Genomic DNA, 113,549 nt, shown 5'->3' with positions numbered 1-113,549 from the left:
CCCGTCTTGGCGACGTCCAGGAACACGCGCGGATGGCGTGCCCACAGCGGGGCGTCCGGCATCGGGCAGTGCAGGGGCAGGTCCTTCGCCGCGACGGCGATGAGTTGGGACTTGTTGGTGTTCTCAGCCATAAAAATGCTCCCGTATTCGTCGTTCCCGCGCAAGCGGGAACCCAGTGTCGTTCCGTCAGCTTGCCAAAGCCGCTGGATTCCCGCTTGCGCGGGAATGACGGTCAAACAAAGGCAAGCCAGGCGTCGTGCTCGGGCAGACGACCATTCACGAGGTCGAAGAAGCGGGCCTGCACCTGGGTGGTGATGGGGCCACGGCTGCCTTCGCCAATCGTGCGGTTGTCCAGCTCGCGGATCGGCGTGACTTCAGCGGCGGTGCCGGTGAAGAAGGCCTCGTCGGCGATGTAGATGTCGTCGCGCGTCAGGCGCTTGGTCTGCACGGTGTAGCCCAGCTCCTTCGCCAGCGTGTGGATGGTGTTGCGCGTGATACCGGTCAGGGCGGAGGCGATCTCGGGTTCGTAGATCACGCCGTCCTTGATCACGAAGAGGTTCTCGCCGGCGCCTTCGGCCACGAAGCCGCTGGTGTCGAGCAGCAGGGCTTCGTCATAGCCGTCCTGCGTGGCTTCGAGGTTGGCGATGATGGAGTTGGCGTAAGTGGTGGCGACCTTGGCGCGCGGCATCGTCACGTTGACGTGGTGGCGCGAGAAGGACGAGGTCTTCACGCGGATGCCCTTTTCCAGGCCTTCGGCGCCCAGGTAAGCGCCCCAGGGCCAGGCGGCGATGGCCACATGCACGGTGGCGCCGCGCGTCGAGATGCCCATCTTCTCCGAGCCATAGTAGGCGATCGGGCGCAGGTAGCAGCTCTCCAGCTTGTTGGCGCGCACGACTTCCTTCTGCGCCTCGTTGATCTCGTCCTTCGAGAACGGGATCTTCATCATGTAGATGTGGGCCGAGTTGAACAGGCGGTCGGTGTGTTCCTTGAGGCGGAAGATGGCCGTGCCACGGTTGGTGTTGTAAGCCCGCACACCTTCGAACACGGACAGGCCGTAGTGCAGCGAGTGGGTGAGAACGTGGGTGGTGGCCTCGCGCCAGGGCACGAGCTTGCCGTCCATCCAGATGAAACCGTCGCGATCCGCCATCGACATGAGTAAAACTCCGCTGAGCCAGTAAAGCCCGTGATTTTAGCGCAAAGCGGAAGGCTGCCCAGCGAACAATTCAGGCGGGCAGGGTGCCCGCGCTACAATGTTTCCTTTTTTGCGGCAGAGCATCATGGTCTGGAAACCCAATGTGACGGTCGCCGCTGTCGTGGAGCGTGACGGCCGCTTCCTGTTCGTCGAGGAGCACACCGAGGATGGCGTGCGCCTCAATCAACCGGCGGGCCACCTGGACGAGGGCGAATCCCTGATCCATGCCTGCGTGCGCGAGGCGCGCGAGGAAACCGCGCACCACGTCGAGGTCGAGTCGCTGGTGGGCATCTACCAGTGGCCGCGCCCGAGCGGCGATGTGACCTACCTGCGCTTCGCCTTCGCCGCCTCGATGACCGGCTTCGACGCCGAGGCCGCGCTGGACCGCGGCATCATCCAGGCGGTGTGGCTCACCTACGACGAGCTGCTGGAGCAGCGCGCACGCCACCGCAGCCCGCTGGTGCTGCAATGCGTGCAGGACTACGTGGCCGGGCGGCGCTTCCCGCTGGAACTGATACGCCACTATGCCGAGTCCTGAGCGCACCCTGAGCGCCTCTGTGAGAGATTGAAACGATGGATGGAAATGGAATGAAGGTCGTCGTCGGCATGTCCGGCGGCGTGGACTCCTCGGTTGCGGCGCTGCTGCTCAAGCAGGCCGGCTACCAGGTGACCGGCCTGTTCATGAAGAACTGGGAAGACGACGATGACGACGAGTACTGCTCGACGCGGCAGGATCTCGTCGACGTCGCCTCGGTGTGCGACGTGCTGGGCATCGACCTGGAGGTCGTGAATTTCAGCAAGGAGTACAAGGACCGCGTGTTTGCCGACTTCCTGCGCGAATACGAGGCCGGCCGCACGCCGAACCCGGACATCCTGTGCAACAGCGAGATCAAGTTCAAGGCCTTCCTCGACCACGCCATGCAGCTCGGCGCCGACAAGATCGCCACCGGCCACTACGCCGGCGTACGCGAATGGCATAGCGACGGCCGCACGGAATTCCAGCTCCTGAAGGCCGAGGACGGCACCAAGGATCAGAGCTACTTCCTGTATCGCCTGAACCAGGCGCAGCTCTCCAAGGTGATCTTCCCGCTGGGCGACGTCTACAAGCGCGACGTGCGCGAGATGGCCGAGCGTGCCGGTCTGCATGTGCACGACAAGAAGGATTCCACCGGCATCTGCTTCATCGGCGAGCGGCCGTTCCGCGAGTTCCTGATGCGCTACCTGCCGACCAAACCGGGCGAGATCCGCTCGCTGGACGACAACCGCCTGCTGGGCGAACACCAGGGCCTGATGTACCACACCATCGGCCAGCGCAAGGGCCTGCACATCGGCGGCATCAAGGGCAATGACAACGCGGGGGAACACGACGCCTGGTACGTGGCCGGCAAGGACATGAAGGCCAATGTGCTGTACGCCGTGCAGGGTCACGAGCACCCGGCGCTGCAGCGCGAGCGTCTCGTCGCGCAAGACCTCAACTGGATCGCCGGCCGCGCCCCGCGCATCAACTGGGTCTACACCGCCAAGCCGCGCTACCGCACGCCGGACCAGCCCTGCGAAGTGGATGCCCTGGACGCGGACAAGGCAGAGATCGCCTTCGCCGCGCCGCAATGGGCCATCACGCCCGGGCAATCGGTCGTGCTGTACGAAAGCCGCGTCTGCCTGGGTGGCGGGATCATCGTCTGATGCCAGCGATCCAGTGGTTCCCCGGCCACATGAACTCGGCCCGCCGCAAGGCGACCGAGAACATGGAAAACACCGATGTCGTGATCGAGGTCGTCGACGCGCGCCTGCCGCAGGCCAGCAGCAACCCGATGATCGACGAGATGCGCCGCTTCCGGCAGCGCAACTGTCTCAAGATCCTCAACAAGGCAGACATCGCCGACCCGGCGGCCACCAAGGCCTGGCTCGCGCATTACAACGGCATCCCGGGGCTCAAGGCCGTCGCGCTGTCGTTCAAGAAGCCCGGCGACATGGCGCGCGTAGTGCCGCTGTGCAAACAACTGGCGCCGCATCGCGGCAGCCCGGACAAGCAACTGCGCATGATGATCATGGGCATCCCCAACGTGGGCAAATCCACGCTCATGAACGGCCTGCTCAAGCGCAAGGTCGCCGCCGTCGGCGATGAGCCGGCGGTGACCAAGTCCGCGCAGCGGCTGGAGATCGACATGAGCACGGTGGTCATCGACACCCCCGGCCTCATGTGGCCCAAGATCGAATACCCCTCGGATGGCTACATGCTGGCCGCCAGCCACGCCATCGGCACCAATGCCGTCATCGACGACGAAGTCGCCTTCTTCCTCGGCGACCTGCTGATCCAGCGCTACCCGGCGCTGCTCACCGCCCGCTACGGCTTTGCGGTCGAAGGGCTGGACGGTGTGGCCCTGGTTGAGAAGATCGCCACCAAGCGCGCCTGGCGCATGAAGGGTGGCGCGCTGGACATCGAAAAGGCCGCGCTCGCCTTCCTCAAGGACTACCGCACCGGCGTGCTCGGCGCGATCAGCCTGGAGACGCCGGAGAGCCGCGCGCAGATGCTGGCCACGCCAGTGGAGCCGCCGGCTTCTGATGCCGTCGAAGAGTAGAGTGGGGTGAAAACCCTGTCGTCTGGGGAAGAAGCAAGCGGACCCCGAGCCAGCGAGCCAGGCATGACCCCAAGCCAAGCCCATGCAAGGCTAGGCCTAAACGACTGAGGTCGATCAGTGACGGCGGCGGCGCAAGCCCAAAGCGGTCAGGCCGAAGGCTGCTAGCGACAGGCTAGTCGGCTCGGGAACCGAATTAACGGCTGGGCTGAAATTGATGTTATCGACAAATACTTGTCCGATCTCCGGGGTGGAAAGCACAAACCAGTAAATGTCGTCGAAGGCGGTAAAGGTGTTGGTACCAAACTGATTCGCAGCCAGGCTTTGCGACTGACCGTTGGAAGCTGTGACGCTCAGTGATCCAAACACGCTCCAGGTACTGTAGCCACCACCGGGCTGCTCGATATCAAGACTCAGTAGATCAAACAGACCACCACTACGGAGTTGGAATTTGATCGGCCCAGTACCTCCCACGCCACCGGGGCCGAGATTGACCATGAGCTCGCGCTCACCCGGCGCTCCAATTGTTGCTCCCTGGAAATCACGCACCACGAATGGGCTGGCACTCGGAGCGATGCTCAGTCCGTTTTGGGTGTAACCCGAGCCGCTAACCGTCCCCCCCGTACCGAAGCTCATCACGGATGCCTGAGCATTTGACGCGACGCTAAACACCAGGGCGGACATGAGATGACAAACGGTGCGAATTTGCATGAAGACTCTCCGGATACTTAGTTAGCGTATTGATCAATTCGGTGATCGGATGCTAGGGACAACTGCCTCGACACGCAAGGCAGGGGGCAGGCGTGCGGTTCGATATGGTGAGGAATTTCACGCACTGCTCCGTTGATTTTCAACTGAAGGCGCGTTTCACTGACTTGCCCCCATCCGTCATGCTGTTTGACGGCAGCAGGGTTGACGAGGCGTACGGCGTAACCAGCGTCCTGCCGGGCGTCGATGAGCCAGTACCAGTTGTAGGTGGATTCGACCGCCACGGCCACGATGGGGCCGCAGGCGGAGAGTGCACCGATGATTTTGGAAGAATCATTGGGTAGGTGCTTCTGAATCGTTCGGTTAGCGTGCCAATTTCTTGCTGCTCTGGCGCTACGATCTGCCACTGGGAGCCGCGGGGAGCCGCGATGGCGAGCGTGGGGTCCGAGCGTGGGGTCAGGTCTTGCCTTTTGCCTCCACGCGCTCTGCGCGACGTACCCTGCCGCCCAGTGGGCGGCTGGCGGAACCTCCTTTGTGCACAGGGTCAGGTCTTGAATTACTACATTTCCGCTTCTGGGCCAAAGGGGTCAGGCTCGAACTGTTCTTCACTGCTTGGGCCAAGAGAACTGCGTTCGGTGGTTACCCGCCTGCAGTCTCCGCAATCAGCACATTGGTAGGGATGCCCAGTTGCTGGTGCAGTCTGCGGATCATGGCCAGCGTCAGTGGTCGCTTGCGGTTCAGGATTTCGTAGACGCGGTTGCTCTTGCCGATGATCGGCTCCAGGTCCTTGACGGACAGACCGCTCTGCTCCATCCGGAATTTGATGGCTTCCACGGGGTCGGGTGGGGCGATGCGAAGAGCTCGCGAAGAGCTCGGGGTCAGGTCTTGCCTTTTGCTCGGTGCGATCTGCCTGGAGACGCGGGAGAGTCGGGCGCTGACGCTGGGGACGCGGGTGGAGGCGCCGCCGTCCGACGCGAGGGCGTGCGAGGGAGCGGGGTCAGGTCTTGGCAACATTTTTTGCTCTACTGCGTACCCCGGAACCCAGCAAGGGCGGAACTCCTTCGGAGGTTCCGCCAATCCAGTCCTTCCGGCCCATTGGGCCGCTGAACATTTCTCGATGCACCATCCGTCTGTGCGCGTGGCTCACACCGCCGCCCTGCGGACGGCTGGCGGAACCTCCTGCGGAGTTCCGCCCTACAGCATGTCGGCTGACATCACCGTCTTCAGCACGATCTGCGGCTCGCCTTCGCGCTCGCGCAGCTGGAACCACCACAGCGCGCCTTTCTTGAACGAGATGTCTTCTTCCTCGCCGCGCAGCAGCAGGGAGGCGATGCGGCCCAGCATGGGTTGGTGACCGACCAGAAGGGCTGCGCCGCCGGCTTCGGGCCAGCCTGCGGCGGCGAGGGCGGCTTCGGCGGTGGAGCCGATGGCGAGTGCTTCACAGGTTTCGTAGTTGCGCGTCCAGGCCGAGGCGGTCTGCTGGGTGCGGGTGGCGGGGCTGACCAGCACGCGCAGCTCGCGCGGGGCGTGGTCGTCCAGCCAGGTGGCCATGCGCTCGGCCTGGCGCATGCCTTTCATGGTGAGTTGGCGGGTGGCGTCCGGGGTGCCGTCGGCGGCGTCGGCGTGACGCCACAGGAGCAGATCCATCTGGATGGTCATGGGCTGCGTCGTGATCGTGTTATCAAAGTGCGGCGGATTATCGGCCCGCTTTCTTGCTGCTGTGTTTCAGGGCTTTCCAGCATGCCCCTTGGTCCAGCAGTGTGCCGACGCGGGCCAGCGCGCGGGCTGCGACCCGGTGGCGGCGCTTCGCGTGCCAGCCGCGCAGGTAGGCGCGGGCTTCGGCCAGTTGTGGCACGGCGGAGGCGGTGTGGGCGGCCCATTCGCCCAGCAACTGGTCGGCACTGGCCAGATCGTTGAGATAACCCAGTTCGTCGAGCGCGCGGGTGAGCTGCTTCTGGTAACGCAGCGTCTCCTTGCCCGGGAAGAGCGGGGCGAAGAACTCCAGCCCGTAACGCAGACGCTTGAGGCGGATGCGCAGCGCATGCAGCGCCTGTTCTTCTCCCGAGGCCAGGGCGCGGGCGTGCTGCGCCTTCACCGCTTTGCGCAGTGCGCTCAGGCAGTGCGCAGCGAAGTCCGCCAGTGGGGTGGTGTCGGCGATCCGGGCGCGGTGCAGGAAGGCCGTCATGTGCAGCATCTGCACGCCGGCCTGCGGGCCGGAGAGCAGGCTGAGGAGGGCCGCACGCGATGCCTCCGCCTCGTGGCCCAGGCGACTGCGCAAGGCCTCACACACGGCATGGGCGTCGTGCTCCTGAGCCGGTGCGATCACCACTTCGCCGATCACGTCGAGGTCGCGCTGGCGTCCGGTGCGGGATGCCAGCTCGCCCAGCGCAGCCTGCCAGGCGGCGGCCTGACCGTCGGGCAGCAACGGTGCGAACAGGCGGAGCAGGGTGCGCAGGCGGCGTAATGCCACCCGCATCTGATGGGTGAATTCCGGTTCCGCGCTCTGCAGGGCGCCAGCAGCATTGGCCTGCCAGGCATTGAGCATCTCGAAGCCGAGGCGCTTGAAGGCTTCCTCCAGCGACATGGTGGGCAGCAGCGGCGAGCGGGCGGCGCGTACGGCACTGCGCGGCTCGCGCCGGAACAGGCGGAAACCACGCTCGGCCTTGCTGGCGTTCTCGGGCAGCAATGGAAGCTGCTCGGCCAGCGCGATGGCGATCTCCAGCAACTGCTGCGGGTCGCCCTCCGCCAACTCCAGCTCCAGTTCGCAGATCGGTTCGGTGGCGCCATCGGCTTCGATCTCGCCGATGTCGATCATGGCCAGGATCACACTGCCGTCCGGGGCCGTCATGGCCCGCGTCTCGCGCTTGAAGATGGTGGTGAACACCGGGACGATGGTCTCGGCATGGGTGGCGAGCAGGGCGGCCGTGGGGGCGTGATCGACCGCGCTGAAATCGAAGCGCTGGTTGCGATAGGGCTGTTCCCATTCCGGCCGCGAGGCCAGGCCGCCGAGCGAGGCGGCGGCGCATTTCACCGTCTGCAGCCACTGGCGCCCGGCCTTGCGTGTGCGCACCGCGACCTTGGCGGCGCGCAGGGCAAAGTCCGGCGTGTCGAAATAGGTGTTGATCAGGGTTTGCGTCGGAGCCGCCTTGCTGGTCTGGGCCTGGGCAAGCAGAGGATGGCGCAGCAGGGCGCCGCGCTGATCTGGTGTGAAGGTCAGCTTGAGTTCGATTTCCTGAGCCATGGTGCAAGGGTCCGCGCGCGAGGGCGAAACTACTGAGAGGGAACGGGGCGAGTCTAGCCACAACCCGCGTTGCGCATCTATCGCGCGGCTCGCCGCGGACTTGATGCCGCGCAAGACCGATAGGAGCGCTCAGGCATCGGCGGCTCGCCAGTGACCGGACTTGCCGCCTTCCTTTTCGAGCAGGCCGATGTGGGCGATCTGCATGCCACGGTCCACGGCCTTGCACATGTCGTAGATGGTCAGCAGCCCGGCGCTGACGGCGCACAGGGCCTCCATCTCGACGCCGGTGCGGCCCACGGTCTCGGCCGTGGCGGTGCAGACGACGCGCGACTGTGCCTCGTCCAGTTCGAACTCGACGGCGACGCGGGTCAGCGGAATCGGGTGGCACAACGGGATCAGGTCTGCCGTGCGCTTGGCGCCCTGGATCGCGGCGATGCGCGCGATGCCCAGCACATCGCCCTTTTTCGCGTTGCCGTCGCGGATGAGGGCGAAGGTGTCCGCCTGCATGCGGATTTCGCCCTGCGCCACGGCGCGGCGGGCGGTTTCGGACTTGCTGCCGACATCCACCATATGGGCCTGGCCGTGGGGGTCGAAATGGGTCAGGGGATTCGAGGAGGGCGGCTGCTCGTTGCTCATGTTCTGTAACAAACGCGATGTGTCGGCGCGAAATGGGCAAGTATCATAGCCCGATGAACCTGCATTCTGCCCCGTCCCGGTGCCTTGCCGTGCTGATGGCGGCCTTGATGGTCGTCATGCCCGTGTCTGCCCAGATCAACCTGCCCGACCTGGGCGATCCGGCGCAGGACGCGCTGTCGCCCGCGCAAGAGCGCAAGATTGGCGAGGAGGCCTATCGCCAGTTCCGCGCGCTGGACCCGAACTTCCTGCATGACGCCGAAGTCGAGGAGTACGTCAATCGCCTCGGCAAGCGCCTGGTCGCGGCCAATGGGCAGACTGGTCAGGACTACCGGTTCTTCGTGCTGAACGAGAAGTCGATCAACGCCTTCGCCATGCCCGGCGGCTACATCGGCGTGCATACCGGGCTGATCACTGCGAGCGAGAGCGAATCCGAACTGGCCTCGGTGCTGGCGCACGAAATCGGCCACGTGGAGCAGCGCCACATTGCGCGTCAACTGGCAGGGCAGGGGCTGGCGACGGCGGCCGTGCTGGCTTCCTTGCTGGTCGCGGTGCTGGCCTCACGCAGCAACTCGCAGATTTCCGAAGCCGCCATTGCGGGGGGCACCGCCTACGCGATGGACAGGCAGCTCTCTTACTCGCGCGACTTTGAGCGCGAGGCGGACCGGGTGGGTTTCCAGACCCTGCAGTCAGCCGGTTTCGACCCGCAGGGCATGCCGCATTTCTTCGAGCGCCTGGCCCAGGCCAATCGCTTCAATGATTTCTATGCGCCGGCCTATCTGCGCACCCACCCGCTTACCGCCGATCGCGTTAGCGACATCCAGGGGCGGGCGCAGCACGCACTGCCCCAGCGTGTGCCGGACAGCGCCGAGTTCCAGCTCGTGCGCGCCAAGCTGCTCGCCGCGCAAGGCACGTCGACCGAGGCGGCGACCAAGCTGGCGACCATGGACAAGGCACCGGCGCAGCTCAAGCTGTATGCCCAGGCGCGCATCCAGTTGCGCGAGAACAAGCCGGACGCCGCCCAGGCGAGCCTGGCGAAACTGCGCGCGCAGGGTGTGCGTAGCGGCATGCTGGAACATCTGGCGGCCGACATCGCTTCGGCGCGCGGCCAGCATGAAGAGGCGGTGCGTTTGTGTCACGACGGCCAGGGGCTGTTCCCTGGTCTTCGTTCGCTCGTGTTGTGCGAGGCCGAAGCGGCCCTCGCGGCGGGCAAGCCGCAACAGGCCTTGCAGGTGGTCGAGCCGCGTCTTGCGCTGGACAAGCAGGATGCCGAGCTCTTCGCCTTGCAGGCCAAAGCCTACGCGGCGCAGGGCAAGATCTTCCAGCAGCAGCGCGCGCAGGCCGAGGTGTACTACCTCAATGGCAGCCTGGGCGCAGCGGTGGAGCAGTTGCGCCTGGCCCAGCTCTCGGGCGGCGGGGACTCCTTCGAGCAGATGGCGGTGGACGCCCGCCTGCGCGAACTGCGGCGGCAACTGCAGGAGCAGATGCAGGAGCGCCGGCAGCAGGGCGGAAGCAGGTAGACTGGCGGCCTGATCCGGAGAGCATTGAGATGGAATTCGACCAGGAACTCGACGTCAAGGGCCTCAAGTGCCCGCTGCCCATCCTGCGCACCAAGAAGGCCTTGTCCGAGATGGCGGCCGGCAAGGTGCTGCGCGTGGTGGCCACCGACCCCAGCACGGTCAAGGATTTCGCCGCCTTCGCGCGGCAAACGGGGCATGAGCTGCTGTCGTCTTCCGAGCCGCCGGCCGATGAGTTCGTCTTCCTGATCCGGCGCCGCTGATGGCGCTGCGCTCCACCGTATTCAAGGCCGAAGTCGGCATTGCGGACCTTGACCGTCACTACTACGCCGAACACAGCCTGACGCTGGCGCGTCACCCCTCCGAAACCGACGAACGCATGATGGTGCGTCTGCTGGCCTTCATCCTGAACGCCAGCGAATCGCTGGAGTTCGGCAAGGGGATATCCAGCGACGACGAGCCCGCGCTGTGGGACAAGGACCTCACCGGCGCGGTGCACACCTGGATCGAGGTGGGCCAGCCCGATGAACGCCTGCTGCGGCGCGCCTGCGGCAAGGCCGACCGCGTGCTGCTGTACGCCTACGGCCGCGCGCTGGACGTGTGGTGGAACCAGAATGCCGGCGCGCTCAACAAGCTCGACAAGCTGACCGTGTGGCGCGTCAGCCCCGAGGATTGCGAGGCGCTGGGCTCACTCGCCGAGCGCGGCATGAAACTGCAATGCACGCTGCAGGATGGTCAGTTGATCATCGCTGGCGAGCGCGACACGCTGCAGATCGAACCCATTCGACTCACCCCGCAATGATGGATACCAACACGTTTGTACTCGTGCTGCTGGGGCTGCTGGTGGCCGCCGTCGTCTGGCTGGGCTGGAAGCTGGGCGCGCGCCAGCAGGCCGCGCAGTTGGAGGCGGAGGCGCTGAAGCAGAGCATCGAGGCGACGCAGGCGCAGGCCCACCGCCAGATGCTCAACGATCTCGCCGCCGGCCTCGACCGCCTGGGCGACCGCATGACCGCGACCCAGACCGAGACCAGCGAGCGCCTGCGCGCCCTGGTGGGCGAGGAATTGCGCCAGACGCGCGAAGCCATGCAGGCCCTGCAGCTCGCCATGCAGACCCTGGTGACCACCCAAGGCAAGGACACGGCGCATGCGCTGACTGAACTGGCGGCCAACCTGACTGCACGCCAGGAACAGCTCAAGACCGAGATGCTGGCGCAGACCCTGGAGAAGCTGGCCGAGGCGGCGCGTGCCGACCGCGAGCTGCTGCAGGACGGCTTGCGTAAGGCGGCGATGCAGCAGACCAACACGACCGAGGTGCTGACCCGCACCATGAACGAGCGGCTCGACGCCATCACCGGCGTGGTCAATCAGCGTTTGGACGAAGGCTTCGCCAAGACCAACGAGACCTTTGCCAACGTCATGGCGCGGCTGGCGACCATCGACGAGGCGCAGAAGAAGATCGGCGACCTTACCGTCAACGTGGTGAGCCTGCAGGAACTGCTGGGCGACAAGAAGGCGCGGGGCGCTTTTGGCGAAGTGCAACTCGAAGCCCTGGTGAAGAATGCGTTGCCGCCCGATGCCTACGACTTCCAGGTCAAGCTGGCGAGCGGGCACATCGCGGATTGCATGCTGGCGCTGCCCGAGCCCACCGGCCGCGTCGCCGTCGACTCCAAGTTTCCGCTTGAGAACTACCACCGCATGTTCGAGCCGGGTCTGCCCGAGGTCGAGCGCGCGGCGGCGCAGAGCCTGTTCAAGCAGGACATCAAGCGCCACGTCGACGCCATTGCCAACAAGTACATCGTGGCGGGCGAGACCTCGGACGGTGCCGTGATGTTCGTGCCGGCAGAAGCGGTGTTTGCCGAGATTCACGCCTACCACCCGGACCTGGTGAACTACGCTCAGGCCAAGCGCGTATGGATCGTCTCACCGACCACGCTGATGGCTGTGCTCAACACTGCGCGCGCGGTGCTCAAGGACGTGGAGACGCGCAAGCAGATCCACCTGATCAAGGACGCGCTGGGCAAGCTCTCCAAGGACTTCGGCCTGTTCGATCAGCGCATGAAGAAGCTGGCGGATCACATCCGGCAAGCCCACGAAGACGCGCAGGACGTGCATGTTTCCAGCAAGAAGATTTCTGGCCACTTCCAGAAGATCGAGAAGGTGGAGCTGGAAGACGTGCCCTCGCTGCTCGATGGGCCGGACGAGGCTTGAGGCACGCCACCATTCCCGCGCCGTCTGGGCAGGATTGTTGGGTGGGCTCGGTGAGCCCACGCGGGACCGTCGAACATTGCGAACGCGTGGGCACGCCGTGCCCACCCAACCGGGTTGCCTGATCCGGTTCAAAAGTCGCTGGGTTCCCGCCTTGGCGGGAACGACGCAGTGGGCGGGTTGAGCCGTCTTTACGCCAGTGCCTTGAAGATCTCCCGCACCCGGGTCACGCGGTCCTTCAGTGTCTCGGAGTAGGTCGTCACCGTCAGCTTGTCCTGGCCTGCCAGCTTGTAGTGCTTGTTCTTCTGGATGAGCTGGATGATCTTGATCGGCTCGATCGGCGGGTTGGGCTCGAACTGCAGGTGGATGCGCGACTCGGAGGCGTCGATCTTGATGATGCCCAGCGGGCGCGCGGCGATGCGCAGGCGGTGGGTCTCGATCAGCGCCTGGGTCTGTGGCGGCATGTCGCCGAAACGGTCGATCAGCTCCTCCTGGATGTCCTGCAGTTCCTCCACCGTCTCGCAGTTGGCCATGCGCTTGTACAGCGTCAGGCGCTCCTGGATGTCGCTGCAATAGGCATCGGGCAGTAGCGCAGGGGTGTGCAGGTTGATTTCGGAGGCCACATCCAGCGGCTGGCCGAGGTCCACCGTCTTGCCGCTCTGCAGGGCCTTCACCGCGCGGTTCAGCATCTGGGTGTAGAGGCTGAAACCGACCTGCTGGATTTCGCCCGATTGCGACTCGCCCAGCACCTCGCCGGCACCCCGGATTTCCAGGTCGTGCATGGCGAGGAAGAAGCCGGAGCCCAGATCTTCCATCATGCTGATCGCCTCCAGGCGCTTCTGCGCGTTGGCGCTTGGCTTGGCATTCGCATCGGTCAGCAGGTAGGCGTAGGCCTGGTGGTGCGAGCGCCCGACGCGGCCGCGCAACTGGTGCAACTGGGCCAGCCCGAAGCGGTCCGCGCGGTTGATGACGATGGTGTTCGCCGTCGGAATGTTGATGCCGGTCTCGATGATGGTCGTGCACAGCAGCAGGTTGGCGCGCTGGGTGGTGAAGTCGCGCATCACGCGCTCCAGCTCGCGTTCCGGCAACTGGCCGTGGCCGACCACGATGCGCGCCTCCGGCAGCAGCTCGGTCAGCGTGTTGCGCATGTTCTCGATGGTGTCGACCTCGTTGTGCAGGAAGTAGACCTGGCCGCCACGCTTGAACTCGCGCAGCACCGCCTCGCGCACGATGCCCTTGCTCCAGCCCTGCACGAAGGTCTTGATGGCCAGGCGCTTCTGCGGCGCGGTGGCGATGACCGAGAATTCGCGCAGGCCCTCCATCGCCATGCCCAGGGTGCGCGGGATCGGCGTGGCGGTCAGCGTGAGGATGTCGACCTCCTTGCGCAGCGCCTTCAGCGCTTCTTTCTGGCGCACCCCGAAGCGGTGTTCCTCGTCGATGATGACCAGGCCCAGGTTCTTGAACTCCACATCCTTCTGCAGCAGACGATGCGTGCCGATCAGGATGTCGACCTTGCCCTCGGACAGCAGCTTCAGCGCATCGGCTTGTTCCTTGGCGGAGCGGAAGCGCGAGATCTCGGCCACCTTCACCGGCCAGTCGGCGAAGCGGTCGGAGAAGGTCTCGTAGTGCTGCTCGGCGAGCAGCGTCGTGGGGCACAGCACGGCGACCTGCTTGCCGTCGGCGACCGCGATGAAGGCGGCGCGCAGCGCGACCTCGGTCTTGCCGAAGCCAACGTCGCCGCACACCAGGCGGTCCATCGGCGTGCCCTTGCGCATGTCCTCCACCACCGCGTTGATGGCGGCGAGCTGGTCGGGCGTCTCCTCGAAGCCGAAGCCCTCTGCGAAAGCCTCCAGGTCGTGCTGCTTGAAGTCGAACTTGTGGCCAGGGCGCGCGGCGCGCTGGGCGTACAGGACCAAGAGCTCGGCCGCGGTGTCGCGTACCTGCTGCGCCGCCTTCCGCTTGGCTTTCTCCCATTGCGGCGAACCCAGCGCGTGGAGCTGGATCGCATCCGGGTCGGCACCGGCGTAGCGGGTGATCACATGCAGTTGCGATACCGGCACATAGAGCTTGGTGTCGTTGGCGTATTCGAGATGCAGGAACTCCGCGTCCCCCTCGCCCAGATCCATGTGCACCAGGCCCAGGTAGCGGCCGATGCCGTGGCTCTGGTGCACCACCGGGTCGCCAATCTTCAGCTCGGACAAGTCCTTGAGCCAGCCTTCCACCGAGGTCTTGCGGCCTTCGCGGCCACGCCCGCGCGGGCGTGCCTGCTGGGCATACAGCTCGTTCTCGGTGATGACGGCGACATTCGCACCGGGGAGCACGAAACCGGCGTTGAGCGGGCCGCTGGTCAGCGCCAGCTTGCTGTCGCCCGCCAGAAAGCTGGCCAGGTCGGCGCTGGTCTCGGCTTTCAGCGCGTACTCGGCGAAGTACTCATTGATGGTCTGCTGACGCCCCGCCGATTCGGCCAGCACCAGCACGCGCCACGGGAAGTTGGCGAGGTAGTGCTTGAGCTTGTGCAGCGGATCGGTGGCGCGGCGCTCGACGGCGAGGTCGGGGAGCGGGGCAGTGGGCGCCTCGACGGTTTCGCTGCCACCGCCGCTGCGGTCGGCCACTGCGATGCGCGGAAACGCCTTGGACGCGACCCAGAACTGTTCGGCCGGCAGGAAGAGTTGCGCGGGTGGCAGCAGCGGGCGGCTGCGTTCGCCGGCCATCAGGCGGTAGCGCGAGTTGGCCTCGGCCCAGAAGGCCTCGATGGCGCCGGGGACATCGCGGTGCGTGATGAGCAGGGCGTCCTTGGGCAGGTAGTCGAACAGTGTCGCGGTCTCGTCGAAGAACAGCGGCAGGTAGTACTCGATGCCCGGCGAGGCGACGCCGTTGGAGATGTCCTTGTAGATCGTGCTCTTGGTCGGGTCGCCTTCGAAGGCCTCGCGGAAGCGCTGGCGGAAGGCCGAGCGGGCCTTGTCGTCGAGCGGAAACTCGCGCGCTGGCAGCAGGCGGATCTCGGGCACCGGGAACACCGTGCGCTGGGTGTCCGGGTCGAAGGTGCGGATGCTGTCGATCTCGTCGTCGAACAGGTCCAGCCGGTAGGGCAGTTGCGCGCCCATGGGGAACAGGTCGACGAGGCCGCCGCGCACCGAGAACTCGCCGGGGCGCACGACCTGGGTCACATGGTCGTAGCCGGCCAGGGTCATCTGCGCGCGCAGCGCGTCGAGGTCCAGTCGGTCCTTGGCCTTGAGGAAGAAGGTGTAGCCGGCCATGTAGGCGGGCGGTGCCATACGGTACAGCGCGGTGGAGGCCGGCATCAGCGTGATGTCGGATTCGCCGCGCTGGATGGCGTACAGCGTGGCCAGGCGCTCGGAGATCAGGTCCTGGTGCGGCGAAAAACTGTCGTAGGGCAGAGTTTCCCAGTCTGGCAGCAGGTGGATGCGCAGACCGGTCGAGAACCAGGCGATCTCTTCGAGCAGGCGCTGGGCATCCAGCGGATTGGCGGTGATGACGACCAGCTTGTGGCCCGTGCTGGCGAACTGGGCCAGCGCGGCGGCGTCGGCCGAGCCATGCAGCGGCGGCAGGTCCAGGCGCATGCCGGGCTTGGGCAGGGGAAGGTTGCGCAGGGGCGGGAGCAGCGAGGGCGAAGCGGAGGGCGAAGCGGGCGTCATGTTCGTCACAAGAAGGGGATGCAAAGCGGGCCACAAAGCACGACACCGCGCGTAGGGCCGAGCCCGCGTGCGGTGAGGGCGCAATTATAGGGCGTGGGGCCGGAGCATGGTCCGGGCCCCGTTTCCCATGCGGCGGCGGCGCGTGACGACGAGCGGTGCGGCGAACCGTTCATGTTGCGTGGCATTCCGTCCGGCAGGCATGCATGCACTCTGGAGGAAACCACTTGTTTGCAGGCGGCCGGGCGCCCAAGCTGACGGGGCGCTGTGCGCGGAAAGCCGCTCGCAGCAAGGAAAACAAAGAAACAAAGCTGTCATATCTGACATTTTCGGAGACCGTCGTGATGCGCACTTCCTTATCCCTGGGCTTGGCAGCCTTGCTGCTCAGCACCGTGACCGCCGCCGAGGCGGCTAATCGCCCTGTCGGCTATCGCACGATCTGCAAGGAGAACCGGCTGTGCAGCGTGGCCACGTCCACCCGTGTGGCTTTCGGGCGGGCTGATCGCTTCTTCTACAGCACGCTGAGCGGGCAGTTCATGTGCAACGCGGCGACCTTTGGCGGGCGCATCGGCGGCGGGGTGAATGAGTGCTCCATTCCTTATGCGGGCGGGAGTACCAGTTCCTCGTCCAGCTCGTCCTCGTCATCGTCATCGTCCAGCTCATCCTCTTCCAGCTCGTCGTCGAGTTCCTCCTCCAGCTCTTCTTCGAGTTCGTCCAGCAGCTCCAGCAGTTCGTCGTCGAGTTCGTCCAGCAGCTCTTCGTCCAGCTCCTCTTCGAGCAGCTCAAGCTCTTCGTCGGGTGGCGCCAGCGGTTCGTCCAGCTCGTCCTCTTCGGGCGGTTCGACCGGCGGCCAGTGCAGTGCCTATAGCTGGCCGAAATACAGCCCGGACCTGAACTACGACATGAAGACGGACACCACGAACGGCACGGTGAACCCGGCGAACTTCAAGGTTTATCTGGGCTGCAATGCGAGCCTGGTGGCGGGCTACAAGACCTCGGGACGCTTCGCCTTCATCTGGGGCAAGAACCGCAACCCGGCGATCACCGATGCCCACATCGACGCCTTGCTCGCCCACATGAACAAGGACGCCGACTACATCCACAACGTGATGGGCTGGCCGGTCGACAAGCTGCAGCAGCAAGGCTACTTCAGCAACATCTACCTGTTCGGCTCCGGCCTGTGTACCGACAGTGCGCCGAACACCGACAAGGGCGGCTGGCAGAGCGGCATCAATGGCTACCCGATGGTGCTGCTGTCCTACTACCCGGTGGTCACGGCCAGCGAGTACAACGGGGTGACGCATGAATACATCCACGCCATCATGGCCAGCATGGGGAACAAGGCGGCCTGGTTCAACGAGGGCAGCAACACCTGGCTGCAGATGACCATGACGGCGGCGCGCACCGGCAACTACGGCGTGGGCTTCCTGGACGGTGCGCCTTTCCTGGCGCCGCACATGCCGATCGAGAACTACAGCGGCTGGCTGCAGGACGGCAGCTTTGGCGGCCCCAATGCGGAAGGCGTGAACCTGACGGCGAACGGCAAGCAGGTCTCCACCTGGCGCGAATACCTGGGTGGCAATCAGTACAACTCGGTGTTCTCGCATTTCATCGCGCAATACCTGTCGACCGGTTCCAACGCCTGGATCTGGAAGAAGGGGACGCAGAATCACATCCTGCGCTCCCTGTCCGAAGGCCTGGGTGAGCAGCAGACGCGCGCGCTGATCGCGGAATACCGGGCGCGCCAGGCGATGGTGGATTTCGGCGCCTGGACAAATGGTTTCAAGGTGCCGATCAACAGCAACTGGGGCCGCACCATCGTGTCGGAGAAGATCGACGGCGGCGTGCTCAAGGACACCTCGCATCGTTTGAGCTTCTACGCCGCGACCACGCTCAACGGTACGACCCTGATCCCGGCCACCGATACGCTGCCTGGCTGGAGCGGGGCCAACCAGATTCCGCTGAAGGTCAGCGGCAACAAGGTGCGCGTGAACTTCCAGCCGCTGGGCAACAACATGCGCTTCCAGTTGGCATATCGCGCGCAGGATGGTTCGGCCGTGTATAGCGCGCCGGTGGAGAGCGGTGAGGCCTGCCTCGACCTGGCCAAGACACCGAAGAACGGTGTCGTGGTCGGCATCGCCACCAGCACCGACTACCTCTACAACGGCGATGCCACGCGCAAGGCCAAGTACGACTATCGCGTCCACCTGCTGGAAGGGGTGACGGGTACCGCCGGCCTGTACGACAAGCACTACCAGTAATGGCAACGACCCGCCCTGCCTGGGGGCCTATGATTCCCTGGGCGGGGCGGAATGGTGCTGTGCAGCGGAAGATCGAGCTTGACCTGGTCGGCCGGGTGCTCCATTTTTATACGTGGTCCGGGCTCAGATCCGGCCATGCAGCAACCGTCAGATGTTTGCAGCAATTACAAATACTGGAGACTGTCACATGATGCTGAGACCCATCCTGCTGGGCCTGTTCGCGGCCGTTCTGGCCGTGCCGGCCCAGGCAGCCAACCGGCCTGCGGGCTACACCACGATCTGTACCGAGAACAAGACCTGCTCGGTATCCACTTCCACCAATGTCGCCTTCGGTCGGGCGGACAAATTCACCTACAAGGTTCTGAGCGGCAGCTTCGTCTGTTCTGAGGCCACCTTCGGGGCCGGCAGCAAGGTGTCGGGCGGGGTGAACGAGTGCTCGGTGCCGAGCGGCAGCTCGTCGTCCTCTTCCTCGTCGTCCTCCTCTTCGTCGAGCAGCAGCTCCAGCTCCTCGTCGAGTAGCTCCAGCAGCAGCTCTTCGTCCTCGTCGTCGTCGAGCAGTTCGTCGTCGAGCTCCTCTTCCAGTTCGTCTTCCAGTTCGTCTTCCAGCAGCTCGTCGAGCAGCAGCTCTAGCTCGTCTTCGGGCAGCTCCTCGTCCAGTTCGTCGAGTGGCGGTCTCAATACGGTTGGCGGTTTCGCCGCGGTGCCGGCCTTTGGCCTCGACACCACGACGGGGGGCGCTGGTGGTCGTGTGGTCAAGGTCAACAACCTGACCGACCTGAAGGCGCTGACCGACTCCAACGAGAAGCTGGTGATTCTGGTCGACGGCGTGATCCAGATGGGCGGCATGGTGCCCTTGCGTTCCGACAAGACCATCATCGGTCTGCCGGGCTCCAAGCTCACTGGCGGTGGTTTCGAGATCTACAAGCGGCAGAACATCATCATCCGCAACGTCTACTTCGAGGACGCGCCGGACGATACGCTGAAGATCAACCAGAACACGCACCACGTGTGGGTCGACCACTGCACCTTCTCGGACGGTGACGTCTATCCGGACGGCAAGGAGCACGATGGCCTGTTCGACATCACGCGCCAGACCTCGCACATCACGATCAGCTACAGCCTGTTCAAGAACCACAGCAAGACCATGTTGATCGGCCATAGTGACAGCGCGTCGAGCGACACTGGCTACCTGAAGACAACGATCCACCACAACGTCTTCATGACCGAGCAACGCCACCCGCGGGTGCGTTTCGGCGAGGTGCATGTTTATAACAACTACTTCCTGAACAACACCATTTACGGTGTGGCTTCGACCATGAATGCCAAGGTGCTGGTGGAAGGCAACTACTTCAAGAACGTGCCCTATCCGTCCTATGTGGGCTATGCCGAATCCGGCCCGGGCGAGCTGGTCCAGCGCAACAACATCCTGGACAACTCAGGGGTGTTCCAGACGGCAGGTACGGCCTTCGATCCGAAGACCTACTACAACTACACGGTGGACAACCCCGCCACGATCCCGGGCCTGGTTGGCCAGGTCGGCGTGGGGGTAATCGACCCGTGGAAGGCCGCCGGCGTCGCGCCGTTCTGAGCCTGACTCGCTGCGTCTGACGGGCGCCCGCAGGCTTTGGCCTGCGGGCGTTTTCATTTCGGGGATTCACCATGCCTTGCGGGCGGACGCCAACTATAGTGAGCAGGGTGTCGATCCCATGCAGGGCAGGCCGACGAGCGTGCCGTGGGACGACCTCTCCCTCGCCAGCCCCGGAAGGAGCCCCCCGTGTTCGGACTCACTACCCTTGGTGCGGTGCATACCGCCATCAGCCTGGGCGCCCTCCTGGCGGGGGCTCTGGCCTTCTTGCGCCATGGCGCGATCACGCTGCAGACGCGGGCCGGCCGGTGGTACCTATGGGCTACCGTGCTGAGCTGCCTGACCGGGTTCGGCATTTTTCAGCACGGGGGATTTGGCAAGCCGCATGTGCTTGGAATCGTGACCCTGCTGGTCCTGGGGCTGGCAGTCGTGGCGGGGCGGCGCGCGGTCGGGCGTGCTGCGGCTTACGTGGAGACGATCGGCTTCTCGCTGAGCTACTTCTTTCACTGGATACCCGGACTGACCGAAACCTTTACGCGGCTGCCGCTCGGCGCGCCCTGGTTCAGTGGCCCGGACGACCCGGCCTTGCAGAAGGCGGTAGGCGTGGTGTTCCTGCTCTTTCTGGCGGGGGCGGCGTGGCAGGTGAGGGTCCTGCGTGCGCGGCGCGGTCAAGCACAGCGGGTGGCGACCGGGCTGACGTGATGCGCGCGTGCGCGGGGTGTCAGGTCTTGCGCGAGGTCTTGGCCAGGCCGTCGAGGTAGGCGTCGATCCACAGTTCGGCCTTGCCGGCCAGGTCGAAACGCGGTGGATTGATCAACCAGTGCATGGCGAGGCCGTCGGCCAGGCCCATCAGGCCCATGGCTGCGGCTTCCAGGTCGAGGGCGGCAGGGAGTTGCCCGGCCGCCACGGCGGCCGCGAATTCCGCCTGCATCTTGGAGAGGCAGCCGTCGCGGCCGATCATCAGGTGGTTGCTGGCGGCGGAGATCTCCTCCACGTACTCGCATTTGACCAGCAGGATGGTCATCAGGCGGCGCGTGCCTTCGTTATGCACGATGTTGTGCAACACGCGGCAGGCACGCTCACGGATGCGGCGCAGCGGATTGTCCGGCCAGGCGTGGCGCAGCTCGACCTCGACTTCCTCGAAGGGCAGGGCACAGCGTTCACACAGGGCTGCCAGCAGGTCCGATTTGTTCTCGAAGTGCCAATAGACCGCGCCGCGTGTCAGCCCGGCTGCGGCGGCGATTTCATTGAGCGAGGTGTGGGCGACGCCGCGCTCGAAGAACATGCGTTCGGCGGCATCGAGCAGCATCTCGCGGGTCTGGGCGGCTTCTTCCTTTGTCTTACGGACCATGTGGATTCCTGTTCCTTCAGGGCTGCCGGTGCATATGGCTTATTCGCGGCGACGAAATCTCCCTATCGGCGTCTCGGATTATACGGAGCCTTGACATACATGCAAGGATGTATGTTTAATTCGAGGTAGTGAATTGGCGGATTCCCGGATGCGCTTGGCATCCTGAAGTCGCGGAATCCCTGATCTGGTCTTGGTGAATTCCCCGGAGAGAGCAATGAGTGCTGCAGTCAGAGGCAGGTGGGTAGTGTCGGTTTGTGTCGCCATGGTGTTGGCGGCGTGTTCCAAGGAAGATGGTCAGGGCGGGCATGGCGGCATGGCCGGCATGCCGCCGCCGCAGGTCACGGTACTCAATGTGACGCCGCAGACGGTGCCCATCAGCTACGAATACGTGGGCCAGACGGCGGGCTCGCGTGAAGTCGAGGTGCGCGCCCGGGTGTCCGGCATCCTGGAGAAGCGACTGTTCGAGGAGGGTGGTCCGGTGCGTGCTGGGCAGACCCTGTTCCAGATCGATCCCAAGCCGATCGAAGCCCAGGTGGCGGCGGCCGAGGCCGAGGTGGCCACCCTGCAGGCACGCCTGGCCCAGGCCAAGCGTGAGGCCGCGCGGGTCAAGCCGCTGGCGGCCGAAAAAGTGATCAGCCAGAAGGAATACGACGACGCCGCGTCGGCCGAGCAGATTGCCGATGCCGGCTTGCTGGCGGCCCAGGCCAAGCTGCGCGAGCTGCGCCTGAACCTGGGCTACACCCGTGTCGAGGCGCCGGTGTCCGGCGTCACCGGCAAGGCGGTGAAGTCCGAAGGCAGCCTGGTGCAGCCCGGTGCCGACAGCTTGCTCACTACGATTCTGCAGATCGACCCGCTGTACGTGAACTTCTCGGTGTCCGAGGACGAGCGCAGCCGGTTCGAGCGCGATGTGGCGAGCGGTGCGCTGAAACTGCCGGCCAAGGGACATCTGAACGTCTCCATCCTGCAGAACGACGGCCTGCTGCTGGCCAAGGGCGGGCGGGTGAACTTCGTGGCGTCCAACGTGAGCGGCCAGACCGGCACGGTGGACATGCGCGGCGAACTGGCCAACCCGGGCGGCAAGCTGCGTGCCGGGCAGTTCGTGAAGGTGCATCTGGACGGGGCCGAGCGCCCCAATGCGATCGTGGTGCCGCAGCGTGCGGTGCTCGATATGCCGCAGGGCAAGCTGGTGATGCTGGTGGGCAAGGGCAAGGATGGTGGCCCGGTGGTCGAGCCGCGTCCGGTGCAGGTCGGCGAGTGGGTGGCGCTGCCGGGCGAGGGGCCGCAGAGCAAGGGCTGGGTCATTACCAGCGGGCTCAAGGCGGGTGACCAGGTGATCCTCGACAACTTCCCCAAGCTGCGCCCCGGCGCTCCTGTGACGGTCGGTGCGCCCGAGGCGCAATCGGCTCCGGCCCAGGCTGCCCCGGCCAAGCCGGCCGCCAACTAAGCACACGGAAAGGCGGACCCCTTCATGTTTTCGCGTTTCTTCATAGATCGACCCGTCTTCGCGGTCGTCATCTCCATCTTCATCGTGCTCGCGGGTTTGGCCGCGATGCGCAGCCTGCCCATCGGGCAGTATCCCGAAATCGCGCCGCCGGTCGTGCAGGTGCGCGCCATTTATCCTGGTGCCTCGGCCGAGGTGCTGGAGCAGACCGTCGCCGCGCCCATCGAAAACCAGATCAACGGGGTCGAGGGCATGATGTACATGAGCTCGAACTCGTCCGGCAACGGCGTGCTTGAGATCGCCGTCACCTTTGAGATCGGGACGGATATCGACGAGGCTGCGCTCAACGTCAATAACCGCGTCAAGCAGGTGGAGGCCCGCCTGCCGGAAGAGGTGCGGCGCCAGGGCGTGACGGTGGAGAAGGGCTCGTCGAGCTTCCTGCAGGTGCTCTCGTTCTACTCGCCGGATGGTCGTTTCGACGACTTCTACACGTCCAACTACGTGACGATGAACGTGCTGGACCGCCTCAAGCGCATCCCCGGCACCACCAACGTGCAGATCTTCGGTGCCAAGGACTATGCCATGCGCATCTGGATCCAGCCGGACCGGATGGCCAAGCTGGGCGTGTCGGTGGGTGAGATCGCGGCGGCGGTGAATCGCGAGAATGCGCAGTTTGCCCCGGGCAAGATCGGCCAGTCGCCGACCAACAACGGGCAGGAGCTGGTCTACACGATCACCTCGCAAGGGCGTCTGTCCGAGCCGGCGCAGTTCGAGAACATCATCGTGCGCGCCAAGCCGGACGGCAGTATGGTCCGCCTGCGCGACATCGCGCGTGTCGAGCTGGGCTCCAAGGACTACGACTTCATCGGCACCACCAATGGCAAGCCGGCCACCCTGGTGGGCATCTTCCTGCAGCCGGGGGCGAACGCGCTGGCCACGGCCGAGCTGGTCAACGACACGCTCAAGGAGCTGTCTGAGAGCTTCCCGGAGGGGCTGGCCTACGCCGCGCCCTACGACACCACGCGCTTCGTGAAGGTGTCGATCCGCGAGGTGGTGAAGACCCTGCTGGAAGCCATGGTGCTGGTGTTCCTGGTGGTCTACCTGTTCCTGCAGAACTGGCGCGCCACGCTGATCCCGACCCTGGCGGTGCCGGTGTCGCTGATCGGTACCTTCGCCGGCATGCTGATGCTGGGCTACTCGATCAACACGCTGACCCTGTTCGGCATGGTGCTGGCCATCGGTATCGTGGTGGATGATGCGATCGTGGTGCTCGAAAACGTCGAGCGCATCATGCATGAGAAGCATGTGACGCCTTACCAGGCGGCCATCGAGGCGATGACCGAGGTGACCGGCCCGGTGATCGCCATCGTGCTGGTGCTGGTCGCGGTGTTCGTGCCGATCGCCTTCCTCGGCGGCCTCACGGGCGAGTTGTTCCGCCAGTTCGCGGTGACCATCTCCATTGCGGTGATGCTGTCCGGCATCGTGGCGCTGACGCTCACGCCGACTTTGTGCGTGATGATCCTGCGCCGCGAGCACAAGACCGAGAGCCGCTTCTTCAACTGGTTCAACGACTGGTTCGGCCGCGTCACGATGAACTACGTCGGCGGTGTGCGCTGGCTCTCCAAGCGCTTGGTGCTGGCCTTCCTGCTGTTTGCCGGCATGGTCGCGGTGACCGCCGGCCTGTGGCGTGCCACGCCGGGCTCGCTGGTGCCGGACGAGGACCAGGGCTACTACATCGCGGCGGTGTTCCTGCCGGATGGGGCTTCGCTGCAACGTACCGACAAGGTGGTCAAGGAAGTCATCGCGCAGATCCAGTCCAACCCGGCGAATGAAAACGTCATTGCATTCACTGGTTTCGACTTCCTGGGCGGCGGCTTCAAGAACTCGGCGGCGACCTTGTTCGTCACGCAGAAGCATTGGGACGAGCGCGATGTGCCGACTCAGGCGCTGGTGGGCGAGCTGTTCGGCAAGACCGCGCACATCCGTGATGCCCTGGTGCTGGCCTTCAACCCGCCGGCGATCTTCGGCCTGGGCAACGCGGGTGGCTTCGAGTTCTACATTCAGAACCGTGGCGAGGGCGGGGCCAAGCGCCTCAACGAGGTGACTCAGGCCTTCCTCGCCAAGGCAGCGCAGGACAAGGACTTCGCCTTCGTGCAGACCCTCTGGCGTGCCAATACGCCGCAGCTCTACGTCGATGTCGACCGCGAGAAGGCAGCCGCCCTGGGCGTCAACCTGGACGATGCCTTCAACACCTTGTCAGCCACGCTGGGCAGCTACTACGTCAACGACTTCAACAAGTTCGGGCGTACCTGGCAGGTGCTGATGTCGGCTGACGCGAAGTACCGCAAGAGCCCGGAGGATGTGGGCCGCATGTACGTACGCTCGTCCACTGGCGCGATGGTGCCGTTGTCGGCTTTCGTCAAGGTGAACTTCAGCTCCGGCCCGGAATCGCTGGTGCGCTTCAACAACCTGCCGGCGGTGAACTTCCTCGGCCAGGGCGCGCCGGGTCTGAGTTCCGGCCAGTCCATCGCGGCAGTCGAGCGGGTAGCCAAGGAGGTGTTGCCGCCTGACTTCAGCCTCGACTGGAGCGGCGCCTCGTTCCAGGAGAAGCGCTCGGCCGGCACCACCGGTCTTGCGCTGGGGGCAGCCGTGCTGATGGTGTTCCTGATCCTGGCCGCGCAGTACGAGCGCTGGTCGCTGCCGCTGTCGGTGCTGCTGGCCGTGCCCTTTGGCGTGTTCGGTGCGCTGGCCGGCGTGTGGGCCCGCAACCTGATCTTCATGGCACTCGGCATACCGGCGCCGCCGCTGGCGAATGACGTGTACTTCCAGATCGGCCTGGTCACGCTGATCGGTCTGGCGGCGAAGAACGCGATCCTGATCGTCGAGTTTGCGGTGATCAAGATGGAGCATGGCATGGGCATCATGGAGGCCGCGCTGGAGGCCGCCCGCCTGCGTTTCCGCCCGATCCTTATGACCTCGCTGGCCTTCATCCTGGGCGTGCTGCCGCTGGCACTGTCGCACGGGGCGGGTGCCGGCGCGCGCAACTCGGTGGGCACGGGCGTCATGGGCGGCATGCTGGCGGCGACCTTCCTCGCCATCTTCTTCGTGCCCTTGTTCTTCGAAATGATCACCAAGCTGTTTGGCTCCCACGACAGCGCCGCGCCCGACGAGGCGCAGCATCCGGGGGGAGAGGAGAAGTCCCATGTCTGACCGTCGTCAATCCGTCATGCCTGTTGTGATGAGCCTGCTCGCGGCGGCCGTGCTGTCCGCCTGCGCCAGCAGCGGCCAGGTGTCCCCTGCGCCCAAGCTGGATCTGCCGGTGCTGCAAAGCGCGGCCGAGGCTGATCTGTCCCGCTGGTGGTTGCGCTTCGAAGATGCGCAGCTCAGCCAGTTGATCGATGCAGCGTTTCAGCACAACAGCAACCTCAAGGTCGCCGTCGCACGCGTCGAGGAATCGGCCGCACTGTTGCGCGTCTCGCGCAGCTACCTGTTCCCCACAGTCGATGCGAGTGCGGGCGTTACGCGCAGCCGCTCCACCGAGATGGGGCTGAACCCGGCGCCCACCCCGATCATCAACAACACCTACACGGCCGGTATCAACGTGGCCTATGAGCTGGACCTGTGGGGACGTATTCGCAGCGGAGCGGACGCCGCCAGTGCGCGTTACCTCGCCACGCGCGAGGCGCAGAATGGCTTGCGCTCCTCCCTGGCGGCGCAGGTGGCGCAGACCTGGTTCACCCTGCTGGCGCTGGACCAGCGCCTGGCCCTGGCACGCAGCACATTGGCCACACGCGAGGAAGCGCTGCGGGTGCAGAACCGCCTGTTCGCAGCCGGTAGCGTGGGGCCGCTGTCGGTACGCCAGGCAGAGTCCGAGCGCGAGTCAGTGGCCGCCAGCATCCCCCGTCTGCTGTCTGCCCAGGCCAGCACCGAGCGAGCCTTGGCCGTGTTGATCGGGGCTTCACCGCGTGCCATCGTGGAGGAGCACGTGCAGCGCTCGCCGCGCGATGTGCTGCCCCCGCCACCGCCCATTCCCGGCGGCTTGGATTCCGCGCTGCTGGCGCGCCGGCCGGACATCCGCGAAGCCGAAGCCACGCTCGTCGCGGCCAGTGCCAGCGTCAAGGAGGCCCGCGCGGACTTCTTCCCGCGGATCACGCTGACCGGTTCCTATGGGCGCGAGAGTACCGACCTGTCCGATCTGTTCACCGGTCCGGCTGCCGTGTGGAACCTGGCCGCTGGCCTGACCCAGCCGATCTTCGGGGCAGGGCGCATCCACGCCCAGGTGGACGCGGCCGAAGCACGGCGCAAGCAGGCCGAGGCCAACTACGTCAACGTGGTGCAGGGCGCGTTCCGCGAGGTCTACGACAGCCTGGGCAACGTCGGTGCCGCCGGCGATGCACTCCAGGCCCAGGAGCGCCAGGTGATCGCGTTGCGGGAGACGCAGCGCATCGCCCAGCGGCGCTACGAGGCCGGGCTGGCGCCTTATCTCGAAGTGCTGGACGCGCAGCGCAACCTGCTCAGCAGCGAGTCTGCACGCATCGAAACCCAGGCCGAGCGCCTGATTTCGACGGTGGATGTGTTCCGCGCACTGGGTGGCGGCTGGGAAGTGCAGAGTAACTGAGGGCTCTCGCCCGCAGCGCTTTGCACGAGGACAGGATGGAGCCGGGCTTGCCCGGCTCCATCCTTTTCATTGGAGCGGCTTCGTGTCGCTGGTGTGAGGGGCGGACAGCGGCAGGCGCAGTTCGAAACGCGTTCCCTCGCCAGGCTTGCTGTCCACCTCGATGCTGCCGCCGAGCAGGCCGGTCACGATGTTGTGCACGATGTGCAGCCCGAGGCCGGAGCCGCCCTGGCCCATCTTGGTGGTGAAGAAGGGGTCAAAGATCTTGCGGGCGATGTCGGCGCTCATGCCGATGCCATCATCGGAGCAGATCACGCGAACCATGTCCTCGTCAATGCGGCTGACCTCGATGAGGACACGCCCCTGCCCGCGCGTCTCGAAGGCGTGGACCAGGGCGTTGATCACCAGGTTGGTGATCACCTGGCCGAGCGGGCCCGGGTAGCTGTCCATCGCAATCTCGCCCTGGGTGCTCGATTCGAGCTGGAAGGGCGTGGTCTTGAAGCGTGGTTGTACCGTCACCAGCACCTCGCGGATTAACTGGTTGAGGTCGAAGCGCCGGCGCTTGTCCGAGGTCTGGTCGATGGCCAGTTGCTTGAAGTCGCGGATCAGTTCCGAGGCGCGCTCCACGTTGCGGCGCAGTACCCCCTGGCCTTCGTGCAGGGTGTCGGTCAGGCGCAGCAGATCGGAGCGCTTGAGCGCGTTTGACTGCAAGGCGAGGCGGAAGTCTTCCAGCCGATCCTCCATTGTGGTGACCACGATCAGCGCGTTGCCCAGCGGCGTATTCAGTTCGTGCGCCACGCCCGCGACCAGGCGTCCCAGCGAAGCCAGCTTCTCGGATTCGATCAGGCCTTGCTGAGTGGCGCGCAGCTTTTCCAGGGCGTCGCGCAGTTCCTGGTTGGCCTGGGTGAGGGCGTGAGTGCGTTCCTCCACGCGGCCTTCCAGGGTGTTGGCGTGGGCCGCCAGTTCTTCGTTCTTGCGCTTCAGTTCCGCGAAGGCCGCCAGCAAGGCCTGGCGCATGTGCTCCATGGCGGAGGCCACGCGGCCCAGTTCGTCGCGGTGGCGGGTGTCGATGGCCAGGTCGAAGTCGCCCTGGGCCAGGCGGTTGGCGGCGGCCGTCAGGTGAGAGATAGGCCGCAGCAGGCGCCGCTGCAACACGAACACAATCAGCACGAGGGCGACGACGAGCATGAAGGCGGTGCGCAACATGGCCCAGCGCAGGCTCTTCTCGCTTGCCGCCAGGTAGGGCGTGATCGTCATGGTCACGATCACCTTGCCGATCACTTTGCCCTGTTCCTCGATGGCGTATTCGGCCCGCCGAGTTTCACGCGTGGCGCCGGCAAGGCGGTGCAGCTCGACGAAGGGCTGAGCGTTGCTCTGGTCCAACACCGTGACCGACACGAAGCGCTCGTCGTCGACCATGGCGCGCACGATGGCCTCGGCGTTGGCGCGTGACAAGTCCCACAGCGGCGCGCGCATGGACAGGGCCAGCACCTGCGTCGTGCGCAGCAGGTCGCGCTCCAGATCCTCGCGCGCATCCTGAATCGAGCGGGCGCGCTCGATGAAGAATACGGCCAGGGCGGGCAGGGCGAGACCGAGGAAGACCGACAGGATCACGGCGGCCTGCAGGGTGTTCTGGAAGGCGCCGCGGCGACGGTTCATGGTTTGCTGCCCAGCACCTGGTAGCGTGCGTCGCGGATGATCGACATGAACAGCGGGCGTCGCGCATCGCCGTGGGCGTCTAGCACGATCTCGCCCTGCAGGCCGTGGAAGCTCTGGCGCGCCAGCAAGGCCTCGCGCAGGCCGTTGCGCCGGGGGTTCGCCGCCAGCCCGTCAAGCATGATGCTGGTGGCGTCGAAACCGATGAGGGCGGCGTAGTCGGGGGCCTGGCCGAAGCGGCGGGTGTACTCCTCCTTGAAGCGCTGGAACAGGGGCGAGGGGTCGGCCACGTTGTAGTACTGCTCGATCAGCATGCCCTCGCCGGCCTGAGCCAGGCTGGCCGGCAGGCTGGCCGCCGCGGTCCAGGCGGACCCGGCGAGGCGGACCCGGGTGTCGCGCTGGCGGATCGCATGGACGAGCTGGGTGGCCGAGGCCGGGCTGCAGGCCAGCGCGATCAGTTCGGTCGCGTCGCCCAGCGCACTTTCGACCAGGTGCGACAGGTCGTGGATGATGCGCGAATCGAAGCTGATCATCCGCACGGGTTGGCCGCCCAGGCGCTCGAACTCCATTGCATAGTCGCGTGCCCAGTCTTCCGCGTACTCGCGGTTGGCCAGGTCGTAGAGCACGACGGCACGGGTCGCGCCGGTTTCTCGGCGGTGAACGGTGGCCGAATGTGTGGCGTACTCGCGGGTAGAGGCGATGGCGCGCAGGAAGTAGTCATCGCGCCCCAGGATGCGGTTGGTGACGACTGTTCCGCCCATGACCGGCATGGCGGCTTCGTCGGCGAGGGGGATGATCTCAACGGCCATTGCGCTGGTCATCGGGCCGACGATCCCTGCGACGTCTTCCTTGATGAGCGAGTTGACCGCCTGGCGGGCCTGGTCCGCGCGGTGCTGGTCGTCGCGGATCAATAGCGTGACCGGCCGTCCGGCCACGCCGCCCTGCGCGTTGCGCCACTCCACGGCGAGCATCGCGCCATTCAGGCCGCCACTACCCAGCTCGGCGAAGCGCCCGGTCTGCCCGCTCACGAAGCCCAGCTTGATGGGTTCGCGCGGACCGCAGCCCGCCACCAGCACGAGCATCAGGCTTACGACCAGTATTCGCATCCGCGTCAGCATCCGCTCATGCTCCACTCCTCTCCCGTCCCGGCAGCGCAAACTTATCGTGAACAACGGTTCGGCCAACCCGGAGCTGAAGGGAAGGGCTGCAGGCGTCAGCCGCTGTGGGTGACGATGAAACGCTTGATGGCCTCGACATCCACGTCCATCACCTCGACGCGTTGCGGCAGGGCCTCGATGTCACGCATCGAGGCCGGCCGCCAGGGCTTCTCGCCCAGCGCCTCGACGATGGTTTCCTCGAACTTGGCGGGCAGGGCCGTCTCCAGCACGATGGTCGGCACGCCGGCCTCGCGATGCTGCAGGGCGACCTTGAGGCCGTCTGCCGTGTGGGTGTCGATCATCAGGCCGTAGTCTTTATAGATGCGGCGGATAGTGGCCAGGCGGTCGCCATGGTTGCTGCGGCCGGACACGAAGCCGAACTCGTCCAGGCGCGGGAAGTAGGGCGTGGTGGAGAGATCGAAACCGGCCCCGCTGTCTACGGCACGCCACAGTTCGCGCACTACGGCCGGGTCGCGGCCGACCAGGTCGAAGATGAAGCGCTCGAAGTTGGAGGCCTTGGAGATGTCCATCGACGGGCTGGACGTCACCACCACGTCGGCGGTCTTGCGCGGACGGTAGGCGCCACTGCGGAAGAATTCGTCCAGCACATCGTTCTCGTTGGTGGCGAGGATCAGTTTGCGAATGGGCAGGCCCATCATGCGTGCGATGTGGCCGGCGCAGATATTGCCGAAGTTGCCCGAGGGCACGGCGAAGCTGACCTGCTGGTCGTTCGAGGTGGTGGCGGCGAGATAGCCCTTGAAGTAGTAGATTACCTGCGCGACCACGCGGCCCCAGTTGATCGAATTCACCGCTCCGATCTTGTACCGGGCCTTGAAGGCGAGGTCGTTGGAGACGGCCTTCACCATGTCCTGCGCATCGTCGAACATGCCGCGCACGGCAATGTTGAAGATATTCGCGTCTGGCAGGGAATACATCTGCGCACGCTGGAAGGCGCTCATGTTCTCGCGCGGCGAGAGCATGAACACGCGCACGCCTTTCTTGCCGCGCATCGCGTACTCGGCCGCCGAGCCTGTGTCACCCGAGGTCGCGCCGAGGATGTTGATCTCCTCGCCACGCTTCGCGAGCACGTACTCGAACAGATTGCCCAGCAACTGCATCGCCATGTCCTTGAAGGCGAGCGTGGGGCCGTTGGACAGCTCCTGCAGGTACAACCCATCCTCCAGCTTGCGCAGAGGTGTGATCTGCTGCGTATCGGAATCCGGGCGGGCATTGCAGTACACCTCGGCGGTGTAGGTGCGGTCCACGATGTCCTTGAGATCGGCGGCCGGGATGTCGGTGGCGAACTTCGACAGGATGGCCAGCGCCAGCTCGCGGTAGTTCATGCCGCGCATGGCGGTCAGCTCGGCATCGCTGACCTCGGGGTAGCTGGCCGGCAGCGACAGGCCGCCGTCTTCCATCAGGCCACCCAGCAGGATGTCGGAAAAGCCGTGTTGCGGCGCCAGGCCGCGCGTGGAGATGTATTGCATGGTGTGCTCAGGGTAGGGTGGGCTCGCCGAGCCCACGCATGACCTCAAATCAGTTCAGTTCTTCGAGGCGGATCTTGGTGACCTTGCCGACCACGGTGGCCAGGGCCTCGATGCGGGCGATGGCAGCATCGACGTTCTTCTCGATGGCGCGATGGGTCAGCAGGATGATGTCGGTCTGCGACTCGCCTTCGCCGGGCTCCTTCTGCAGCATGGCATCAATCGAAATGTTGCCCTCGGCCAGCACGCGGGTGATGTCGGCCAGCACACCGGCACGGTCTTCGACACGCATGCGCAGGTAGTAGGCCGTCTCGACTTCGGCGATCGGCAGGATCGGCAGGTCGACCAGCTTGTCTGCCTGGAAGGCCAGGTGCGGCACGCGATGCTCAGGGTCGGCGGTGGCCAGACGGGTGACGTCGACGAGATCGGCGATCACGGCCGAGGCGGTCGGCTCGGCGCCGGCTCCCTTGCCGTAGTACAGCGTGGCGCCCACCGCATCGGCCTGCACCAGCACCGCGTTCATCGCGCCTTCCACGTTGGCGATCAGGCGCTTGGCCGGAATCAGCGTGGGGTGCACGCGCAACTCGATGCCTTGTTCGCGACGCTTGGCGATACCCAGCAGCTTGATGCGGTAGCCGAGCTGTTCGGCGTAGGCGATGTCCTTGGCTTCCAGCTTGGTGATGCCTTCGACGTAAGCCTTGTCGAACTGCACCGGGATGCCGAAAGCGATGGCCGACATGATGGTGGCTTTGTGCGCGGCGTCGATGCCTTCGATGTCGAAGGTGGGGTCGGCTTCGGCATAGCCCAGGCGTTGCGCTTCCTTGAGCACCTCGGCAAAAGGCAGACCCTTGTCGCGCATTTCGGACAGGATGAAGTTGGTGGTGCCGTTGATGATGCCGGCGATCCACTGGATGCGGTTGGCAGAAAGCCCCTCGCGCAGCGCCTTGATGATCGGGATGCCGCCGGCCACCGCCGCTTCGAAGGCCACGGTGACGCCCTTGGCCTGCGCGGCCGCAAAGATCTCCTTGCCATGCACGGCCAGCAGCGCCTTGTTGGCCGTCACCACATGCTTGCCGTTCTCGATGGCCGCCAGGACCAGATCCTTGGCCACGGTGTAGCCACCGATCAGCTCGACGATGATGTCGATCTCCGGGTCACGTACCAGCTCGAAGGCGTCGGCCGTGACGCGCGCGGCACCGCCGGTGATCTTGCTGGCCAGTTCTGTGTTCCGGTCCGCCACCGCAGTGATACGGATCGGACGACCCGCACGGCGGGTGATTTCCTCTGCGTTACGCGACAGAACAGTCCAGGTGCCACCACCTACGGTGCCGATGCCCAGCAGGCCAACGTTGATCGGTTTCATTTCAGCAGTTTCTTGAACAAGGTGAGTTGAGGGGAAAATCAGAGCCCGGCCCGTTTGCGGTAATGCTCCAGGAAGCGGGCGATGCGGTGGATGGCTTCGCGCAGGTCGTCTTCGTGCGGCAGGAATACCACGCGGAAGTGGTCCGGCGTCTTCCAGTTGAAGCCGGTGCCCTGTACCAGCAGCACGCGCTCGGCTTCCAGCAGTTCGAGGATGAATTGCTGGTCGTCCTTGATCGGATAGACCTTGGGGTCAAGGCGCGGGAACAGGTACAGCGCCGCCTTGGGCTTGACGCAGGAGACGCCTGGGATGGCGGTCAGCAACTCATAGGCGAGATCACGCTGCCGTGCCAGGCGGCCACCCGGACGCACCAGATCATTGATGCTCTGGTAGCCCCCCAGCGCAGTCTGGATGGCCAGTTGCCCCGGCGTGTTGGCGCACAGGCGCATCGAAGCCAGCATGTTCAGCCCCTCGATGTAATCGCGTGCGTGGCGCTTCTCGCCCGACACCACCATCCAGCCAGCGCGATAGCCGCAGGAGCGGTAATTCTTTGACAGGCCGTTGAAGGTCAGGAACAGCACGTCGTCAGCCAGCGAGGCGATGCTGGTGTGCGTCTCGCCGTCGTAAAGCGTCTTGTCGTAGATCTCGTCGGCGAACACGATCAACTGGTGCTCACGCGCAACCTGGACGATTTCCTCCAGCACTTCACGTGGGTACAACGCGCCCGTCGGGTTGTTCGGATTGATGATCACGATCGCCTTGGTGTTGGGCGTCACCTTGCGGCGGATGTCCGCGACGTCCGGCATCCAGTCCGACTGCTCATCGCACATGTAGTGCACCGGAGTGCCACCCGACAGCGCGACCGCGCCCGTGTAGAGCGGGTAGTCGGGGGCGGGCAGCAACACTTCGTCGCCGGTGTTGAGCAGGGCGTTCATGCTCATCACGATCAGCTCGGATGCGCCGTTGCCCAGGTACACATCGTCGACCGTCACGCCGGGAATCTTCTTCTCCTGCGTGTAATGCACGATGGCCTTGCGCGGCGCGAACAGGCCCTTCGAGTCGGTGTAGCCAGCGGCGTCTGGCAGGTTGCGGATCATGTCCTGCACGATCTCGTCCGGCGGCTCCAGGCCGAACACCGCCACGTTGCCGATGTTGAGCTTCATGATGCGATGGCCTTCTTCCTCCATCTGCCTAGCTCGCTCCAGCACCGGGCCACGGATGTCATAGCAGACGTTGGCCAGCTTGGCCGACTTGGCCACCGGGCGGACGCCGCTATGAATGACGGGAGAGGTGCTGTCGCTGGTGGCGACTTTCAGGGAAGGGCCCTGTTTCATGATGATGACTCCAAAGGGCAGACAAAACCGGAACTTATAATGATATCAAGCCAACCCCAAGCGGGCGAGCCGCCATCGGAGATATCCTCACCACGGCCCCAATGGATACGTCGACATGAAACTGCAACAAGACACGAACCTGAACATCAACACCATCACGCGCTATGACGAGCTTTCCGTCACCATCAACGGCGAACGCTACCTGCAGGGGCTGGTCGTCATGCCCGGCAGTCTCGAGACTGATTGGGCCGTCTCCGGCCAGGTGGGGGCGGAAGACATGCAACGGGTGGCGGCACTGAAGCCCGCATTGGTGTTGATCGGAACCGGGGCGCGTCAGCAGTTTCCGGCACCGGCCGTGTTGCGTCCGCTGGTAGAGGCCGGCATCGGTTTCGAGGTCATGGATACCGGGTCCGCGTGCCGGACCTATAACCTGCTGGCAGGGGAGGGGCGGCTGGTGGCGGCGGCCTTGCTGATTGGCCGCGCAGACTGACAGTATGCCTCGTCCGGACGCGGTTGCGGTGCCGGGGGAATGCCGATACGCTGGCCTCACGCGTTGCCGATGAACAGGAGAATTTGATGCTGGGTAAGCAGGTGCCGGATTTCAGCGCCGCCGCGACGGGCGGGAGCACGGTGTCCCTTGGGGCGCTCAAAGGCAATATCGTGGTGTTGTACTTCTACCCCAAGGACAGCACGCCGGGCTGCACGACCGAGGGGCAGGACTTCACTGCGCTGAATGCCCAGTTCGATGCGGCCGGGGCCGTCATCTACGGGGTGTCGCGCGACAGCCTGAAGTCGCACGAAAACTTCAAAGCCAAGCTATGCATGCCCTTCGAGCTTCTGTCGGACCACGACGAAGCCCTGTGCAAGCTCTTCGGCGTGATCAAGATGAAGAACATGTACGGCAAGCAGGTGCTGGGTATCGAGCGCAGCACTTTCGTGATCGACCGCGAGGGCAAGCTCGCGCGCGAATGGCGCGGCGTCAAGGTCGATGGCCACGCTCAGGAGGTACTCGATTTCGTCAAAACACTTTGAGCGTTGCGGTCACAGCCTGTTCCCCTCACTTTTCTGATTGCATCTCTCTCTATGGCCACCAAGCGAAACGCCAAGCAAGTCCCCCCTATCAAGCTGTTCGTTCTCGACACCAACGTGCTGATGCACGACCCTACCAGCCTGTATCGCTTCGAGGAGCACGACATCTACGTGCCGATCATGACCCTCGAAGAACTGGACAACAACAAGAAGGGCATGTCCGAAGTTGCGCGCAACGCGCGCCAGGCGAGCCGCATGATGGACGAGATCGTGTCCACCAGCGCCAACGGGATCGAAGAGGGCATTCCCCTGTTCGAGCCGTCCAAGGAACTGGCAACGGGGCGTCTGTTCCTGCAGACCGAGGCCATCGACCCGACCTTGCCGGCCGGGGTGCCGACAGCCAAGGCCGACAACCAGATCCTCGCCGTCACCATGTATCTCAAGCAGCGCTTCACCGAGCGCCACGTGATCCTGGTGTCGAAGGACATCAACATGCGTATCAAGGCCCGCGCGCTGGGCCTGGAAGCGCAGGACTACTTCAACGACAAGGTGTTGGAGGATACCGACCTCCTATACACCGGCATGCGCGAACTGGAGCCCGACTTCTGGGAGACTCACGGCAAGGACATGGAGTCCTGGAAGGATGCCGGACGGACCTATTTCAAGGTCAAGGGCCCGACCTGCGCCAACCTGGAAGTCAACGAACTGGTCTTCCAGGAAGGCGACAAACCGCTCTATGCCATCGTCAAGCAGAAGAGCGGCCCGACTGCGGTCTTTGAGACGCTCATCGACTATTCGCACCAGAAGAACAATGTGTGGGGCATCGTGGCGCGCAATCGCGAGCAGAACTTCGCCCTGAACCTGCTGATGAACCCGGAGATCGACTTTCTGACGCTGCTGGGGCAGGCCGGTACCGGCAAAACTCTGATGACGCTGGCGGCCGGTTTGACGCAAGTACTCGAAACAAAGCGCTACTCAGAGATCATCATGACGCGCGTCACCGTGCCGGTCGGCGAGGACATCGGCTTTCTGCCCGGGACCGAAGAGGAAAAGATGGCCCCTTGGATGGGGGCGCTGGAAGACAACCTCGACGTGCTCAATGGCAGCGCCGAAGACGGAGGCGGTTACGGTGGCGAGTGGGGACGGGCCGCCACGCGTGACCTGATCCGGACCCGCATCAAGGTCAAGAGCTTGAACTTCATGCGCGGTCGTACCTTCATCAACAAGTTCCTGATCATTGATGAAGCCCAGAACCTGACGCCCAAGCAGATGAAGACGCTGATCACGCGTGCCGGCCCGGGAACCAAGGTGGTCTGCCTGGGGAATATTGCGCAGATCGACACGCCTTACCTTACCGAAGGAAGTTCCGGCCTCACTTATGTCGTGGATCGTTTCAAGGGCTGGCCGCACAGCGGGCATATAACCCTGCAGCGTGGCGAGCGCTCGCGCTTGGCTGACCATGCGGCCGAGGTGCTCTGAACGATCGGCCGGGCCGAAATGAAAAAGGGGGCGCGATGATCGCGCCCCCTTTTTTATCTCCGGCCGCAGCCGGAGATATCCGATCACGAGATCAGAAATTGTGACGGAAGCCCGCTGCAACCGAGCGGAAGGTCTTGCCCATTTCCGACACGCCGTAGGCGGCGTTGTTGTCGTTCTGGATCAGCGTGAAGAAGGCGTACACCTTGGTGCGCTTCGACAGGTTGTAGTTGTAACCGGCGGTGCCTTGACGGGCGCCCGTTTCCGGCGAGCCCGAGACATCGCTGGCCTGGCCGTAGTTCAGGTGGAATTCGTGATTGCCCACCGGGAACATGGCCGCTACGCGGAAGTTGGTACGATCCTTGTCGTCGAAGCGGTCCATTTCGATGTAGCCGCCCAGCACGATCGCACCGAAGTCATACAAGCCGCGCACCACGAAGATCGAGTTCGAGAAGCTGCTGCCCAGCGGCTTCGTTTCGCCGTAGCCGCCACCCAGGTGCAGGTTGCCGTTGTCGTAGTTCAGCGAGATGTTGCGCACGCCACCGGCGCCTTGCACATCTTCCGACATCGATTGCGCGTACTCAGCCGAGAAGCCGCTGAACTCCGGCGTCTTGTAGGCGAAGGTGTTGGTCATCGGGAAGCCGCCGCCACCTGCTGCATAGCTGCCGTTCGGCATGGTGTCGTACAGGATGTCGGCCGAGGTGCCGGTGTCGTGGTTGTGCATGCTCACATAGTCAGCAGAGGCGAAATACAGGGGCGAGGTCATCGCACCCAGACGCAGCGTACCGTAGTTGCTGCTCAGACCAACCCAGGACTCACGGCTCCAGGCCTTGGTCGTGGCGCTCACGCCGGTCACCACGTCAGTGCCGCCGACGTTGGTGGTACGCACGGAAGTCGAACCTTTGCCACCGCCGTTGGAGGCGTCAAAACCTGCTTCCAGGTTGAACAGCGCCTTCAGGCCGCCACCCAGGTCTTCCGAACCAATCAGGCCCCAGCGCGACGAGTTGTCGACCATCTGGTTCGAGTCGGTCGGGCCGTCCTTCAGGTGTTCCAGGGACAGGTTGACCCGGCCATAGACATTGACATAGCTCTGGGCCGATGCGCCGGCGCACATGAGGGCGATGCTGGTAGCGAGCAGCGCTTTTTTCATTGGGATCCCTTTCAATGGTGATTGCTCTTGTTACAAAACGAAGGCCTGACGCCTTGCCGCGGATTATGAATGGCGGGCTTCATGCGCTGGGCGAATACCCATTATCGTGGCACCGAAAAGTGCGATCCGGTGCATAAATACAACACTTCAATCATAGGGGTGGGGTAGCTAAGCTATTGATTTGCGGCAATATAGTTGTGAATAACTGTTGCACGCCTCCGAAAACTCATGGGTGCTCTTGGGCATCGAGACGCGCGCGCGGGTGATGTCATATATCAAATCCCGCGCGCGCTTCAGCAGGACGACGCCTTGATCGAGTGCGGCCCGGTCCAGTGCGGCGATCTCTTCGGCAGTGCGTACAGGAATGGCACACATCCGTTCTGCGCTCACGGTGAATCGGGCCCACACATCGAAAATGTCTTCGTCGGTCCGCAGGGTTTCGCATTTCACCTTGGCGAGATCGGCAAACAGGCGCACCCGCTCGCGGATACCGGGAAAGAGTGAGGAAGCCTCCAGGGTGCCAGCCAGCGCATCTGCGATCTGGTCGATATCGCGCATGGCCTGGCCGATCTTGATGTAGCGGCTTTCGTAGAAGGCCTCGACGGGGATGGAGAAAGCCTTGAAAGGCTCGCCCCAGAGTTCGTCGATTCCTTCGTCGCCACTGCGGTGGAGAACCATCTTCCCGAGTTCAAGCGCCTCCTGCAGGCAGCGCCCGCATTCACGCATCAAGGCGTTGTCCGACTGGATGGTGACGCCGACTGCCTGAAGATCGACCAGTTTCGTAAAGATATCGGTCGCCCGGTTGAACAAGGCGCCAGCAAGCATGGCGCCCTTGACCCGTTTCAGTTCGAAGTCCTGTTCCGAGTCGAAGGCTTTTCTAGCCTCGTTCAAGCGGACTCCCGGCACGTTGATGCCATGTTCGACGTGGTTGAAGAGGCGTCGTGTCAGGGCTTCTATAAGGCGCTTCTTTGCGCTCAACGAGTCCGCCGGTGGCTCGTAGGTCTTGATCCAGTAGCCGTAGTGAAAGACGCGCTCCACGCCATCAATCATCTTGCGGGTGCCAGCGACAATTTCCGGTTCTGTTTGAACTTCGGTTCCCAGGCTGTTATTTGATGCGTCATTCATGATAATCAGATCAATATTATTAGGCGTGCCGTGAATGGTTATTAACGTACTCAAATAATGGCGGATTTAATGATATGGAGAAGTTTGGTTCTGGCCGGCTGCATGGCAGGTTCGGATTGACAGGTGAAGTTGAGGGTGGGAGCAATATGCCGTCACGAGGCGTAAGACGGAAAGGCTCTTGCAGAGCGGGTTTGGCAGATCATGTTGTATTTGTTTTTTTAAGAAACTAGGTGTGCGCCGCACCATCGTTGAATAACTCACGCTTGCCTTTCCAGTAAATGAGGCGCGGATCAAACAAGCCCTTGACTGCATGAGTTGCGTGTACCACTATTTCCTCGGCAAAGCGTTGTTTTGAACGGAAAATACGGCATATTTTATTATTTTGAATAAATTTTGCTGAATTATTCCGTCTGTGACGATTTTGCCATTCTAATAAATCATTGGAGACAATCATGATCCGTAAGCTCCTGGGCGGCGTCGCCCTTCTCGCTTTGGTCGGCAATGTGCAAGCAGCGACCGACTACCCGTCTGGCTACACCAAGTGTGCGCAGAACACCGGCGCAACCTGCTCGATGAGCGGTACGCGTAATGTCGCACTGGGTAAGTCTGGCTCCTTCGTGTATGCAGTCAAGACTGGCAACTTCGCGTGTACCGGCTCGGCCTTCCCGAGCAATAGCTACCCGGCTTCGGCTTGGTGCTCGGTTGGCCCGACCACGAGCTCTTCTTCCAGCAGCTCTTCTTCCAGCAGCTCTTCGTCGTCCAGCTCGTCGTCCTCCAGCAGCTCGTCTTCGGGCGGCTCTTCGTCGGGTGGCATCACCGGCGCGACCTGTTCGTCGACCGGCAATGTGTCGATCTCCTCGACTGTCAAGGTGACCGGCACCTACGACGGCGGCTGCAAGACCTTCAACCCGACCTCCGCGCTGGGTGATGGTAGCCAGTCCGAGAGCCAACAGCCCGCCTTCCGTATCGAAGGCGGCACGCTGCAGAACGCCATTCTGGGCAACAACGGGGTGGATGGCGTGCACTTCTATGGCGGCGGTACGCTGAAGAACTTCAAGTGGACCAACATCGGCGAAGACGCCTTCACGGTCAAGGAGTCGGGCACGGTCAATATCTCTGGCGTGTCGGGCTACAACGGTGAAGACAAGTTCGGCCAGATCAACGCGGCTTCGACGGTCAACATCTCCAACTGTATCGTCGACAAGGTCGCCAAGGTGATCCGCCAGAATGGTGGCACCACCTTCAAGATCACGGTCAACATCGACCGCTGCAAGCTGTCTAACCTGGGCGAAGGCGTGTTCCGTTCCGACAGCTCCAGCTCGGTTGCCAAGCTGACCAACTCGGTGCTGAGCAACGCCGGCTCGCTGTGTATCGGCAAGTGGGCCAGCTGCACGGGTTCGGGTAACACCGGCAAGTAAGCAGGCATCCAGCCGGCACCCTCGGGTGCCGGCGGGGGAAAAGGGTGTGTGGTGGAAACCACACACCCTTTTTTCATCTGGTCCTTCCCCAAGGTCGGCGCATTTTGCTGCCAAGGGGGCTGCGCCGCCACCGGCCGTCAGGCGGGTTCGCGTGACGCGATCAGCCGCGTCGTGGTCCCTTGCCCGCCGACATCAACGAGGCGGCAGGAAGGGCACCACCTCCTTGAGTTCCTTCTTCTGATGCCGGGCCCGGCGTTTCTCCTTGAAGCTCAGCACCGGTTGCTTCTTTTCTTCCTTGTTGCTCTTTTGTCCTTTGCTCATGGCGTGCTCCTTGAACGTGGAATGACAACGCTGAGCGGTGCGGCGACGCATCGAAACGGCAAGCGGAGCGATCAGCCCAAGCGCAATTCAGTATAGGTCTGCGCTGCGCACGCGATGGGGCAGGGGTGGGAGACGTCCGCGGAGCGCCGCGGCGGGCGATTGCACGGGGGGCGACGACTGGCGGCTGGGTCGGCCATCGCAGGTGGAGCGCGGCGCGCGCTCCACCTGCGATGGACTGGCCTGCGTAGGCTGCGCTCAGCGGTTGGCGTCGAGGCTGGCGGCGGTGAATCTGGGATAGCTGCTGGGTTTGTAGGTGTTGAGATTGTTAAGGAAGTTGCTGTCCTTCAGCGGGATCGTCGCGGAGCCATAGTCGAAAGCGTTGAGCTTGGCGCGCATCTGGGCGTTGTTCAGGCCGTCACCCTTGAGCGTCGCCCAGCTCACGATCACCGGAGTCACGAAGCTGCCATACGCGTTCTCAGCGGTCTCGCCGCTGTTGGCAAAGCGCAGCGCATGGGTGGTGACGCCGTCCTTGTGATAGACGATCTTCACATGTCCGTTCTGCGTGCCGAGGCCTGAAATCTCCGCGTTGTAGAGCTTGCCGTGGGCGCTGTAGCCGCCGTGGGTGACGATGCCGTTCCTGGTCCAGATGGCGGCGTGCTCCCAGTCATGGCGATGACCGCCGCCGAAAACCGTGGCCTGATCCTTGAGGAAGTAGAGCGCGTAGAAGTGGCCGCAGTAAACGTCGCTGCCGCTGGTCACGCAGGCGTGGCGGTGCAGAGTGTTCGAGGTCTGCAGGAAGTTGCTGGCGCGGCAGCCGCCGGTGATGCTGCCGCTGGGCGCGAGGCCGCCGTTCTGCTGGCCACTGCGGCTGATGCCGGCGCTTGGCAGGCAGCCGTCGGTGTCGAAATCGAACACGGGATAGTGCGCGCCGATGCTGATGCCGGCGGGCAGGGCCTCATCAAGGCGGGCGAAATTGTCGGCGCGTGCCGGGGCACTCAGCAGTGCGGCGAGGAGCAGGGGAGAGATGAGTCGATGCAAACGCATAGCGGGTGTCTCCAGAATGGTCGGAATCGCCGGCTTGGTGGGGTGCGTGCCCGCTCAAGCCGGCGCCGCGACTATCGCTGCGCATTGTTTCAGGCGAGCGGTGGAGCGCGTGTGGTGGCTGGTCCCACGCGGCGCACTACACCGAAGCGCCCGTTCCGGCGGCATGACATTGCGTCGCGCATGACGGGGTGGGGGGCGCCTTGCGCTTCAGTCCAGCGAACGATCCTCCGCCAGCGCTTCGCGCACATTGCTGCGAAAACCGTTCGCGGCGAGCCATTCCCAGGCCTCCTCGCGGGTTCCCACGGTGATGATCGGCACATTGATGCCGTTGAAGACGCCCTGGTGTTCGGTCACACGGGCGAGGAAGCTGCTCTTGTGGATGCGCACCACCGCATGCGCGCCGTGAGCGGTGGCCCAGACCAGCAGCGCATGCGAGGCGGCAAAGCCGTTTTCGGTACCACCCTGCCACTGGTGCAGGTCCATCACGTGTGCCCAGTGCGCAGGCTGACCGGCATCTTGCCAGGCCTGCTGGATGCTCTCCGTCATGATCAGCACGCCTTCCTGGTTGAAGCACCCATCCAGGACGGCAAAGCAGACCTGATCAAACCAGCGGACGGTACACGTGCCGTGCGGTGTTTTGGACATGCGATGAAGACTGCGCGGGCTGAACCAATACTCAGTCTATAGCCGTGCGGACAGGCTGCGTCCATCGGCTGCGGCGCAGTGATGTGCCGAAGTTGCGCGCCGTCAGATCGGCGGCAGTGATCGCAGAGCGGCAAGCCGCAGAGGGTTTCCGCGCGGGGGCTGCATGTGCGATGGCAGTCGCCAGCCGGGAATGCTTGCCCGGTGTCGGCCGCGTGGTTGCAGGCAAGGGGCGGCGCTAGGCCGACCCCTTTGCGGGCCAGGAATCAACGATGCGGCAGGAAGGGGACGGGCACCGAGTCTTTTGCATCCTTTTTCTGATGCCTGACTTCGCGCTTTTCCTTGAAGCTCAGCAGCGGTTTCTTCTTGCTTTCCTTGTTGCTCTTTTGTGATTTGCTCATGTCGTGCTCCTCGAAGGTGGAATGACAATCACTGAGCGATACTGCGGCGCATCGGAACGGCAAGCGAAGCGATAAGCCCAGATGCGATCCAGTATAGGCCTGTGCGGGGGAGACGCTAAAAATAGTTGGCTGGCAATACCGTCGGTCTGGCTGCGGAGCGAAGCGGCCCCCGCCGCATGAGCCCCGAATTCCGCCCCAGGCATGAAAAAAGCGCCATGCTGGGGCTGTGGGTTCGCGGGTGGTGCGCGAAAATATTTCAAATAAAGCTTGTTGAATTCAACAAACAGGCGCAGGCTGTACTCCAGCGACATCAAGTCCACGCAGTCTAGTCCAGCAGTACCTCTCGCAGTTCCGGTATTTCCTCGATTCCCCTGTTGTCTTGATCTCGCCCTTTCGGGGGCGCATGTCCCCTTATTATCTGGAGATTTAAAAATGGCAACAGGTACGGTCAAGTGGTTCAACGATGCGAAGGGTTTTGGTTTTGTCACGCCTGAAGATGGCGGCAAAGACCTTTTCGTGCATTTCTCGGCAATCCAGGGTTCCGGCTTCAAGACGCTCGCTGAAGGTCAGCGCGTGAGCTTCAACGTCACCCAAGGGGCCAAAGGTGAACAGGCCGTCAATATCGCACTGGCCTGACATCCCGTCTTCCCCAAAACAAAGCCCGGCCCAGCCGGGCTTTGTTTTTGCATTTCCCAACTTTATTTTCGGATCACGACTCAACATGGCCAAAGAAGAACTCATCGAAATGGAAGGCGTCATCGCCGAAGTGCTGCCTGATTCGCGCTTTCGCGTCACGCTCGAAAACGGTCACCTGCTGGTTGCCTATACCTCCGGCAAGATGCGCAAGCACCACATCCGCATTCTCACGGGCGATAAGGTTTCGCTCGAAATGTCGCCTTACGACCTGAGCAAGGGGCGCATCACCTTCCGTCACATCGAACAACGCAACACTCCGGCCGCGCGGGCACAGCAGTTCCGTCGCCGTTAATCCATGCTCGATGGCGGAGAGCTAACGCACGATCCCGCAGCCTCACCGCGAAAAGCTCCGCCCGCAAAAAGCATGATCAGGGGCACCGCGACGCCTGAGGCCCGCGATGGTGCCGAACGCCTCCGGATTCTGGCGTGGCTTTCATCCGGACGGATTGCGTTCGCAGTTCTTCCCGCATTTCTCCAAAAAGTTCCCTTGTGGGCGATTGTTCCTGTCAATCACAGTGATTACGCGCGGATTCTCGATGCGGCTCTAGACTTGCGCCCGGCCTCAACTCGGCAGGCGTCCGGATGGAACCGGGTGGCATGGCCGGCGTCTGAAGCGCTGGCGCCAGCGGTGTCTTGCCCCCGGGCAGCTCGCTGACGCGCGACGAATTCTTTCCCCGCATGACCCACTACTTTGAGGAGTACTTGAGATGACGATGATGCGCAGACAGTTCGTGACCGCCTGGGCAGTGCTTGGCGTCGCCCTTGCAGGAGGCGTCCTCAGCGGCTGTGCTACCACCAGCGCGCCGAGCGCGACCGCCGTGGCGCCTGGCGTCACTCGGGTCGACCTCGGCGGCGTCACCGTCACCATGCTCAGCGACGGCTCGGCGACCCGCCCGCTCGACGCCAGCTTCGTGCGCAACGCGCCGCTCGCCGACGTCCAGGCCGCCCTGAAAGAGGCCGGCCTGCCCACCGACAAACTCGACGTACCCTTCACCAGCTTTGTCGCCCAGATCGGCGCGCAGCGCGTGCTGTTCGATGTCGGCAATGGCGAGTTCGGCGCCGCCACCTCGGGCAAGCTGCTCGACAACATGGCCAAGGCCGGCATCGACCCCCAATCCATCACCGCCGTCGTGTTCTCCCACTTCCACGGCGACCACATCAACGGCTTGCGCAACAAGGACGGCCAGATCGTCTTCCCTAACGCCAAGATTTACGCGCCCGCGCCCGAATGGAACTGGTGGATGGACGACGCCCGCATGAACGCCACGCCCGAAGCCCAGCGTGGCAACTACAACGCCGTGCGCCGCGTGTTCAGCCCCATCGCCGGCAGCGTGATCCGCTTCGAACCGGGCAGCGAAGTGCTGCCGGGCGTGCGCTCCATCGCCGCCTATGGCCATACGCCCGGTCACACCGCCTTCCGCATCGAAGGCAGCAAGCAGAAGCTCCTGTATTGGGCCGACGCCACCAATGTCGCCCTCTTCGTGCGCAACCCCGACTGGGCTGTCATGTTCGACATGGACGCCGAAGCCGCCAAGGCCACCCGCAAGCGCCTGGCCGACCTGGCCGTGAAGGAAGGCCTGCTCGTCGCCGGCTATCACCTCCCGGGCTCGGCCATCGGCACCCTCGCGCCGCGCGGCAAGGGCTACGAGTTCAGCCCCCTCAAATAAGCCTGCGCCACCCCGCGACCAAGCCCGCCGCCCGGCGGGTTTTTTTATTGTGCGGTCGTGGAGGCAGTGTGTGGGGAAACCCAGGCAAAAAGAGCCGATCAGGCCCTGGGGATCGTATGGCTGCAATCGACTCCGCGAGTCATCGTCGTCGAAAGATGGGGCGCGCAAACAGGGGCGTCCCTCCATGGGTTCGGCGCGAAGCGACAGCCCACAGTGGCCCCACAAAGCATGCCGACGTATTCGATTCCGGTTTGAATTTCAACGGGGCCGTCGACTGACATGCCATGTGCATCTGCAGCACGCCCTTAAGGGCATATGTCAAAAAACTCGACGCTGATCATGTTTTTGCGACCGCTCGTCCCATAGAATCATTTTCAAACAAATGCGCCCGGCCCATGCAGCCGATGCGCGCGCAGCAGACCTGAAGTCGTTTGTCGGCCCGCATGGGCCTTGAAACAACGGGAGGAGGGGAGCTTGGGACGCAAGAGGGGGCGCCGCGCATCCGGCGGTGCGGAGTTGTTGAATCTGGCCCTGAGTCAGCGTTGGCCGCTCGCGGCCGTTTGCGCGCTGGTGTCGCTTCTGGGCTCGTATCTGGTCATCCCGCTGTTGTTCCGAGGGAGCCAATTCACTGTCGCCCTGATTCCGGTTGTGCGCCAGTTCCTGCTGATCGCGGCCGGCGTCTTCGCGGCTATCGCGCTTATCAAATATGTTTGGGAGCGCTTCGCGCCCAGCATCGGCGCGGCAACTGCCTCATCTTCACCGGCGCAGCCCGCCACCCCCAAAGGCCGCAGCAGCCCACGCGACCCGCAAGCCACCGCGTTCATCCAGTCCCTGGGTAAAACCGGCGCCGAAGAACAGGCGCGGCCCACGGCATGGAGTGCCGATGTCATTCAACGCATGGAATGGCTGCGCTTCGAAGAAGTCTGCGCCGCCTATTGCCAGGCCAAAGGCATGCGGGCGCAGACCACCTCACTTGGCGCCGATGGTGGCGTCGACATCCGCCTCTACGAAGACCTTAACGACTCGCTGCGCTGCACCGGCGTCATCCAGTGCAAGGCCTGGGGCGAGCGCGAGGTTGGCGTCAAACCCGTGCGCGAGCTGCGCGGCGTGATGGCGCACGAAAAAGTCGAGCAAGGCTTCTTCATGTCGCAAAGCCCATTCACCACCGAAGCCCAGTCCTTCGCCCGCGAGAACCAGATCGAATTGATCGACGGCGACAAGCTGCTGAGCTTGATTCGCTTATTGCCCGAGGCCGATGCAGAACGCCTGTTGGAATTCGCCACCGAGGGCGACTGGACAACACCGAGCTGCCCGCATTGCGGCACGAAGATGGTGTTGCGGGAAGGGGCAGGGGGTGGGTTTTGGGGGTGTGGGAATTATCCGAGGTGTAAGCAGAGGTTGAATAGGCGGGGAGAAGGGTGGGGCGGAAAACCGTAGGAGACTCCTCCATATGGATATCCGGGGTGCGCAGTACGCCAGAAAATAGAATAGGTTTGTGATTTCAAAGGTTAGCCAAAAAAGGATGACTAATGCAAATTGAAACGCAACGCTATGAGGAGCTTGGTTTTGTCAAGTATTCAGGAGAGGGCCTAGCTGACGGAATTATCGACGCCGGGAGTGCCGGCTCTGCGCTAGTTGGTTTAGATGAAGCGATCCGCTTTTTCAACTCTCAGCAGTCTCCCAGCCTAGTTTCGCTTCAGTATGACATTCCGGTACAAACCCGCACTGGGTCATGGGAAGCGGTTCTTGTGGCTGGTACTGCCATCGGCGGTGCGTTTGCGCTTGGGTATGCCAAGAAAGCAGGAGAGAAATTGGCCGAGAATGATTTTAAAGAGATTGGTATGAAGCATGTTCTCAAGAAATCTATGGCCGCACTTCAAACACTTGGCAAGCTAATTAAGCACTCTCGCCGATCGAGCGGCTGGGATCGTGTACGAATTGAGCCTACTCTTGGTGCAGATGCTGTTTTGGTTACCAACGATACGGGAGATGAGCTAGCTGTTCCTATTGAGTATTTTCGTTGGTATCAACAACTCCCGCCTCGCCTCATGGCAAAAATGACATCGGTGGTTAGATCTGATCGAATATTAACCATAGGCGTCATCAAAGATTCTGAGGTGGATGAAATAACGATTGTTGAGGAGGAGAAATTTTTTTTCGACCAACAGGACGAACATGGATACGAAGAAGGAATCTTATTTCCAGAGCTGGTTCATGGCGCTGGCGCTAGCTTGCAGGGTCGCCTCATTCGCGGTAGTGAGGCATCGAACTCAGTTGGTCTTGAATATATGGGGCACGTAATTAACTGCGTGCCTGCTCATGGAAGTGTTCGCCAGTACAAGGCCGCTCTCTTCTTGCGCTGCCAAGTAGAAGGTCGGATAACTCGGCATGCAAAAAATAGGTTTGTTTCGGATCGTAGGCCGACCTTAATTCTAGAGAGAGTCACTCCCCTAGAATTTGATGGTCAGCTCGGATTGTTTTCCGGTTGATGGGGGTGCGAAGAGACCGGTTTTTATGCCATTGCTTTTGGTGTGGCATGAAGTAGTTAAGATTTATATTTATTTATTAGAAATAAAAACACGATAGATATATGGCTAAGTGGAGGGGTGATTGTGGTTGCCGTGAACTTTGATCTTGTAATTGAGACGCCGGAGTATGCGGTGGATATGAAGTCAGGTTTGGATACGATGCAGGGTGTTTCGGATGCAACACGTTTTATTGCAGAGACGGTTTTGTCTGAACGCGTTCCCCAGCGCCTAACGCCTAAAGGTCGAGTTCGTACGACCCTAAAGAATAGCTTCAGTGGGTCATATGGGCATATTTTTTCATTGGATGTGTTTGATGAGGATTTAGGTAGAAGGCTTAGCCGAATTGGGCGTGGCACATTTGCAGAGTTAATGACCTACTTCTTAAATGAGGCGATGTATTCCGATCATCCGCAACTCACTGAAAAAGCTCAACAAATAGTTGAGAGGCTTGATGACGAAGCAGAGAAACTTGTAAAGCAACTGAGGCTCTCCGCTATTGCAAACATACATGAGGCAGCCACGAAATTCGGGTATGAAATAAAAGTTCGGTATAGGCAGAGTAGGGAAAATCAAACGGTGGTTGCGAGATTTAACCAAGAGACGGCAGAAACGATTCAAGCAACAGAGTCTGGGGAGCCAGAAAGGTTAACCGTGGCTATTACGAGATTGAACATCCATACGGGAAATGGGCGTTTTATAATACAGGGCCATGATGAAACTGTCCCTTTTGGGTTTGGAGAGTACAAAGCAGTTCGGATTGCAGCAAAGAAGATATTTTCTACAAATCTTGATCACAACAATGGTTTAAATACTGAAAATTTCCTGTTTCTAGATATTAGTGCTTCTGGGATCCGTCTTCGCGATGGCAAGGTGGTAAAATATATAGTGCGAGCAATCTATGGTCGAGAGTAATAAGTATGTTTTTGCGGCAATAGTGGCTATTGTCCTTGTTGCAATTTCCTATTTTGCAAATTTTGGCCCCGCTTCTGCTTATACGATTTCTAAAGACACAGGGGTTTGGGGGCAACTTGGAGACTATATAGGTGGGGTCCTCAATCCTATTCTTGGCTTCATATCCGTCGTCTTGCTTATAAAGTCAGTAAGCCTCCAGAACGAGGCTAATCAGAGTTTGAGAGAAGAACTGAAAAGCAGCGAGAGAGTCGAGAAGCTGAGATCATTTGAATCGCTGTTCTTCAGCATGATTGGCGCGCAAAGGGAGCTTTTTTCTCGTCTTGAGCTTGATTTTGATGGGGCCGACCCTCCAAAGGCTCATGCGGCAAAAGCTGTCTTGGCCCTTGAGGATCTTGTAGATGCCTGCCTATCCCGCGAAGACGCAATGCGCCTAGTCGAGAAGGTGGATTCGGATGATGCGATATTTGGGGTGCTGAGGGCTTTTTACGTTTCTGTTAGGGCTGTCGGAGATCGATTGTCCGCAGAACAGGGCTTCAGCATAGGTGACCGAAAGCATCATTTGGTTGCACTGATCAACTTCACTGATTTTGCGTTGCTAAGACTTGTGATGCTGATGATGTGCCTCATGGATAATTGGCCTGCGGCATTCTTGCGTTCAAATGAGGAGTTCAAATCAGTAATGATGGAAGTGGGTTTGGATTATGTCGCCTATGACAAGTGGAGCAGTGGATAGTGGTCGAAAGTTTACCGCGTACCGCGGGGTGATCAAGGCGGCCCTAATCCGTAGGTGCGGTACCAACCGCGTCTGATTTTCCCCCGTACGTATGCGTGCGTTGATCCGAATGGTGGCGTTTGCGCTCCATTCTGCGCCTGAGCGCCTGAATTTCGCGTTTTGTTATTCGTGACCGGTGCTGGTATCGAGGCTTATGAAATCCCCAAAATCCGGAGTCAGGTCTTGCTTCTTGCCCAATAAAACTAAAGGGCCACGCTCAAATTCTTTTAGCGATTGGTAGGGTGGGGTGCCAACCCCACCGTTTTTTGTATTCGATCTGGCGTGGGGATTAAATGGCGGAGTTGGCACTCCGCCATACGCCGCTGCCCTACGCCGTAGTGTTCTCAGGGGCGGCTGGGGTTTGTCAGGTGGAGCGCATATCAAAAAGCCCGCTTTTGGCGGGCTTTTCTTTGAAAGACGCTTGATGCTTGCTTGCGCAAGCATGACGGCGCGTTTAGCGGCTGATGGGCTTGTAGCGGATGCGCTTCGGTTTCGCCGCCTCTTCACCCAGTCGCTTCTTCTTGTCCTCTTCGTATTCCTGGTAGTTGCCCGCGAAGAAGGTCCATTGCGAATCGCCCTCGGCCGCGAGGATGTGGGTGGCGATGCGGTCGAGGAACCAGCGGTCGTGGGAGGTGACCATTACGCAGCCGGAGAATTCGAGTAGGGCGTCTTCCAGCGCGCGCAGGGTTTCCACGTCGAGGTCGTTGGAGGGTTCGTCGAGCAGCAGCACGTTGCCGCCGGCGATCAGGGTCTTGGCGAGGTGCAGGCGTCCGCGTTCGCCGCCTGAGAGGTTGCCGACGATCTTCTGCTGGTCGCCGCCCTTGAAGTTGAAGCGGCCGATGTAGGCGCGGCTGGGCATCTCGAAGCGGCCGACGGTGAGGATGTCGGCGCCTTCGGAGATGGCTTCGAACACGGTCTTCGTGCCGTCCAGGCCTTCGCGGGTCTGGTTGACGGCGGCGATCTTGACGGTGGGGCCGACGACGATTTCACCCGAGTCCGGCTTTTCCAGGCCCTGGATCATGCGGAACAGGGTCGATTTGCCGGCGCCGTTGGGGCCGATCACGCCGACGATGGCGCCGGGCGGGATCTGGAAGCTGAGGTTGTCGATCAGCAGGCGGTCGCCGAAGCCCTTGCTCACGCCATTGAATTCGATGACCTGGTTGCCGAGGCGCTCGCCCGGCGGGATGAAGATTTCCTGCGTCTCGTTGCGCTTCTGGTATTCGACGCTGCTCATTTCCTCGTAGCGGGCCAGGCGGGCCTTGCTCTTGCTCTGGCGGGCCTTGGCGCCCTGGCGCACCCATTCCAGTTCCTGCTTCATGGCCTTGCGGTGGGCGGTTTCCTGCTTCTCTTCGGTGGCCAGGCGCGCTTCCTTCTGCTCCAGCCATTCGGAGTAGTTGCCCTTCCAGGGGATGCCTTCGCCGCGGTCGAGTTCGAGAATCCATTCGGCGGCGTTGTCGAGGAAGTAGCGGTCGTGGGTGACGGCCACCACGGTGCCGGGGAAGCGCACCAGGAACTGCTCCAGCCATTCGACGGATTCGGCGTCGAGGTGGTTGGTGGGTTCGTCCAGCAGCAGCATGTCGGGCTTGGACAGCAGCAGCTTGCACAGGGCGACGCGGCGCTTCTCACCGCCTGAGAGGGGGCCGACTTTGGCGTCCCACGGCGGCAGGCGCAACGCGTCGGCGGCGATTTCGAGCTGGGTTTCGACATCGGCGCCACTGGTGGCGATGATGTTCTCGTACTTGGCCTGCAGCTCGGCCAGCTTGTCGAAATCGGCATCAGGCTCGGCGTAGGCGGCGTACACCTCTTCCAGCTTCTGCTTGGCTTCCATGACTTCGCCCAGCGCGGATTCCACTTCTTCGCGTACGGTCTTGTCCGGGTCGAGCTGGGGCTCCTGCGGCAGGTAGCCGATGCTCATGTTGGGCTGCCACTGCACCTCGCCGTCATATTCCTTGTCGACGCCGGCCATGATGCGCAGCACGGTCGATTTGCCTGAGCCGTTGAGGCCCAGCAGGCCGATCTTGGCGCCGGGGAAGAAGGAGAGGGAGATGTCCTTGATGATCTGACGCTTGGGCGGAACGACTTTGTTCACCCTCAACATCGACATTACGTATTGAGCCATGGCTTGTGATTTTCCGTCGCTTCGCGCGGCGGCCTGATCAGGTGATTGGAAAGGCGTAAGGATACCTTGCGGCTGCGCGCTGAGGCATGACGAAGCCGGGTGGGCCGTTTGATGCCCGTTGTGGGGAGGCGCGTAGCAAACCACACGGCCGTCATTCCCGCGCAGGCGGGAATCCAGCGTCTTTCGAGATGCCGTGAAAGGCCAAGTCACTGGGTCCCTGCTTTCGCATGGATGACGGGGTTGGCGGACCTTGCGGAAGTGGGCCTGCAGCCGGGGGACGGGTGAAATCGGGTGACATGTTGGGGGGCAGGCGTCAAGTATGGCGGGGCGCTTCCGATATTCCAGGATGGGCCGTGGAGCCGGGGAGCGCAGCATGCGAGGCAAGGGTGTGTGGGTGACGTTCGGCGTGGTGCTGGCGGTGGCGGCCACGCTGGCCGGCTGGCTGGCCCATGGCGGGCTGGGCTGGCGCTTCGTGCTGGCGGGGCTGGCGGTCGGTGTGTTCGGGGCCTGGGGGGCGCAGCGCTTCTCGCGCACCCTGGGGCGTAGCGGGGCGATTGCGACAGCGCTGGATGGCATGAGCGCGGATGGCGACCTGACGCGGCGGGTGATGGAGGGCGAGGGGGAGTCCGGTCGCGCAGCGGCGGCGGTGAATCGTTTCGTCGTGGCCATGCAGGGCATGCTGGGCAAGATCGTGCAGGACGCGCAGCGGGTCAGCGATTCCTGCTCGGTGCTGCGCGAAGAGACGGAGGGCGTGCTGGCGGCGGGCGCAGCACAGACGGCAGCGGCGCAGACGACCAGCCAGGCCATCGTGCGCATGCGCGAACAGGTACGCGCGGCCAGCGCCGAGGTGGCTGAGGCTGGCTCCCTCGCCGAGCAGGCCTGTGCGCTGGCCGAGGACGGCGACCGCACGGTGCGCGAGGCGCAGGCCAAGATCGAGTCGTTGGCGCAGACGGCGGTCAGCTCGACCGAGCGGGTGACGCGCCTGGGCGAGCGCAGCCAGCAGATCGCCCGCATGATTGCGGAGATTCACGAGATTGCGGACCAGACCAATCTGCTGGCGCTGAACGCGGCGATTGAAGCGGCCCGGGCCGGCGAGCAGGGGCGGGGTTTCGCAGTGGTGGCCGACGAGGTGCGCAAGCTGGCCGAACGCACGACGCGGGTGACGGCCAGCATCACCGAGATCACCGACGGCATGCGTGCCGACACGGCCGAGGCCATCGAGGTCATCGGCAAGGGCAGCGAGCAGGCGCGCGACGGGGCGCACAGCACGCAGCGCGTGGCCGAGTCGCTGAGCGCGATCTTCACCGGCGCTGCGCGCACCCGCGACCAGGTGCAGCGCATCGTGCATGACATGGACTTGCAGGTGGCCGCGAGTGAAGCGCTGGAGGCCGAGGTGCAGCAGATCCTGCGACTGACCGAGGAGAACGCGGCACGGGTCGAGGTGGCGGCCAGGCACCGCCGCACGCTGGAGCAACTGGCGGCCAGCATGCGCGAGGTGCAGGCCGTCTACAAGCTGGGGGCCGAGGGCGAGGTGGCGATGCGCGAGCACCGCGAGACGCCCGAGGTGGCACGCGAGGCGGCCAGGCAGATCGGCGAAGTGCTGGAGCGCGCGGTCAATGACAAGCGCATCACGCTGGAGCAGCTTTTCGACGAGCACTACCAGCGCATCGAAGGCACCGATCCACCGAAATTCCACACCGCCTTCGACACCTTGACCGATGAGCTCTTCCCTGCAGTGCAGGAGCCGCTGCTGGAGCGCCACCCGCATTTCGTCTATGCCGGCGCGGTAGACCGCCGTGGCTACTTCCCCACCCACAACAAGCGCTTCTGCCAGCCGCTGACCGGCGACCGCGCACGCGACATGGCGGGCAACCGCACCAAGCGCATCTTCGACGACCGCGTGGGCAGCCGCTGCGGCGCGCACGAGTTCGACTTCCTCACCCAGACCTATCGCCGCGATACTGGCGAGGTGATGTACGACATTTCCGCCCCCATCTACGTCTTCGGCCGCCACTGGGGCGGCTTCCGCATCGGCTTCCGCGCGCATGGCATGGCGTAGGGGGCGCAGCGACAACCCACCGAAGGACTCCGCGACCCTAGCCTAGGATTCGTTAGGCACGGCCGCTGGCATGGCCTCGGCGTGGCGCGCGGACCACACGCTGTCTGCCGGGCCGTGCTGGGCGCGGCGGGCGGCGGCGCGGGCCATCCAGGCGAGGCCGAGGCTGCCGGCCAGTGCGGTGAGGTCGACGCCCAGGCTGCTCAGGTGGGGGTGGGCCCACAGTCCGGTGCCGGGGGCCAGCCAGCCGAGCAGGCTGGTGAGCGGAATGACGAGGGTGGCGAAGCTGGCGAACCAGGGCAGGTCGACCGCGGCACGACCCGGGCCGCGCAGGAAGGCCCAGGCCACACAGCCGAAGAACACCGCGTAATACACGCCCCAGTGCCAGGCGTTGAGGTCGGCCACGGCCTCATGCAGCCACTTGCCGGCGGCGATGGAGAGCGAGATGCCGGCCACGCAGCCGAAGCACACGCCCACGGTGCCGGCGGCGAGCCAGCGGGTGTCGCTGCGCTGCACGGGCAGGGCTTCGCCCTTGCGCTGCGACTTGCGGCGCGTCTCGATCCACAGCAGGTTGCCGCTGTAGAACAGCCAGGCACCGGCCAGGCCCAGCAGGAAGTACATCCACTTCAGCGGGGTGCCGCCGAAGGTGGCGAAGTGCAGGGCGAAGAAGCTGGCGATGGTGAGGTTGGCGGCATCCTGCCGACCGGGCAGGAAGTCGGCGCTCAGCAGCTTGCCGCTGTAGGGGTCGAGGGCGACGAAGCCGCCCATGGCGCGCGGCGACAGCGCGGCGGGGTCGTTGCCCCATACCCGCACCATGGGGCGGGGCCCGTTGAGGCCCGCGTACTGCAGACCGGTGGGTTCGAAACTGGGCGAGATTTCATGCACGCGGGCCAACAGGTCCACCGGCGACACGAGCTCGGCCGCAGTGCGCGGTGCGGCCGGTGCGGGGCGCGGGCCGCCGAAGGCGCTGGCGAGCCGGCCCTGGTGGACGAAGCGGTTCTGCAGTTCATAGAAACCGTCGTGGTAGGCGAACACCACGGCGGTGATCGCCATCACGATGTGGAAGGGCAGGCTCACGATGCCGACGATGTTGTGGGCGTCGAGCCACATGCGCTTGAGGTTCTTGCCCACTCGCAGGGCGAAGAAATCCTTCACCAGCGAAGGCAGCAGCACGATGACGCCGGACACTAGGGCCAGCGCATAGAGGCTGGCGATGACGCCCATCACCCAGCGGCTGGGGTCGTTGTCGAAGGGCAGGCCCACCACGCGGTGCAGGATGTCGATGAGGTCCACGAGCTGCGAGGGCTGCACTTCGTCGATCTGCGCGCTGCCATCCGGGGCCAGCGTGGCGGTGTAACGGCGCCCGCCGAGGATGTCGTGGTCATCCTGGCCTTCCTCGGGTTCGTGCCAGCTCATGCGTGCCGGCTGGTGCTCGGTGGGCTGCAGGTTGAGCTGGAAGCCCTTGGCCGCCGCCGGGTGCGCCGCCAGGGTGCGGGCGATCAGTGCCGGAGTGTCCGCCAGCGGCACCGGCTGCGCGTAGGTGCTGGCTACTGGGGGCGAGACCCAGCGCGCCAGCGGCTCCTTGAACACGGTGAGGGCGCCGGCGTAGAAGGCGATGAAGAGGGCCAGCCCGGAGAGGATGCCGGTCCAGGTGTGGACGCTTTTGTAGATGCGGATGTAGTCGGCGCGCATGGGAGTTCCAGAGAGTTCAGTGCCGGGGCAGGCTCAGTGCGGGCGCAGCGCGAAGAGCAGGCCGAACACCAGCAGGTTGGCGCCGCCCAGCCAGAGCCAGGCGCGCAGGCCGCTGCGGAAGAAGAAGCAGCCGCTGAGCACGCCCAGCCAGATGGGGGCGATCATCCACATCATGAGTTGGGCGCGCGGGCTGGGCGCCATGCCTTGTGCTGCCAATGCGAACAGGCCGCTGCAACCGAAGGCCAGGGTGAAACCGAGCAGGGCGCCGGCGAGCGACTTGGCGAGCCAGTCGCGGCGGATCGGTGCCGGTTTGGCGGGAGTGGGCACGGTGGTGGTGGATGCTTCCGTCATGTCAGCGTGCTTTCTTTCGGTCTGCCTTGTCCGGCGCAGGGCGTAGCGCGCCCAGGTAGGGCCACAGCACGAACAGCAGCATGGCCCAGGTGATGAACACGAAGACCGCCGGCACGATCTGCAGCACCTGCAGCAGGTTCAGCAGGCCGAGCGCCAGCAGGATGAGACCCGCCACGCGGGCCGGCCGCCCCATCAGCGGACGGGCCAGCCAGCGCTGGTTGGGCGAGGCGAGGTAGAGGGCCAGGCTGCCGGCCAGCGCCAGCAGCAGGCCCAGGGGGAGGGCGGTGGCCATCAGAAGTCCATGGTGGCGGACATCTTCACCGTGCGGCCGGCGCCCAGCGTGGCGAAACCGTCGTTGAAGCGGCCGGACCAGTAGTGCTCATCGCTCAGGTTCTCCACCGAGAAGCGCAGCGTGAGCGGCTTGCCGGCGGCGCGGGTGAGGTAGCGGGCGCCCATGTCCCAGCGCGTCCAGGACGGGATTTCGAGCGTGTTGGCCGGGTCGAGGTATTGCGCGTCGGTGTAGGTGGCGCGCAGGCTCAGCGTCAGGCCGGGCGCGAAGGGCAGGTCCCACTCGGTGCCGAGGTTGGCGGTCCATTCCGGTACACCGGGTGCCTGCTTGCCGTTGTTGGCGGCAGTGGCGGCACGCACCAGCTCACCCTTGGTGTAGGCCACGCCACCCAGGATGCGCACGCTTGGGATGATCTGGCCGAACACGTTCCACTCCAGGCCCTGGTTGCGCTGTTCGCCATCTACCGCCAGTGTGGGCAGGGCGGCGCCGGTACTGACCGAAATGGTGGAGGGGCGCTCGATGCGGAACAGGCTGAAGGTGTTGGTGAAGCTGCCGTACTCCCCGCTGTATTCCCATTTCACGCCGGTTTCGGCCTGTTTGGTCTTGTAGGGTTCCAGCGTCTCGCCAGCGTTGGCGTAGGCGGTGCCGACGGTGACGCCGGGGCTCAGACCTTCGATGTAGTTGGCATACAGCGACAGTTGCGGGCTCCACGGCTTGACCACGATGCCAAGCATCGGCGTGACGGCATCCGCCTCGTAGGCCTTGGGCGTGGCGAGCTTCTGCTTCACCTCCTGCTTGCGCAGGCCCAGGGTGAGCATCAGCTTGTCGTCCAGCATGGTCAGCGTGTCGGCCAGCGACAGGCTGGTGAAGTCGTTGTCGGTGGTGCGCACCACGGCGCCGTGCGGGCCGGCCAGGCGCGGGTTGCTGATCGGGTTGTAGATGTTGGTGGTGTAGCTGGCGCTGGTGGCGACTGCGGCCAGGCCGTTGGTGACCTGCAGCGAGCTGATGCTGGCCACGACCTGGTGGGCGACGGAGCCGGTCGAGAAGCTGCCGCGCAGGCCGGTCTCCATGTTGATGCCGTGGGTGTAGCCGGCCTGGTTGTAGGTCTGGCCGGTGGCGTTGCCGTTGGCGGCGGTGAGCACCACGCGCGTGCCGTTGAGGTAGCCGTCGTAGGTGTAGCGCGCGTCACCCAGCGCCGCATAGGCGGTGAGCTGACGCCCGAGTTCCAGTTCGCCGCGCAGCGCCACGCCCTCGGTGCGTTGCTTGGCGTAGGTGCCCAGCAGGGCGTTCTTCTTCGGGTCCGGTGCGTCGACCATTTGCTTGTAGGCGCCGGTGAAGCCGTACATCAGCGGGCTGCCGTCGTACTGGTTCTGGTGCATGCTGTAGGCATCCAGCTCCATCTTCCAGCCGTTACCGCGGTAATCGAGGCCGATGAAGCCAACGTTCTCGCGCTTGTCCTGCCCTTCCAGCATGGTCTCGCCATAGCTGGTCGCGCCGTTGAAGCGCACGCCCAGGCGTTCGTCTTCACCCAGGCGGCGGCCCACGTCCAGCGCCAGGCCCAGGCGCGAATCGAATTCGAAGCTGGTGGTCAGGCTGGTGACCGGCGTGTCACCGGCACGCTTGGGCACCAGGTTGATGACGCCACCGACGGCGCCCGAGGGGGCGATGCCGGAGAGCATGGCGGCCGGGCCGCGGAACACTTCGACGCGCTCCAGGAACTCGGTCGGCACGTGCGCGCCGGGCAGCATGCCGTACATGCCGTTGAGGGCCAGCTCGGAGGAGTTCACCTCGAAGCCGCGGATCGTGATGTTCTCGGCGTTGTGCCCGTCGCTGGTGGTGAAGCGCACCGAGGGGTCGTTGCGCAGCACGTCGGCCACCGTGTTGGCCTGCTGGTCGGCCATGGTCTGCGCGGTGTAGGCGGTGACGTTGAAGGGCGTGTCCATGATGTCCACATTGCCCAGCGAGCCGATGCGCGCACCACGCGCGACCTGGCCGCCGGCATAGGCTTCGGGCAGATCGCCGGCGGAGACGAAGTGGCCTACGGCGGTGGCGGTCGGCAGCGTGACAGCGCCATCGGCGGCGCTGCTTTTGTCCTGGCGGGCCACGGTGAAGCTGCCGTTGGCCTGGCGATTCGCTTGCAGGCCCTGGCCGCGCAGCAGTTCATTGAAGCCTTGTTCGACGGTGCAGGTGCAGTTCAGACCATTGCTGCTCTTGCCCTGCAGCAGGCTGGCATCGACCGAGAATTCGACACCGGCGGAGGCGGCGAAGCTGTTCAGGGCGCGCTCCAGCGGGCCCGCCGGGATGCTGTAGTTGCGCGTGGCAGCGGCGGTCTGTGCCTGGGCGACGGACATCCCGATACCGCTGCCTCCCAGCATCAGACCTGCGACGAAGGCCATGCGCAGGGCACGGCTGATGGGGGTGAGGGCGGGCCCGGCGTGGCGGCCTGCGGCGGCGTGGCGGTACGACATGTTGCGATCCTTTCGTGGCGGAAATTCGGTGCTGCTCATCTGGTATTCCGAACGAGATCGCGAAACCCTCAATGCGGAGGTGATTTTTTTTTGGGGCTTCGTGTTTTGGCCGTACCGTACGATTCCGTCATTCCTGCGAAGGCAGGAATCCAGTGTCTTTCGAGTCACCTGACCGGGATGCAAAAGGCCACGCCACTGGGTCCCTGCTTTCGCAGGGACGACGGGTTTGGGCCTGTGCAGCGCACATCCGTCCCGTTACGCGGCCCTGCGCGGTTGCACCGTGACCCAGTAGGGCGTGCGATAGACGATGTTCAGACGCAGGGCGAGGGCGAGGTTGTGCAGGGCGCGGTCGGTGTCGCGCAGCGAGAAGACGCCGCTCACCCGCAGCTCGGCGATGGCGGGGTCGTGACGCAGCAGGCCGGGGCGGTAGCGCCCGAGCTCGGCCAGGAAGTCGGCCACCCGCATGCTCTCGGCCAGTAGCACGCCGCGCGTCCAGGCCGTCGCGCCTGGCGGAACGGGGCTGGGTGCCGTGGCGCCTTGGGCGGTGTAGTCGCTGCGCTGGTTGCGGTCCAGTTGGCGGGGCGCGGTGTCGGGGAGGTGCAGGGTGACCTGGCCTTCGAGGACGGACAGGCGCGATTGCGTCTCGTCCTGGCGGACCATGAAACGGGTGTCGGCGGCGTCGGCTGCCACTTCCACCATGCCGTGGCGGCCGCGCAGGCGGAAGGGGCGCGGCTGTGGCGCCGGGTCGGCGGCGCAGTGGACCAGCACTTCGCCCGTGTGTAGCACGATGCAGCGCTCATCGGCGGAGAAGCGCAGGTCGATGGCGCTGGCGCTGCCCAGGGTGAGGCGGCTGCCATCGGGCAGGTCCAGCTCGCGCGTCTCGCCGGTGGCACAGCGGACGTCGGCCCATTGGCGCTGCCACAGGCCGCTGTGATGCAGCATGCCGCCACTGCCGCCGACGACCAGACCCAGGCCCAGCAATTGCAATGCGCGCCGGCGCTTGAGGTAGACCTCGTCCGCCGGCTCGCGCAGCACCTGGCGGGCAAGATCGCGTGGCACATGGCTCAGCTTGTTCTCGAATGCCTGCAGTTGTGCCCAGGCGCGTTCGTGGTCCGGGTGGGCAGCACGCCATTGCGCGCAGTCCGCATGGTCGGCGGAGCTGGCCTCATCGGACCACAGGCGGGCCATCCATTCGGCTGCGCGCTGCAGGATGGCGGGCGGCACGGCGGGTGGGCTGGCGTGGGCGGGCATCTGGTGAGTCTTTTCAGGGGGCGGCATGCAGCGCCTGGTGACAGGCGATCAGGGCGCTCGCGATGTACTTCTCGACTGAGGACACGGAGACCGCGAGGCGCTCGGCGATCTCGCGGTAGCCCAGGCCGTCGAGCTTGCACAGCAGCAGGGCGCTGCGCGCCTTGGGCGGCAGGCCGTGCAGGATGGCGTCGATCTCGACCAGGGCTTCAACGACCAGCGCGCGCGCTTCCTCCGAGGGAGCCAGCGGCTCGGGCAGGTGCGCGATGGCGTCGAGGTAGGCTGCCTCGATCTGGCGCCGGCGGTAGAGGTCGATGACCAGCCCGTTGGCGATCTGGGTCAGATGGCGGCGCGACTCGTCGACCGGTGGCACGCGGCCAGTGGACATGATGCGCAGGTAGGTGTCGTGGGCGAGGTCTGCGGCGTCGCAGGCATTGCCGAGTTTCTTGCGCAGCCAGCCGCGCAGCCAGCCGTGGTGTTCGGCATAGAGCGTCGCGACCTGGTGGTGCAGGGCATGAGGAGGCGGGGCGAAATCGGAAATACATTCGGTGGCGGACACGATGACCTTCCTGTGCCTGGCTGCCGGCACTGCTCAACAAATGAGAATCATTATCATTACAGTTTGACGCAGATGCAAGCCCTGGGCGCGATAAATCCGCAGGGGCAGATGGGCTTGCGGGGCACTGGAGGGCGCGCCGTTAGTGGCGCAGCGTTACATGCGGACATCGGTGCTTTCCCGCCTTTGCGCCTTTGTGCGGCGTTGCGACAATCGCCAGCGACGAGATGGTGTGACGAGACGACGGAGGCAGGCATGGTGAGGCAGGTGCTGGTAGTCGACGGGGATCGGAACTTCGCATCCTCCTTGTCTCTCTTGCTGGAGGGGGCCGGCCTGGCGGTGAGCCAGGCGCACGACGCGGCCTCTGGTCTGGCCTCGCTGCGTGCCAGCACGCCGGATGTGGTGGTGATCGACACTGCCTTGCCCGACCGCGATGGCCTGGAGTTGGCGCAATGGCTGCGCGCGGATCCAGCGCGCGAAGGACTGCGCCTGGTGGTGACCTCGGCGCGGGTGCGCCCGGCCGAGCTGGCCAAGGCCGACGCGCTGGGGGTCGATGCCTTCTTCACCAAACCCTTCTCGCTGCGTGAGCTGTTCCAGCGCCTGGAGGCCTTTTCGTGATCCCGGCCCGCCGCGCGCCCTGGGTGGGTGTGCTGGTCGGGTGTTACGTGCTGGTACTGGTCGGGCTGGCGGCCGGGCTCGTCTGGATGCTGCTGCCGGCCGGCGAGGCGCTGGCCTGGTGGAACAGCCTGGGTCGCGCACGTCTGCCCCTGGTGCTGCTGCTGTCGATCGGGGCTGCGCTGCTGGGCCTAGGGGCGGCACTGATCCATGAGACCTATGCGGGCGGCATCGCACGCATGGCAGAGCGGGTGAGCGTGCAGATGGCCAGCGGCGATGCCAGGCCCTTGCCGGTGCGCGGGGTGCCCGAGATGCGTGCGCTGCAGGTGGCGATCAACCAATTGGCGGCCGCGCATGCCGCCGCCCTGCGTGACGTCGGGCAGCATGTCGCCCGCGCCCATGCCGAAAGCCAGGAGGAGCGCACCCGGCTGACCGCGCTGATCGGTCAGTTCCATCAGGCGGTGATCGTGTGCAATGCACAGGGACAGATCGCGCTGTACAACAACCGTGCTCGCGAGCTGTTCGACAGCGCAGGCGGCGAACAAGCCTGTTTCGTGGGCTTGGGTCGACACCTGGCGAGCCTGCTGGAACCCGGTCTGGTCGACTATCTGCAAGAGGCGGTGAGTGGGCCTGAGGACGAAGGTGCGCGGCGCGAGATCACGCTGATGAGCGCCACCCGCGGCGGGCGCCTGCTGCGCCTGCGGGCGAGCGCAATCCAGGCCGCCAGTGCGCCGGGAGACGCCGGGCTGTTGCTGATCGCCGAGGATGTCACGCGGGCCGCCGAACTGGATGCGCGGCGCGCCCGTGTGATGCAGGAAACGGTGCAGACGCAGCGCGCCGGGCTGGCCAGCATCCGCCTCGCGGCCGAGGCCTTGCACGCCTTGCCGCAACTGTCGGCGGAGGAGCGAGTGCGTTCGCTTACCGTGCTGCGCGACGAGGCCGATCGCCTGTCGCGCCAGCTCGCCGACGTGATGGCTGGCCACGCCGAGCTGTGGAGCGCGGGCTGGCAGCTTGATGGCATGCAGGGCACTGCGCTGCTGATGGCGGCCTGCCGTCGCATCGAGGCGCGTACCGGGCTGATCTGCCAGGTGGAATACGCCGAGTCCGAGCTGTGGCTGCGTACCGACAGTTTCAGCCTGATCCAGGCGCTCAGCTTCCTCGCGCGGCGCATCAGCGAGGCCTGCGATCTGCGCGAGCTGCGCTTGCGTCTGACGCGGCAGGAGGCGATGGCGCACCTGGACATCGTGTGGCTGGGCACCGCGCTGTCCAGCGAATCCGCGCTGGGCTGGGAACTGGAACCGATGACCCTGGGCGGCGAATCCAGCCCGCTCACGGTGCGCGAAGTGGTGGAACGCCACGACGCCGAACTGGTGTACCAGCGTGACCGGGCGAGCACGCGTTCCTGGTTCCGCTTCCTGTTGCCGGCCTACGATTCGGCTGGGGACGACACGCCCACGGTGGCCACGCCGGACGGAGAGGGGAGTGGCCGGCCGGAGTTCCACGACTTCGACCTGTTTGCCGCGGGCGCGCGCCAGGTGGCGATGGACGATCTGCCCCTGGAACGCCTGGCCTACACCGTGTTCGATACCGAGACGACCGGGCTCGACCCCTCGGGAGGCGACGAGATCATCCAGATCGGTGCGGTACGCATTCTGCATGGCCGTCTGCTACGTGAAGAGCGCTACGAGCAACTGGTCGACCCCCGGCGCCCCTTGTCGCCCGAGTCCATCGCGGTGCACGGCATCACGCCGGACCGCTTGCGTGGCCAGCCGGGCATCGACGCCGTGTTGCCGCGCTTCCATGCGTTCGCCGCCGATACCGTGCTGGTCGGCCATAACGTCGCCTTCGACCTGCGTTTCCTGCAGTTGAAGGAGGCGCAGTGCGGCCTGCGCTTCGAGCAGCCGGTGCTGGATACCCTGCTGCTGTCGGTCGTGTTGCATCCCAATCACGACTCGCATCGCCTGGAGGCGATTGCCGAGCGCCTGGGGCTGGGCGTGGTGGACCGCCACACGGCCCTGGGCGACGCGATGCTGACCGCGCAGGTGTTCCTGCGCATGATTCCGTTGCTGGCCCTGCGCGACATCCATACACTCGGCCAGGCCCGCGCCGCGAGCAAGGAAACCTGGCATGCCCGTATCCGATATTGAGCGCTCCGAGGCGGGCGTCTCGGTGTTCTCATTGATGCAACCCCTGCGCAGTCTGATCCGTCGCGCGCCGGTGATCTATGCGCCCGGCACACCGCTGCGCGTGGCGCTGGAGCACATGCACCGCGAGCGCATCGGCTCGGTGGTGGTGGCGCGGGGTGACGACATGCGGCCACTGGGCGTCGTGACCTTCAGCGACGTGCTGGGGCGCATCGTGCTGCAGGGCGGCGATCTGGGCGTGCCGCTGGAACAGGTGGCCAGCACCCGTCTGGTGACTTTGCCGGGCGATGCGACCGCGCATGACGCCGTGCTGGCGATGGCGCGTGGCGCGGTGCGTTACGTGCTGGTGCTGGAGCCGGGCAGCGGGCGCCTGGTCGGTGTGGTGTCGCGCGGTGATCTCTACAGCACGCAGCGGATCGCCTCGGAAGATGTGGTGAACCAGGTCATCTCGGCGCGCAGCATCAGCGAGCTGGCGGTGGCGGCAGCCGAGACGCGCCACTTCGCCAACCGCCTGGTGTCGCAAGGCCTGTCGGCTGAACAGGCGATCCAGTGGATCACTTCGCTCAACGACCTGGTGAGCCTGCAGGCCATCGACCTCGTGAAGTCGCGTTTCGAGCTGCCCGAGGTGCCGTGGTGCTGGCTGGCCTTCGGCTCGGAGGGGCGTTTCGAGCAGACGCTGGCAACCGATCAGGACAATGGGCTGATCTTCGCCGTGCCCGCCGGACAGGATGCGGAAACGCTGCGTGCCGTCTTTCTGCCTTTCGCCCAGGCGGTGAACCAGGCCCTGGATGATTGTGGCTTCCCGCTGTGCCGTGGCCAGATCATGGCCGGCAATCCGCAGTGGTGCATGTCGGAGGACGAATGGCGCGGCTGCTTCGCCACCTGGATCGCCTGTGGCGACCCCAAGGCCTTGCTCAATGCGAGTATCTTCTTCGACTTCCGCTGTCTCTACGGCGAAGGCGGGCTGGCCGGCAGCCTGCGCGAATGGCTGTTGGGTGAGACGCGTGCCAGCAGCATCTTCCAGCGCCTGCTGGCGATCAACGCGCTGCAATGCCAGCCGCCGCTGGGCCTGATCCGCGCCTTCGTGCTGGATCGCAAGAACGACCCGCCCAACACCATCGACCTCAAGCAGACCGGTACCCGGCCCTACGTCGACGCCGCGCGCCTGTATGCCCTGGCCAATGGAGTTGGCGCGACCGGCACGGTGGAGCGTCTGCGTGCGCTGTCGCGCCTGCCCAGCTTCCAGGGCGACGACCTGCAGGCCGCCATCGATGGTTACCTGCTGGTGCAGCGCTTGCGCCTGGTCAACCAGCAGCGCGCGGGGGGGCATGACAAGGCGGTCAACCGCCTCAACCCCTATCGCCTCAATGCGCTGGAGCGACGCTTTCTGCGCGACGCCTTCGGTCAGGCCAAGCGTCTGCAGCAGCGCCTGAAGGCTGACTATCGCGTGTGACCATGCCCAACACGCGCCTGATCACCGACACCCGCAAGCAGGGCCGCCTCTATGTGCTGTTCGCGCTGGGCTTCGGCCTCTTTGTCGCCCTCATGGCGGCGGCCGAGCACATGGGCATGCCCTCGCACTGGATCGGCTACACCTTCCTGCTCGCCACCATCGTCATCTATGCGGTGATCGGGGTCTACAGCCGCACCGCCGACGTGGTCGAGTACTACGTCGCCGGGCGGCGCGTGCCGGCCATCTTCAATGGCATGGCCACGGCGTCGGACTGGATGAGCGCCGCCTCCTTCATCGGCATGGCCGGCACGCTGTACCTCGCCGGCTTCGATGGCCTGGCCTTCGTGATCGGCTGGACCGGCGGCTACGTGCTGGTCTCGCTGCTGCTGGCGCCCTATCTGCGGCGCTTTGGCGAGTACACGATTCCGGACTTCCTCGGTGCGCGCTTCGAGGGCAGCATCCCGCGCCTGATGGGCGTGGCCGCGGTCATGACCGTGAGCTTCGTCTACGTGGTGGCGCAGATCTACGGCGTTGGCCTCATCACCAGCCGTTTCTTCGGCATCGACTTCGAGATCGGCGTGTTCGTCGGCCTCGGGGGCGTGCTGGTGTGCTCCTTCCTGGGCGGCATGCGTGCAGTGACCTGGACCCAGGTGGCCCAGTACATCGTCATCATCGTGGCCTACCTGACGCCGCTGGTGATCCTCGCCTACAAGATCACCGACCTGCCCGTGCCTTACCTGGCCTATGGCCAAGTGCTGCAGTCCCTGAGCGACTCGGAGAAGCGCTTGCTCGACGATCCGGCCGAGCTGGAGGTGCGGCGTGCGCTGGAGCGCCGCATCGTGCAATACCAGGCGCGGCTGGATGCGCTGCCCGAGTCGCTCGACAACGAGCGCAAGCTGCTGCTCGCCCGTCTGGAGTACCTGCAGGACCGCAATGCGCCGGCGCGCGACATCGGCAATGTGCAGCGCCAGTTGCGCGAACTGCCGGCCACGGTCGAGCAGGCCAAGACGCTGTGGGAGCACGAAATCCAGGAGGCGCGCAGTCGTTCGCGTCCGCCAGTGCCCCATTCGCAGGCCTACACCGGCAACTCGGCGCAGAGTCCGGAGCAGGCCCGTACCAATTTCATCGCCCTGGTGTTCGTATTGATGATCGGCACGGCTGGCCTGCCACACGTGCTGACGCGCTACTACACCACGCCCGGCGCGGCCGCGGCCCGGCGCTCGGTGTTCTGGTCGCTGCTCTTCATCCTGCTGCTGTACCTGGCCGCACCGGCTTACGCGGTCTTCGCCAAGTGGGAGGTCTATCACAACCTGGTGGGGGCAGCGATCACCGAGCTACCAGGCTGGGTGGCCTCCTGGGGCAAGATCGGTCTGGTCAAGGTAGAAGACATCAACCTCGATGGCGTGCTGCAACTGGGCGAGCTGTCGCTCAACCCGGATGTCATCGTGCTCGCCACGCCGGAGATCGCCGGCCTGCCTTACGTCGTCTCGGCCCTGGTCGCCGCCGGTGGGCTGGCGGCCGCGCTGTCGACCGCCGACGGCCTGCTGCTGACCATCAGCAGTGCTTTGTCCCACGATGTGTACTTCCGCCTGCTCAACCCGCAGGCCCCCACGCCACGCCGCCTGCTGGTCTCCAAGGCAACCCTGATGGTGGTCGCCATCGTCGCGGCCTGGGTCAGCTCCCTGCGGCCAGACAGTATCCTGCTCACCGTCGGCTTCGCCTTCTCGCTGGCCGCCGCAGCCTTCTTTCCGGCGCTGGTGTGCGGCATCTTCTGGGCGCGCGCCAACCGCTGGGGCGCGATCGCCGGCATCGTGGCCGGCCTCGTTGTCACCCTGAGCTACGCCTTGCGCACCCACCCCTTTTTCGGCGGCAGCATGGACAACGCCTGGTTCGGCGTGATGCCCATCTCCAGCGGGGTGTTCGGTGTGGCGGCCGGCTTTGCGACCCTGGTGGTAGTGAGCCTGCTCACTCCGCCGCCGGGAGCGCAAGCCCATGCGCTTCTGGCCCGGGTGCGCAGCCCGCTGCCCAATCTGCCTGACGACCAAGAAGATCCGGGGGCTTGACGGCGCGGCGGAGCAGGGCTTGAGGTGCTTGGGAAAGCTGCTATACTCGCGCCTCTTCGCGGAGAGGTGGATGAGTGGTTTAAGTCGCACGCCTGGAAAGCGTGTGTAGGGTAATACTCTACCGCGGGTTCGAATCCCGCCCTCTCCGCCAGGCCTGACTTGCTGTCATCTGCCTGATCCGGAATTAAAAAACGCGCCGCTCGGGCGCGTTTTTCGTTTGTGGCTTGCGTAGCCCTACTGCTTGCCGGTGCTCCCGAAGCCTCCCGCGCCACGTTCGCTGGCGTCGAAGTCATCCACGACGTTGAAACCAACCTGCAGCACAGGCACGACCACCAGTTGCGCAATGCGGTCCAGGGGCTGGATCGTGAAAGCCTCCTTCCCACGGTTCCAGGTCGACACGAAGATCTGGCCCTGGTAGTCAGAGTCGATCAGTCCCACGAGGTTGCCCAGCACGATGCCGTGCTTATGACCCAGGCCCGAGCGCGGCAGGATCATCGCGGCCAGGCCGGGGTCGGCCAGGTGGATGGCCATGCCGGTGGGGATCAGGACGGTGTCGCCCGGGTTCAGGGTCACCGCTGCGTCGAGGCAGGCGCGCAGGTCCAGGCCGGCGGCGCCGGCCGTGGCGTAGTGGGGCGGACTTTCCTTCAGTCGGGGGTCGAGCAGTTTGACGTCGATGCGATGCATGTTCAGTGAAAGGTGAAGGGTTGAGAGGAGGGGGTGTCAGGCCAGCAGGCTGGCCAGATGCGCCACGATGCCACGCGCGACTTCCTGCTTGTCGGCCAGTGGAAGTGGGTGGCGGCCATGCGCGTCGAACAGCACGACCTGGTTGGTGTCGCCGCCCATGCCGTCCTGCACCAGATTGCCGACCACCAGTTTGAGGTGCTTGGCATTGAGCTTGCCAAGGGCATAGATGTCGAGGTCCTGGCTCTCGGCCGCGAAGCCCACGCAAAACGGCGCATTGGGCAGGGCCGCAACCTCCGCCAGGATGTCCGGGTTGCGCACAAGTTCGAGTTTCAGCGTGTCGGCATTCTTCTTGATCTTCTGCTCTGCCGCCTGTGCGGGACGGTAGTCTGCGACGGCGGCGACTCCGATGAAAATATCCGTCTGGCTCAGGTTGGCCAGCACCGCGTTGCGCATCTGGCTGGCCGACTGCACGTCGATGCGCTTTACGTTGGCCGGCGTGGCGAGGCTCACCGGGCCGCTGACCAGCAGCACCTCGGCGCCGGCCTGGGTCAGGGCGCGCGCCAGGGCGTAGCCCATCTTGCCCGAGCTGATGTTGGTCAGGCCGCGCACTGGGTCCAGCGCCTCGAAGGTGGGGCCGGCGGTCATCACGACACGCTTGCCGGCGAGCGGTTTGGGCTGCAGCGCGCTGGCGACGATCTCGTAGATGTCCTGCGGTTCCAGCATGCGGCCTTCGCCGACTTCACCACAGGCCTGCTCGCCACTGGCTGGGCCGATGGTGTGTATGCCATCGGCGCGCAACTGCGCGACATTGCGCTGCGTGGCCGGGTTGCCCCACATCTGCAGGTTCATGGCCGGTGCAACGTAGAGCGGGCAGTCGCGGGCAAGACACAGCGCGGATAGCAGGTCGTCGGCCATGCCATGCGCCAGCTTGGCCATGAAGTCGGCCGTGGCCGGCGCGATCAGTGCGAGATCGGCTTCACGTGTGAGATTGATGTGCGCCATCCCGTTCGACATGCGGGTGTCCCACGGATCGGTCCACACCGTGCGGCCTGTGAGGGCCTGAAAAGTCAGCGGCGTGATGAAGTGGGTGGCGGCCTCGGTCATCGCGACGTCGACCTGGGCGCCGGCCTTGATGAACAGGCGCACCAGCTCGGCTGCTTTGTAGGCCGCGATGCCGCCGGTCACGCCCAGCATGATTGTCTTGCCCGTCAGTTCAGTCATGGTGCATTGCACGCTGCAGGAGAATGCCGCGATTCTATCCCCAAGGAGAGGCGATCCATGGCGATCACCGATTGGCCCGAGCAGGAGCGGCCACGCGAGCGCCTGATGGCGAACGGCGCCGCCGCCCTGTCCGATGCGGAGTTGCTGGCGATTTTTTTGCGTGTGGGCGTGCGCGGCAAGAGTGCGGTCGACCTGGCGCGCGACCTGCTGGCGCATTTCGGAAGTCTGACGCGCCTGTTCTCGGCGTCCTGCGCGGAGCTGTCACGCATCCACGGCATGGGTGACGCCAAATACGTCCAGTTGCAGGCTGTGCTGGAGATGGCGCGTCGCGCCCTGGGCGAGGCGATGCGCGAGCGCGACAACCTGGGTTCGCCGGCCGCCGTGCGAGACTGGTTGCGCCTCAAGCTGGCCAGCCTGCCGCACGAGGTCTTCATGATCCTGTTGCTGGATGCGCAGAACCGTCTGATCCATTCCGAGGAGCTGTTCCGCGGCACACTGACGCAAACCTCCGTGTATCCCAGAGAGGTGGTCAAGCTGGCCCTGGCTCATAATGCGGCGGGTGTGGTGCTGGCGCACAACCACCCTTCCGGGACGGCCGAGCCGAGTCAGGCGGACGAGTTGCTGACCCGCTCACTGAAACAGGCGCTGGGTCTGGTCGATGTCCGGGTGCTGGACCATTTTGTGGTGGCGGGCAGTGCAAATCCCTTGTCTTTTGCCGAGCGCGGGCTGTTGTGAGCCAGTGGCGCGGACCAGATAAGCCTTGCACTTGGCTAAATGCCTGTATTAGAATCGAGAGCTTTTCGGAACCAGCCGAAGAATTCACTGAGTGCGGAGCGAGAAATGTCTCGAGTGTGTATCGTGACGGGCAAGGGCCCGATGGTGGGCAACAATGTGTCCCACGCCAATAACAAGACCAAGCGTCGTTTTCTGCCGAACCTGCAGAACCGTCGTTTCTGGCTTGAAAACGAACAACGTTTCGTGAGCCTGCGCGTTTCCAACGCCGGCCTGCGTACCATCGACAAGAAGGGTATCGAAGTCGTTCTGGCCGAGCTGCGTGCGCGCGGCGAGAAGGTCTGATCGGTTTCCCCCAGGACGGAGTAAGAGAAAATGGCTAAAGGCGGTCGCGAAAAGATCAAGCTGGAGTCCACTGCGGGCACCGGCCACTTCTACACCACCAACAAGAACAAGCGCACCACGACGGGCAAGCTTGAGTTCATGAAGTACGACCCGGTGGTGCGCAAGCACGTGGTCTACAAGGAAACCAAGCTCAAGTGAGCGCGGGCGCCGATCTAGAATCGGCGTGACCTGGCTGGTTCCAGTGTTTGCGATGACACCCGCCCCTGGCGGGTGTTTTCGTTTCGGATTGCAGAGTTTGTCGAGCCGGCGGTGTGCCGGCGGGAGGGGGCAGGATGAGTCACGCTTCAACCGAAAACCTCAACGTCGTTTCCTTCGATCGCATGCCCTCGCCGGGCGAGATCAAGCAGCGCGTGCCGCTGTCGGACAAGGCTGCGAGTGTGGTGCATGCCGGTCGCCAGACCGTGATGCGCATCCTCGATCGGGTCGATCCGCGGCCGATCGTCATCGTCGGGCCCTGTTCGATCCACGACCCGGTGGCCGGCCTGGACTACGCACGCCGCCTCAAGGTCCTGGCCGAGGAAGTGCAGGACACGCTGTACGTGGTGATGCGTGTCTATTTCGAGAAGCCGCGCACGTCCACTGGCTGGAAAGGCTTCATCAACGATCCGCGCATGGACGACAGCTTCCACATCGAGGAAGGCATGGAGCGCGGCCGCAAGTTCCTGCTCGATGTGGCCGAGATAGGCCTGCCGGCGGCGACCGAGGCACTCGACCCGATTGCGCCGCAGTACTACGGTGACCTTGTGAGCTGGACGGCGATCGGCGCGCGCACCGCAGAGTCGCAGACGCACCGCGAGATGGCCTCGGGTTTGTCCACGCCGGTGGGTTTCAAGAACAGTACCGATGGTTCGCTGGAGGCGGCCGTCAACGGCATCCTGTCCGCCTCGCATCCGCACAGCTTTCTGGGGCTCAGCGAGTCCGGCGAGTCCGCTGTCATCCGCACCCGTGGCAATCGCTACGCCCATTTGGTGCTGCGTGGCGGCGGCGGGCGCCCCAACTACGATACGGTGTCGGTGTCCATGGCGGAGCAGGCGCTGGCCAAGGCCAAGCTGCCGCAGAATGTGGTCATCGACTGCTCGCACGGCAACTCCTGGAAGAAGCCGGAGCTGCAGCCGCTGGTGATGAAGGACGTGGTGACGCAGATCCGCAACGGCAATCGCTCCATTGTGGGCCTGATGATCGAGAGCCATCTTGAAGCGGGCAACCAGCCGATACCGGCCGACCTGTCGCAACTGAAGTACGGCTGCTCGGTGACCGATGCCTGCGTGGGCTGGCCCACCACCGAAGAGATGCTGCGCGATGCGCACCAGGCCCTGCGCGAACTGATCGCCGCGCGTGCTGCCTGATTCCGAAACATTCCTAGACAAGGACTTTCCATGCACCTGATCCAGCCCTTCGCCGGCCTGCGCCCGGCCCCCGGCCGCGCCCCCGACATCGTTGCGCCGCCTTATGACGTGCTGTCCAGTGACGAGGCACGCGCACGCGCCGCCGGCAAGCCCTGGAGTTTCTTGCACATCTCCAAGCCGGAGATCGACTTGCCCGCCGGCATCGATGTCTATTCGGCGCCGGTGTATGCCAAGGCGGTGGAAAATCTGCAGCACATGATCGAAGAAGGCGTGCTGATCCGCGACGAGGAACCGTGCTACTACGTCTATCGCATCATCATGGGCGAGCATGTGCAGACCGGCCTGGTGGCGTCGGCCTCGGTGGCCGACTACGACAAGAACCGCATCCGCCGCCATGAGCTGACGCGCCCGGACAAGGAAGACGATCGCGTGCGCCAGATCGAGGCGCTGCGTGCGCAGACCGGTCCGGTGCTGCTGGCCTATCCCCAGGCGCCGGCTATCGACGCGATCCTGGACGCTTCGCAGAAGGGCTCACCGGTGGCTGACGCGGTGGCCGACGACGGCATCCGCCATATCGTGTGGCGCATCCGCGACGAGGGCGTGATCGCGCAACTGACGGCCGAGTTCGACAAGCTCAAGGCGCTCTACATCGCTGACGGCCACCACCGCTCGGCGGCCGCATCGCGTGTCTGCGCGGCGCGCAAGGCGGCCAACCCGGAGCACACCGGCGAGGAGTCTTACAACTACTTCCTGTCGGTGATCTTTCCCGACCACCAGCTCAGGATCCTCGATTACAACCGCGTCGTGACCGATCTGAACGGCTTGTCGGAAGAGGCCTTTCTGGCCGCCATCGGCAAGGCCTTCAAGCTTGAGAAGGCAGACGGTCAGGTCAAGCCGGCCGGTCACGGCGAAGTCGGCATGTATCTCAAGGGCCAGTGGTATCGCTTGCGTATTGATTCGGCCCTGATCCCCGCCGACCCAGTGGCGCGTCTCGACGTGAGCCTGCTGTCCGACCACCTGCTGACCCCGATCCTGGGCATCGCCGACCTGCGCCGCGACAAGCGCATCGACTTCGTCGGTGGCATCCGTGGCCTGCCCGAGCTGGAAAAGCGGGTGAACAGCGGCGAGATGGCGGTGGCTTTCGCGATGTACCCGACCACCCTGGCCGATCTGATGGCGGTGGCCGATGCCGACCAGATCATGCCGCCCAAGTCGACCTGGTTCGAACCCAAGCTGGCCGACGGCCTGCTGTCGCACGTGATCGACTGAGGCGCGCATGCCGCAAGGGGGAAGGGGCTCTGCGGAGCCCCTTTTTCATGGTCTTGTGCGGGTCATTCCGGCTTGAAAGCAAGTCAGCCATAAGGCAGATTGCGTGCCTGCCCACGAAAGAGAGGCGTGCCATGAGCGCGACTGCGTTCATCACCCACCCGGATTGCTGGCTGCACAACATGGGGAGCATGCATCCGGAATCCCCGCATCGCCTGTCGGCGATCCGTGATCAGTTAATCGCCTCTGGCCTGGAGGTGTTGCTGCATCAGCTCGACGCGCCGGAAGCCACGACCGAGCAACTGTGTCGTGCGCACGATGTGGATTATGTGGAAGACCTCATGTCGCGCGTGCCGGCCAGCGGCATCGTACACCTGGACCCTGACACCGCCATGTGTCCGCATACGATCAAGGCGGCACTGCGCGCCGCTGGTGCGGGCGTGATGGCGACCGATCTGGTGATCGAGGGGCGTGCGGAAAGCGCCTTCTGCGCCGTGCGGCCGCCCGGGCACCATGCCGAGCGCATGCGGGCGATGGGTTTCTGCTTCTTCAACAATGTGGCCGTGGCGGCGCGCCACGCGCTGGATTTCCATGGCCTGAAGCGTGTCGCGGTGATCGACTTCGATGTGCACCATGGCAACGGCACCGAGAACATCCTGGCGCCGGACGGGCGTGCCTTGATGGTCAGCTTCTTCCAGCACCCCCTGTATCCCTATTCGGGTGCACATCCGACCGGTCCCAACATGCGCAACACTCCCTTGCCGGCCGGTACGAAGGGCGACGTGGTGCGCGAGATCGTGGAAACAGCCTGGCTGCCGGCGCTGGAGGAGTTTGATCCGCAGATGCTGTTCATCTCGGCCGGCTTCGATGCGCACTACGAGGATGACATGGCGTCCATGGGCCTGTTCGAGCAGGACTACGCCTGGATCACCATGCGCCTGCGCGAGCATGCCGAGCGCCACTGCGGCGGACGCATCGTGTCCATGCTGGAAGGGGGCTACGCATTGTCGGCCCTGGGGCGCAGCGTGGTGGCGCACATCAAGGCCTTGGCCCGCCTGTAAGGGGGTGTGACGGACGGACCAGCGGCGGCGCTTCGCGGTACAATCGCGGGATTGCCCATAGCTCTGGATGCACCATGATCACAGGTTCACTGGTCGCTCTCGTGTCGCCGATGCGGCCCGATGGCCGTCTCGATTTTGACCGCCTGCGCGCCCTGATTGACTTTCATGTGAAGGAAGGCTCCGACGGGCTGGTGATCGTCGGCACCACCGGTGAATCGCCCACCGTCGATGTCGAGGAACACAGCGAGCTGATCCGCGTGGCGGTCGAACATGCCGCCGGCCGTTTGCCCATCATCGCGGGCACGGGTGCCAACTCGACCGCCGAAGCCATTGCGTTGACGCGCTTCGCCAAGGAGGTCGGTGCCGATGCCGCCTTGTCGGTGGTGCCTTACTACAACAAGCCGACGCAGGAGGGCATGTATCGCCACTTCCGCACCATCGCCGAAGCTGTCGAGCTGCCGCTGATTCTCTACAACGTGCCAGGCCGCACGGTCGCCGATCTGGCCAACGATACGGTGCTGCGTCTTGCACAGGTGCCCAACATCGTGGGCATCAAGGACGCCACCGGCAACATCGAACGGGTGACCGATCTCGCCATGCGCGCACCGGCCGACTTTGCGCTCTACAGCGGGGACGACATGACTGCCATGTGCTTCATGCTGCTGGGCGGCCATGGCGTGATCTCGGTGTCGGCCAACGTCGCGCCGCGCCTGATGCACGAACTGTGTGTGGCGGCGACGGCAGGTGATGTGGTGCGCGCCAACGAATTGAACCGGAAACTTTTCCTGCTCAACCGCGATCTGTTCGTCGAGGCGAATCCGATCCCGGTGAAATGGGCGGTGCAGCAGATGGGCCTGATCGAAGAAGGCATCCGTCTGCCCCTGACTCCTCTGTCGGACGGGCTCCATGCTCGAGTACGCGCAGCCATGCAGGCTGCAGGCGTCTCCACCCAAAACGCTTGATATCCGAGGTTAGAAACATGATGCGTTGCGCTTCCCGCGCGATCCCGCTCGTCGCCGCCCTGGCCGTGCTGGCGTCGATGACGGCCTGTACTACGACGTTTGGCAACAACAAGAATGCCGATTTCAAGACCGAGGGCGCAGTCCGCCCCAGCCTGGAAGTCCCACCCGACCTGGTGACCCCGGGTACGAGCGACCGCTACGCCATCCCCGGCAAGCCGGGCGATGCCTCGCTGTCGACCTATACCCAGGCCCGCAGCACCAACAAGGTGGCCACCGATACCGTGCTGCCCGCGAATGACAGCGGTCTGCGCATCGAGCGCAGCGGTTCCACCCGCTGGCTGGTCGCACCCGGTACGCCGGAACAGCGCTGGACTGAACTGCGCGCCTTCTGGCTGGACTCCGGCTTCACGCTGGCGGTCGACAAACCGGAGATCGGCGTGCTGGAGACCAACTGGGCGGAGAACCGCTCCAACATTCCGATGGATTTCCTGCGCAAGTGGCTCGGCAAGGTTGGCGATGCCGTGTACGACTCCGGCTTGCGTGATCGTTTCCGCGTGCGCATGGAGCGTGGCAGCGCGCCGGGTACGGTGGAATTCTTCTTCGCCCACCAGGGGGCGGAGGAAAAGTATGTCGACGCGATCCAGACCCGCTGGGAGATCCGCCCGGCCGATCCGATGCTGGAAGCCGAGATGCTCAATCGCTTCATGGCGCGTCTGGCCGGCGACAAGCAGGCGGAAGCCAAGGCGGCCGAGAAGGTCGTGCAGGCAGCCAAGGTCGAGCCGGACAAGGCACGCCTGGTTGAATCCGTTGGCGGCTTGGCGCTGCAGGTGGACCAGGATCTGGACCGCGCCTGGCGCCAGGTCGGTAGCAGCCTGGACCGTATCGGCCTGGTGGTCGAGGACCGTGATCGCTCCAAGGGCACCTATTTCGTGCGCTACGTGCTGTCCGACGACATGAAGGGCAAGGCGCCCAGCGTGTGGGACAAGATGGCTTTCTGGAAGAGTGATGATCCGGCTGCGACGACCGGGCAGTACCGTATCCTGGTGGCCAGCGAGTCGCCGACCCAGACGCGTGTGACGGTGCAGGACAAGGAAGGCGTGGCCCTGGCCAGCAATTCGGCGCGTCAAATCCTGAGCCTGCTGCAGAACCAGTTGAAGTGATGAAGGACACGAGGCCGCAGTGCTCCGTCCTGGCGGCGGGCCCTGCGGCCTCGTCACGTTTACGTGACCTGATATCCGCATGAAAGCGCCCGCCTGCTATCACTGCGGCCTGCCCATCGAGGCCGGTGTCGACCTGCAGGTGGACATTGGGGGCGTGGCGCGCGCGATGTGCTGCGCTGGTTGCCAGGCCGTGGCCCAGGCCATCGTCGACAACGGCTTGGCTGACTACTATAGCCACCGCGACGCCCTGCCCGAGTCGCCGCGCGAGGCGCTGCCGGCTGCGCTGGAGGAACTGGGGCTGTTCGATCACCCGGACTTCCAGAAGAGTTTCGTGCGGCCGGTGGGGGAGGGGGAGCGCGAGGCCGACCTGATCCTGGAGGGCATCACCTGTGCGGCCTGTGTATGGCTCAACGAGCGCCATTTGGCCGGTCTGCCCGGCGTCAGTGCGGTACAGGTCAACTACGCTACGCGACGTGCGCGCATCCGCTGGCAGGAGGCGCGTATCCGGCTGTCCGACATCCTCGCCGCGGTGGCCGCCATCGGCTATCGCGCCCATCCCTACGATGCGCTGCGCTCTGAGGAGGTGGCCCAGCGCGAGCGCAAGACCGCGCTGTGGCGCCTGCTGGTGGCCGGTTTCGGCATGATGCAGGTGATGATGTATGCCTACCCGGCCTACATCGCCCGCGAGGGTGACATGACGCCGGCGGTGGTGGCGATGATGCGCTGGGCCAGCCTGATCCTCACGCTGCCGGTGATCCTCTATTCCGCCGCGCCCTTCTTCCAGCGTGCCTGGCGGGATGCCCGCATGCGCCGCCTCGGCATGGACATCCCGGTGGCCTTGGGTCTGGGGAGTGCATTCCTGGCCAGTCTGTGGGCCACTTTGTCGGGGCATGGTGAGGTCTATTTCGACTCGGTCACGATGTTCGTGTTCTTCCTCCTGGGCGGGCGCTATCTGGAGATGCTGGCGCGCCAGCGCGCGGTGCGCGGCACCGAAACACTCGGACGTCTGGTGCCAGTGTTCGCGCGGCGTATCGCCGCCGATGGCAGTGAGCAGCGCGTACCCAGCAGCGATCTGCTGGCCGGCGAGCGGGTGCGGGTGCTGCCGGGCGAGAGCATCGTGGTCGATGGTGAGGTGCGGGAGGGCGACAGCGAGGTCGATGAGTCCTGGCTCACCGGTGAGAGCCGGCCGCAGCGCCGTGGTGTCGGCGCGCGCGTGCTGGCGGGCAGCCTGAATCGCAGCAGTCCCTTGCTCATCCTGGCCAGCCAGGTGGGCGAGGCAACCCGCTTGGCGACCATCCGCCGCCTGATGGAGCGCGCTGCGGCCGAGCGGCCGCAGATCGTCGAGCAGGCTGATCGGGTGGCGGCGCGTTTCATCGCCGCGCTGATGATCCTGGCCTGCGTCACTGCCGTGTACTGGTGGCAGGCCGATCCCTCGCGCGCCTTGTGGATCTTCGTTTCGGTGCTGGTGGTGAGCTGCCCTTGCGCCCTGTCCCTGGCGACGCCGGCAGCGCTGACCGTGGCGACCGATGCCTTTGCCCGGGCCGGCCTGCTGATCACGCGTGGCCATGCCATCGAAACGCTGGCCAGGACGCAGCACATCGTGTTCGACAAGACGGGTACCTTGAGCCAGGGACGGATGCACCTGCAGCGGGTGCGTTGCGTCGATGGTGTGATGGAAGACGAGGCCTTGCGACTGGCTGCCGCGCTCGAAAGCCATTCTGAGCACCAGATCGCGCGTGCCTTGTGCGAAGCCGTGCCCGCTCCGGTTCCGCAGGCCAGCGCCGTGGTGGCGACGCCCGGCCAGGGTGTGCGAGGGCGGATCGCTGGCGAGACCTACGCGATCGGCCGGGCGGGTTTCGTGGCGGCGCTGGCGGGCAGTGTGCGTCCGGCGGCCTTGGAAGGCGGGTCGGGCAGCGAGGTCTTGCTGGCAACGGAGGGGCGCTGGCTCGCCGCCTTCGAGATCGAGGATGCCCTACGGCCCGAGGCGGCGGAGGTCGTGCGGCACTTGCAGCACACTCTCGGGCTGAGCCTGTTCAGCGGCGATGCCCAGGCGCCGGTGCAGCGTGCGGCGCAAAGCCTCGGCATCGTCGATGCGCGGTCTGCGATGACGCCGGAGGACAAGCACGCCGCCATCCAGGCCTTGCAGGCACAGGGCAAGGTGGTGGCGATGGTGGGCGATGGGGTGAACGATGCGCCGGTGCTGGCTCAGGCGCATGTGTCCATCGCCATGGCCGGCGGCACGGAGTTGGCGCGCAACCATGCCGACATCGTGCTGCTCAAGGACGATCTGCACGGCCTGCTGCGTGGTCGCGCGCTGGCGGCACGCACCCTGAAGATCATCCGGCAGAACCTGGGCTGGGCCTTCGCCTACAACTTCCTGGCGGTGCCCGCAGCGATGCTGGGGTGGGTGACGCCCCTGGTCGCGGGTGTGGGCATGGGGCTGAGCTCCTTGCTGGTGGTGCTCAATGCCTTGCGCATCGGCTGGCCGGGCACGCGCGGGCGGCCCGGCAACTGAGCGCCTCAGCCCTGGCGCAAGCCCAGCAGCGGCCGCAACCAGGGCCACAACTGAATCTGGACGGCGGCAACCGCGAACCAGGCCAGTGAGGCAACCGACAAGGCCGGCACGATGCGCATCTGGAAGTGGCGCACTGCGACCAGCAGGGCCAGCAGAAAACTGAAATAGGTGAGCAGCGAGACCATGCCGAAGACGATGGTCTCCTCCAGCCGTGCGCTCGACTGTCCCTGGCCGACGAAGTAGTAGGAGAACAGCGCCATCGAGGGAAACAGCGGCACCAGGGCGGCCAGGTAGTAGTAGCGACTGCGTGCGAAGAGCTGGACGACCAGCACGATCAGGAAGCCGGTGCTGGCCTTGAGCAGGGTGGCGAAATCCATCGGGGCGGGCGTTCAGGTGTTCTCGTGCTGTTCCAGCACGAAGCTGGCGCCGTCGTCCTGCGCCAGGGTCTGGGTGAGCCAGGGCAGGGTCTCTTGCAGCGTTTTGTGCAGGGTCCAGGGCGGGTTGAGGATGAACAGGCCGCTGCCATGCATGCCCATGCCATCGGCGGACTTGCGGCGCACGTTCAGTTCCACGCGCAGCCAGCTCTTGGCCGGTAGTTTCTTGAGCTTGTCGGGCAGTTCGCGCGACTCCATACGGCCGAGGCAGGGATACCACAGTGCATAGATGCCGGTGGGAAAGCGCTTGAGCGACTCCTGCAGGGTCTTGATCACCGCAACATAGTCGCTGCGCATCTCGTAGGAGGGGTCGATCAGCGCCAGGGCGCGGCGCGGCGGCGGCGGCAGCAGCGTGATCAGCCCGGCCAGGCCGTCGCCATGCGTCACGATCACCCGCTTGCCCTTGGGGTCCTTGAAGGTGCTGCCCAGTTGCGGCACGTCGCTGGTGTGCAGTTCGAACAGGCGCAGCTTGTCGCTGGGGCGCAGGCTCTGTGCCGCGATCACCGGCGAGCCCGGGTAGTAGCGCAGCGCGCCGGGACCGTTGAAGTCGCGCACGATGTCGAGGTAGGGCTGCAGCGGGGCGGGCAGACCCTCACAGGCCCACAAGCGCGCGATGCCGTCCTTGTATTCAGACAGTTTGGTCGCGTAGCCCTCGTCCAGCATGTAGCCGCCGGCACCGGCATGGGTGTCGATGTACCAGCAGGGTGTGTCTTTCTGGATCAGATAGCGGGCGATGTCGACCAGCACGAAGTGCTTGAGCACATCGGCATGGTTGCCGGCATGGAAGGCGTGGCGGTAACTGAGCATGGCGGGGTCCGGAAATGACAAAGGGCCTTGGCGGCCCTTTGTGCGTCAGGCGATGGTGAAGCTTAGACGACGGCCTCTTCCTTCGGCTTCGCGACCTTGATGAACTGTTCGCGCGACACGCCCAGCCAGCGGGCCAGGGGCGCGGCAACCAGCACCGAAGAGTAGATGCCGAAACAGATGCCGATGGTCAGCGCGATGGCGAAATAGTGCAGCGTGGGGCCGCCGAAGATCAGCATCGAGAGCACCATCAACTGGGTGCTGCCGTGGGTGATGATGGTGCGCGAGATGGTGCTGGTGATGGCGTGGTCCAGCACCTGCGGCACGTCGAGGGCGCGCATCTTGGCGTTGCGGAAGGTCTCGCGCACGCGGTCGAACACGACCACCGATTCGTTCACCGAGTAGCCCAGCACGGCCAGCACGGCGGCCAGCACCGGCAGCGAGAACTCCCACTGGAAGAAGGCGAAGAAGCCCATGATGATGATCACGTCGTGCAGGTTGGCGATGATGGTCGCCACCGCGAGACGCCACTCGAAGCGCATCGCGAGGTAGATCATGATGCCCAGCACCACCACCAGCAGCGCCAGCGAGCCGTCTTCGGCCAGTTCCTTGCCGACCTGCGGGCCGACGAACTCGACGCGGCGCAGTTCGGGCTTGGAGCCCTCCACGGTGGCGAGTGCGGCCATGACCTTGTCCGACACCTGGGCCGAGTTCTCGTTACCGCGATTGGGCACGCGCACCATCACGTCGCGTGAGGTGCCGAAGTTCTGCACCTGGGCGTCGGTGTAGCCGATGCCTTCCAGTGACTTGCGCAAGGGTTCGAGCTGCGGTGCCTGCGGATAGGCGATCTCCATCACGGTGCCGCCGGTGAACTCCACCGACAGGTGCAGACCCTTGTGGAACAGGAAGAACACGGCCAGCAGGAAGGTGATCAGTGAAATCGCGTTGAAGATCAACGCGTGTTTCATGAACGGGATGTCTTTACGGATGCGGAAAAATTCCATGTTTTATTTCTCCTCGTCTCAGACGCCGGGTTTCCAGACCTGGCCGATGGCGATCTTGTCGAGCTTGCGGCGGTAGCCGTAGACGAAGTTGGTGATCATGCGGGAGACCATCACGGCACTGAACATCGAGGTCAGGATGCCCAGGCAGTGCACCACGGCAAAGCCGCGCACCGGGCCGGAGCCGAAGGCGAGCAAGGCGACACCGGCAATCAGCGTGGTCACGTTGGAGTCGAGGATGGTGCCGAAGGCGCGGTCGTAGCCAATATTGATGGCGGCCTGCGGCGTGGCGCCGTTACGCAGCTCCTCGCGGATGCGCTCGTTGATCAGCACGTTGGCGTCGATGGCCATGCCCAGGGTTAGCGCGATGGCCGCAATGCCGGGCAGGGTCAGCGTGGCCTGCAGCATCGACAGCAGGGCGATCAGCAGCAGCACGTTGGCCGACAGGGCGAGCACCGAGATCAGACCGAACAGCATGTAGTAACCGCACATGAACACAGCGATCGCGATGAAGCCCCACAGCGTCGACTTGAAGCCCTTGCTGATGTTCTCGGCGCCGAGGCTGGGGCCGATGGTGCGTTCCTCGATGATCTCCATCGGCGCGGCCAGCGAGCCGGAGCGGATCAGGATGGAGAGCTGGTTGGTCTCTTCCACGCTGAAGCTGCCGGTGATCTGGAACTGGTTGCTGAACTCGCCCTGGATGCGCGCCACCGAGATGGCTTCGCCCTTGCCTTTCTCGAACAGGATGATGGCCATCATCTTGCCGATGCTCTCGCGCGTCACGTCGCGCATGATGCGGCCGCCGGCCGAATCCAGGCGCACCGACACGGCGGGCTGCTGGTTCTGGTCGAAGGTGGCGTTGGCGCCGACGAAGCGGTCGCCGGTCAGCACGACCTGTTTCTTGACGGCCACCGGTTGCTGCGTACCGTTGCGCACTTCGGGGAACACATCCACCGAGGGCGAGGGGTCGAGCGGATTGGCGCCCGGCTCGACCATGCGCACCTGCAGCGTGGCGGTGCGGCCGATCAGGGACTTGGCCTTGCCGACGTCCTGCACGCCGGGCAGTTGCACCACGATACGGTCGGCGCCTTGTTGCTGGATCACCGGCTCGGCCACGCCCAGCTCGTTGATCCGGTTGTGCAGGGTGGTGATGTTCTGGCGGATCGCGTCTTCCTGGATATCGCGCTGCGCCTGCAGGGTCTGGGTGGCTTCGATCACGAAGTCCTCGCCGTCCTTGCGCTCGACCAATTGCAGGTCGGGGCGCTGGTCGCGCAGGATGCGACGGCCCGACTCACGCAGTTCCTCGTCGCGGAAGCGCACCAGGATGGTCTTGCCTTCGCGGCTGATGCCGGCGTGGCGCACGTTCTTCTCGCGCAGCAGGGTGCGCAGGTCAGAGGCGGTGGCGTCCAATTGTTTGCTCAGCGCGCCGGCCATGTCGACCTGCAGCAGGAAGTGCACGCCGCCGCGCAAGTCCAGACCCAGGTACATGGGCAGGGCGTGCAGGGTGGTGAGCCAGCTCGGGCTGGCCGACAGCAGGTTCAGGGCGACGATGTAGCCGGGGTTCTGGGCGTCCGGATTGAGCGCGTGCTCAATGGTGTCGCGGGCTTTCAACTGGGTGTCGGTGTCGGCAAAGCGCACGCGCAGGCTCGACAGGTCGCGGATCGAGCCGGTCGACACGACGCCAGCCTTCTCCAGTGCTTCCAGCACACGTGCTTCGACGGCGCTATCCACCTTGATGCTGGAGCGTGCGCTGGATACCTGGACGGCGGGAACTTCACCGTAGAAGTTGGGCAGGGTGTAGAGCAGACCGAGGATCAGCACGAGGCCGATCATCAGGTTTTTCCAGAGGGGATAGCGGTTCATGGTTGGGCAGTAGTACGGAGGGTGCCGGGCGTTGCCGCGTCGAGGCCGGCCCGCGGGCGCGGGCCGGGGGAGAAAGTTCAGGCGCTCTTGAGCGAGCCCTTGGGCAGGACGGTCGTGATGGCCGACTTCTGCACCAGGATGTCGACGTTGTCGGCCACCGTGATCTTGACGAAGTTCTCACGCACTTCCGCCACCTTGCCTGCCATGCCGCCGGCGGTGACGACTTCGTCGCCCTTGGCCAGGGCGTCCAGCAGGGACTTGTGCTCCTTCGCGCGCTTGGATTGCGGGCGATAGACGAAGAAGTACATGAACAGCAGCATCAGCGGCAGGATGATCAGCATGCCACCGGTGGGGTCACCGGCCGGGGCGCCGGCAGCTTGTGCGTAAGCGTCGGAAATGAACACTTTGAGGGTCCTTCAGGGTTTTTTCGAAAGGGGGCGAGTATAACAGGCCGCCCGGCTTTGCCCTGACGCGCTGCAAGGTGCCTGCACGCCCTTTGTCGGAGGGCAAAAGGCGGGCCGGGCCAGCGTCAGGTGCCTGCCTCTGACGCGCCTGTCCGGCCGAGGTTCAAACAAGTTTCACAATACGCCGCGTGCGCGGCGGGCGGCGAATTCGACCTGGAACTCGGCAAAGCGATTGGCCTCGATGGCGGCACGCATTTCCTGCATCAGTTGCTGGTAGTAGTGCAGGTTGTGGATGGTCATCAGGCGCGGGCCCAGCATCTCTTGCGCACGGTCCAGGTGGTGCAGGTAGGCGCGCGAGAAATGGCGGCAGGTGTAGCACGTGCAGTCCTCGTCGAGCGGGCGCGGGTCCTCGCGGTGTACCGCGTTGCGGATCTTGAGGTTGCCCCATTGGGTGAACAGCCAGCCGTTGCGCGCGTTGCGCGTGGGCATCACGCAATCGAACATGTCGATACCGCGCGACACGCCATATACCAGGTCTTCCGGCGTGCCCACGCCCATCAGGTAGCGTGGCTTGTCGGCCGGCAGGCGCGGCGTGGTGTGGGCCAGGATGCGCTCCATGTCCTCCTTCGGCTCGCCGACCGACAGACCACCGATGGCGAAGCCGTGGAAACCGATGTCCATGAGGCCGGCCAGCGACTCCTCGCGCAGGTCCTCGTACATGCCGCCTTGCACGATGCCGAACAGCGCGTTGGGGTTCTCCAGCTTGTCGAATTCGTCGCGCGAGCGCCGTGCCCAGCGCATCGACAGGCGCATCGACTTGGCCGCCTCGTCGTGGGTGGCGGGGAAGGGCGTGCATTCGTCGAAGATCATGACCACATCGGAGTTCAGCACGCGTTGGATGCGCATGGACTCCTCCGGCGTCAGGAACAGCTTGGCGCCGTCGATGGGCGAGGCGAACTTGACGCCTTCCTCGCTGATCTTGCGCAGCGCACCGAGTGAGAAGACCTGGAAACCGCCGGAGTCGGTCAGGATCGGTTTGTCCCAGCCCATGAAGCGGTGCAGACCGCCGAACTTCTCGACCACCGACAGCCCGGGGCGCAGCCACAGGTGGAAGGTGTTGCCCAGGCAGATGTGGGCGCCGCTCTCGGCGACCTCCTGCGGACTGACCGATTTCACCGAGCCGTAGGTGCCCACCGGCATGAATGCAGGTGTCTCGACGACACCATGAGCCAGATGCAGACGGCCGCGGCGGGCGGCGGCGGAGGTGTGGAGCAGGTCGAAGTGCATGGTATGAAACAGGTCGGGCGCTTGGGCGAAACGGGGCGGCCAGCATACCGGATCGCCCCGGTCCTGACACATTTATGACAGGAGGGAGGCGGCGCTTGTCTGTTGCCGGCTTTGCGCCGACAATCGTGCTTGGTTGCAGTGCAGTATGAACGAGGGCGTTCCGGCAGGCGCTTCCGCGTGTCGTGGCATCTGCGGGAGGGGCTGGGGCGGCGATCCGCAAGCGCAATGCTGAGGGGGACGTATGCACGGTCGAGTTGCTGCAGTCGTGTTTCTGGTCTTTGGCGTGGCGGGTAGTCTGACTGCCTGTGGGGAGGGCAAGGAGGCTGCCAAGGCGGGCCCGCCTCCGGTTCCAGTGCGCGTCGTCCTGGCCACCAGCGAGAGCGTGCCGGTCGTCACCGAGTTCGCGGGTCGCGTGCAGGCCTATCGTTCGGTCGAGATCATGGCGCGGGTCGAGGGCATTCTCGAAAAGCGTCACTTCGTGGAAGGCAGCGAGGTGCGCAAGGGCGATCTGCTCTACTCCCTGGAGCGCGCGCCCTTCGAGGCGGCGCTGCGTGATGCCGAGGCGGTTCTGGCCAAGCAGAAGGCGACGGCGGTGAATGCCGCCTCGCGCGAATCGCGTCTGGCTCCGCTGGTGAAGGAAAACGCGATCAGCCAGCAGGAGTACGACAACGCCGTGGCGTCCATGAAGGAGTCGGAGGCGGCCGTGCTGGCGGCGGAATCACAGGTCGAGCGCGCCCGCCTGGACCTGGGCTACACCACGATCAGCGCGACCGAGACGGGGCGGGTCGGGCGCAGCGAGGTGCCCGAAGGGCGCCTGGTCGGCAAAGGCTCGCCGACACGGCTGACCGTCATCGACCGGGTAGACCCGGTCTACGTGAGCTTCACCGTGTCGGACCGTGACCTCTTCACCTTCCGCCAGGCCGTGGCCAGTGGTGACATCAAGCAGCGCAAGGAGGCCCTGGTCCAGATCCTGATGCCGGATGGCTCGCCCTATCCGCAGCCGGGGCGCATCGACTTCGCCGACCTCGAGATCAACCAGAGTTCCGGCGCCATGACCCTGCGCGCGGTGGTGCCCAATCCGCAGCGCCAGTTGCTGCCGGGGATGTTCACGCGCGTCGAGATGACCGCGGGTGACTCGCCCAACACGGTGCTGGTGCCACAGCAGGCGGTCATCAAGTCCGCCACCGGGCACACCGTGTGGGTGGTGGGCGCCGAAGGCAAGGCGGAGCGGCGCGATGTGGTCGTCGGCGCCTGGCAGAAAGAGAAATGGGCCATCGCCAAGGGCCTGGGGGCCGGCGAGAAGGTGATCGTCGAAGGGGTGCAGAAACTGACTGCCGGGGCGGTGGTGGCGATCCTGCCGCCAGCCGGTGCCTCGACGCCAGCCGCGGTTCAGCGCTGAGGAGGCCGCCATGGGTTTCTTCGTCGATCGTCCGGTGTTCGCGAGCGTCATCGCGTTGTTCTTCTCCCTGTTGGGCCTGTTGTCAGTCAACCAGCTCTCGAAGGAACAGTATCCCAACGTGGCGCCGCCGCAGGTCAAGGTGACGGCGGTGTACCCCGGTGCTAGCCCGGAGACTCTGGAAACCGAGGTGGCCGCGCCCATCGAGCGTGAGATGAACGGCATCGAGGGCCTGCAGGACATGCAGTCGACCTCGTCGTCCAGCGGCCTCATGGAGCTGACGATCTCCTTCGAGCCGGGCACCAACCTCGACCTCTCGGCGGTCGAGGTCAACAACCGCGTCAAGCGGGTCGAGGCGCTGCTGCCGCAGGTGGTACTGAACCAGGGCTTGCGCGTGGACAAGGTCAGCCCCTCGATCCTGATGATCGTGGCGCTGCAGTCCGACGACCCGCGCTTCGACGGCGCCTATCTCTCCAACCTGGCCTACTCGCGCTATGTGAACGAGTTCAAGCGCTTGCCCGGTGCCGGTGATGTGACCCTGTTCGGCAACCCCTATGCGATGCGCCTGTGGGTCGACCCCGACGCGCTGGCCAAGTACGGCATGACGGTGAGTGATCTCATCAATGGCGTGCGCGAGCAGAACCAGAAGTTCGCGGTGGGCGAGATCGGCCAGTCGCCCGCGCCCAGCGGGCAGGTGCTGACCTTCCCCTTGCAGACGCGCGGTGGGCTGGTGGAGGTGAGCGAGTTCCAGGACATCATCCTGCGCGCGGCCACCGACGGTTCGGTGGTGCGCCTGCGCGACGTGGCGCGGGTGGAGCTGGGCAGCGAGGACTACGCGTTGTCGGTGCGCCTGGGCGGCAAGGAAGCCACCGGCATGGGCATCTACCTGCGCCCCGGCGGCAATGCGCTGCAACTGGCCGCCGATGTGCGGGCACGCGCGGAAGAGCTGGGCCGCGAGCTGCCGCCCGAGATCAAGACCGTCATCCCCTATGACACGACCCGCTTCGTGTCGGCTTCGATCGAGCTGGTGATCCACACCTTCTTCGAGGCCTTCGTGTTGGTGCTGGTGGTGGTCTACCTGTTCCTCGGCAGCGTGCGGGCGACCATCGTGCCGCTGATCGCGATCCCGGTGTCCATCATCGGCACCCTGGCTGGCATGCTGGTCATGGGCTTCTCGATCAACATGCTGACCCTGTTCGGCATGGTGCTGGCCATCGGCATCGTGGTGGATGACGCCATCGTGGTGGTCGAAGCAGTGGAGCACCTGATGCACGCCGAAAAGCTGTCGCCACGCGAAGCGGCGCGCAAGGCCATGCAGGGTATCGGTGGGGCCATCGTGGGTGTGACCTCGGTGATCTGTGCGGTGTTCGTGCCGATCGCTTTCCTCGGCGGGGTGACCGGCACGCTCTACAAGCAGTTCGCCATCACCATCACGATCTCCACGCTGCTCTCCGCGATCACAGCGCTGACGCTGACGCCCGCGCTGTGTGCGCTGATCCTCAAGCCCGGCGTGCACAAGCCCAAGCCGATCCAGATGTTCGACACCTTCTTCGAACGCCTGACCGGGCGCTTCACCGGCGCGGTGGGCTTCATCCTGCAGCGCGGGCTGCGCTTCATGCTGATCTATGCCGTGCTGATCGGCGGCATGGTGTTCCTGCTCAAGAGCATCCCGACGGGCTTCGTGCCGGAGGAGGACAAGGGCACCTTGATGGCCGCCGTCGACCTGCCCTCGGGCGCCTCGCCCGAGCGCACGCTGCAGGTGGTGCGTCAGGTCGAGCACTACTTCATGACCCAGGAGCCCATGGTCGAGCATGTCGTCGTGATCAACGGCTTCTCGATCTTCTACCGCTATGCCAACCAGGCCTTCCTGTTCATGACCCTGAAAGACTGGGATGAGCGCAAGGACCCGCAGCAGCACGCACTGGAGGTGATCCGGCGCGCCAACCGCGCGCTCTACATGATCCCCGAGGCGCGCGTTTTCGCTTTCAACCAGCCCCCCATCGATGGCATGGGCATGATCGGCGGTTTCGACTACCGCATGCTGTCGACCGATGGTGACCGCGACAAGCTCAACGCAGCGGTCGAGCAGGCGGTACGTGCGGCTGGGCAGGACCCGGCAATCGGCGGCGTGCGCAGCGTGGCCGCCCCCTCGGTGCAGACCCTGTTTCTGGACGTCGACCGCAACAAGGCCAAGACCATGGGGGTCAATCTCAACGACCTCTACACCGGCGTCGGAGCCTTGATGGGTTCCAGCTTCATCAACCAGTTCACCCAGTTTGGCACCAACCTCAAGGTCAAGCTGCAGGCCGACCCGCGCTTCCGCTCCGACCCCGAGTTCCTGGCTGGTCTCAACCTGCGCAACGCGCAAGGCCAATTGGTGCCCTTCTCCTCGGTGGCCACCACCGAGTGGCGGCTGGCGCCGATCGCACTCAATCGCTTCAATGGTTATCCCGCGGTGCAGCTCAACGGCTTGCCGGCGCCCGGGCGTAGCTCGGGCGAAGCCCTGGCAGCGATGGAGCGGGTGTCGGCCGAGCTGCCCGACGGGGTGAGCTACACCTGGGCCGGGCAGTCGCTGCAGGAGAAGATTTCGGGCGGCCAGCAAGGCTTCATCTTCATCCTCTCCCTGGTCTTCGTGTTCCTGTTCCTGTCGGCCTTGTACGAGAGCTTCAAGCTGCCGGTGGCGGTGTTCCTGGTGGTGCCGATCGGCATCCTGGGTGCCCTGATCGCCCTGTTCCTGCGCGGCACGGCCAACGATGTGTTCTTCCAGGTCGGGCTGATCACCCTGATCGGCCTGGCCGGCAAGAACGGCATCCTGATCGTGGAGTTCGCCAAACAGCAGTGGGAGGCGGGTTTGAGCTCGCGTGAAGCGGCCATTGCCGCAGCGAAGCTGCGCCTGCGCCCCATCGTGATGACCTCGCTCGCGTTCATTCTCGGTGTGATTCCGCTGGTCAAGGCGAGTGGTGCGGGGGCGGCCACCCAGCACTCGGTGGGCACCGGCATCCTCGGCGGCATGTTGTGCGCGACGCTGATCGGGGTGTTCTTCACGCCCCTGTTCTTCTTCCTGATGAATCGCTCGCGCGACGCGCAGCGCGAGCTCAAGAACGGGGAGGGCGCATGATGAGACCGCGTTCCTGTTTCCTGAGCCTGCTGGCCGTCGGCGTACTGGCCGCCTGCGCAACCGGGGGGCCGGTGGAGCGACCGACGATGGAAGTGCCGGCCAACTGGCGGACTCCCGTGGGAGAAGTCCAGCCCGGCATGCCGGCGCCCTGGCAGGCGCTGCTGCAGCAGGCCGAACTGGCGGCGCTGGTGCAGTACGCCGCCGCCAACAACCGCGACCTGCGGGCCGCCGCCGCGCGCGTAGATGCCGCGCAAGCCTTGTATGGGGTACAGCGCGCCGCGGCACGGCCGCAGGTGGGGGCCCAGGCTGCCGCCAACAAGGGTCGGCAGCCGGTCGCCGCCGGCATGGACAATCGCATCGGCGAATCAGCCAGCCTGGCCGGCGTGCTGAGCTGGGAGCTGGACTTGTGGGGGCGCCTGGCCGACCTGAGCGAAGCGAGCCGGCAGAGCTGGCTGTCGAGCGAAGAGGTCTTCCTGGCCACACGTGTGAGCCTGACCAGCCGGGTCGCACAAACCTGGCTGCAGTTGCTGGAGGCTGACGAGCAACTGGCCATCGCGGAGCGTACGGTCGCCAACCAGCAGCAGATGCTGGACCTGGTGAGCAAGCGCTTCCGGGGCGGCGTGGCCTCGCAGGTGGAGGTGAGCCAGGCCGAGTTTGCGGTGTACGGTGCCATGTCCTCGCGCGCCGACATCGCCCGCACGCGCACCCAACTGGAGAACGCGCTGTCGGTGCTGGTCGGCCGTCCACCGCAGGCCATCGGGCGCAGTGGCACGGTTGGCGCGCTGCCGCGCCCGCTCGCCTTGCCTGCCGGCATGCCGGCCGACCTGCTCATCAACCGGCCCGACGTGCGCGCGGCCGAGCGTGCGTTGGCCTCGACGCAGCACAGCGTGGCGGCGGCCAAGAAAGCCTGGCTGCCCAGCTTCAGCCTCACCGGCATGCTCGGCTGGGCCAGTGCGGACCTGTCTAAGATCGTCTCCTCCGGCACCCAGGCCTGGTCGGTTGGCGGCCTGTTGAACCAGCCCATCTACACCGGTGGCGCGCTCAGTGCCCAGCTCGACCTGGCCCAGGCACGCCAGCGCGAGGCCGCGGAAAACTATGCGGGTACCGTGCTGCAGGCCTTGCGCGAGGTGGAGGATGCCCTGGTCGCCTACCAGCGTACCGATGAGCAGCGCGAAGCCCTGGTGCGCAGTGCCGCGGCCAACGCCGAGCGTCTGCGCCTGGCCGAGATGCGCTATCGCGCCGGGGTGACCGACTACTTCGAGGTACTCACGGCGCAGCAGGAGCTGTTCCAGTCCGAACTTGCCGCCGTGCAGGCGGCGCGCGGCACCCAGGCGGCCTTGCTCCAGCTCTATGCTGCGCTGGGAGGCGGCGCGGTGGTGCCCTGAGGCGCGTGCAGGGGGGCGTCCCGTGCGGACTATTTTTGGGCGGATCGCGCGACGCCGCATTGGGCCGCGCAATCGCTCGGGTAAGATCGGCCTGCCGTGTCGTATCTTTTTGTTTCGGAGCCCCTCATGAGTCCTGGTTTGTCTCGCCGTGCAGGCGCCGTGCTGATCCTGGCGCTGACCGCGCTCCTTCCGCTGTCCGCCCATGCCAGCCTGTTCAAGGGCGAGGCACTGGACAAGGTGGCCGATGTGATGGCCATCGTGGTGTTGCTGATCGTGCCGCCGGTGGTCATCGGCCTGTTCTGGATGGTCCATGTGCTGCCCGAGAAGATCGCGCACAAGAAGCACCATCCGCAGACCCCGGCGATCACTTGCCTGTGCCTGATGTCGCTGGTGTTCGGTGGCCTGCTGTGGCCGCTGGCCTGGTTGTGGGCCTATACCAAGCCGGTGTTGCACAAGGCGGCCTACGGCACCGACAAGAGCGACGAGTTTCACGAGAAGGAACGCCTGGCTGCGGCCGAGAAAGGCCTGCAGCAGGCTGTGGCGGCAGAGAAGGCCGACGTGGCGGCGTTGCAGCAGCGCGTCGCCCAGCTCGAAGCGCGCCTGAACGCAAGCCAAGGGGGGACGGTCTGACATGGACATCCTCCTGCTTGGTATCTACTCGGCGATCGTCTGGTTCATCTTCATCAAGAAGAAGTGGCTGCCCTGGACCCTGACCTCCCAGGTCATCGTCGTCACCATCCCGATCATCGCGCTGACCGTGATGATCCTCACCCTGAACGTGGTGGCACCGTCCTCCGCCGACGTGCGTGTCTTCAAGTACACCGTGCCCATCGTGGCCCAGGTGCGCGGCCGTGTGATCGAGGTGCCGGTGGAAGAGGGCAACCGCCCAGTCAAGAAGGGCGACGTGCTGTTCCGCATCGACCCCACGCCTTACCAGCAGGCCGTGCGCGGCCTGGAGGCCCAGCTCGCCAATGCACAGGCCAGCCAACGCGAGTTGTACGAATCGCTCAAGGGGGCCAAGGGCAAGGTGAGCGAGGCGCAAGGCGCGATCCAGGCGGCCAGTTCGCGGGTGCGCGAGGTGCAGGCCAAGCTGGAATTGGCGCGCAAGCGCGTCGAGCAGAACAAGGAACTGGTGGCCACCGGTGCCGGAAATCGCTTCGACCTGGAAAAGGCCGAGACCGACCTCAAGGAAGCCGAGGCCAACCTGGATGCCGCGCGCAGCGCCGAAGCCCAGGCACGCAGCACCGAGGTGCAGGCGATGGCCAGCGAGCAGCAGATCCAGCAAAAACTGTCGGCCAAGGTCGGCAACGATTTTGCCCAGGTCGCGCAGATCCAGGCGCAACTCGACAACGCACGCTGGGAGCTGGACCAGACCACGGTGCGGGCGCCGGTTGACGGTCACGTGGTCAACCTGCAGTTGCGGCCGGGCGCCTTCGTGGCGGCCATGCCCTTCAACGCAGTGATGAGCCTGATCGAGACCAGCGGCCAGGTCGTCGCCCTGTACGCGCAGAACGAGCTGCACCAGGTCAAGCCTGGCAATGAGGCGGAGTTCATCCTCAATACCCTGCCCGGCCACGTCATCAAGGCCTCGGTCGATTCCGTGATCTGGGCGCAGGGCCAGGGCCAGTTGCCGGCCAGCGGCATGATGCCGATGACCGGCGCGCTGGCGGCCCCGCCGGGACGCTTCGCGGTGAAGTTCAACATCGCCGACAAGGACAAGGATCTGTTCCTGGCTGCCGGGGCAGCCGGGCAGGCGGCGATCTACACCGATTCGGTGGCGGCGATCCACATCCTGCGCAAGGTGTTCATCCGCGTGAGCGCCTACACCAGCTACCTCGTGCTGAAGCTGCACTGAGGAGGATGCGATGCGCATGATCAATCTTCCGCCCAGCCGTGTGCTGGCTGCGAGCCTGGCCCTGGGCGTGCTCGCGGCCTGCGCCCTGACCAAACCGCCGGAAACGGCGGATCTCTACAAGCAGGCGCTGCCGGCCGCGCCCTTGCCACCCAACTGGCAGGGCGGCGCCAGCGGCCAGATCGTGCCGGGCTGGCTGGCCAGCTATGGCGACCCGGTCCTGGATGGCCTGATACGCGAGGCCCTGGTCAACAACCCGGACCTGCGGGTCGTCGCCAGTCGCGTCGAGCAGGCGGCTGCCTATGCCAAGATTGCTGGGGCCACCCTGGCGCCGCAGGTCAATGCGATCGCCAAGGGGGGGATCGAGCAGTCCGGTGGCGACGGCTCCGGGGTCAATGTGGTCGGTCTGTTCGCCAGTTGGGAACTGGACCTGTGGGGACGCCTGCGTGCCGGCAAGGAGTTCGCGGCGCAGCAGTATGCCTCGGCCCAGGCCGACGCCGAGTTCGCCCGCCAGTCTCTGGTGGCGACCGTGACCAAGAGCTACCTGCTGGCGATTGAGGCCGGGCAGCAGAAGCGCCTGGCGCAGCAGATGCAGGCTTCATCGGAGTCGCTGCTGCAACTGGCGCGTGACCGCCAGCGCATCGGCAAGGGCGACGCCTTTGAGGTGGCGCAGGCCGAGGCCGCGCTGCAGACCTACCTGGACGCTGTGCAACAACTGGAGCTGGCGCAGACGCAGGCGGTGCGCGCACTGGAGACCGCGCTCGGGCGCTACCCGGCGCAACTGCTGCAGGTGCCGGAATCCTTGCCGCAGGCGCAGGGCGACATCCCGGCCGGCCTGCCTTCCAGCCTGCTGGAGCGGCGGCCGGATGTGATCGCCGCACAGCGTCGCGTGGCGGCCGCCTTCGCGCGTGTCGACGAGGCCCGTGCCGCGCGCCTGCCGCGCCTGTCGCTGACGGCCAACCTCAACGCGATCTCCAGCGATGTGTTCGTGCTCAAGGACCGCGACAATCCGGTGTGGGGTGTCGGGGCCAACATACTGGCGCCGATCTTCACCGGCGGCGCCCTGCAGGCGCAGGTTGAAGTGCGTACGGCTGAGCAGAAGCAGGCCGTGGCCGAGTATGCGCGGGTTGGTTCGCGTGCCTTCGCCGAGGTGGAGAACGCCTTGTCGGCCGAGATCGCGGCGCGCAAGCGCACGCAGATACAGAGCCGCAGCGTGAGCGAGAACGAGCGTGCGCTGGAATTCGCCAAGGTCCGCCTGCGGGTGGGTTCCGGCGACATGCGTGCCTTGCAGCAGCAGCAACTGGCGACCTACGCGGCGCATTCGGCCCGCCTGCGCATGCAGAGCGAGAGCCTGGTGCAGCGGACCAACGTGTACCTCGCGCTGGGCGGGGGCTTTGAGACGCCGCCACCGCCGGCAACCAGCGCCCCCTTGGTCGCGCGCTGAGCACTGAGACGGGAAGAGAGCGGGCCTGGTGCCCGCTCTTTTTATTCCTGCCGGTCTTGTCCGAGCTGGCTGCGGCTCAGCGCCTGCACGCCGACCGCGCCGATCAGGGCGGTCAGCAGGATGCCGGTGAAACCGATGCCGACCGCCAGTACCTTGGCCAGCGGCAGCTTCGGGGAAAAATCGCCATAGCCGATGGTGAGCCCGGATACGAAGGCGAAGTACATCGAGTTGCCGAAACTCCAGCCTTCCATACGGCCGATGATTGTGCCCAGGATCGCCATCATCAACAGCAGGCAGGACAGGATGGGCCAGACGATGCGCAGGCCCTGCCACAGTTCGCTCAGAAAGCGGCGTCGCAGGGTGAGGGCGTTCGGCTTGGCGTGATGTAAGTGGATTTGCATTGATGTCTCTCGGAAAGCCTCAGTCGCGGTGCGTCAGCAGCATGGCATCGCCATAGCTGAAGAAGCGGTAGCGCTGGGCAATGGCATGGGCATAGGCGCGGCGGATCGTGTCCTGCCCGGCCAGGGCCGACACCAGCATCAGCAGCGTGGACTTCGGCAGGTGGAAGTTGGTCATCAGCATGTCGGCCACCTGGAAGCGGAAGCCCGGGGTGATGAAGATCTCGGTCTCGGCGCCGCCAGCCTTCAGCTCGCCCGTGGCGGCGGCCGATTCCAACGCGCGCAGCGAGGTCGTGCCCACGCACACGACGCGCCCGCCGGCCGCGCGGGTACGCGCGATGGCGTCCACCGTCTCCTGCGGGATGCAGAACCATTCGCGATGCATCTTGTGCTCGGCAATGTCATGCACGCGCACCGGCTGGAAGGTGCCGGCGCCGACGTGCAGGGTCACGAAGGCGCGGCCCACGCCCTTTGCCTGCAGCGCGGCGAACAGCGCATCGTCAAAATGCAGGCCGGCGGTGGGGGCGGCCACGCTGCCCAGTTCGCGCGCGAACACGGTCTGGTAGCGCGTCTCGTCCGATTCGGTCGCGGCGTGCTCGATGTAGGGCGGCAGGGGCAGGGCGCCGTGGCGCTCGATGTAGTTGACCACCGTGTCGTCGGGCGGGAAGCGCAGGTGGAAGAATTCGCCATTGGCGCCTGCACGGCCCAGCACCTCGACCCAGAAGGCATTGGCCACGCGGATGCGGCTGCCCGGCTTGGGCGACTTGCTGGCGCGGATCATCGCCAGCGCTTCATGCTCGCCCAGCGGACGCTCGATCATGATCTCCACCGCGCCGCCCGTTGCCTTGCTGCCATGCAGGCGGGCGTGCAGCACGCGGCTGTCGTTGAACACCAGCAGGTCGCCGGCTTGCAGGAGGTCGGGCAGATCACGCACCTGTCGATCCAGCAGGGCGTCGCCGACGACCAGCAGGCGCGAGGCGGCGCGGTCGGGCAGCGCGCTCTGCGCGATCAATTCGGGGGGCAGGGGATAGTCGAAATCGTCGAGGGTCAGCGGCATGGAGGGCAGGCGTGAATCGGGTGAAAGCAGGTAGTCTGGCGTCTGGCTTGAGTTAGCGGGGGGCTTCGGGGATAATGCGCCCCTTCGCGCCGCCGGGATGGCGGAATCGGTAGACGCAGCGGATTCAAAATCCGCCGCCGCAAGGTGTAAGGGTTCGAGTCCCTTTCCCGGCACCAGCAAGCGCGCGAGTATACAGAACGTCAAACGAGGCCTTCAGCGATGAAGGCCTTTTTTGTTTCTGGCGGGCGGTCCGGCCGGGTGCCGGGCGCTATCCGTAGTCACATCTCTGTCATCTACCTCGTTTCCAATCGTGTGCCCGGCAAATGGCCGGAGAATCACAATGGAACACGAGAGATGAAGAAGAACATGACGATGCGTGTGCTGGCCGGCGGTTTGATCGTCGGGCTGGCTGCATGCGGCGGGAGTGGTAACGACGATGCGGCGCCGGCTGTCACGGCCAGCAGTGTGACGGGTGTGCTGCTCGATGCAGCGGTGAGCGGGGTGAGCTATAGCGCCGCCAGCCACAGCGGCATCACCACTGCAAACGGTGAGTTCACCTGCAGGAGCGGTGAGGCCGTGAGCTTCAAGCTGGGCGGCATCACGCTTGGCACCGCCGCCTGCGGCACAGCGCTGACGCCGCTGGAACTGGCCGGCGCGAGCAGCGCGAGCGAGGACAAGGTGGTCAACCGCCTGCTGTTCCTGCAGAGCCTGGATGAGGACGGCAAGCCTGCCAACGGTATCCAGATTGCCGCTGCCGTGACGGCCGCACTGGCCGGCAAGACGCTGGACTTCGGCAAGAGTGCGAGCGATTTCGGCACTGCACTGCAAGCCATCCTGCCGACCATTGCCGACAAGATGGGCGACAAGTACAGCGATCGCCCGGTGGATGACACCGCACGCAAGGCCGCGCTGGAGCACTTCGAATCCACCCTGGCCGACGTGCTGGGTCGCAGCGACACCACCGTGTCGACGCAGAGCCCGGCTGGCATGGTGAAGATCACCAAGTCCGAGGTGTTCGCCCCGGATGCGCTGCACGTGCCCTACGAGGGCAGCAATGCCGCGACGAAGAAAGACTTCCCCAATGGCTTCTACCCGGCGGCCGGTTCCGGCCTCGCCTTCAAGGGCAAGACGGCAGACGGCAAGCTGGAGTTCTATGCGCTGACCGACCGCGGTCCCAATGGCGACGGCCCGAGCGCACCGGCGCCCGGCAATACGGCCACGACGCTGACCTCCAAGATCTTTCCGGCCCCGAGCTTCGTGCCCTCCCTGGGCATCATCACCGTGGGCAAGAACGGCGGCGCGATGCTGAAGTCGCTGACGCCGCTGTCGGTGAGCGCCAGCGTGAAGGCCAGCGGCCGTCCCTTTGACGCCGCCGCCGTCGGCTTCAGCGGTGAAGTGCCGCTCAACGACAGCCTGGTCTATGACGCAGCCAAGGGTGGCTATGACGTCAACGGCATCGACCCCGAAGCCCTCGTCAACGACACCGCGCGCGGCGTGCTGTGGGCTTCGGACGAATACGGCCCCTTCATCGCCAAGATCGACCCCGCCACCGGCCGCATCCTCAAGAAGTACCAGCCGGGTGCTGCTGCTACCGACCTGCCGGCCGTGCTGGCCAAGCGCCGCCCCAACCGCGGCATGGAAGGCCTTACCCTGGATGTCGCCAACGGCAAGCTGCATGGCTTCCTGCAGAGCCCCATCGACGATGGCAAGGCCCTGCCGCCCGGCGCCAGCAAGACCGTCAACGTCAAGGACAACGCCGCCTTCATCCGCTGGATCGAGTTCGATCCGGCGACCGAGACCTCTAAGCTCTACGCCTACCCGGTCGACGGCACGCTCTACGACAAGGCGCGCACCGGCAACGCCAAGCTGGGTGATCTCGTGTCGCTGGGCAACGGCAAGTTCATCGTGATCGAGCAGGGCAAGTACGTCGACGGCAAGGTGCACAACGTGCTGATGCTGGTCGAGATTCCGGCTGCCGCGACCGACATCGCAGCGTTCGGCTCCGACCTGGAGAAGAGCAGCATCACCACTGCCGCCGTGGGCGCCGCCAACTACGCCAACGTTGTGACGCTCAAGAAGACCAAGCTGTTCGACCTCAACGCCGCTGGCTGGGTGGCCGAGAAGGCCGAGGGTCTGAGCCTGGTCGACGACAACACGCTCGCGCTGATCAATGACAACGACTTTGGCCTGCGCAGCGTGCTGCTCGACAGCACAGGCAAGTTCGTCGACGGCAGCCTGGAAGACTGCACGGTCGACGCCAGCGGCGCCATCGTGTCCGGCTGCCCCGCCGGCGTGACCAGCGCCCGCCTCACGCGCGGCCAGCCGGCCGAACGCCCGACGCGCCTGTGGTTGCTGAAGTTCCCGCAGAAGCTGTCGAGCTACAGCATCGCGCCGTAAGCAACCGTCCGAGGTTGTGCCAGACGAAGAGGCCCGCTGATGCGGGCCTCTTTACTTTGCTCAGAGCGCCATCCTCCAGCCTTTGTGTACGCGCCAGCGTTGCTGGCTCTTGAGGACGAGCCAACCCGCTATGCGCACGACTCTCCAGTAGAGGCTGGCCAGTGAGAAGTTTGCTTCGCGCAGCCGCAGCAGGAGTATTCGGTCGACCTCCTTGCGGCTGAATGGAAGCCCGCAGTGGAAAAACTGGTAGCAGGCGTCGTGCAGCAGGGAGGCGTGATAACAGGCCGGCAGACCTGTCCCAGGGTCGATCATGCCGTCGGGGATGCCGATCGGGAGAGGACCGATACGTATCTTGGGCGAACAGCCATCCCAGGCGTAGCCCTTGCGGATGGTGATCGTTCCGTCGTTGCGGATTTCCATGTGCGGCACAAGGTTCGCGTCCACGAAAACCCAGTTTCCCCGGTACCGGTAAGGTGACTGCCAAGTGTAGTCAGCGGGCAGTACGTAGCGCCATTCGCCGATGAGAGTGCCCCGCAAGCACTTGCGAAGAAGGCTCATGAGCGATGCCCTGCTCGGTGGCAGGTGGGATTGCGTGGTGTTGCGATTGAAGCGGACGTCTACCGGGCTGCCCGGCGGTACGTTGCGGGTGACCAGATCCCGCAGACTGCCGGTTTCCTGAATTGCGCGCCAGCCGACCTCGGAGAAGGTCTGGGGGGTGTACAGCTCGCGCGAGAGTAGGGGGTTGCTCAAGGCTTGCGAGAAGGCGTCGATGCCGACCATGCGCCCCATCGTCGGGCCCAGCAAGGAGTTGTCGCGCAGGTCTTCGGCAAACAGACCGACGAAGAACTCGACCTTGTCGACGGTGCCGTAGAGGTCTTCCAACTCCTTCTGGAGTGCCGGGTTGCCAGTGATCTGGGCAAAGGTTTCGACACGACCGAAGCCGCACCAGACGCGGTAGTCGTTGTAGCTGCGCAGGCGGGCGCGGCGGTCCAGGCTGATGCTGCGCTCGTCGGCATGGGCGAGCAGGGCGGGCGTGTTGTGCAGGCCGATCTTGCCGGCGTACTCCTGGCTGTAGGCGCTGATCATGGCTCCCAGGCCCGACTCGAGCAGCAGACCGTTGTTGTAGAAGGTGTCCTCCATCCGCACCGTGCGGCCATCGGGCAGGCCTACCGTGTCCCACATCAGCATGTGCCAGCGGTAGAGCAGGCTGAACTCGATGGTCATCCAGTTGGGGCGTTGCCAGTTGGCGTCAGCCAGGGACAGCGGGTCGAGATGGATCTTGAAGTTGTAGGGCGTGATGTGGTTGATGTAGTCCTCCAGCACGATGCGAATCAGAATCACGATCAGTGTGTTACGCGCGGTTTGGAACAGGCGCTCATCGCTCCAGTCCGGGTGCGCCTTGGCCATCTCGCGTGCCAGCCGGTTATGCTCGCGTAGGAACAACACGTTGAAGAGGACATAGCCCAAGTGCAGGTTGGCGCGGTCGCTGCCGGTGGCGAACAGTGTGGCGAGCTGGGCTGGCGGCAGGGGGTTGGGGAACAGTGGTTGGAAGTGTGGCCCGCCGTTGGGGATCAGGATGGGAAGGGTCAGAAAATCAGGGTCGAGGGTGATGCCACCGGGAAGGTAGAGGAGGGGCGGGTACTCTTCCCCCGCTATGCTTTGCGAGCGGAGCTCCCCACCGGATTTGGCGCGCAGGATGTTCGTGTGGTCGGGGGTGATGCCGTAGACCTGACACAGATCTATCTCGTGGTTGGAGTAGTTCATCTTCCAGTCACGGGCGCCCTTGCGGTCGCGGCCCGTGCGCAGGAAACCGTCGGTGAACCACTGAGCGAAGCAGGCGAACAGCAGGGTGGACTTAGGGTCGATCTGGCGCCCCTGCGGCGGCGGCGGGGGAGTGAACAGGGCGCTGGTGGCGGCCAGTGGGGGGCGGGGCAGGGCGCCAGGGGGGAGGTGGCGGCTGGAGTGCTCCTTGTCGGTCAGTGAGTTCCACGAGGCATAGCGGGACAGATGCATGAGGCTCAGCGGGTTGGGACGCAGCGGAGCGTCGTGTACCGTGCTGTTGACCAGGAAGGCATTGACCCCGCGAGCGAGGCACTCCGAACGCATGACGAATTGCCAGAGTTTTGGCCAATGGGTCAGGGCGTAGGCAATCACCCGATTCTTGAAACCGTCTGCAGAAGTATCGCGCTTCATCTCGTGTTTGCCCCTCTTGTGCTGCCGTAGGCGTGGGCGCCCGGCGGCCTTGCCAGGCCGCGACGATTCCACGCCTTGCTTTAGGAATATTTCTGAGGGTGCTACTTCAGCCCGGCGTGCCCGCAGGATTGGCTACGCTGGAGGCTGCTGCGGGTGGCGGAGCTTCGGCGCCGGAGATGGACAGTTCCCAGCTTTTGACCCACCAGTAGGTCGAGAAGGCCCAGATGCCTGCCGCTTCGACGAAGAAGGTGTACTGCTTCAGGCTCTGAAGCAGATAGGCGAAGACCAGGGCGATGAGCGGCGCAGCGATCATTAGGCTACCCAGGGTGTTGTAGTAGCGTCTGAACTCAGCCTCCCGCTCCGGATTCTTGAGGAAGTGCAGGGTTTCCTTGGCGCATACGATGCTGACGAACGCGATGCTCAGGAACAGGCCGACGGCGCAGGCATAGTGGATGATGGCGCGCGTCGGGCCGGGCGACAGTTCGTGGTCCATCGGGAAGATGGCGACACCAATGGCCAGGGCACCGGCCAGGTTCAGCGCGATGTCCTCCTTGGTGCTGAAGCCCTTGTACAGGTACAGGAACACGCCGACGGCAAACAGCAGGCCGACGAACCAGGTGCGCATCGGAAACTCGGGACTGGCAGAGAAGTAGTAGGCACTCATCGAGTCTTCCAGGGCTACGCCATAGAGCACTTTCCCAAGCAGGAACAGCAGCACGGGAAAGGCCAGCGAGATGATTGCCACGCCGCGGCGCAGGCTGAGATAGGTCTTGAAGATGTGCTGCTGGATCGTGCCGCGGCTCGTTGATGTGTTCATGTTCTGCTCTCCCTGTCGGTGTTTTGTCTTATGGAAATCTGCCTGTCGTCGCAGTCTTGCGTGCCAGGCCTAGATCAGTGCGAAGCCGAGCGCCCCGTTGACGGCCTCCTTGATGATGCCCAGCGCGGCGTTGAGCGCTGCCTCCACGGCCAGGATGCCCAGCCCTTCCAGGGTCAGGAATACCATGCGGGTAGCATTTTTCTGAATTTCCAGGTGAAGGCGGGCCTGCTCGTCGTTGATCTTTCCGGAGGACTTGAGTGCTTCGATCATGACCAGTGACTGGGCGAGTTTCTTGCCCTCGGCCTCGCCGAATTCCTTGATCTCCGGCCACCTGTCGAGGAAGGCACCTTTGAAGGCTGCGACGATGTCCTTGCTGAGTTTCGTGGCACTGAGGCTCATGCCTGGCTCCTTTCCATTGTGTGGGCCGTGCTCACTGGGCGGGCCGTTGCTTGGCCAGCTCCAGCTTGAGAATGGCGGTGTAGCCGACGTTGAACTGCGTTTTCAGCACGGCGATCTGGTCTTTCGACAGGCAGGCCAGCTTGTGGAGTTTCTCCAGGTTGTCGACGTTGCTCGCAAGAAGGCTCACCTGCGCGCTGGTGAGCTCGTTCTGGGGAATCGCTGCAGTGCGCACGGCGAGTGCGCTGACTTCCACCTTGGCTTCGGCATAGAAAGGCTTGTGCTTGTCGTAGACGCAGTCGGGCAGGCCCTCGACGGATTCCAGGGCGACGAAGTGGGCCGCCGTTTTCTTCTGTAGGGTGGAGACGGATTTGTCCGTTACTTCGTCATAACTGCTGATGAATTTGACGGTGCAACCCGCGACCAACAGGCTGCAACACAAGCCGGCGGAGACAAGCGTGAAGCGCGGGTGACGCACCCGATCGGTGAGTTTCATGGCTGTTCCTCGGGGCTAGCAGCGCACGACGAAAGAGACGGGGAAGGGCGTCGCGGCGTACTGGATCAAGCCTTCGCTGCCCCCCGTCAATACCAGGCCAGCGCGGGAAGCCGCCTGGCCGACACACTCATTGAGGATGACTTCGGCCAGTTCGGCACCCAGGCAGAAATGGGGGTTGTCGCCAAAGTTCAGGTAGTCGGATGCCGGGCGGTGCGGGTTGAACAGGTCGGGTGAGGCGACGGCCTGCTCGTCGTGCATGGCCGAGGCAGAGCACGCGACGGCCAGCGCGCCGGCGGGGATGAGTGCGCCGCTGGGGAGTTGGGTGGCGACGTCGCACACGCGGGTCAGGATGGGGTTGATGGGGTTGAAGCGCAGGCCTTCGCGGATCAGCGCGGCGAGCATCGGGGCGTCATTGTCCGCATAGGCGGCGGCGACAGCCGCGCGCGCCGTGGGCCGCAGGAGGATCTGTTCCAGTGCGTGGGCGACCGCTTGCGAGGTGGTCTCGATGGCGCCAACCAGCAGGCCCATCATGTTGGCTTGGATGCGCTCCTGCGGCCAGTCCAGCCTTGTCAGTTGATCGAAGACGGTCAGCCCCGCGGGGTTGGCTTGCAGGCCCTGCAGTAGGGTTCGCATACCGTCGCCAGCGGCGCGCGCATTCTGGAAGACCGCTGTTGCACCCCCCAGATTCTTGAAGAACGCCCACTGGGTGGCCAGCGACCATTGCTGGATCTGGGCTGAGGTAGTGTTGAAGCCGAAATATTCCTGGCAGATCTTGACCGGTACCGCTTGCCCGAGGTCCTTGATCACGTCCAGCGTCTTCTGCGCTGATTTCAGTGTGGCCTGCACGGTGTCGCGCACCATGGTGTGCAGCCGCGGCAGGTCCTGCCGGATGATGGCTGACAGCGTCAGCTTTTCCGCCTGGAGGTCGGGCACATTGTCACGCGCGAGCATGTGTTCGCCGACCACTGGAACCATGGCCTTGGTGTAAGGGACGACGAACTTTGTGGGCGTGTTGAGTACGACCTCCACGTCAGAGTGAAGGCTGATGAGGAAGGCATCTAGCTTGGATCCGTCCTCGCGCGTGATCTGGATTGGCCCCAGGACTGGGCGGGCGGCGCGCAGCTCGCGGAAGAACGCATGCCAGTCGCGGCGAATCCACGGCCAGACAATGGCCCCGCTAAGCGGGTTGCGGCCGGTGGTGGCGTCGAACTCCTTGAGGTATTGCATGCTGCTCTCCCTGGGTATTCATGTTTATTGTTGGTGCGAGTCCTACATCTTCAGGATGCTGGTCGGCGTGGCAGCCAGCAGGCTGACCAGTTCGGCCTGGCGCCCGGTGCCGGTCTTGGCAAAGACGTTCTTCATTTGGGTACGTACGGTGGGCATGCTGACGCCATGCTCGCGTGCGATGTCTTCCGGCGCATGGCCGCTGACCAGAGCCGCAGCGACCTTGGCCTCGGCAGGCGTGAGGTCGTAGGTCGCGGCGAGCAGGAGCGGGTCGACGATGGTCGGACTCTGCGGATCGTGCACCATGGCCATAATGGTCGGCTGGTTGCCAAACACCTGCAGGGTCTGGGCAGGCCTTAACGCGAACAAGTACAGGGCTAGCGGGGAAAGGTTGTGAGTGCGTTGCACCTTGACGAAGATCTTGTCCACCTCGGCGGTGCCGGGATGGGCCGAGGCATGCTGCTGAACCAAGGCCCGGATGGCAGCCTGGAGGTTTTGATTGTCCAACTGGTTGCGGCAACCTAACCGCCCCTCTCGCAGGATCAGCGAATCACTGCCATCGATCAGGCTTGCTGCTGGGCTGTTAACCTCGAGGATCCCGCCTTGGTCGTCGAGCAAGATGACTGGTACCGCCAGGCGCTTGACGAGGTTGCGGCCGACCCGCGCTTCGGCCAGCGTCACCAGGTTGCGCTTGTAGAGCTGAACGGCCGTCGCCAGGTGTTGCGAAAGACGCCGGCAGAGATCGAGTTCCTCGTCGCTCAGCGGCGGCGCGCCGATGCCGCGGTTGACCCCGAAGATCACGACCTCGCTGCCCTCCTGCAGCAGTTTGGCGCCGGCCGAATAGCGCACGCCATAGGGGATCAAATAGTCCTGGTAGAAGCGGTCGTGCGCTACGAACTCGTCATCGAAATGTTCGTTGCAACGCATCCAGTCGCCAGGTTGCAAGCTCAACACGACACGCGTGCGTGGGTCATGGCGGAAGTAGCCTCGGACGAAGTCCAGTAGGGCTTCGCTGCTGCGGTTACCCACCTCGAAACTGAAATCCATGCTGCCGCGCTTCATATCGAGCCCAAACAGATGGAGCAAGTAGGCCTGCATAGCGTTATGGAGCGGAGTGAGTGCCTCTGGCCACGCCAATGCACCCGAGGCCGCGCGGTAAAAACCCGCAACGGTGCTGTCAAACCACGCACTGTCCATTTGTCCCATCGAGTTCTCCCTGTTGTGTGACTTGTGTGGTTATGGGGGCATGTCACAAGCCCAATGTGTTGCCGACAGGCTGCATGGCGATGGCTGGCCAAGCAGCGCTCAGGATGGCTTCCCCCGGTGAGTGAGACCAGGCTGGCGGCGTTGTTCTTGCGGGCAGGCCATTCATTGATGGAAGAAACTTCCGTACTTTGCTACCTGCCCTTAAGGGTAGTAGTCGCCGGGGCGCTCTTTCCTCATCCAAATGAATGATGCGGTCGGCCCGCTCACACTCGTAGCCTCAACTCACACGTTGGGGAGCAAAAAAACTGCACTTCAGCGCTGGCCTGAAGACATTTCCGAGGCCGACAGCCTTTTCTCCCGCGCTGTAAGAGCCGGGTGTGCGTGATGGCGCCCCCTCGATGGTGCAACTGACCCCTGGAGAGAAACCATGAACATGAAGACGAAAGCAGGCGCCCTGGCGCTGATACTGGCCTTGGCCGGGCTGGCGGGGTGTGGTGGCGGTGGAGGCGGAGGTGGTGACTCGCGGCCGGTGGGTGGCGGAGCCGCGGCCAGTGATGCCGTGGTGTCCGGTACAGCAGCATTAGGTGCGCCGATGGCGGGAGCCGAGGTCGAACTGGTGGATGCCAATGGCGTCACGCGCAAGACCACGGCAGCGGCGGACGGCACCTATTCGATCGTGGTGAGCGGGCTGACAGCACCGTTCCTGCTATCGGCATCGGGCCTGTCCGGCGATACAACCAAGTCGCACACCGCGCTGCTGCCGAGTACGCCGGTGTCAGGGGCTGTGAGCAATGTAAACATCACGCCTCTGACCCACGCTATCGCAGCACTGGCCTCCAGCGACGGCAGTACGCCGCAGGAGTTCGTCGCTGTCGGCAAGCTCAAGTCCCTCTACCTGAGCCGCCTGCAGAAGGCGGAAGACACCATCAAGGCCATCGTATCGGCGGTGGCGGCCGACGTCGGCTTGCCGGCCAATTTCAATCCCGTCACCACGCCCTTCGTGGCGACTCTAGGTACGCCCGGCGATAAGTTGCTGGAAGCGAAGGCTGCAGTGACCGATGCCGGCGTAACCCTCACCAACACCCTGGCAGCGGTGCCCAGCGGTTCTGCCAGTGCCACAGCGACGATTACCGTGAAGGATGTGAACGCGGTGACGGTTGGGGCGATCACGCCGCTGCCCAAGCCTGACGTGGCAACGGGCTTCGACACCCTGCTTGCCCAGGCGCGCAGCCAGATCAACAACTGCCTGGCGCAGGCGCCGGCTGACCGTGTCACGCTGGACTCCAGCGGCAACGTGACCGCGCTGAAGGGGGAGTGCACGGCGGTGAAACTGGCGGCCTTCGACAGCACTTACTTCCATAGCGGTCTCGATCTGACTGGGCGCTGGGGGCCGCGCTTCCGCGACCTGCCCCAGGGCTCGACAATGGCGCAGGCCGAGATCATCGGTAGTTTCAAGCGCGATGATGGCAGCACCAATGTGGTCCTGCGCTTGCCCTTCAACGTGGAGCAGGGCGGTACCTCTTATGGCGAACAGTTGCGCACGGATTCGAGCGGCGCATTCAAGCTGACGGGCAACCAGCGTAAGTACGACCTTGGAGTCGGTGCGCGCCTGTACCGCATCAACGACGTGAGTACGTACGACCGGATTGGCGCCGGTGACGATGCCGGCAAGAACGTGGGCAGGCTTAACCGCGACGAGACGTCCATTTATGCCGGTTTCAACTTGAACGTGCCGGCGGCGGCCAGCGTGTATGCCGTGCGGGTCAAGGGGCCAGGGTTCCCGGCGGCCGGTCTGGTGCTGGCGCGCTCGCGGGTCTGCGGCACCAACAACAGCCTGCGCATCTACAGCAGCGATGAGTCGCTGCCCGCCGTTGTGCCAGGGGGCGCAACCACAGCCTTCTTGGCGACCAACAGTGCTTCCGCGGCCTGGAAAACGCAGGTGATCGCCCACCCCAACAGCTACAAGGGAACGGACCTACTTAAGGAACTGCGTGGTTGGTCGACCACGGGCGCACCCGTGACTTTTCCCACTAGCGGCACGATCCAGGTCTATGCGGACGGCAATGCCACACCGGTACTCAACGAAACCTTCAGCACCCTGAGACAAACGGCCGCGAACGGGGACAACTTCGTCCGCTTCGGAGACATCTCGGGCTCCTTGCCCTACCAGAGCTCCGTGGACTGGGTGATCTGGACCAATACCGGCGCCTACACGCCAGCTCAACTCGCCGGTCAATTGCCGGCTGGGATCGGGGTAACCACGGGGTATTGAGCGTGGTGCGGGTCGGGCGTTGCGCCCGGCCCTGAAGCATCAATCCATTGGCACGGGTACAGCTGCTGTCGTTATTGCGGTGCATGACGGCAGCAGCCTTTCCACCCCGCACCGAACTTTTGGAGGTCATCATGGCTTTCGTACTGAAGCAGGGAATTCGCAATGCTGCCGACGCGGTAAAGGCAGTCCAGGCCAAGTTGGTCGAGGCGGGGTATCTGGCTGCCGTCAATCCGGTCGGTGCCAGCAATCAGGATGGCGTTTTCGGACGTCTGACCCAGGATGCGGTGATTCGCTTCCAGGAATCGAAGGGACTGGTGGCCGATGGCTTGGTCGGGCCAGATACCTCGATGGCCCTGGGGTTGGAGGCACCCAAGCCCGGTGTGCTGCCAGCAGCGAAGAATGTCCTGACTGCGCGCCAGCTTCGCAAGTTGGCCGAGCTGGTGGACGGACTGATCCCTACCGGCCCCTTTGACTTCTTCGACGACAGTGCGATTGCCTGGCTGGTCGAAAAGCTGGATAGCGCTCTGGCCGGCCTGCTGCCCCCCAACGTGCTGGGATGGCTGAACGACATCGCGAACGGCATCGACGGTGGCAACCTGGTCGACATCAAGCGCCGCCTGGTGGTTGAACTGAACAAGCGGATCAATGTGCCCCTGCTCTCCGAGGCGGTTGAGGAAAAGATCGTTGGCTTTGTCGTGGGCCTGGTCATCGATGCCCTGCAGGTCGGCAGAACCTTCGACAGTGCCCTGGAGGCGCAAGGCGCCAAGGTGGCGCGCTAGAACTCTCGGGCCCGGGAGCTGCTCCGTGTGCGTGTTGAGGAGTGGCTCCCTGACCTCCATTGCGGATCAACTTGAGCGGGGCGGGGCGGGTAGAGGCCTGCTATGCGTCACGCCTGAAGGAGATGAACGTGGCAAAACTCTTCTATGGAATCCATTCCGTCGTCATCAATGAGCAGGAACCCCTGCCGCAGCCGACGGTGCTGCTGATCGGCGATTCGTGGTTCTGGTATCCCTTCGGCAACCTGGCACAGTTCATTGCCGAAGCGTTTCCGGACGAAACCTTTCTGGTACTCGGCAAGAACGGTGCGGAGGCGCAGCAGTGGCGGACGAAATACCGTACGGACATCCGCTTCGCGATCAGGAACTGGGGGCGTGACCTGAAGGCGATGGTCCTCAGCGGTGGCGGCAACGACATCGCGGGGCCGGAGGATTTCGACCCTATCGTGCGCGAGGACTGTAGTGCGGCCGCAAGCGTGGCGGATTGCTACGAGGCCGGGCAGCCGCTGGGTATCCTGGGGACTATTACTGCGGCTTATCGCGAGGTGATTCTCAAGTTGCGCGAAGTGAGCGATGCGCCGGTGTTCTGCCACAACTACGAGAACGCATGGCCTAGCGGGAAAGGGCTGCTGGGGCCGGCCGACTGGTTGAAATTGCCGATGGATCAGGCGGACGTACCCGGTTCGCTGCGTCGCCCTTTGTTCGAGGATTTGCTGCAAGGTCTGCACTTGGCGCAGCAGGCCCTGGCGGCGGACCCGGCCTTGGGAAAGGTCATCCCAATCAAGACCGCTGGTACCTTGCCCGACAACGAGAGTGTGTGGGCCAATGAACTGCACCTGACCTACGGAGGCTATCGCGAGATGGTGCGCAAGGCCTGGGTCGGCGTGCTGCAGCCGCACTTGGCGTGACCGCAGCGCCCGCTGCGGAGCGCCTCATTCCGCCTCGAACCAGTCCGGGTTGCGCTCGCGGATCGGGCCGAAGGAGAGCTGGATTTCGCGCAGGTGGGCACGCATGGCCTCCTGCGCCATGGCGGGGTCGCGTGCCTTGAGGCCGGTGTAGATGGCGGCGTGCTGGGCGATCAGCATGGGCAGTGGGGTGATCTCGCCCAGGCTCAGATAGCGCACGCGGTCCATGTGGGCCTTGATGTCCTCGATCAGCTCCCAGGCTTCGATGCAGTCGATGCTGCGCGAGATGCTGGTGTGGAACTCCTCGTCCAGGGCAAGGAAGCCGGCAGTGTCCTTGCGCGCGGCGGCGAGCTTCTGCTGCTCGATGTTGGCACCGAGCTTGATGAGGTTTTCGTCGCTGATCGTCTCGGCGGCACGGCCGACCACGGCTACTTCGACGGCCTCGCGGATGAAGCGGCCGTTGAGTACGCGCTTCTGCGAGATCTTCATGACGAAGGTGCCGCGTTGGGGCAACACCTGGATCAGGCCGGCGCCGGCCAGCTTGATGAAGGCGTCGCGCACCGGCTGGCGCGAGACGCCGAAGAGTTCGGAGATTTCCTTGTCCGAGATTGCTTCGCCAGGCAGCAGCGTGCAGTTGACGATGGACTGCCGCAGGGCTCGATAGATCTGCAGGTTGACCGGTTCGTTCGGGCTCAGGGTGAGCAGGTCGGGCGGCAGCATGGCGAGGCGCGTGGCGGCGGTGGGGGTGGAAATCGCGTTCATTATCCGTGAAAGCCGGGCGTTGCGTTGGCTTCGCCCGGCTGTGCGGTCAGCGTCTGCCCAGGCATCAGCCTGCGCCGAACACCAGGTTGGGCAGGAACAGCACGCTGGTGGGCCACACGATCATGAGTACTACCAGGGCGATGACGGCGGCGATCAGGGGCAGCGCCTCCAGGGTGTACTCGTCCATCGGACACTTGAGCATGCCGCACACGGTGAACATCGCCACGCCCACTGGCGGGGTCATGCCGCCCAGGGTCACGCAGGTCATCATGACTAGGCCGAAGTGCACCGGATCGATGCCGACCGCGCGGATGATGGGCATCAGGATCGGGGTGAGCAGCAGCACGATCACCGTGGCTTCCAGGAACATGCCCAGCGCGATGATCAGCGAGATCAGCAACAGCATCAGCACGATCTTGTTGTTGGTGATGCCAACCAGGAACTCGGCAGCGCTCTGCGGCACGGACTCCAGCGTGATCATGTAGCCGATCATCGAGGACAGCATGATGATCAGCATGATCATGCCGACGTCGGACACGCTGTGACGCAAGGCGTCGAGCAGCTTGGCGACGGACAGCTCGCGGTACACGAACAGGCCGACGAAGATCGCGTAGGCGACGGCGAAGGCGCCGGCCTCCGAGGGCGTGAAGATGCCGTAGCGGATGCCCACGATCAGCAGGATCGGGAACATCAGCGCCCACTTGCATTCCCAGGTGCGCGAGGCGATCAGCTTGAAGGACGGGAAATGGTCCATTTCTGCCTGGTAGCCGCGCTTGCGGGCGATGATGTAGGCCGTGCCCATGAGGATGATGGTCATCAGCACGCCCGGCACGATACCGCCCACGAAGAGCCGTCCGATCGATACGTTGCCCATGAAGCCGTACAGGATCAGCCCGATGCTGGGCGGGATGGTGGCGGTGATCAGCGAGCCGACCGAGATGACCGCGGCCGCGTAGCCGCGCGTGTAGCCACGTTCCAGCATGGCCGGCCCGAGGATGCGCGCTTCCATCGCGGCATCTGCCACGGCCGAGCCGGACACGCCGCCCATCAACGCGCTCAACATGATCGCGACCTGCGCCAGGCCGCCGCGTATCCAGCCAGTCAGCACCGTAGACAGAGAGATCAGGCGGCTGGTGATGCCGGATTCATTCATCAGGTGGCCGGCAAACACGAACAATGGCACGGCCAGCAGCGGGAAGGATTGGGTGGAGGTGGCGATTTTCTGGATCGCGATGTTGGTGGGGACCGGGCCGAAGATGTAGAACATCACGGCCGAGATGCCGATGGCGAAAGCCACGGGCATGCCCATGAACATCAGGAACAGAAACAGCAGGGTGAGGATGCCGGTCATATTACTTTCCCATCGGTACCTTGGATGGAGAGGGGAGCGCGGCCGGTGAGGGCGCGCCACAGACGAGTGAGGGTGGTGCACAGCATGAGGAAGCAGCCGACCGGGATGGCCCCGGTGACCCAGCTATAGCTGATGCCCACATCGCCCAGCACGCGCTCAACGTTCATGGTGGTGAGGCCGATGCCGTACCACACCAGCATGGCGAGGAAGGCGGCGATGGCGATCTGCCACACGGTGGCGATGACCTGCCCCACTTTTGCCGGGAAGTAGCGCACCACGATGTCGATCTCGATGTGCTGGCCCTTCTTCATCGCGAGGTCGGCACCCAGCACGCAGGCCCACACGAAGCTGAGCTGGGCGAGGTCCACCGCCCAGATCACCGGTGAGCCGGCGGTACGGGTGGTGGCGCCGATCAGCACGAAGATCGAGGTCGCCGCGAAGAACGCCATGGCCAGGCGCTCTTCGAGTTTGAACAGGAAACTGGCCATGGCGTGCGCCCCTTACTTCTTGCCCAGGGTGGCGTTGACCTGCTTGCGCAGATCGCTGTAACCCAGCTTGTCGTACACGAAGGCGGTGGAAGCCACGAAGGGGGCGACGTCGACCTCGGTCACCTTCACGCCCTTCTCGCGCATCAGCTTCTCGTAGTTGGCGAGCGAGTCGTTGGTGGCCTTGGAGGCGGTGTCGCCGGCCTTCAGCGACTCTTCGCGCACGATGGCCTGCAGGTCGGCGGGCAGCTTGTCGAACCAGATCTTGGAGCCGACCAGGCCGGTGATCAGGTAGATGTGGTGCGTCTTGGTCACATGCTTGATCACTTCGTACAGGCGTGAGCCGTAGGTCGCCGGGTGCTGTGCCTCAGCGGCGTCGATGGCCTGCATCTGCAGGGCGGAGTAGACCTCGGCCCAGGGCATGGGGGTGGGCGTGGCACCCAGGCCGCGCACGGTTTCCAGCCACACTGGAGCACCTGGGGTGCGCATGCGCACGCCAGCGAGATCGGCGGGCTTGGTCACCGGCTTCATCGTCAGGGTGTGGCGCTCACCTTGGTACCAGTTGAAGGACAACACCTGGTGGCCGGAGGCGTCGCGCAGCTTCTTGTTCCAGGATTCGACCAGGGGCGACACCACCAGCTTGCGCATCTCGTCGTAGCTGTCGACCACGTAGGGCGCGCCGAGGATGCCGAACTCCTTGACGAAGGGAGCCAGACGGCCGCCGTCGACGAGTACGGCCACGCCGGCGCCGGAGCGCGCCTGTTCCAGCACGTCCTCATCCGGACCAAGTTGGGAACTCGGGAACAGCTTGACGGCGATGCGGCCGCCGGAGCGGGCCTCGACCTGTTCCTTGAACTGGTTGAGCCCCTTGAACATCGGGTCTTCCACCGTCAGCGCGGAGCTGACATTGAGGGTGTAGGCCGGTGCGGCGATGGCCCAGGGTGCAACGGCAGCAGCCGCCAGGGCCACGGCGCCGAACAGCGAACGGCGAAGCTTGTTCATGTACTCCTCCTTCATTTGGCAATGAATCCGAGGGCACGCGGTTGCGCGCCACTCCACATACCGGCCGGGCGAGATCGTCGTCCGGTCGTTCCTCCGTTGGGGTCACCCCCAATTGGTACGTTTCTCTTCAGGACCGGCTCTGCGGCCGGTCTCGATCAATTCAATTCAATGCCCGTCGCCCCAGAGCAGGCAGGGGCCCAGCGACTTTGTGGGCCTCCGCTCCGGCCGGTCCCGCGTGAAAGACGCTGGATTCCTGCCCCCGATCGGGTCGAAGGCAGGCTCTGCGCAGGAATGACGGGTCTGCGTCTTGTGCATCACGATCGCGCGCTCACCAGTTCCACAGCGTGCCGTCCTCCAGCCGGGCGACCGGCAGGTAGGCGGGCTCGTAGGGGTACTTGGCGGCGAGCTTCTCGTCGATCTCCACGCCCAGACCAGGCTTGTCGCCGGGGTGCATGAAGCCGTCTTCAAAGGTCCAGGCGCACTTGAAGACCTCCATGGTCTCGGCGTGGTAGCCCATGTATTCCTGCATGCCGAAGTTCGGCGCCCACAGGTCGAAGTGCAGCGCTGCGCCCATGCATACGGGCGACAGGTCCGATGGGCCATGGCTGCCGGTGCGCACCTGGTACATCGACGCGAAGTCGGCGATGCGGCGCATGTGCGTGATGCCGCCGGCATGGGTGATGGTGGTGCGGATGTAGTCGATGAGCTGCTCTTCGATGAGCTGTTTGCAGTCCCAGATGCTGTTGAACACCTCGCCCACCGCGATGGGCGTGACGGTGTGCTGGCGGATCAGGCGGAAGGCTTCCTGGTTCTCGGCCGGCGTCGGGTCTTCCAGCCAGAACAGGCGGTAATCCTCGACCGACTTGCCCAGGCGCGCGGCCTCGATCGGTGTCAGGCGGTGGTGCACGTCGTGCAGCAGATGGGTGTCGAAGCCGAACTTCTCGCGTACCGCCTCAAAGAGCTTGGGGACGTAGTCGAGGTACTTCTCGGTCGACCACGACTGTTCTTCTGGCCAGCCCTTGGTGGCCGGCTCGTAGGCGCCGCCCTTGGAAACGCCGTAGACCGACTTCATGCCGGGGATGCCGCATTGCGCGCGGATCGCCTTGAAGCCCTTGTCCTGGTACTGGGCGAAGGCATCCAGGGTCTCCGGGATGTCGCGGCCGGTGGCGTGGCTGTAGACCATCACATGCTCGCGCGAGGCGCCGCCGAGCAACTGGTAGACCGGCATGTTCGCCATCTTGCCGGCGATGTCCCACAGGGCCATGTCGACCGCACCGATGGCCGACATCGTCACCGGGCCGCGGCGCCAGTAGGCACCCTTGTAGAGGTATTGCCAGGTGTCCTCGATCTTGCGCGGGTCACGGCCGATCAGCAGGGGGCACACGTGGTCGCGCAGATACGAGGCGACCGACAGTTCGCGGCCATTCAGCGTGGCGTCACCCAGGCCGTGGACGCCCTGGTCGGTGGTGATCTTGAGCGTGACGAAGTTCCTGCCCGGGCAGGTCACGATGACTTCGGCGTGGGTGATCTTCATTACTGACCTTTCTTGGCTAGCAGGACGAAGGGGGAGGGCCTTGTTCCTGGTCTGTTCGGCGCATTCCGGATGCGTTATTGACATGATACTATACTAACATATTAGTATGTTCAAGCGCGTTTTCGACAGGCGCTCGAATCCCGTGCAAGCTCCGTTCAACTGAAGGAAAGGCCCGTTTCATGAGCACTTCGCTGCCGCGGCTGGGCGCCGCCCAACTCCCCGCCCTCGCTTCCCACCTGCTGGGTGGGTCTCTCGGAGACCCCGCCATCGGCATCGTCCATTTGGGGCTGGGCAACTTCCACCGCGCCCACCAGGCCGTCTATACCGAGCAGGCCATGCTGGCCGCCGGTGGCGATTGGGGCATCTGTGGCGTGACCGTGCTGGACGAGCCGGCCATGCAGCAGGCCCTGGCCGAGCAGGACAATCTGTATACGGTGCTGACCAGCGACCGCGACGGCCAGCAGGCGCAAGTCGTGCGCGCCATCCGCAAGGTGCTGGTGGCGCCGCGTCAGCAGGCCGAGGTGCTGGCGCAGATGCGCGACCCGCGCGTGCGCATCGTGTCGCTGACGGTGACCGAGAAGGGCTATTGCTACGACGCCAAGACCAATGGCCTCGACTTCAACCACCCGGCCGTGCAGCACGACCTACTGAACCCGGATACGCCGAAGAGCGTGCCGGGCTACCTCGTCGCCGCGCTGCGCACGCGCCGCGACAATCCCTTCACCGTGCTGTCCTGCGACAACCTGGCGCACAACGGCAAGATCCTGCGCAACGTGGTGGTCCAGTATGCGAATGCCATCGATCCAGAGCTGGGCCAGTGGGTGGCTGACGAGGTGCGTTTCCCCTGCACCATGGTCGACCGCATCGTGCCGGCCACCACGGACGAGATCCGCGACACGGTCGCCAAGACGCTGGGCTGTTTCGACGCCTGGCCGGTGCCCGGCGAAGCCTTCCGCCAGTGGGTCATCGAAGACAACTTCGCCGCCGGCCGCCCGGCCTGGGAGCAGGTCGGTGCCATGCTGGTCGATGACGTGATTCCGTATGAGCTGGCCAAGCTGCGCATGCTCAATGGCACGCACTCCACCATGGCTTACCTGGGCGTGCTGGGCGGGCTGGAGACCGTGGATCAGGCGATTGGCGACCCGGCCATGTACAAGCTGATCCACGCCATGATGACGGAAGAGATCGCGCCCACGCTGACCGTGCCGGACAGCTTCGACCGCGCCGCCTATCGCGACCAGTTGCTGATGCGCTATGCCAACCCCGCGCTCAAGCACAAGACCATGCAGATCGCATCCGACGGCAGCCTCAAGCTGCCGCCGCGCATCCTTGGCACCATCGCCGACCGCATCGCGGCGGGCACTTCGTTCCGCCGCCTCACGCTGGCGGTCGCGGCCTGGATGCGCTTCCTGCTGCGCAAGACCGACGCCGGCCAGGCCTATGACATCAACGATCCGATGGGGCCGCTGCTGGGCGAGCTTGCTGCAGCCAGCAAGGGTGACAACGCCACGCTGATGGAAAGCCTGCTCGCGGTGCGCGAGGTCTTCCCAGCCGAACTGGCCGCGCATGCAGGCTTCCGTGCGGAGTTGTCAGCCGCGTTGGAGAGCTTGAAGGCAGTGGGCGCGCGCGCGACGATTGCGCGCTACGCCTGAGTCCGAGCAAACCCTCTCCGTCATTCCTGCGCTAGCAGGAGCCCAGCGTCGTTGAAGTGATGGCCTAGGCGCGAAAGACACT

At 64.5% G+C, this 113,549-nt stretch carries 99 protein-coding genes and 2 tRNA genes (1 of these 101 only partly in view); 51 read left to right on the top strand and 50 right to left on the bottom strand.

Features of this window, described 5'->3' with window-relative positions:
• Both NMB43_RS12860 and NMB43_RS12855 read right to left on the bottom strand, forming a co-directional pair.
• Nucleotides 1-131, bottom strand: the 5' portion of a protein-coding gene (locus NMB43_RS12860) for a zinc-finger domain-containing protein (RefSeq protein ID WP_494348563.1). The gene continues 67 nt to the left of window position 1, outside the view; only the first 131 of its 198 coding nucleotides appear in the window; the start codon lies at nt 129-131; its stop codon lies off the left edge, out of view.
• 101 nt (nt 132-232) lie between these two features.
• The gene (locus tag NMB43_RS12855) at nt 233-1,153 is read right to left on the bottom strand and encodes a branched-chain amino acid transaminase (protein ID WP_494348562.1); all 921 of its coding nucleotides are present in this window, start codon (nt 1,151-1,153) and stop codon (nt 233-235) included.
• A gap of 124 nt (nt 1,154-1,277) precedes the next feature.
• Between NMB43_RS12855 and NMB43_RS12850 the strand changes: the two genes are divergently transcribed.
• Genes NMB43_RS12850 through ylqF form a run of 3 tightly spaced genes read left to right on the top strand, consistent with a single transcriptional unit; the run spans nt 1,278 to nt 3,771 of the window.
• Nucleotides 1,278-1,730 carry an NUDIX hydrolase gene (locus NMB43_RS12850; RefSeq protein WP_494348561.1) on the top strand — a complete coding sequence of 151 codons (453 nt, stop codon included), beginning with the start codon at nt 1,278-1,280 and terminating at the stop codon, nt 1,728-1,730.
• A gap of 50 nt (nt 1,731-1,780) precedes the next feature.
• Nucleotides 1,781-2,875 carry a tRNA 2-thiouridine(34) synthase MnmA gene (gene mnmA / locus NMB43_RS12845; protein ID WP_494348560.1) on the top strand — a complete coding sequence of 365 codons (1,095 nt, stop codon included), beginning with the start codon at nt 1,781-1,783 and terminating at the stop codon, nt 2,873-2,875.
• A complete protein-coding gene (ylqF, locus tag NMB43_RS12840; protein WP_494348559.1) occupies nt 2,875-3,771 on the top strand; it encodes a ribosome biogenesis GTPase YlqF in 897 nt (298 codons plus the stop codon). The genes mnmA and ylqF overlap by 1 nt, the downstream gene beginning before the upstream one ends.
• A gap of 114 nt (nt 3,772-3,885) precedes the next feature.
• Here ylqF and NMB43_RS12835 read toward each other — a convergent pair whose 3' ends face one another.
• The 5 genes from NMB43_RS12835 to moaC all read right to left on the bottom strand — a co-directional run bounded on the left by NMB43_RS12835 (nt 3,886) and on the right by moaC (nt 8,353).
• Nucleotides 3,886-4,479, bottom strand: coding sequence for a PEP-CTERM sorting domain-containing protein (locus NMB43_RS12835; protein ID WP_494348558.1), 594 nt, complete (start codon nt 4,477-4,479; stop codon nt 3,886-3,888).
• A 636-nt stretch (nt 4,480-5,115) separates the two neighbouring features.
• Nucleotides 5,116-5,310, bottom strand: a complete 195-nt coding sequence (locus NMB43_RS12830; RefSeq protein WP_494348557.1) for a helix-turn-helix domain-containing protein — start codon at nt 5,308-5,310, stop codon at nt 5,116-5,118.
• Nucleotides 5,311-5,670: 360 nt separating this feature from the next.
• Nucleotides 5,671-6,135 (bottom strand): SixA phosphatase family protein, encoded by a 465-nt coding sequence (locus NMB43_RS12825; RefSeq protein ID WP_494348556.1) that lies wholly within the window; start codon nt 6,133-6,135, stop codon nt 5,671-5,673.
• Between the two features lie 37 nt (nt 6,136-6,172).
• Nucleotides 6,173-7,717, bottom strand: coding sequence for a CYTH and CHAD domain-containing protein (locus tag NMB43_RS12820; protein WP_494348555.1), 1,545 nt, complete (start codon nt 7,715-7,717; stop codon nt 6,173-6,175).
• A gap of 129 nt (nt 7,718-7,846) precedes the next feature.
• The gene (moaC, locus tag NMB43_RS12815) at nt 7,847-8,353 is read right to left on the bottom strand and encodes a cyclic pyranopterin monophosphate synthase MoaC (protein ID WP_494348554.1); all 507 of its coding nucleotides are present in this window, start codon (nt 8,351-8,353) and stop codon (nt 7,847-7,849) included.
• Nucleotides 8,354-8,469: 116 nt separating this feature from the next.
• Here moaC and NMB43_RS12810 point away from each other — a divergent pair, with 116 nt between their 5' ends.
• Genes NMB43_RS12810 through NMB43_RS12795 form a run of 4 tightly spaced genes read left to right on the top strand, consistent with a single transcriptional unit; the run spans nt 8,470 to nt 12,075 of the window.
• Entirely contained in the window at nt 8,470-9,870 is a 1,401-nt protein-coding gene (locus NMB43_RS12810) for a beta-barrel assembly-enhancing protease (RefSeq protein ID WP_494348553.1), read from the top strand.
• Nucleotides 9,871-9,899: 29 nt separating this feature from the next.
• Entirely contained in the window at nt 9,900-10,130 is a 231-nt protein-coding gene (locus NMB43_RS12805; protein WP_494348552.1) for a sulfurtransferase TusA family protein, read from the top strand.
• Nucleotides 10,130-10,669 carry a YaeQ family protein gene (locus NMB43_RS12800; protein WP_494348551.1) on the top strand — a complete coding sequence of 180 codons (540 nt, stop codon included), beginning with the start codon at nt 10,130-10,132 and terminating at the stop codon, nt 10,667-10,669. The genes NMB43_RS12805 and NMB43_RS12800 overlap by 1 nt, the downstream gene beginning before the upstream one ends.
• A complete protein-coding gene (locus tag NMB43_RS12795; protein ID WP_494348550.1) occupies nt 10,666-12,075 on the top strand; it encodes a DNA recombination protein RmuC in 1,410 nt (469 codons plus the stop codon). Before NMB43_RS12800 ends, NMB43_RS12795 begins: the two co-directional genes overlap by 4 nt.
• A 188-nt stretch (nt 12,076-12,263) precedes the next feature.
• On the opposite strand, the gene mfd is transcribed toward NMB43_RS12795, so the two are convergent.
• On the bottom strand, nt 12,264-15,728 hold the full coding sequence (gene mfd, locus NMB43_RS12790; protein ID WP_494348549.1) for a transcription-repair coupling factor: 3,465 nt from the start codon (nt 15,726-15,728) through the stop codon (nt 12,264-12,266).
• 341 nt (nt 15,729-16,069) lie between these two features.
• Here mfd and NMB43_RS12785 point away from each other — a divergent pair, with 341 nt between their 5' ends.
• From NMB43_RS12785 to NMB43_RS12775, 3 genes are all read left to right on the top strand, one after another.
• Nucleotides 16,070-17,986 carry a hypothetical protein gene (locus NMB43_RS12785; RefSeq protein ID WP_494348548.1) on the top strand — a complete coding sequence of 639 codons (1,917 nt, stop codon included), beginning with the start codon at nt 16,070-16,072 and terminating at the stop codon, nt 17,984-17,986.
• A 187-nt stretch (nt 17,987-18,173) separates the two neighbouring features.
• Nucleotides 18,174-19,574, top strand: coding sequence for a pectate lyase family protein (locus NMB43_RS12780; protein WP_494348547.1), 1,401 nt, complete (start codon nt 18,174-18,176; stop codon nt 19,572-19,574).
• 186 nt (nt 19,575-19,760) lie between these two features.
• A complete protein-coding gene (locus tag NMB43_RS12775) occupies nt 19,761-20,273 on the top strand; it encodes a hypothetical protein (RefSeq protein ID WP_494348546.1) in 513 nt (170 codons plus the stop codon).
• A 19-nt stretch (nt 20,274-20,292) separates the two neighbouring features.
• Here NMB43_RS12775 and NMB43_RS12770 read toward each other — a convergent pair whose 3' ends face one another.
• Nucleotides 20,293-20,922 (bottom strand): TetR family transcriptional regulator, encoded by a 630-nt coding sequence (locus NMB43_RS12770; protein WP_494348545.1) that lies wholly within the window; start codon nt 20,920-20,922, stop codon nt 20,293-20,295.
• Between the two features lie 214 nt (nt 20,923-21,136).
• Between NMB43_RS12770 and NMB43_RS12765 the strand changes: the two genes are divergently transcribed.
• The 3 genes from NMB43_RS12765 to NMB43_RS12755 are packed head-to-tail and all read left to right on the top strand — an operon-like array spanning nt 21,137 to nt 26,981.
• Nucleotides 21,137-22,366: an efflux RND transporter periplasmic adaptor subunit gene (locus NMB43_RS12765; protein ID WP_494348544.1), complete on the top strand. Its 1,230-nt coding sequence runs from the start codon at nt 21,137-21,139 to the stop codon at nt 22,364-22,366.
• A gap of 24 nt (nt 22,367-22,390) precedes the next feature.
• Complete coding sequence (locus NMB43_RS12760) at nt 22,391-25,573, top strand: efflux RND transporter permease subunit (protein ID WP_494348543.1); 3,183 nt, start codon at nt 22,391-22,393, stop codon at nt 25,571-25,573.
• A complete protein-coding gene (locus NMB43_RS12755; RefSeq protein ID WP_494348542.1) occupies nt 25,566-26,981 on the top strand; it encodes an efflux transporter outer membrane subunit in 1,416 nt (471 codons plus the stop codon). Before NMB43_RS12760 ends, NMB43_RS12755 begins: the two co-directional genes overlap by 8 nt.
• Before the next feature lie 66 nt (nt 26,982-27,047).
• Here the strand turns inward: NMB43_RS12755 and NMB43_RS12750 are convergent, their stop codons facing one another.
• From NMB43_RS12750 to NMB43_RS12730, 5 genes are all read right to left on the bottom strand, one after another.
• Nucleotides 27,048-28,637: a sensor histidine kinase gene (locus tag NMB43_RS12750; protein WP_494348541.1), complete on the bottom strand. Its 1,590-nt coding sequence runs from the start codon at nt 28,635-28,637 to the stop codon at nt 27,048-27,050.
• Nucleotides 28,634-29,752: an ABC transporter substrate-binding protein gene (locus NMB43_RS12745; RefSeq protein ID WP_494348540.1), complete on the bottom strand. Its 1,119-nt coding sequence runs from the start codon at nt 29,750-29,752 to the stop codon at nt 28,634-28,636. Before NMB43_RS12745 ends, NMB43_RS12750 begins: the two co-directional genes overlap by 4 nt.
• A 95-nt stretch (nt 29,753-29,847) precedes the next feature.
• Entirely contained in the window at nt 29,848-31,278 is a 1,431-nt protein-coding gene (gene thrC / locus NMB43_RS12740; RefSeq protein ID WP_494348539.1) for a threonine synthase, read from the bottom strand.
• A 49-nt stretch (nt 31,279-31,327) separates the two neighbouring features.
• On the bottom strand, nt 31,328-32,638 hold the full coding sequence (locus NMB43_RS12735) for a homoserine dehydrogenase (protein ID WP_494348538.1): 1,311 nt from the start codon (nt 32,636-32,638) through the stop codon (nt 31,328-31,330).
• 38 nt (nt 32,639-32,676) lie between these two features.
• A complete protein-coding gene (locus NMB43_RS12730) occupies nt 32,677-33,969 on the bottom strand; it encodes a pyridoxal phosphate-dependent aminotransferase (RefSeq protein WP_494348537.1) in 1,293 nt (430 codons plus the stop codon).
• 115 nt (nt 33,970-34,084) lie between these two features.
• On the opposite strand from NMB43_RS12730, the gene NMB43_RS12725 reads away from it, so the two are divergent.
• From NMB43_RS12725 to NMB43_RS12715, 3 genes are all read left to right on the top strand, one after another.
• The gene (locus NMB43_RS12725; RefSeq protein ID WP_494348536.1) at nt 34,085-34,459 is read left to right on the top strand and encodes an Mth938-like domain-containing protein; all 375 of its coding nucleotides are present in this window, start codon (nt 34,085-34,087) and stop codon (nt 34,457-34,459) included.
• Between the two features lie 86 nt (nt 34,460-34,545).
• Nucleotides 34,546-35,001: a peroxiredoxin gene (locus tag NMB43_RS12720; protein WP_494348535.1), complete on the top strand. Its 456-nt coding sequence runs from the start codon at nt 34,546-34,548 to the stop codon at nt 34,999-35,001.
• A 51-nt stretch (nt 35,002-35,052) separates the two neighbouring features.
• Entirely contained in the window at nt 35,053-36,477 is a 1,425-nt protein-coding gene (locus tag NMB43_RS12715; RefSeq protein WP_494348534.1) for a PhoH family protein, read from the top strand.
• Between the two features lie 91 nt (nt 36,478-36,568).
• Here the strand turns inward: NMB43_RS12715 and NMB43_RS12710 are convergent, their stop codons facing one another.
• The 3 genes from NMB43_RS12710 to NMB43_RS12700 form a co-directional block, all read right to left on the bottom strand.
• The gene (locus NMB43_RS12710) at nt 36,569-37,624 is read right to left on the bottom strand and encodes a porin (RefSeq protein WP_494348533.1); all 1,056 of its coding nucleotides are present in this window, start codon (nt 37,622-37,624) and stop codon (nt 36,569-36,571) included.
• 168 nt (nt 37,625-37,792) lie between these two features.
• On the bottom strand, nt 37,793-38,674 hold the full coding sequence (locus tag NMB43_RS12705; RefSeq protein ID WP_494352144.1) for a hypothetical protein: 882 nt from the start codon (nt 38,672-38,674) through the stop codon (nt 37,793-37,795).
• Nucleotides 38,675-38,975: 301 nt separating this feature from the next.
• Entirely contained in the window at nt 38,976-39,203 is a 228-nt protein-coding gene (locus NMB43_RS12700) for a hypothetical protein (protein ID WP_494348532.1), read from the bottom strand.
• Here NMB43_RS12700 and NMB43_RS12695 point away from each other — a divergent pair.
• Complete coding sequence (locus tag NMB43_RS12695; RefSeq protein WP_494348531.1) at nt 39,202-40,167, top strand: pectate lyase; 966 nt, start codon at nt 39,202-39,204, stop codon at nt 40,165-40,167. The genes NMB43_RS12700 and NMB43_RS12695 overlap by 2 nt on opposite strands.
• A gap of 192 nt (nt 40,168-40,359) precedes the next feature.
• On the opposite strand, the gene NMB43_RS12690 is transcribed toward NMB43_RS12695, so the two are convergent.
• From NMB43_RS12690 to NMB43_RS12670, 5 genes are all read right to left on the bottom strand, one after another.
• Entirely contained in the window at nt 40,360-40,488 is a 129-nt protein-coding gene (locus tag NMB43_RS12690) for a hypothetical protein (RefSeq protein ID WP_494348530.1), read from the bottom strand.
• A gap of 255 nt (nt 40,489-40,743) precedes the next feature.
• Nucleotides 40,744-41,532, bottom strand: coding sequence for an NPP1 family protein (locus NMB43_RS12685; RefSeq protein ID WP_494348529.1), 789 nt, complete (start codon nt 41,530-41,532; stop codon nt 40,744-40,746).
• 207 nt (nt 41,533-41,739) lie between these two features.
• On the bottom strand, nt 41,740-42,177 hold the full coding sequence (locus tag NMB43_RS12680) for a hypothetical protein (protein WP_494348528.1): 438 nt from the start codon (nt 42,175-42,177) through the stop codon (nt 41,740-41,742).
• 263 nt (nt 42,178-42,440) lie between these two features.
• Entirely contained in the window at nt 42,441-42,575 is a 135-nt protein-coding gene (locus NMB43_RS12675; protein WP_494348527.1) for a hypothetical protein, read from the bottom strand.
• Nucleotides 42,572-42,895 (bottom strand): hypothetical protein, encoded by a 324-nt coding sequence (locus NMB43_RS12670; RefSeq protein ID WP_494348526.1) that lies wholly within the window; start codon nt 42,893-42,895, stop codon nt 42,572-42,574. Before NMB43_RS12670 ends, NMB43_RS12675 begins: the two co-directional genes overlap by 4 nt.
• A gap of 112 nt (nt 42,896-43,007) precedes the next feature.
• On the opposite strand from NMB43_RS12670, the gene cspE reads away from it, so the two are divergent.
• The 7 genes from cspE to NMB43_RS12635 all read left to right on the top strand — a co-directional run bounded on the left by cspE (nt 43,008) and on the right by NMB43_RS12635 (nt 49,111).
• A complete protein-coding gene (gene cspE / locus NMB43_RS12665) occupies nt 43,008-43,211 on the top strand; it encodes a transcription antiterminator/RNA stability regulator CspE (protein WP_494348525.1) in 204 nt (67 codons plus the stop codon).
• Between the two features lie 85 nt (nt 43,212-43,296).
• Nucleotides 43,297-43,563: a translation initiation factor IF-1 gene (infA, locus tag NMB43_RS12660; RefSeq protein ID WP_494348524.1), complete on the top strand. Its 267-nt coding sequence runs from the start codon at nt 43,297-43,299 to the stop codon at nt 43,561-43,563.
• A gap of 421 nt (nt 43,564-43,984) precedes the next feature.
• Entirely contained in the window at nt 43,985-44,938 is a 954-nt protein-coding gene (locus NMB43_RS12655) for an MBL fold metallo-hydrolase (protein ID WP_494348523.1), read from the top strand.
• Nucleotides 44,939-45,412: 474 nt separating this feature from the next.
• Nucleotides 45,413-46,375 carry a restriction endonuclease gene (locus NMB43_RS12650; RefSeq protein WP_494348522.1) on the top strand — a complete coding sequence of 321 codons (963 nt, stop codon included), beginning with the start codon at nt 45,413-45,415 and terminating at the stop codon, nt 46,373-46,375.
• A 92-nt stretch (nt 46,376-46,467) separates the two neighbouring features.
• Entirely contained in the window at nt 46,468-47,427 is a 960-nt protein-coding gene (locus NMB43_RS12645; RefSeq protein WP_494348521.1) for a hypothetical protein, read from the top strand.
• Nucleotides 47,428-47,598: 171 nt separating this feature from the next.
• The gene (locus tag NMB43_RS12640) at nt 47,599-48,378 is read left to right on the top strand and encodes a hypothetical protein (RefSeq protein WP_494348520.1); all 780 of its coding nucleotides are present in this window, start codon (nt 47,599-47,601) and stop codon (nt 48,376-48,378) included.
• The gene (locus NMB43_RS12635; RefSeq protein WP_494348519.1) at nt 48,365-49,111 is read left to right on the top strand and encodes a hypothetical protein; all 747 of its coding nucleotides are present in this window, start codon (nt 48,365-48,367) and stop codon (nt 49,109-49,111) included. The genes NMB43_RS12640 and NMB43_RS12635 overlap by 14 nt, the downstream gene beginning before the upstream one ends.
• A 493-nt stretch (nt 49,112-49,604) precedes the next feature.
• Here NMB43_RS12635 and ettA read toward each other — a convergent pair whose 3' ends face one another.
• Nucleotides 49,605-51,269 carry an energy-dependent translational throttle protein EttA gene (gene ettA, locus NMB43_RS12630; RefSeq protein ID WP_494348518.1) on the bottom strand — a complete coding sequence of 555 codons (1,665 nt, stop codon included), beginning with the start codon at nt 51,267-51,269 and terminating at the stop codon, nt 49,605-49,607.
• Nucleotides 51,270-51,642: 373 nt separating this feature from the next.
• Here ettA and NMB43_RS12625 point away from each other — a divergent pair, with 373 nt between their 5' ends.
• Entirely contained in the window at nt 51,643-53,328 is a 1,686-nt protein-coding gene (locus NMB43_RS12625; RefSeq protein WP_494348517.1) for a methyl-accepting chemotaxis protein, read from the top strand.
• Nucleotides 53,329-53,370: 42 nt separating this feature from the next.
• Here the strand turns inward: NMB43_RS12625 and NMB43_RS12620 are convergent, their stop codons facing one another.
• From NMB43_RS12620 to NMB43_RS12595, 6 genes are all read right to left on the bottom strand, one after another.
• Nucleotides 53,371-55,017, bottom strand: a complete 1,647-nt coding sequence (locus tag NMB43_RS12620) for a PepSY-associated TM helix domain-containing protein (protein WP_494348516.1) — start codon at nt 55,015-55,017, stop codon at nt 53,371-53,373.
• Between the two features lie 33 nt (nt 55,018-55,050).
• Nucleotides 55,051-55,368 (bottom strand): hypothetical protein, encoded by a 318-nt coding sequence (locus NMB43_RS12615; RefSeq protein WP_494348515.1) that lies wholly within the window; start codon nt 55,366-55,368, stop codon nt 55,051-55,053.
• Between the two features lies 1 nt (nt 55,369).
• Nucleotides 55,370-55,660 carry a hypothetical protein gene (locus NMB43_RS12610; RefSeq protein WP_494348514.1) on the bottom strand — a complete coding sequence of 97 codons (291 nt, stop codon included), beginning with the start codon at nt 55,658-55,660 and terminating at the stop codon, nt 55,370-55,372.
• On the bottom strand, nt 55,660-58,125 hold the full coding sequence (locus NMB43_RS12605; RefSeq protein WP_494348513.1) for a TonB-dependent siderophore receptor: 2,466 nt from the start codon (nt 58,123-58,125) through the stop codon (nt 55,660-55,662). Before NMB43_RS12605 ends, NMB43_RS12610 begins: the two co-directional genes overlap by 1 nt.
• A 255-nt stretch (nt 58,126-58,380) precedes the next feature.
• A complete protein-coding gene (locus NMB43_RS12600) occupies nt 58,381-59,403 on the bottom strand; it encodes a FecR domain-containing protein (RefSeq protein ID WP_494348512.1) in 1,023 nt (340 codons plus the stop codon).
• Nucleotides 59,390-59,932, bottom strand: coding sequence for a sigma-70 family RNA polymerase sigma factor (locus NMB43_RS12595; RefSeq protein ID WP_494348511.1), 543 nt, complete (start codon nt 59,930-59,932; stop codon nt 59,390-59,392). The genes NMB43_RS12600 and NMB43_RS12595 overlap by 14 nt, the downstream gene beginning before the upstream one ends.
• A 252-nt stretch (nt 59,933-60,184) precedes the next feature.
• Here NMB43_RS12595 and NMB43_RS12590 point away from each other — a divergent pair, with 252 nt between their 5' ends.
• The 5 genes from NMB43_RS12590 (at nt 60,185) to NMB43_RS12570 (ending at nt 66,355) form a co-directional block, all read left to right on the top strand.
• On the top strand, nt 60,185-60,547 hold the full coding sequence (locus NMB43_RS12590; protein WP_494348510.1) for a response regulator: 363 nt from the start codon (nt 60,185-60,187) through the stop codon (nt 60,545-60,547).
• The gene (locus NMB43_RS12585) at nt 60,544-62,691 is read left to right on the top strand and encodes an exonuclease domain-containing protein (RefSeq protein ID WP_494348509.1); all 2,148 of its coding nucleotides are present in this window, start codon (nt 60,544-60,546) and stop codon (nt 62,689-62,691) included. Before NMB43_RS12590 ends, NMB43_RS12585 begins: the two co-directional genes overlap by 4 nt.
• Nucleotides 62,672-64,141 carry a DUF294 nucleotidyltransferase-like domain-containing protein gene (locus NMB43_RS12580; RefSeq protein WP_494348508.1) on the top strand — a complete coding sequence of 490 codons (1,470 nt, stop codon included), beginning with the start codon at nt 62,672-62,674 and terminating at the stop codon, nt 64,139-64,141. Before NMB43_RS12585 ends, NMB43_RS12580 begins: the two co-directional genes overlap by 20 nt.
• 2 nt (nt 64,142-64,143) lie before the next feature.
• The gene (locus NMB43_RS12575; protein WP_494348507.1) at nt 64,144-66,204 is read left to right on the top strand and encodes a sodium:solute symporter family protein; all 2,061 of its coding nucleotides are present in this window, start codon (nt 64,144-64,146) and stop codon (nt 66,202-66,204) included.
• 60 nt (nt 66,205-66,264) lie between these two features.
• A tRNA-Ser gene (locus tag NMB43_RS12570) sits at nt 66,265-66,355 on the top strand.
• 83 nt (nt 66,356-66,438) lie between these two features.
• Here the strand turns inward: NMB43_RS12570 and dut are convergent.
• A complete protein-coding gene (dut, locus tag NMB43_RS12565) occupies nt 66,439-66,888 on the bottom strand; it encodes a dUTP diphosphatase (protein WP_494348506.1) in 450 nt (149 codons plus the stop codon).
• 36 nt (nt 66,889-66,924) lie between these two features.
• Nucleotides 66,925-68,109 (bottom strand): bifunctional phosphopantothenoylcysteine decarboxylase/phosphopantothenate--cysteine ligase CoaBC, encoded by a 1,185-nt coding sequence (gene coaBC / locus NMB43_RS12560; RefSeq protein ID WP_494348505.1) that lies wholly within the window; start codon nt 68,107-68,109, stop codon nt 66,925-66,927.
• A 57-nt stretch (nt 68,110-68,166) separates the two neighbouring features.
• Between coaBC and radC the strand changes: the two genes are divergently transcribed.
• The 9 genes from radC (at nt 68,167) to NMB43_RS12515 (ending at nt 77,556) form a co-directional block, all read left to right on the top strand.
• Entirely contained in the window at nt 68,167-68,844 is a 678-nt protein-coding gene (radC, locus tag NMB43_RS12555) for a RadC family protein (protein WP_494348504.1), read from the top strand.
• Between the two features lie 105 nt (nt 68,845-68,949).
• Complete coding sequence (gene rpmB / locus NMB43_RS12550; protein ID WP_494348503.1) at nt 68,950-69,186, top strand: 50S ribosomal protein L28; 237 nt, start codon at nt 68,950-68,952, stop codon at nt 69,184-69,186.
• 30 nt (nt 69,187-69,216) lie between these two features.
• Nucleotides 69,217-69,384, top strand: a complete 168-nt coding sequence (gene rpmG / locus NMB43_RS12545) for a 50S ribosomal protein L33 (RefSeq protein ID WP_494348502.1) — start codon at nt 69,217-69,219, stop codon at nt 69,382-69,384.
• Between the two features lie 134 nt (nt 69,385-69,518).
• Complete coding sequence (locus NMB43_RS12540) at nt 69,519-70,592, top strand: 3-deoxy-7-phosphoheptulonate synthase (protein WP_494348501.1); 1,074 nt, start codon at nt 69,519-69,521, stop codon at nt 70,590-70,592.
• A 30-nt stretch (nt 70,593-70,622) separates the two neighbouring features.
• Nucleotides 70,623-71,861, top strand: a complete 1,239-nt coding sequence (locus NMB43_RS12535; RefSeq protein WP_494348500.1) for a DUF1015 domain-containing protein — start codon at nt 70,623-70,625, stop codon at nt 71,859-71,861.
• Between the two features lie 131 nt (nt 71,862-71,992).
• Nucleotides 71,993-72,919: a histone deacetylase family protein gene (locus NMB43_RS12530; protein ID WP_494348499.1), complete on the top strand. Its 927-nt coding sequence runs from the start codon at nt 71,993-71,995 to the stop codon at nt 72,917-72,919.
• Between the two features lie 74 nt (nt 72,920-72,993).
• Nucleotides 72,994-73,881: a 4-hydroxy-tetrahydrodipicolinate synthase gene (dapA, locus tag NMB43_RS12525; protein ID WP_494348498.1), complete on the top strand. Its 888-nt coding sequence runs from the start codon at nt 72,994-72,996 to the stop codon at nt 73,879-73,881.
• Nucleotides 73,882-73,898: 17 nt separating this feature from the next.
• The gene (bamC, locus tag NMB43_RS12520; RefSeq protein WP_494348497.1) at nt 73,899-75,041 is read left to right on the top strand and encodes an NlpB/DapX family lipoprotein; all 1,143 of its coding nucleotides are present in this window, start codon (nt 73,899-73,901) and stop codon (nt 75,039-75,041) included.
• Between the two features lie 79 nt (nt 75,042-75,120).
• A complete protein-coding gene (locus tag NMB43_RS12515) occupies nt 75,121-77,556 on the top strand; it encodes a heavy metal translocating P-type ATPase (protein ID WP_494348496.1) in 2,436 nt (811 codons plus the stop codon).
• A 5-nt stretch (nt 77,557-77,561) separates the two neighbouring features.
• Here the strand turns inward: NMB43_RS12515 and NMB43_RS12510 are convergent, their stop codons facing one another.
• The 6 genes from NMB43_RS12510 to tgt all read right to left on the bottom strand — a co-directional run bounded on the left by NMB43_RS12510 (nt 77,562) and on the right by tgt (nt 83,349).
• Complete coding sequence (locus tag NMB43_RS12510) at nt 77,562-77,933, bottom strand: GlpM family protein (protein ID WP_494348495.1); 372 nt, start codon at nt 77,931-77,933, stop codon at nt 77,562-77,564.
• Nucleotides 77,934-77,945: 12 nt separating this feature from the next.
• On the bottom strand, nt 77,946-78,797 hold the full coding sequence (locus NMB43_RS12505; RefSeq protein WP_494348494.1) for a 23S rRNA (adenine(2030)-N(6))-methyltransferase RlmJ: 852 nt from the start codon (nt 78,795-78,797) through the stop codon (nt 77,946-77,948).
• Between the two features lie 62 nt (nt 78,798-78,859).
• The gene (gene secF, locus NMB43_RS12500; protein WP_494348493.1) at nt 78,860-79,798 is read right to left on the bottom strand and encodes a protein translocase subunit SecF; all 939 of its coding nucleotides are present in this window, start codon (nt 79,796-79,798) and stop codon (nt 78,860-78,862) included.
• 18 nt (nt 79,799-79,816) lie between these two features.
• On the bottom strand, nt 79,817-81,658 hold the full coding sequence (gene secD / locus NMB43_RS12495) for a protein translocase subunit SecD (protein ID WP_494348492.1): 1,842 nt from the start codon (nt 81,656-81,658) through the stop codon (nt 79,817-79,819).
• A gap of 77 nt (nt 81,659-81,735) precedes the next feature.
• Nucleotides 81,736-82,062 carry a preprotein translocase subunit YajC gene (gene yajC, locus NMB43_RS12490; protein ID WP_494348491.1) on the bottom strand — a complete coding sequence of 109 codons (327 nt, stop codon included), beginning with the start codon at nt 82,060-82,062 and terminating at the stop codon, nt 81,736-81,738.
• A gap of 174 nt (nt 82,063-82,236) precedes the next feature.
• On the bottom strand, nt 82,237-83,349 hold the full coding sequence (gene tgt, locus NMB43_RS12485; protein WP_494348490.1) for a tRNA guanosine(34) transglycosylase Tgt: 1,113 nt from the start codon (nt 83,347-83,349) through the stop codon (nt 82,237-82,239).
• Between the two features lie 241 nt (nt 83,350-83,590).
• Between tgt and NMB43_RS12480 the strand changes: the two genes are divergently transcribed.
• The 6 genes from NMB43_RS12480 to NMB43_RS12455 all read left to right on the top strand — a co-directional run bounded on the left by NMB43_RS12480 (nt 83,591) and on the right by NMB43_RS12455 (nt 92,544).
• Nucleotides 83,591-84,748: an efflux RND transporter periplasmic adaptor subunit gene (locus tag NMB43_RS12480; RefSeq protein WP_494348489.1), complete on the top strand. Its 1,158-nt coding sequence runs from the start codon at nt 83,591-83,593 to the stop codon at nt 84,746-84,748.
• A gap of 10 nt (nt 84,749-84,758) precedes the next feature.
• A complete protein-coding gene (locus NMB43_RS12475) occupies nt 84,759-87,863 on the top strand; it encodes a multidrug efflux RND transporter permease subunit (RefSeq protein WP_494348488.1) in 3,105 nt (1,034 codons plus the stop codon).
• Entirely contained in the window at nt 87,860-89,248 is a 1,389-nt protein-coding gene (locus tag NMB43_RS12470) for an efflux transporter outer membrane subunit (protein WP_494348487.1), read from the top strand. Before NMB43_RS12475 ends, NMB43_RS12470 begins: the two co-directional genes overlap by 4 nt.
• A 126-nt stretch (nt 89,249-89,374) precedes the next feature.
• Entirely contained in the window at nt 89,375-89,878 is a 504-nt protein-coding gene (locus NMB43_RS12465) for a DUF3302 domain-containing protein (RefSeq protein WP_494348486.1), read from the top strand.
• Nucleotide 89,879: 1 nt separating this feature from the next.
• Nucleotides 89,880-91,103 (top strand): HlyD family secretion protein, encoded by a 1,224-nt coding sequence (locus tag NMB43_RS12460; RefSeq protein ID WP_494348485.1) that lies wholly within the window; start codon nt 89,880-89,882, stop codon nt 91,101-91,103.
• Nucleotides 91,104-91,119: 16 nt separating this feature from the next.
• Nucleotides 91,120-92,544 (top strand): efflux transporter outer membrane subunit, encoded by a 1,425-nt coding sequence (locus tag NMB43_RS12455; protein WP_494348484.1) that lies wholly within the window; start codon nt 91,120-91,122, stop codon nt 92,542-92,544.
• 41 nt (nt 92,545-92,585) lie between these two features.
• Here the strand turns inward: NMB43_RS12455 and NMB43_RS12450 are convergent, their stop codons facing one another.
• Nucleotides 92,586-92,945, bottom strand: a complete 360-nt coding sequence (locus tag NMB43_RS12450; RefSeq protein ID WP_494348483.1) for a potassium channel family protein — start codon at nt 92,943-92,945, stop codon at nt 92,586-92,588.
• A gap of 19 nt (nt 92,946-92,964) precedes the next feature.
• Nucleotides 92,965-93,999 (bottom strand): tRNA preQ1(34) S-adenosylmethionine ribosyltransferase-isomerase QueA, encoded by a 1,035-nt coding sequence (queA, locus tag NMB43_RS12445; RefSeq protein ID WP_494348482.1) that lies wholly within the window; start codon nt 93,997-93,999, stop codon nt 92,965-92,967.
• Between the two features lie 91 nt (nt 94,000-94,090).
• Here queA and NMB43_RS12440 point away from each other — a divergent pair.
• Nucleotides 94,091-94,175 (top strand) — tRNA-Leu (locus NMB43_RS12440).
• A gap of 178 nt (nt 94,176-94,353) precedes the next feature.
• Nucleotides 94,354-96,396 carry an esterase-like activity of phytase family protein gene (locus NMB43_RS12435; RefSeq protein WP_494348481.1) on the top strand — a complete coding sequence of 681 codons (2,043 nt, stop codon included), beginning with the start codon at nt 94,354-94,356 and terminating at the stop codon, nt 96,394-96,396.
• Nucleotides 96,397-96,456: 60 nt separating this feature from the next.
• Here NMB43_RS12435 and NMB43_RS12430 read toward each other — a convergent pair whose 3' ends face one another.
• From NMB43_RS12430 to NMB43_RS12405, 6 genes are all read right to left on the bottom strand, one after another.
• On the bottom strand, nt 96,457-98,502 hold the full coding sequence (locus NMB43_RS12430) for a peroxidase family protein (protein WP_494348480.1): 2,046 nt from the start codon (nt 98,500-98,502) through the stop codon (nt 96,457-96,459).
• 193 nt (nt 98,503-98,695) lie between these two features.
• Nucleotides 98,696-99,406, bottom strand: a complete 711-nt coding sequence (locus tag NMB43_RS12425; protein ID WP_494348479.1) for a hypothetical protein — start codon at nt 99,404-99,406, stop codon at nt 98,696-98,698.
• A 69-nt stretch (nt 99,407-99,475) separates the two neighbouring features.
• A complete protein-coding gene (locus NMB43_RS12420; RefSeq protein WP_494348478.1) occupies nt 99,476-99,805 on the bottom strand; it encodes a hypothetical protein in 330 nt (109 codons plus the stop codon).
• A 31-nt stretch (nt 99,806-99,836) separates the two neighbouring features.
• Nucleotides 99,837-100,298 (bottom strand): hypothetical protein, encoded by a 462-nt coding sequence (locus NMB43_RS12415; protein ID WP_494348477.1) that lies wholly within the window; start codon nt 100,296-100,298, stop codon nt 99,837-99,839.
• A 15-nt stretch (nt 100,299-100,313) separates the two neighbouring features.
• Nucleotides 100,314-101,525, bottom strand: a complete 1,212-nt coding sequence (locus tag NMB43_RS12410; protein ID WP_494348476.1) for a cytochrome P450 — start codon at nt 101,523-101,525, stop codon at nt 100,314-100,316.
• A gap of 42 nt (nt 101,526-101,567) precedes the next feature.
• The gene (locus NMB43_RS12405) at nt 101,568-102,728 is read right to left on the bottom strand and encodes a helix-turn-helix transcriptional regulator (RefSeq protein ID WP_494348475.1); all 1,161 of its coding nucleotides are present in this window, start codon (nt 102,726-102,728) and stop codon (nt 101,568-101,570) included.
• A gap of 427 nt (nt 102,729-103,155) precedes the next feature.
• Between NMB43_RS12405 and NMB43_RS12400 the strand changes: the two genes are divergently transcribed.
• The 3 genes from NMB43_RS12400 to NMB43_RS12390 all read left to right on the top strand — a co-directional run bounded on the left by NMB43_RS12400 (nt 103,156) and on the right by NMB43_RS12390 (nt 106,684).
• Entirely contained in the window at nt 103,156-105,000 is a 1,845-nt protein-coding gene (locus NMB43_RS12400) for a hypothetical protein (protein WP_494348474.1), read from the top strand.
• Between the two features lie 131 nt (nt 105,001-105,131).
• Entirely contained in the window at nt 105,132-105,779 is a 648-nt protein-coding gene (locus tag NMB43_RS12395; RefSeq protein WP_494348473.1) for a peptidoglycan-binding domain-containing protein, read from the top strand.
• Nucleotides 105,780-105,907: 128 nt separating this feature from the next.
• Nucleotides 105,908-106,684, top strand: a complete 777-nt coding sequence (locus tag NMB43_RS12390) for a hypothetical protein (protein ID WP_494348472.1) — start codon at nt 105,908-105,910, stop codon at nt 106,682-106,684.
• Between the two features lie 24 nt (nt 106,685-106,708).
• On the opposite strand, the gene NMB43_RS12385 is transcribed toward NMB43_RS12390, so the two are convergent.
• From NMB43_RS12385 to manD, 5 genes are all read right to left on the bottom strand, one after another.
• Nucleotides 106,709-107,443: a GntR family transcriptional regulator gene (locus tag NMB43_RS12385; protein ID WP_494348471.1), complete on the bottom strand. Its 735-nt coding sequence runs from the start codon at nt 107,441-107,443 to the stop codon at nt 106,709-106,711.
• A 64-nt stretch (nt 107,444-107,507) separates the two neighbouring features.
• Nucleotides 107,508-108,794, bottom strand: a complete 1,287-nt coding sequence (locus NMB43_RS12380) for a TRAP transporter large permease (protein WP_494348470.1) — start codon at nt 108,792-108,794, stop codon at nt 107,508-107,510.
• Nucleotides 108,791-109,282 (bottom strand): TRAP transporter small permease, encoded by a 492-nt coding sequence (locus tag NMB43_RS12375; RefSeq protein ID WP_494348469.1) that lies wholly within the window; start codon nt 109,280-109,282, stop codon nt 108,791-108,793. The genes NMB43_RS12380 and NMB43_RS12375 overlap by 4 nt, the downstream gene beginning before the upstream one ends.
• 12 nt (nt 109,283-109,294) lie before the next feature.
• Nucleotides 109,295-110,281 (bottom strand): C4-dicarboxylate TRAP transporter substrate-binding protein, encoded by a 987-nt coding sequence (locus NMB43_RS12370; RefSeq protein WP_494348468.1) that lies wholly within the window; start codon nt 110,279-110,281, stop codon nt 109,295-109,297.
• A gap of 328 nt (nt 110,282-110,609) precedes the next feature.
• Nucleotides 110,610-111,815, bottom strand: coding sequence for a D-mannonate dehydratase ManD (manD, locus tag NMB43_RS12365; RefSeq protein ID WP_494348467.1), 1,206 nt, complete (start codon nt 111,813-111,815; stop codon nt 110,610-110,612).
• 179 nt (nt 111,816-111,994) lie between these two features.
• On the opposite strand from manD, the gene NMB43_RS12360 reads away from it, so the two are divergent.
• Entirely contained in the window at nt 111,995-113,467 is a 1,473-nt protein-coding gene (locus NMB43_RS12360; RefSeq protein ID WP_494348466.1) for a mannitol dehydrogenase family protein, read from the top strand.
• Nucleotides 113,468-113,549: the final 82 nt, after the last annotated feature.

The sequence above is a fragment of the Uliginosibacterium sangjuense genome (genome assembly GCF_059132465.1).
Note: the sequence above shows the minus strand (reverse complement) of the source record. Positions and strands in the feature narration are given on the sequence as shown.

Bases quoted from the DNA above. Each gene is read 5' to 3' on its own strand.
- NMB43_RS12855 (WP_494348562.1), bottom strand. From the start codon at position 1,153: ATGTCGATGGCGGATCGCGACGGTTTCATCTGGATGGACGGCAAGCTC.
- NMB43_RS12850 (WP_494348561.1), top strand. From the start codon at position 1,278: ATGGTCTGGAAACCCAATGTGACGGTCGCCGCTGTCGTGGAGCGTGAC.
- mnmA (WP_494348560.1), top strand. From the start codon at position 1,781: ATGAAGGTCGTCGTCGGCATGTCCGGCGGCGTGGACTCCTCGGTTGCG.
- ylqF (WP_494348559.1), top strand. From the start codon at position 2,875: ATGCCAGCGATCCAGTGGTTCCCCGGCCACATGAACTCGGCCCGCCGC.
- NMB43_RS12835 (WP_494348558.1), bottom strand. From the start codon at position 4,479: ATGCAAATTCGCACCGTTTGTCATCTCATGTCCGCCCTGGTGTTTAGC.
- NMB43_RS12825 (WP_494348556.1), bottom strand. From the start codon at position 6,135: ATGACCATCCAGATGGATCTGCTCCTGTGGCGTCACGCCGACGCCGCC.
- NMB43_RS12820 (WP_494348555.1), bottom strand. From the start codon at position 7,717: ATGGCTCAGGAAATCGAACTCAAGCTGACCTTCACACCAGATCAGCGC.
- moaC (WP_494348554.1), bottom strand. From the start codon at position 8,353: ATGAGCAACGAGCAGCCGCCCTCCTCGAATCCCCTGACCCATTTCGAC.
- NMB43_RS12810 (WP_494348553.1), top strand. From the start codon at position 8,470: ATGCCCGTGTCTGCCCAGATCAACCTGCCCGACCTGGGCGATCCGGCG.
- NMB43_RS12805 (WP_494348552.1), top strand. From the start codon at position 9,900: ATGGAATTCGACCAGGAACTCGACGTCAAGGGCCTCAAGTGCCCGCTG.
- NMB43_RS12800 (WP_494348551.1), top strand. From the start codon at position 10,130: ATGGCGCTGCGCTCCACCGTATTCAAGGCCGAAGTCGGCATTGCGGAC.
- NMB43_RS12795 (WP_494348550.1), top strand. From the start codon at position 10,666: ATGATGGATACCAACACGTTTGTACTCGTGCTGCTGGGGCTGCTGGTG.
- mfd (WP_494348549.1), bottom strand. From the start codon at position 15,728: ATGACGCCCGCTTCGCCCTCCGCTTCGCCCTCGCTGCTCCCGCCCCTG.
- NMB43_RS12785 (WP_494348548.1), top strand. From the start codon at position 16,070: ATGCGCACTTCCTTATCCCTGGGCTTGGCAGCCTTGCTGCTCAGCACC.
- NMB43_RS12780 (WP_494348547.1), top strand. From the start codon at position 18,174: ATGATGCTGAGACCCATCCTGCTGGGCCTGTTCGCGGCCGTTCTGGCC.
- NMB43_RS12770 (WP_494348545.1), bottom strand. From the start codon at position 20,922: ATGGTCCGTAAGACAAAGGAAGAAGCCGCCCAGACCCGCGAGATGCTG.
- NMB43_RS12765 (WP_494348544.1), top strand. From the start codon at position 21,137: ATGAGTGCTGCAGTCAGAGGCAGGTGGGTAGTGTCGGTTTGTGTCGCC.
- NMB43_RS12760 (WP_494348543.1), top strand. From the start codon at position 22,391: ATGTTTTCGCGTTTCTTCATAGATCGACCCGTCTTCGCGGTCGTCATC.
- NMB43_RS12755 (WP_494348542.1), top strand. From the start codon at position 25,566: ATGTCTGACCGTCGTCAATCCGTCATGCCTGTTGTGATGAGCCTGCTC.
- NMB43_RS12750 (WP_494348541.1), bottom strand. From the start codon at position 28,637: ATGAACCGTCGCCGCGGCGCCTTCCAGAACACCCTGCAGGCCGCCGTG.
- NMB43_RS12745 (WP_494348540.1), bottom strand. From the start codon at position 29,752: ATGCTGACGCGGATGCGAATACTGGTCGTAAGCCTGATGCTCGTGCTG.
- thrC (WP_494348539.1), bottom strand. From the start codon at position 31,278: ATGCAATACATCTCCACGCGCGGCCTGGCGCCGCAACACGGCTTTTCC.
- NMB43_RS12735 (WP_494348538.1), bottom strand. From the start codon at position 32,638: ATGAAACCGATCAACGTTGGCCTGCTGGGCATCGGCACCGTAGGTGGT.
- NMB43_RS12730 (WP_494348537.1), bottom strand. From the start codon at position 33,969: ATGAAACAGGGCCCTTCCCTGAAAGTCGCCACCAGCGACAGCACCTCT.
- NMB43_RS12725 (WP_494348536.1), top strand. From the start codon at position 34,085: ATGAAACTGCAACAAGACACGAACCTGAACATCAACACCATCACGCGC.
- NMB43_RS12720 (WP_494348535.1), top strand. From the start codon at position 34,546: ATGCTGGGTAAGCAGGTGCCGGATTTCAGCGCCGCCGCGACGGGCGGG.
- NMB43_RS12715 (WP_494348534.1), top strand. From the start codon at position 35,053: ATGGCCACCAAGCGAAACGCCAAGCAAGTCCCCCCTATCAAGCTGTTC.
- NMB43_RS12710 (WP_494348533.1), bottom strand. From the start codon at position 37,624: ATGAAAAAAGCGCTGCTCGCTACCAGCATCGCCCTCATGTGCGCCGGC.
- NMB43_RS12705 (WP_494352144.1), bottom strand. From the start codon at position 38,674: ATGATTGATGGCGTGGAGCGCGTCTTTCACTACGGCTACTGGATCAAG.
- NMB43_RS12695 (WP_494348531.1), top strand. From the start codon at position 39,202: ATGATCCGTAAGCTCCTGGGCGGCGTCGCCCTTCTCGCTTTGGTCGGC.
- NMB43_RS12700 (WP_494348532.1), bottom strand. From the start codon at position 39,203: ATGATTGTCTCCAATGATTTATTAGAATGGCAAAATCGTCACAGACGG.
- NMB43_RS12690 (WP_494348530.1), bottom strand. From the start codon at position 40,488: ATGAGCAAAGGACAAAAGAGCAACAAGGAAGAAAAGAAGCAACCGGTG.
- NMB43_RS12685 (WP_494348529.1), bottom strand. From the start codon at position 41,532: ATGCGTTTGCATCGACTCATCTCTCCCCTGCTCCTCGCCGCACTGCTG.
- NMB43_RS12680 (WP_494348528.1), bottom strand. From the start codon at position 42,177: ATGTCCAAAACACCGCACGGCACGTGTACCGTCCGCTGGTTTGATCAG.
- NMB43_RS12675 (WP_494348527.1), bottom strand. From the start codon at position 42,575: ATGAGCAAATCACAAAAGAGCAACAAGGAAAGCAAGAAGAAACCGCTG.
- cspE (WP_494348525.1), top strand. From the start codon at position 43,008: ATGGCAACAGGTACGGTCAAGTGGTTCAACGATGCGAAGGGTTTTGGT.
- infA (WP_494348524.1), top strand. From the start codon at position 43,297: ATGGCCAAAGAAGAACTCATCGAAATGGAAGGCGTCATCGCCGAAGTG.
- NMB43_RS12655 (WP_494348523.1), top strand. From the start codon at position 43,985: ATGATGCGCAGACAGTTCGTGACCGCCTGGGCAGTGCTTGGCGTCGCC.
- NMB43_RS12645 (WP_494348521.1), top strand. From the start codon at position 46,468: ATGCAAATTGAAACGCAACGCTATGAGGAGCTTGGTTTTGTCAAGTAT.
- NMB43_RS12635 (WP_494348519.1), top strand. From the start codon at position 48,365: ATGGTCGAGAGTAATAAGTATGTTTTTGCGGCAATAGTGGCTATTGTC.
- ettA (WP_494348518.1), bottom strand. From the start codon at position 51,269: ATGGCTCAATACGTAATGTCGATGTTGAGGGTGAACAAAGTCGTTCCG.
- NMB43_RS12625 (WP_494348517.1), top strand. From the start codon at position 51,643: ATGCGAGGCAAGGGTGTGTGGGTGACGTTCGGCGTGGTGCTGGCGGTG.
- NMB43_RS12620 (WP_494348516.1), bottom strand. From the start codon at position 55,017: ATGCGCGCCGACTACATCCGCATCTACAAAAGCGTCCACACCTGGACC.
- NMB43_RS12615 (WP_494348515.1), bottom strand. From the start codon at position 55,368: ATGACGGAAGCATCCACCACCACCGTGCCCACTCCCGCCAAACCGGCA.
- NMB43_RS12610 (WP_494348514.1), bottom strand. From the start codon at position 55,660: ATGGCCACCGCCCTCCCCCTGGGCCTGCTGCTGGCGCTGGCCGGCAGC.
- NMB43_RS12605 (WP_494348513.1), bottom strand. From the start codon at position 58,125: ATGTCGTACCGCCACGCCGCCGCAGGCCGCCACGCCGGGCCCGCCCTC.
- NMB43_RS12600 (WP_494348512.1), bottom strand. From the start codon at position 59,403: ATGCCGCCCCCTGAAAAGACTCACCAGATGCCCGCCCACGCCAGCCCA.
- NMB43_RS12590 (WP_494348510.1), top strand. From the start codon at position 60,185: ATGGTGAGGCAGGTGCTGGTAGTCGACGGGGATCGGAACTTCGCATCC.
- NMB43_RS12580 (WP_494348508.1), top strand. From the start codon at position 62,672: ATGCCCGTATCCGATATTGAGCGCTCCGAGGCGGGCGTCTCGGTGTTC.
- NMB43_RS12575 (WP_494348507.1), top strand. From the start codon at position 64,144: ATGCCCAACACGCGCCTGATCACCGACACCCGCAAGCAGGGCCGCCTC.
- dut (WP_494348506.1), bottom strand. From the start codon at position 66,888: ATGCATCGCATCGACGTCAAACTGCTCGACCCCCGACTGAAGGAAAGT.
- coaBC (WP_494348505.1), bottom strand. From the start codon at position 68,109: ATGACTGAACTGACGGGCAAGACAATCATGCTGGGCGTGACCGGCGGC.
- radC (WP_494348504.1), top strand. From the start codon at position 68,167: ATGGCGATCACCGATTGGCCCGAGCAGGAGCGGCCACGCGAGCGCCTG.
- rpmB (WP_494348503.1), top strand. From the start codon at position 68,950: ATGTCTCGAGTGTGTATCGTGACGGGCAAGGGCCCGATGGTGGGCAAC.
- rpmG (WP_494348502.1), top strand. From the start codon at position 69,217: ATGGCTAAAGGCGGTCGCGAAAAGATCAAGCTGGAGTCCACTGCGGGC.
- NMB43_RS12540 (WP_494348501.1), top strand. From the start codon at position 69,519: ATGAGTCACGCTTCAACCGAAAACCTCAACGTCGTTTCCTTCGATCGC.
- NMB43_RS12535 (WP_494348500.1), top strand. From the start codon at position 70,623: ATGCACCTGATCCAGCCCTTCGCCGGCCTGCGCCCGGCCCCCGGCCGC.
- NMB43_RS12530 (WP_494348499.1), top strand. From the start codon at position 71,993: ATGAGCGCGACTGCGTTCATCACCCACCCGGATTGCTGGCTGCACAAC.
- dapA (WP_494348498.1), top strand. From the start codon at position 72,994: ATGATCACAGGTTCACTGGTCGCTCTCGTGTCGCCGATGCGGCCCGAT.
- bamC (WP_494348497.1), top strand. From the start codon at position 73,899: ATGATGCGTTGCGCTTCCCGCGCGATCCCGCTCGTCGCCGCCCTGGCC.
- NMB43_RS12515 (WP_494348496.1), top strand. From the start codon at position 75,121: ATGAAAGCGCCCGCCTGCTATCACTGCGGCCTGCCCATCGAGGCCGGT.
- NMB43_RS12510 (WP_494348495.1), bottom strand. From the start codon at position 77,933: ATGGATTTCGCCACCCTGCTCAAGGCCAGCACCGGCTTCCTGATCGTG.
- NMB43_RS12505 (WP_494348494.1), bottom strand. From the start codon at position 78,797: ATGCTCAGTTACCGCCACGCCTTCCATGCCGGCAACCATGCCGATGTG.
- secF (WP_494348493.1), bottom strand. From the start codon at position 79,798: ATGGAATTTTTCCGCATCCGTAAAGACATCCCGTTCATGAAACACGCG.
- secD (WP_494348492.1), bottom strand. From the start codon at position 81,658: ATGAACCGCTATCCCCTCTGGAAAAACCTGATGATCGGCCTCGTGCTG.
- tgt (WP_494348490.1), bottom strand. From the start codon at position 83,349: ATGCACTTCGACCTGCTCCACACCTCCGCCGCCGCCCGCCGCGGCCGT.
- NMB43_RS12480 (WP_494348489.1), top strand. From the start codon at position 83,591: ATGCACGGTCGAGTTGCTGCAGTCGTGTTTCTGGTCTTTGGCGTGGCG.
- NMB43_RS12475 (WP_494348488.1), top strand. From the start codon at position 84,759: ATGGGTTTCTTCGTCGATCGTCCGGTGTTCGCGAGCGTCATCGCGTTG.
- NMB43_RS12470 (WP_494348487.1), top strand. From the start codon at position 87,860: ATGATGAGACCGCGTTCCTGTTTCCTGAGCCTGCTGGCCGTCGGCGTA.
- NMB43_RS12465 (WP_494348486.1), top strand. From the start codon at position 89,375: ATGAGTCCTGGTTTGTCTCGCCGTGCAGGCGCCGTGCTGATCCTGGCG.
- NMB43_RS12460 (WP_494348485.1), top strand. From the start codon at position 89,880: ATGGACATCCTCCTGCTTGGTATCTACTCGGCGATCGTCTGGTTCATC.
- NMB43_RS12455 (WP_494348484.1), top strand. From the start codon at position 91,120: ATGATCAATCTTCCGCCCAGCCGTGTGCTGGCTGCGAGCCTGGCCCTG.
- NMB43_RS12450 (WP_494348483.1), bottom strand. From the start codon at position 92,945: ATGCAAATCCACTTACATCACGCCAAGCCGAACGCCCTCACCCTGCGA.
- queA (WP_494348482.1), bottom strand. From the start codon at position 93,999: ATGCCGCTGACCCTCGACGATTTCGACTATCCCCTGCCCCCCGAATTG.
- NMB43_RS12435 (WP_494348481.1), top strand. From the start codon at position 94,354: ATGAAGAAGAACATGACGATGCGTGTGCTGGCCGGCGGTTTGATCGTC.
- NMB43_RS12430 (WP_494348480.1), bottom strand. From the start codon at position 98,502: ATGCGTTCGGAGTGCCTCGCTCGCGGGGTCAATGCCTTCCTGGTCAAC.
- NMB43_RS12425 (WP_494348479.1), bottom strand. From the start codon at position 99,406: ATGAACACATCAACGAGCCGCGGCACGATCCAGCAGCACATCTTCAAG.
- NMB43_RS12420 (WP_494348478.1), bottom strand. From the start codon at position 99,805: ATGAGCCTCAGTGCCACGAAACTCAGCAAGGACATCGTCGCAGCCTTC.
- NMB43_RS12415 (WP_494348477.1), bottom strand. From the start codon at position 100,298: ATGAAACTCACCGATCGGGTGCGTCACCCGCGCTTCACGCTTGTCTCC.
- NMB43_RS12410 (WP_494348476.1), bottom strand. From the start codon at position 101,525: ATGCAATACCTCAAGGAGTTCGACGCCACCACCGGCCGCAACCCGCTT.
- NMB43_RS12405 (WP_494348475.1), bottom strand. From the start codon at position 102,728: ATGGGACAAATGGACAGTGCGTGGTTTGACAGCACCGTTGCGGGTTTT.
- NMB43_RS12400 (WP_494348474.1), top strand. From the start codon at position 103,156: ATGAACATGAAGACGAAAGCAGGCGCCCTGGCGCTGATACTGGCCTTG.
- NMB43_RS12395 (WP_494348473.1), top strand. From the start codon at position 105,132: ATGGCTTTCGTACTGAAGCAGGGAATTCGCAATGCTGCCGACGCGGTA.
- NMB43_RS12385 (WP_494348471.1), bottom strand. From the start codon at position 107,443: ATGAACGCGATTTCCACCCCCACCGCCGCCACGCGCCTCGCCATGCTG.
- NMB43_RS12380 (WP_494348470.1), bottom strand. From the start codon at position 108,794: ATGACCGGCATCCTCACCCTGCTGTTTCTGTTCCTGATGTTCATGGGC.
- NMB43_RS12375 (WP_494348469.1), bottom strand. From the start codon at position 109,282: ATGGCCAGTTTCCTGTTCAAACTCGAAGAGCGCCTGGCCATGGCGTTC.
- NMB43_RS12370 (WP_494348468.1), bottom strand. From the start codon at position 110,281: ATGAACAAGCTTCGCCGTTCGCTGTTCGGCGCCGTGGCCCTGGCGGCT.
- manD (WP_494348467.1), bottom strand. From the start codon at position 111,815: ATGAAGATCACCCACGCCGAAGTCATCGTGACCTGCCCGGGCAGGAAC.
- NMB43_RS12360 (WP_494348466.1), top strand. From the start codon at position 111,995: ATGAGCACTTCGCTGCCGCGGCTGGGCGCCGCCCAACTCCCCGCCCTC.